Source organism: Bacillus piscicola (assembly GCF_022458745.1).
Taxonomy (GTDB): Bacteria; Bacillota; Bacilli; order Bacillales; family Marinococcaceae; genus Alteribacillus_A; species Alteribacillus_A piscicola.
In genome coordinates this window covers 633,891-749,233 of record NZ_JAJJJF010000001.1, presented here as the reverse complement: position 1 = coordinate 749,233, position 115,343 = coordinate 633,891, and the positions used below count along the sequence as shown (strand labels likewise).

Genomic DNA, 115,343 nt, shown 5'->3' with positions numbered 1-115,343 from the left:
CTTAATTCTCCACTTAAAATGCAAGGCTGCCGCCGCGTGTCCTAATTCATGTAAGAGTACAATAAGAAATAAAAGCAGCAAGTCATAGAAAAAACCGGTAAAGACGGCAATCCCGGCTGTGACCCACAAGAGGGGATGAATGTGAACAACAGAGCGCTGTTTATTCAAAGGTTATCACGCTCGCCGGATCAATGTATTGGTCTTGATCTTTTATAGCTAATGAAAAACGTTTCGTTTCCTCATCCGCATCTACTTTCCCAATAGTTGTCCCAGTTGACACGTGATCGTAAAGTTTCACCTCCGTCTCGTTCAACATACCGTACCAAGCTACCCCGCCTTCGTAATGCTGTACAGCCACTGCCAAGCCCCATTCCTCGTGAGGACCAGCATGAATAATAACACCGCCCTTTATCGCTTCCACTGTTTCTTTCGCACCCGTATCTAAAATAATCCCTTTCCCGTTTTCAGAGAAAGACTCCGCGACTGTGCCCGTTACCGGGATAGCAGCCGGTTTTGCTGTTTCGAGAGGTTCCTGGTTCACAGGCTGGTCAAGACTCTGCTGGAACGGCAGAAATGCAAGGGGACTTCCGAAACGTTCCTCATACCATGCGGTCGCTTTTGCAAATGGAAACTCCTCTGCAAAAGAAGTCCTAACAAATTCTCTTGCCCCTTCGTAAGCAGGATGATTCGACTGGAACAAAATCCCGATCAATAAAAACAGGGTTGCCGCTATTAACCCTTGCAACACCCACGCCCCACGTTCTTTTTCTTTTCGCACCGGCCTGTCCTGCATTTTTTCATGTTCCTGCCATTTATAAAACTCTGGTTCATGATACGGTGCATCAACATGATGAGGGTAATACCCATAGTTCACCTCTTTTGACCGCGTTAATTCATGCTTCCTCCGTTTTTGTTCTATTTTCTTCCGCACTTTGTTTATATTCTTAGCCATCCAGCATTCTCCCTTCTTCCTCTCCATTTACTACTGATAGCTTGTATGGTCTGTCCTCTTGGAAACAGTATATGTAAAGAAGGGTAGAATCTATGACTCTCTTTCACAGTTACTCGTCCTTTGCTGGATATGCTACACTGTGTTTAAGGAGGAATCGTGGATGGATAAGTTTATGAAGCGAGCTGTTGAACTCGCTATCGCAAATGTAAAAGACGGCGGACAACCTTTTGGAGCTGTGTTGGTAAAGAACGATACCGTTGTTGCTGAAGGTGTCAATGAACTTCATATTAAAAACGACATAAGCGGCCACGCAGAATTAATAGCGATTCGAAAAGCCCAGGACGCGTTACAAACCATCGACTTATCCGGATATGTTATGTATGCAAGTGGTGAGCCTTGCCCGATGTGTATGACAGCCATCTATTATTCTGGCATTCAGCACGTTTTCTTCGCAGAATCCATAGTAGATGCTGAAAAAGCTGGCTTAACTGCGTCTAAACAAATTTATGAAGATCTTGCCAAAAACCGCAGTGAACGTACCATCACTGTTGAACAAATACCTGTCGAGCCTGGCAGTACTTCACCTTTATCCTTACTTTCAAAACGTTAACACAAAAAACTGTCTAGTGGTTTCTACCGCTAGACAGTTTTTCTTTATTTGTTTTTTCCCTTTCTGACCCGGGCTTTTTCCTGGAGAAGTACCAAGCGGGTAGTGTATTTTTTTAAATGTTGGACATCCTCTGACTTTCTCACTCGTTCTTCCAGATCGTCCATCTGTGCTCTTTCCTCAGCAGACAACATATCTTTATAATCGGCCGTCATCATCAGTCCCTCCTTTTTCCGAAAAGGCTGTACAGACTTGCAACGTACCTTATTGAAACACATGGTGTCTTGCCATTGTATTCATCAGATCCTATTCTATTCTTGAACGGTAAGTTCATTGTTATCCGAATATTAAATATATTATATCACGTTCCTATGTATATACAAAGCATAAGAACTTTGAATAATTTCCGGGCAATGTTATTTACGCTTCACCTCCTGCAGAATGACAGGATAAAAAAACTGCCCCCGTGGTTGTACAGGGAACAGCCTCTCTTTTTTAAGCTTTTAATCCAAGCATGCTTTTCACTTTGGCGAAAAAACTTTTCTTTTCATCGAGTGCCATTAGCGGTACAGACTCTCCTAAAATACGACGAGCAATATTCCGGTAACCAATGGACGCCCGGCTGTTTGGGTTCATGGCGATAGGTTCGCCTTTATGGGCTGCTTTCAGTACCTCTTCGTCGTCCACTACCATCCCAAGCAAATCAATAGCAAGCGTCGAGACGACATCATCTACATCCAGCGTGTCACCTTGGCTTGAAAGATGGCTGCGTACTCGGTTGACAACTAGTTTCGGGGAAGCCAAGTCTGCTTGCTGTTCGAGAAGACCGACGATACGATCCGCATCCCGTACGGCAGCCGTATCAGGTGTTGTCACAACAATGGCCTGGTCTGCACCTGCTACCGCATTTTTGTATCCTTGTTCAATGCCTGCCGGGCAATCAATGATAATATAATCATAATCCGGCTTCAATTCATTCACAATTGCCTTCATCTGCTCAGGAGTTATCGCAGATTTATCCTTTGTTTGAGCAGCTGGAATTAAATGCAGACAATCAAAGCGCTTATCTTTGATTAGCGCTTGCCGTACCTTACATCTTCCCTCCGCTGCATCAACCAAGTCATATATGATCCGATTCTCAAGTCCCATTACGACATCTAGGTTTCGCAGTCCAATATCCGTGTCCATTAAACAGACACTTTTCCCTTGTAAAGCTAAGGCGGTGCCAATATTTGCGGAGGTAGTAGTCTTGCCGACCCCTCCTTTTCCAGATGTTATAACAATAGCCTCTCCCACTGCAATCCCTCCTAATAAAGAAAAGCGTCATTCCCCTGAAGAAACTCTCTCTTCCGCTTCCGTTTGCCGTTTAAACTGATTTAACAGCCTCGTTTTCTCGAATGTAATCTCTCTATTTTGCTTTTCTATGTATGCATAAACCGGCTCTGGAAACAAAGGACCTTTTTCCTTTTTCTCATGGCGCTCGGGAGCATAATAGTAGGTGTTCCCAATCGATAGTTGATGGGGGTCCATCACTGCCGAACAAACGACTGCCTTCACGTTCCCTTCAATCCCGGCGCGCGCCGTTCCCTTAAGCATACCCATAATGTAAATATCACCTGTAGCCTGAACTGTCCCACCTGGATTCACATCACCAAGCAGAAGCAAATCCCCTTTAACCTCAAGTACCTGGCCGGAACGAACGATGCGGGCGAAGGAAGTTAAAGCGGTATGCTCAGCCTGTTTCTTAGCTTCTTCAATCGTAATCACTTCTGTGCGAATTTCTTTGACTCGAATCGTTTCTGCTTCCTCAAGCAGACTCGTTATTTCTGCTTCTTGATTATTGTTTATATACCGGTATCCGATATCTACTTGTACGTCGACTTCAGGCCCGTTACCAAACACTTGTTTATCTCGTGTTATTTTCTCTCTTAGCTCCTTCGTCAGTGTTTCATATGAACACTGATCGTCTAAAAAAATAGTCAGACCTTCTTTTGTTCCTTTTATCGTCACAAAGTTTTTGGAGGGCCCTGTGCTCATCTGTTTCACCTCTAAAGCTTGCGCCATAATCATCACCTTTTCGACGGATGTTCTTACTTTCCACATGAAGGCCCGTAAATCCTGCCAATTTGTTATCAAGAATGCTCAAAAAATCACGAAGTTCCGTGTGACTAGCGCTGTTGCAGCTCTTCATATTCTTCCAGCTTCTCAAAAAGCTTGCGGAAAGGGTAAAGAAACAACAAGGCTGCACCACCGTTTAACAGCCAGGACGGCACTAAACGGGTTCTAAAAAACTCCTCAAACAGGATGTCTGTATAACCTATCATGTAATAGAGACCATAAGTCACCCATTCAAATATCAAGATAGCACCGAGGATAATAATCAGCTGCCATATATAGCTGACACGCACTGTTCTGTATGTAAATGAACTTAAATAGGCTGTAAAACCAAAGCTAAACATGTAGATGCCTAATAAATCTGTATATACAAAATCATACAACAAACCACTGGCTGCGCCAATGATTACTCCAGTGAGCGGTCCGCGAAAAATAGCGATTAAAACAACTGCAATCAAGAGGAAGCGTGGGACGAGCACGATTTCCTGGTTAGTCGAAAAAGGTACAAAAATTTGAAACCAAGTGCCTTCCACAAGAAAGAGAATGAAAAGAATAAATGGGAGGACAAATCGAATCATGGCGATCCTCCTATGTCATCTTCTTTCATTTCTACAGGCTCTTCTTCCTCTTTTTCACCGTCTGATTCCTGTTTTAACGATTCATCTAAACTTTCACTCGTTCTTTCAATGACATTCACTTGTTCAATATTGTAAAAATCCGCACTCGGCTTAATTAACGCATTGTATGTCAGGCCGTATTCATCCGCTTCTATCTCAACAATTTCGCCGATAGCAAGACCGCGCGGAAAAATACCGCCAAGTCCTGAGGTCATCACCTTTTGGCCCTCTTTAATAGTAGCATTAGATTCTATTTTACGAAGCATCAACCCTTCTCTATTCGCATCCCAGCCTTCTATAAAAGCATAAACAGGATCGCTTTCTGTACTAACCATCGCCGATACACGGTTCGTACGGCTGCCATCTGAAAGCAGCTGTACAGTGGAGGTAAACTCTGAAGTCGTATCTATCTTGCCGATCAGTCCCTCAGCTGTGATAACAGCCATATCTTTTTGAATTCCGTCTTGTTCTCCTTTGTTAATGCCAATTGTTTCTGTCCAGTGATCAGGGGCACGGTGAATAACGAGAGCAGAGCGCATCACGTAGTCCGTGAGACTCTCTTCTGCATCTATCATATCTTTTAACGTGTCATTTTCTTGCTTAATGCTATCCAACTGCGCGGAAAGAGAAGCATATTCATCAAGCCGCGACTTTAACAACTCATTTTCTTCATATACATGAATAAGGTCGCTGATATCCCCAAAGAAACCCGCTGCAAAATGAGCGGGCTTACTAAATACGGATTGAGCGACTCCGACAGAATCCCGTGCAAATTTTTCCGGCCAGGTTACCGCTTCTCTACCGCGCATCGAAAAACCAATCAATGCCACTAAAACAATAATGCTTACCATTAATATTATCAATCGTTTATTGGAGAAAAAATGTGGCATAATCGTACACCTTCTTTACAGCACGTTCCGGTTGGACCGAGACGTTATGCCCGCTTTAGACCGAAATAAATGCAAGTTCTCTAAGGCTCTTCCCGTACCGATTGCCACACAATCCAATGGATCCTCGGCAACAAGCACAGGCATATTCGTTTCATCACTCAATACTTTATCGAGATTGCGCAATAACGCCCCACCCCCTGTTAAAACAATACCGCGGTCCATAATATCAGCCGCCAATTCCGGTGGTGTTTCTTCTAACGTACTCTTCACTGTTTCGATAATAGTGTTTACTGTTTCCGCTAATGCTCCAGAAACTTCTTCTGCGCTGACCGAAATTGTTTTCGGAAGCCCGGAGACAAGATCGCGTCCTCTAATATCCATATCTTCCACATCTTTAGGCTTTCCGGCTGAACCAATTTCCAGTTTTAAAGCTTCAGCTGTACGCTCACCGATCATCAGGCTGTATGTTTTTTTTATGTAATGGATAATGGATTCATCCATTTCATCCCCGGCCACACGGATCGACTGGCTCGTTACAATACCACCTAACGAAATAATAGCAACTTCGGTCGTTCCTCCGCCAATATCGACGACCATGCTTCCGGTAGGTTCCCAGACTGGAAGATCCGCGCCGATCGCTGCGGCGAACGGTTCCTCAATCGTGTACGCTTCCCGGGCACCTGCCTGTTTAATGGCATCTTCCACCGCTCTTTTTTCGACTGCTGTAATCCCTGAAGGAACGCATACCATTACATTGGGCTTGCGGGCAAAAACGGAACGATTTTTTTGTGCTTGTTCAATAAAATGCTTAATCATCGTCGCGGTTGTCTCGAAATCAGCTATGACACCATCTTTCATCGGACGCATTGCGACAATGTTCCCCGGGGTTCTGCCAATCATATTTTTTGCATCATTTCCTACCGCTTCAATTGTGCCAGTATCCTTTCGAAGCGCAATTACAGAAGGTTCCCGAACGACAACTCCTTTTTCTTTCGCGTATACCAGTGTATTTGCCGTACCTAAATCAATGCCTAGATCTTTTGAAAAACCACCAAACATCTATGTATCTCCCTTCATCCTGCACAAGTTCATATATTTTATGCTTCCTGCATAATGTCATGTCGGCGGGTTCCTGTTCTTTCACTTTTCACACAGCCCGATTACAACTACTCCACATTATACTGAAAAAAAATTAAAAAACATAGCACTTTCATGCATCCTTACCAGGTGACAACCAAATATCCATAACCATAGCATTATAAAAGAAATACAGGTATTCAGCAAGGGTAAAAAGAAGGAAGGGAACTATTACGGAAGGGGGTTGGGGATGTATTTAAAAGTAACCTTGTTCTTTTAAACTTAAAAATTTCTGGTCGCCGATGATGACATGGTCAAGTATATCAACACCTAACAAACGTCCACACTCTATCAAACGTTTGGTAACTTCGATGTCTTCCTGACTCGGTGTAGGGTCCCCAGAAGGGTGGTTGTGAAGGCAGATGAGTGAGGCTGCTGAACGACGGAGCGCTTCTTTGAATAACTCACGCGGGTGGACAATGCTTGAATTAAGACTGCCAATGAACAACGTTTGCCGATGAATCACTTCATTCTTTGTGTTCAGGCACAGCACGACAAAATGCTCCTGCGTGAGAAAACGCATATCGTCCATGACATAGTCAGCAACATCTTCTGGAGAACGGATCACGTAGCGGTCATCTTCTTGAAATGTATAAATGCGCCTGCCGAATTCAAGTGCTGCCTGCAATTCAATCGATTTGGCAAGACCGATTCCTTTTATACATTGTAATTCTTCGCTTGTTGCATCTTTTAAGAGCCGCAGACCATCAAAATGCAGGAGAACACGCTGAGCAAGCTGCAAAACCGATTCATTTCTCGTTCCGGTCCGTAAAAGAATCGCTAAGAGTTCCTGATTCGACAGCCGTTCTGGACCTTCTTTCGCCATTTTTTCACGGGGGCGTTCACTAACAGGAATATCTTTTATCATGAAAGGTGTGTCAGGCAAGAATCATCCATCCTCCTACTAAAACTCATTATTTTTAAATTCATGTAAAAGAAGGATACACCCCAACCTCCATCAGTTCCCGGGCTGTCCGGGAAATAGGAAGACCGACAACATTGAAATAATCCCCGAAGATCGCCTCTACAAATAAACGTCCTTTGCCTTGAATGCCATACGCCCCTGCTTTATCGTAAGGTTCCTCAGACGCGATATACTCGTCAATAAGCCGGTTATCGAGAGGGTAAAACCGAACCTCTGTCACGGCATGGAATACCGCACGGCGTTGCGGAGCTAAAAGCGCAACCCCCGTATAGACGTAGTGGGAACGGCTAGAGAGCTGCTTGAGCATCGCACGTGCTTCAACAGAGCCGTCAGGTTTCCCTAAGATCGTGTCGTCACAGGCCACGACGGTATCGGCACCTAGGACGACATCCTCCGGGTACTCGAAAAATACCGCTTCTGCTTTCCGCCTTGCCAGCTCTTCGACAGTTTTAGCAGGATGGAGCGGCTGCTGCATATCCTCAGATACGAAGCTTTTTTTGGTAAAGAAAGAATAACCTGATTCGGTAAGAAGTGCTTTTCTGCGAGGAGATTGGGAAGCTAAAATAAGTGTAGGCATGAAGAGGAGACCACCTTTCCAATAAAGTTCATTTTCTCTATTGTACAAGGTGTGCCTGTAGTTTACCAGAACACCGGACAACAGGCAAGAGAAGCATCACGAGGCATTTTCCTCTTTGTCTGTTGCTGTGTTCTCCTCTTCATTAAATACATATACGGCCTCTTCATAATAAAGGGCAGCTTCCATTAACCACTCCTGCATCACACTAGCTGATTTATTGGCTTCTGAGCCCTCTTTCCGGATTATCTCTAAAACCCCCCACAGTTCTGCAAAAGCTGTGTCTTCTTGTTTTTTCCAGCTTTTCGTATCTTGAAGGTGCGCATCCAATTCTTTCAGCCAGGGCTGTTCCTTTTCTGCCCCTTCTTCTGCGACGGCCCCTGCTATCGTTATGATTAACGATTTGCTAGCTAATAACTTCTCCCGTTCTGCTTCTTGACCTTGTTTATGTTTTGGCTCAGGGATGGAACGGGTCTTTTGATACACATTCAAGCCTTCCTCTTCATAGAAAGACGCCAGGCGCTCAGCTCCTTGTTCGTCAAACGATATGCCGGTAAACAAATAATAATAGTCTCCGTCATGTGTGAGTACGGTGGGATAGTCTTTCCTTTGCAAGTTCTCCTGCATTTCCATACCGGTTTCCTTTTCTTTGTAAGCCCCAGCCTGAATCACATGCATTACTAACGAATCACTGTATTGAGCAAGGATTGGTAACTCTGTTTCAGTCTCTTCTACGACAGCACCCATGGACGGCTTGTCTCCTGAAAACAAGTGGAGCATCGTCATTCCGAATAACAATCCGATAAACACAGCTCCTCCTACAAGGGAAAAGAAATAAAGCGGCAGTGATCGTTGCCTTTCCTGCCGTATTTTTTCTATGAGAGACATGCGCTTCTTTTTCGGAGAAAAGACTCCCCAATACGTTGCTGCCTGCTCTTTTTCAACTGCTTGTCTTTCCTTCCAGTCTGCGATGGTATACTCTTCCTTTACTGGAGCCGGCAGCTCTTTCTCATCACCGGAATCGTTTTGGGTGTTTATTTTTTGCCCGTTGATTTTAAACGATACCTGAGGCTTGTCTTTATTCACGGCAGACTCCCCTTTCACGCAACTGCGGATTAGTTAGCCTTACCGTAGCACATCCAAATTAAAAAAGAACAAGACTCTTGTCGTCTCGTTCTTAAAAAGATTGTCAATCTCCCCCGCTTTTCGTTTCTGCGGCTTCTGGATAATAATAAGCAGTGACCATTAGCGTGACTTGGATAGGCTCTCGTTCTTGGTCTTTTCGTACCCATTCCTCTTCCCCGGTAAATTGAAGTTTCTCGATATGAATAAGTCTTGAACTATGATCAAGCACCTCGACAAAACGCTTCACATTCGTATACGCACGGGCGCGCACCGTAACCATATAGGATAGGGTTCGCACGTTCTCCGGAACCGATACTCTCGCTGTTTCTGGCTCTACAGATTCCTCTGGAGGATCCTCAGGCTCTTCGATCACCAGAGCTTCCCTCTCATCTTCCACTTCGGAAAACGGCCATTCTCCTTCCCCCAGGCGCTCTACTGATAGAATATAACTGTTTGAAATTTCTTCTGCTTTATCTAAATCTAGCAAAAATTGATCAGGACGCGGCGCTCTTGGCAACTGTTGTTCGTATTTAAACCGCGCAGCCGCTTGTTCTCCAGGGGATTCCGCCGTACCGCTTCTTAGCGCAGCGGCCTGTTCTTCCCATCGTTCCAACTCCTTCATTTGGCGCTCTTTCTCCGCTTCGAGCGGTTGCACAGTAGTCTTATACTGAAAAAAGGTAATGACGCAGAGGAGGACAATCCCGAGCAAGAGGACAATCCAATGCTTCTTTTCCATGTTAACGCTCACGCGGATCCTCCTCTCTCTTCTGAAGCGTATCCCCTTTTACGTTCATGTCAAAGACCGCTTCATACCGCGGGAGACGTGCCTCTTCATGAAATGTCTCCGGACTCGTCTCCAGGGGATCCACATAATAAAGATCAGCCATTTCCACCGTGGTGAATACGTTATTGCGGATCAGCGCATCATGCATTGCCGCGGCCTGCCTCACTTCTTCGAGACGTGCCGTTATCCGGAGTGTAGAGGGGAACGTATAATCGAATGTTGCAATTACACTATTTTCAGGCAATGCTTGTTCAATATTATGTAAGACCGCTGATACCGGATTGATTGTCTGTTCTAACGTTTTCACTGTATCTTGATAAGTCACGAACCCGCTTTGAGCCGCTGTTCTTTCCTCTATAGTCAAGACGGCTTCCTGCTGCTCCTCTTCAAGTGCTGCTATGTCGTTGTGGATGTTTGTTTTCAGCAAGCCCATCAGCAAAAAAACGAGCGCAAACAGCACAACAAGAATTACCGCTGTCAGCAGCCACGTACCATCGCGTTTTTCTTTTTCTGGAAGTAAATTGACGTCTATTAGAATTGTGACCACTCCTTGCTTACAGCTGCCGTTGCCCGTGCGCTTGTCGGCCGTTATCTCACACTTTCTTTAAGTACTAGGCCAAGGTTTTCAAAAAAACGCACCGAGATCAGAGAATCTTCCATGGTAACGTTACTATTACTCATTCGCTTCACTGGCGCCTCAAGTTGCGCAGTTAAGCGTTCTTCCCATAGTGATAAATGAGGATGATCTCCGCAAAGAAGCACATGATCTATACCTTCTTGCTGTGTTTGCATGGAAAACTGGTAAAAATTCATCATTCGCTCTACTTCGTCCGTGCCTCTATCTATAATCGCCAATAGTACTTCTTCGGACTCCGCCCAATTCAATTGACCCTCTCTCACAACCCAGGAGCCGCTGCTTAATTCAGAGGAAACATAGCTGTGAAATATCGGCTCATCTTGATGGAATATCGTAACGACGAATGCGTGTGCATCTACTTGCAGCAGCAGCGTGTGCGCCTGCCTTCGAATCTCCTGTTGGAAAGCGAGAAAACGATATAAGCATAAAGTAGAAATGTCAGCCGCATTTGGTTTACATTTTGCTCCTTCAAGTAAATTGGCATACTCTTCTACCTCACGACGAGGTGCTGCTATCACTAACACTTGATTTCTTTCATTATCATATTGGTAGTCAAAGATCGGTTCCGAAAACGGCACCGGGATACTTTCCCCGAGCTCCATAAACAAATACCCGCCAATGTCTGCTTCCTTGATTTCCTTAGGAAGGTCGATTTTACGGATGAATATAAAAGCGTCCGGAACACAAAATTGAAGCGGCTGGCGTGTGAGTTTCCAAGTCTCCACGCATTCCTGGACAATTTGTTCTAGTGTTTCGCCGTCCTCTATCTTTCCCTCGCGGATAATTCCTTCCGGCAAGTATCGTTCTTCCAACAATTCTAGATGCTCCAGAGACCCTCCCGACGCCTTCACGCAACGGATAACATGATCTTTTATAATAAGCGTATTTCTAGCCATTTTTTTTCGTTTCCACAACTGTCGCACACGTTTCCACTCCTGTTAGTAAAAGCTAAGATACCAGCGGATAATCGATCCTCCGTAAAATAACACGATAACACTTGCAAGGGCAATGTAAGGGCCGAACGGCATCGGAACCCCTTTTTTTACTTTTCCGGTAAGCAGCCCGATTCCACCGAAGAATGCACCGAGAAAAACGGATAGAAAGAAGACAAGGAGCGTTTCCTGCCAGCCAAAAAAGAGGCCGAGCACCGCGAAGAGCTTAATGTCACCGCCACCCATGCCGCCTTTACTGATAATCGCGATGAAAAGGAGCAGGAAAAAACCGAGCGCCGCTCCTGTAAACAGATCCCACCACGGAGAAAGCGGCACGGCCGTGACCCGCAGTACAAGGATCGGTATCGTAAAAAAGGCTAGTATTTTATTCGGAATAAGCATCATGGCAATGTCACTCACCGTCAAAATGACGAGCATCGAGATTAAGAGAAGTGCCGCAAGCATATCCCAGCTCCAGCCAAAGCGCAGCCATGCCGCTAAAAAAAGCAGTGCCGTGACGAGTTCCATCACTGGATACAGAAGCGACACTTTTTCCCCACACGTGCGGCACTTCCCGCGCAGCAGGAGATAGGAGAAGACAGGCACTAAATCAAGCGTCGTGAGCGTCCGTCCACATGCCGTGCAGTGCGAACGCGGTCTCACGATCGACTGCCCGCACGGTACCCGCAGCCCGACGACATTAAAAAAAGAACCGAACACGAGCCCGATGATTCCTATGTAAACCGACCAAACGACCTCCATCACACGTCCCTCTCCCGAAAACTGTCCGAATTTGTTGTCTCTAGTTTATCACAGACTATGAAACACTGGCATGTTTTCTAATCAGAGAATAAAAGAAAGCCTGCTGCATCGTGCTGCAGCAAGCTACTTCTTAAGAGCTATTTAGATTTAGGGTTAAGAGTGACAGCATCCCTTCCTTGATCGGCTGAACCCTCACCGTTCCCTCTCAAATCACTTATATACGCATCAATATAGTTACCGCCCTTAGATTGATTTAGAATAATTTTATATTTGGGATTATCATCCTTAGGATATTCCACCTTTATTTTTGAATAGGTCTCGCTATACGTGCCTTCACTTGGACTTTCCATACTTTCAATAAACCCTTTGTCTATTAAGAATTTTAGTGTATACGTATCTTCATCTTGGCCATCCTCGTTAAGGTTAGAAGCCTTGGCAAGTCGAACGGCGCTGACCATTTGTTCGGCGTTGGCGATGTGGGCGTCTTTTTTACTGTTGTTAATGATACCCCCGATGCTCGGTACGGCAATCGCTGCAATGATCCCCAAGATGACGACGACTGCCAACAGCTCAATGAGTGTTAAACCGCGTTGGTTTTTGATAAAACCTACTACTTTTTTCATATTTATTCCCCTCCGTATTTTTCTTCTCTCTGTCCATCTTCCCAGACGTACCCCTACTCAAAACAAAAAAGACCATTTTTCTGCATGAGTCGACAAACAGATGAGAATGGCCGGGTGCACTACTGGCTCTGAGTTACCCAAGTGCCCACGTACGGATAACTCTTCATAGCTTCCTTATTCTTCTTTTGTTAACAATTTTTATTATAGGACGAAACAACTTGTTTGTCACCACTTTTTTACCATATTTTTGAACATTTATTGAATGTTGTCGAAGATCTGGAACATTGGGACGGCAATCGCTGCAACAATTGTCCCGACCGCGACAGCAAGAAACAAAATAAGGACCGGTTCGATGAAAGAGCGGATTTGTTCCGTGGAGGCGTCTACCTCTGCTTCATAGTAATCGGCAGTCTTCGCAAGCATCGTATCGAGCGTCCCTGACTTCTCCCCGACTTCGATCATTTGTGTGACCATTGGCGGTATGACCCAGCTGCCTTTCAACGGACGGGTCATTGACTCACCTTGTTCGAGTGCGGTGCGCGATTTCCTCAACGCTGCAGCCAGCACTTCATTCCCGACAATTTTCTCTACGATCGCCACGGATTTCATGATGGGAACAGAATTGGCAAATAACGAACCTAGTGTTCTCGTCAGTCTTGCAATCGCTGCTTTTTGTAAGAGCGTTCCGATACCTGGAAGCCTCAGCAAAACATAGTCGGTGTAATAGCGAAAAGAACGATACGTCGAACGCAGGGAACGGATGGCGATCGCGAGCAGGACGAGGACAAGCGGGAGCAGCCAGCCCCAGCTTTTCATCCAACTGCCGGCATGAAGCACGAAACTGGTAATTGCGGGAAGTTCCGCATCAAACGAGGCAAACATATCGGCAAATGTCGGCACGATATAAGACAACAAAAAGAAAACCACGACGGCTGCGACAGCACCGATGACTGCTGGATAGGTGAGGGCAGCAATTACTTTCCGCCGCGTTGCGTATTGTTTTTCATAATAGGTTGCCAGCCTTTCCAGGATGGTATCCAGGCTGCCGCCTGCTTCCCCTGCCTTCACCATATTAATAAACAGCGAGGAAAATACGTTTGGATGCTTTTCTGCCGCCTCCGAAAATGACTTCCCTGACCGCAGCTCCTCCTCCACGTCGAAGAGCACAGCTTGGAACGCTTTCTTATTCGTTTGTTTCGCAAGTACATTCGTCGACTCCACGAGCGTAATACCTGCTTCTAACAGGGTTGCGAATTGGCGAAGGAATAACACAAAATCTTTCGTACTCACTTTTTTACCAATTGCAAGCTCCTGATAAAGCATACCTTGAAGCGGGGAGAGTTCTTTGACAGCGATACCTTGTCCTTGCAGGAGTTCCCGCACCTGTGATTCCGAGTCCCCCTTCTTCCTCCCCTTCACAATCTGCCCTTTACGGTTCATCCCCTTATACTGATAATATGCCATGTCACCCTCCCCCATGCTTTCTCATCACACTGTAAACCCTTAGGCTGAATCAACTGTATAATTCCTTAATTCACTAAAAACTGAATAACAATGAGCGGAAAACGTCCGCTTACAGTAAAAATCATTAAATACGAACAATAGTATGGGAAAATTATAGGTTATTCGTTTTCTATTATATAGTCGCTGTTGATTGTAACGGAAGGCGGCGACTCCAGCGGGAAAAGCAACAGCCGAAAATCCCGCAGGAAGCGAACTTTGCTTCCGAGGAAGTTGAGGCGTTGCCCGCGGAAAGCGTCCGCCTGCAGTGGAAATCAACTGTACGATATCATTTTCGAATTGTTCGTATTTTAATAACTATATTTGAATTATGAAATTGACTCGTATAGAAGAAAATTATATGAAATTACGAATTCGATTACTTAACAACCTATTAAAACTGCTGTGATGATAGATACGGTCTGACTGTTTCTCTGTCGAGTACTTTCTCCTGCAATAAGGAGAGGATTGACATTTCGAGTGTATGCATTCCTTCCGCTTTACTCGTTTGCAGCACACTTTTAATTTGGTGTGTTTTTTCATTACGAATGAGATTCTGCACGGCGCCGGTGTTTACTAGTATTTCCGTTGCTGCCCGTCTCCCTTTGCCGTCTTTCACCGGGAAGAGCCGCTGGCTGATAACCGCAGCAAGGACGGAGGCGACCTGGATCCGGATTTGGTCTTGTTGCTCAGGCGGGAAGACGTCAATGATCCGATTGATTGTCGCCGGCGCATCGGTGGTGTGCAGCGTTCCCAAGACGAGGTGCCCTGTTTCGGCCGCCGTTATCGCGGTCGCAATAGTCTCCAGATCACGCATTTCCCCAACCAAAATAATATCCGGATCCTGACGCAGGCAAGCCCGCAAGCCATTCGCGAAATTTTGGGTATCAAAGCCGACCTCGCGTTGGTCGACGATCGATTGGTTGTGCTTATGTAAATACTCGATAGGATCCTCCAGTGTGATGATGTGACGTTTCATCGTTTGGTTCGCATGATCCAGCATCGCCGCAAGTGTCGTCGATTTACCGCTTCCAGTCGGTCCCGTGACGAGCACGAGTCCTTGTGGTTTTTCGACAATGTTTTTTAAAAAAGACGGCATCTGCAGCTCCTCAAGGGAAGGGATCCGTGTTGGCACGACGCGGATCGCTAAACTGACACACGAGCGCTGGAAATAGGCATTGACACGAAACCGTGACACACCGCGGATACCATGGGAAAAGTCAAGCTCTCCCTTTTTTTCAAAGCGCTGCCAGAGTGGTTCTGTCATGAGGGTTCTCGCCATCTCTTCTGTATCGTCTGGTTTCAGCGGTTCTTCTCCTTGCTGGATAAGCTCGCCGTCAATACGAAATACTGGCCGGATGCCCACGGTTAAATGAATATCAGATGCCCCTTTATCAAAGGCGTTAATCAGTAGTGTATCTATCTGGCTGTACAAAGAATCACCCCTATTCATCAAGCGCCACTCGCAAGACTTCTTCGATCGTCGTTTGTCCCTTTTTCGCCTTTAAAAGTCCGTCATCGATTAAGAAAATCATGCCTTCTTCCGTAACATACTTTCTTATGGACGTAACCGTTTCCTGATTCATCAGCATCCCGCGGATCGTATCGTCCATGACAAGTAGTTCATGAATCGCTATGCGTCCGCGGTAACCGGTATGGCCGCATGAACTGCATCCTGCTCCTTTAAAAAGCGTCCCCGGCTTTAAGCCGCGCCTCGTAAATAAGTCGATCTCCATTTCACTCGGCTCGTAAGCCTCTTTACAGTTTGGACAAACTTTTCGAACTAAGCGCTGGGCAGCTACACCTGAGACGGAAGAGACAACCATATATGGTTCCACCCCCATATCCATTAACCGTGGAATGCTTGCGACTGCACTGTTTGTATGAAGCGTACTTAGCACGAGGTGTCCCGTTAAAGAAGCACGTATCGCTATCTCAGCAGTTTCTTTATCTCGTATCTCCCCAACCATGACGATGTTCGGGTCTTGGCGCAAAATGGAACGGAGGCCAGCGGCAAAGGTCAGACCAATTTCACTGTTTACCTGTACTTGGTTAATCCCTGTAAGTTGGTATTCTACCGGATCTTCTACGGTTATAATGTTCACTTCCTCGTGATTTAAATGTTGAAGAGCCGCATACAAGGTCGTGGATTTTCCTGATCCGGTTGGTCCTGTTAACAGGACCATGCCGGACGGGCGTTCAATCAATTTTTTAAACCTATCATAATTTAATGTGTTAAACCCAAGTTCAGTAAGATTACTAAGCGCGTTCTTGGAATCAAGGATCCGGATGACAATTTTCTCACCGTAAACAGTCGGAAGTGTCGAAATACGCAGATCAACGGCCTGCATGCTCAGTGTCGTTTTAATTCGGCCGTCTTGTGGAAGCCTTGTCTCCGTAATGTTAAGGTCCGCCATAATTTTAATTCGCGCTGTTAACACATTTTGCATGCTCTTTGCGAAGCTACGTTCTGTCTTTAAAACTCCATCGACACGGTAGCGGATGAGAATACTTTTTTCCTGCGGGTCGATATGAATATCACTTGCCCGCTGCTGGATACCGTATGTTATAAGATCGTTTACGATCCGGATCACAGGTGCTTCTTCTCCCGCTTGAACAGCGTTTTCCAACGCCTCTGCCTCAACACCTGCTTCTGTGTCGCTGTTCACTTGATCCTGTTCATAATAGTATTTGTGAATAGCGGTGACAATTTCATCTTTTAGCGCTAGTGCAGGCTCGATATGAAAACCAGTCGCCAGTCGCATTTCATCGATCGTGAAATAATCCATCGGGTCAGCCATTGCTGTTATAAGTCGATTCCCCTCTATCCGAAGCGGAAGGACGATGTTGCGGAGAGCGGCATCCTTTGAGATCAGGGAAAGGGCATTTGGTTCCACTTTTAATTGAGAAAGCTGAATACGTGGAACTCCTAACTGGTATTCGAGAACTTCCAACAATTGCTGTTCGGTAATAAAGCCGAGATCCACTAATGTATCGCCAAGCTTCTGTGTCCTTGTCTTTGTCTGCAACGCTTTTTCCAGTTGTGTGGTGGTAATCACGTTCGCTTCCACTAACAAATCTCCAAGTCTTTTACGCTTCTCTACCATACCGATGCTCCTTTACCGTCCGACATCATACCCTTTGATAGGATCATTTTCAGGGTCTCTCATCGAAGTGTCGTCTTTGCCGGCTCCTTTTCCATTACTTGGGGCTTTAGAATGTCCACTGTCATCGCTATTCGCTGGCTTCCCGTTTGCTGAAGGTTCCCTGTCTGCACCTTTCCCTGCATGATCGTCATTTCCATTGTTGTTATCCCTGTCTCCAGGCCTGTCCGACTCCGGCTCATCTGGATTTCCTGACGGTGGGGCAACATTTCCCCAATCACTTTCCGGAATTTCATCGTCTAGTTGATTTTGTTCTTGCAGGCTCCATTCTTCTAAACGATGAATAGGTGGATAGTAATCTTGTGCTACGATTTCTTCACGCAGCAAGATACCATCACGATCACGTGTTTCCTTCACCAGTTCTGTGTAATGTCCATTCTCTCCCCGCTTTAGAGTCACCCGGTCCCCAGGAACACGGGAAGGGTTGAAACGGACAATCGTCCGCGGTGAAATGGTTTCGGAGTTAATCGTTTTAATCGTATAACTGTTAAGAAACGGATAGCCGGACAACGAGAGAGTGAGTTCATTACCGTTCATTCCTACATTCACTTGATAGGAATAAATATTGGGGTTATAAAAACGCAAGTCTTTCTCATCTGGACGTACGTCTGCATCTCCCCCTAGATCAGCATAATTCGGCAGTTCATCATGGATATGACGTTCCGTTAAAATAAAATTCGTCTCACCAAGCAACTGAAAAAAAGCCGTGGCAAGGATATCAGCCGCCGGGTCATCAAACAGGCTGGCCCCGCTTTCTTCCAGTGCCTGCAACAAAGAAAATTCGCTTTCCTTGTCCATTTGATAGCCGTCCAGCTTCTTGACCCACTCCCGAAAATAAGCGGGCGGTGCATCTACCGAGGTTGTGACCTCCATCACCGTCTGCTTTTCTAAGCCTTCTACATAAGGAGCTACGTCAATAACTACGTTCTCTCCATCCATAAGATCAATGGTAGCCATGATCTCCTCAGTAAGTGGGGAAACGGCAGTGCGTTCTACAATCCCAGCGTAAGGAAAGTGTTCTGCATGCACCTTTACCTCTTCTTCAGAGAGTTCAGCTTTAACTGGAAACTTCCCTCCTTGAAGTGCTTTCCTAACGCTTTCCTCTACTTGAAAAACTACCGCATCCCCTTTAAGCGGAACTCTCTCATCAAAGAGTGCCAGTGTTAAGGGAGAGCGTTTCTGCCATGCTTTCACCGCTTGTTGCAACTTCGTTTCAGCTTTCGAAACAGGCAGGCCGCCAACAGCTACACCGCTGATAACCGTATCCGGTGGCAAACGTTCTTCACCATTCCAAACTGCTTCATAAGCTGCAGCCCCTCCTGCCGAGACGACGGAAATAAGAAGCGTAGCAGTAACTAAAATAAGAAACGCTCTTTCTATGTATCTATTACGTTTCATTGCAGTTCACCGTCCTACCTTTCATCCTCTTCCTCAAGTTCGTGCAACAAACTTGCTCTTTTCTGAGAAGTATAGCTGTACCTCTCTTCTTTTACCTCAGCTGCCTTCTCTTTCTTTCCATCACCCTCTGTACGTCTTCGCAACGTTTGCAGTGCTTCCAGCTCATCCTCTTCTTGATCTTCCTCACTGTCAGCTTCCCGATTATCCTCTGACTCATCAATAAACGTTCGTCGGGCCGCTGCATGCAAGTAAGAGTCTTCCACCTCATCTTGGTTTGTTGTGATTGGAGAAATGGTATCTGCCTCCCGCTCTCCCACTCCTGGTATTTGCCTGTCTGGTAATACACCGGCGGGATTAACTAAGTCAATCGTATCGTGTTCTTTTAGTTGGGTGTGCGGCGGAAATTGCGATTTGTCTTGGTCTATGGTGAATTTCCCGGGGAATTCTGCGGCCCCTTCTTTCTCATCTTCTTCAGCATATTCCATCTGCTTGCCAAACACGACCGCAAAGAATAACAGCAAGAGAATGCCGGCGCCAACAGCAAGCGAGAGGGAATATAGTTGAACGAGCAAATAAGCGAGCAGGGAGACGAGCAGCGCACAAACGGTTAATTGAATATGTATTTTTCTATGAAATTGCCAACGTTGCGGCAGTTTTTTTAGTAGTATGTAAACAATGATCGCGCTGACAACCATAACAGCAAAAATCATCCCGCTCCCTCCTTTTGTCCTATCATAGCTTATTTTCTCGTATATTGTCATATATTTGATCAATCTTTAGATTTACTAGTAAACTATATTTTTATTACTATTATTTGTATAATACAGAAAGAAACAGAACGAGGATAGTGATAACGTGGCACATCAGACAGACGGCTTTACGCTTATCGAGTTATTAACATCGATTACCATTCTGGCTATTGTTTTGTTAGTTTTTTTTGGTTTTTTCGGACAAGGACTTTCTTTCTCGACGACTACTTCCCATAAACAAACCGCCGTTCATCTCGCTAAGGAAACACTACAGGCAGTCAAAGAAAGTGACGATAAAAATAAAATACCGGATTCTTTTTATAGCGGAGACGAACCGCTGGAAAGTAAAAATTATCCAACAAATTTTTTCTCTCCAGATTGTCCCGGTTGTATAGAGTTAAATGGGGAAACATTTTATCCGGCTGTGTCACCTGATAGGAGTTTGAGCGAGGAATACGGTTTATTCCCTGTAAAAGTAGTCATTTATAATGACCCTTCTCACAAAAAAGTCCTCACTTTCACCTACGGTTACCTTAAAGGAGGAAGCTAATGAGGCATCTTGTTTTTAAAAATAAAAATGGATTCACATTGATTGAATTACTACTCGCACTCACTCTATCAACGATCGTGATCTCCCTTGTCTCCTATGTACTTTTTCAAGCCATTAATCAATTCTCGTTCACAGTGGATCATAGTTTTTTACGACAGGAAGCCGGGATTATTTCCACCACTATTGAAGAACGGTACTTAACAACTGAAAAAACGATCCAGCTTACCACCCTCCCACCGGATCATTTAAAGATTGATGAGTCCGTTATGGTCATGGAATCCTATCATGTATATATAGAAATAACCAACCAGTCCAACGGACATATAGATAGAATCGCTTCTGCTTCAGCAGGGGACGGTACTCTGTCTTGTGGAGATGAAGGGGTTCCGTCAGGCAGCTCAAGTACCAGTATGGATGGTAAAAATAAAGACGGCTATCACCTGCATATCAAGCTGTTTTCTACCGAGAAACCATGTGATACATACGAAGTTGTAACACACATATCAAAACTGTAAGGGTGAATAACATGAAGCGATTTGATAACCGCGGGGCCGCCCTTCTCATCGTTCTCTTAACGATAACCATCATCGGGATATTTTCTACCGTCATTATTTCTGTTGTGTTGTCGGCTTCTCATCAAACCGATAAAATCGAAGCGTCCATGCAAGCACGCGATCTCGCCGAAATGGGGGTAGAAGCATACCGCACAAACGTATCCGCAGAGCTACGCGACATTATTAAGGATGTCAAAGACGCCCCCGATAACGCAGAAGACACAAAAGCGGAGATCCTAACGAAAATATGCAGCAATACGATTAGCCAAAAAAAGAAATTCAACATAACGGAGTCTGCTGATGATGAGGAATTCAAGTTCGACGTAAGGACAACAGGCTTTCGCAACGAAACGAACGAATCTATTGACTGCACCAATTACAAGAAACTACGCTTGAATTATCGGTCTATAGGAACGGCGAAAACAGATAGTGCTGACACCAAGGAGATCATTACCGGATTCATCGCTTTAAACGTTGGAAATTTTTCCGGTGGTGGGAGCGGTGGTTCTCAAGATGATCGCGTTTTTCATAGTGAATCAGAATTTGATACAATCATAGATCCCTCATACCCCAAGATTCCAGCAGATATTCCGTATGAAAAAACGTCTCAAGAAGAAATCCCATGTGAAACGTTACCGAATCTAGAAGTAACAGATGATGCAGAATTCTCTACATGTACCTATGACATAAAAGGAAGCTTGCTCGTACATGATGACGCTACCCTCCTCAATAAAGGTTCTTTAACAATTGAGGATCATGCAACCTTTAAAGATGACGGTGAATTTTTAAATAATACAGTGTTAAACATTGGAAAAAACGCTATTTTCGATGAAACAGCGTTTCAAAACAACGCTGAGATGAGTATAGGCGGCCATGCTTCTTTTGGAGAAGAGGCTGATTTCTACCAAAACACAAAATCGTCTATTGGGAAAAACGCTATTTTTAGAGACTCTATTACTATGCACCAAAATAGCGAGTTATACGTAGGTAGGAATTTTTATACACGTAACGAGCTAACTGTTAAAAACAACGCATTGTTAACCATCGATGGGAGTGTAAAGTTGGACGGAGAGGTTTCTACGAAAAAAGGGACTATTATCATTAATGGAAATGCTTTTTTCAATCAACCAATCTCGAATAAAAACGGCCGGATTTGCATTAAGGGACGGGCAGAATTCACTGACAACCAGTCTGTGAGGAAGGCGGATAGTTGCGCCAATCAACCGAAAGGAACGATCTACGTGTTAGATCAATATGTTTCGAAACCATACGTTCCAGGGGACGGGGGCGGAGAAGCAGACTGGAGTATTGATTTTGGCGACAATGAATATACACATTAAAAAGAGTTGCTTTATAACGGAGTCCCCGGCAATAGATATTCACCTTATGATATTGGGTTATGGGACCATATCTTAGATGGCCCATAACCCTGCTTGTGTGCCATCAACTGATATCACACTGTGCGGCAATTTCTGATATGAAATATAATGAACCAGCAAAAACGACTAAATCGTTTGTACCGGCACCGGCTTGAATTTTCTCCCAAGCGGCCTTCCAGTCAGGCAATGCTGTCGTTCCGGCAAGCGGGCTTTTTGCTGCAATTCCCTCGGCTGTCGCGGCGCGTTCAAAATCAAATGTGACAGCGGTGCAGGACGCAATGTTCAAGCCAGTTAGCGGTGCCATCACTTTTTCTGGATTTTTTTCTTTAGTCATACTGATGATGAGATGGAGACGGCGGTCTGGAAAATGGTCTTGGAGTGCTTCCGCCAGGCTTTCCATTCCCTCTTTGTTATGGGCTCCGTCTAAGAGAAGCGGTGGTTCCGTCTCCCGATAGTCGAGACGGCCCGGCCAGCTTGCTTTTTGCAGTCCTCTGCGAATTTGTTTCTCTTCGAGCGGAAGCGCGTAGTACATCATCAAGTAGCGTAGAACCATCAGAGCAGCGGCGGCGTTTTTCATTTGATGGCGGCCAAGCATCGCTATTTCCATGTGTTCCATGCCCTTCAAGCTACATTGAAAGGAGAAACTCCAGCCATTTGCCGCTGCTTCTTCGTCTGTTACCGAGAATTCGTGCTGCCAGCGATACATTTTCGTTCTCCCTCTTTGTACCGCTGCGGCGAAAATCTCTAAGATTTCCGGGTTCGTTTCACACGTCACAAGTGGGACACCAGACTTAATGATCCCCGCTTTTTCTGCGGCAATTTCGGCTAATGTTTCTCCGAGAATATGCTGGTGATCATGTCCTACATTTGTAATGACGCTGATCATTGGGGCAATGACATTCGTTGAATCGAGCCGGCCACCAAGCCCCACTTCCCAAATGACGATGTCAGGTTGTGCTGTCCATGCAAAATAATGCGCCGCGATTACAGTTAGCACCTCGAACTCTGTCGGTGCTCCGAACGAGCTTTCTGCTACCTCTTCTGCGATAGGCTGCACGGCCTTTGCACTTTTAAGAAAATCAGCTTCTGAGATCGGCTCGCCGTTGACGGCTATCCGTTCCCGGAATTCCACCACATAGGGGGAAGTAAAAGTACCACATACAATTCCCGCTTCCTTTAATGGTTCTCTTAAAAACGCAACGGTCGATCCTTTTCCATTCGTCCCGCCGACATGAATGCTTTTCAAATTTCGCTCCGGATTCCCGAGAGCTTCCATCATCATCCGCACCCTATCGAGACCTGGACGGACACCAAATTTCGTCAGTTGGTGCAGCCAATCTTTTGCTTCTTCATATGTTTCCATCATCTTCCACCCTTTTCATGAAGATAGACCGCCGAAGCATACACGTCGGCGGTCTTTGTGATTAGTGAATCAGCTCTTGAATCCGAGCTTTTACTTTTTCACGCTTTTCTACATAATCTTTTTCTTTTTGTCTTTCTTCGGCTACCACTTTCTCCGGCGCCTTTTTCATAAACCCTTCGTTCTCAAGCTTTTTCTGGACTCGCTGCACTTCTTTGTCCAGTTTTTCTTTTTCTTTTTCCAACCGGGCAATTTCCTCGTCAATATCAATAAGTCCTGAGAGCGGCATATAAAGCTCTGCCCCGGTTACGACTTTTGAGACTGACTTTTCCGGTGCAGCAAGATCTGTCTGCATGTCGAGCTGCTCCGGGTTGCAGAATCGTTCCAGATAGTCTTGGCCGCGCTCTAGCTGCCCTAACACGTCTTCATTGGCTGCTTTGATTTGTAGCTCGATCGGTTTACTTGGCGCAACGTTCATCTCAGCCCGTGTATTACGAACCGTGCGAATTACGTTTTTCAAAAGCTCAACGTCCTTAACAGCTTCATCGTCCATAAGAGCTTCATTCACTTCCGGCCAAGCTGCAATCGTAATCGACTCCCCCTTGTGAGGCAGATGCTGCCAAATTTCTTCGGTGATAAACGGCATAATGGGATGTAAAAGACGCATCGTTTGGTCGAGCACATAAGCAAGAACCGAGCGGGTTGTCTGTTTCACATCCTCTTTCTCGCCGTAAAGCGGCAATTTTGCCATTTCGATATACCAATCACATACATCGTCCCAAATGAAATTATAAAGAAGACGGCCAACTTCTCCGAATTCATAGCGGTCCATTAAGCGGGTCACATCGCGGATCGTTTCCTGTAGACGCGTTAAGATCCAGCGGTCTGCGATTGTTTTCTCCCCATCGAGATCCACTTCTTCATACGTAAGGCCATCCATATTCATAAGCGCAAACCGGGAAGCGTTCCAGATCTTGTTAGCAAAGTTCCAATTTGCCTCGACTTTCTCCCAATGGAAGCGGAGATCGTTCCCGGGCGTCGTGCCGGTTGCCAGGAAGAAACGGAGAGCATCCGCACCGTATTTTTCAATGACATCCATTGGATCAACACCGTTACCGAGTGATTTACTCATTTTTCGTCCATCCGCAGCACGGACAAGGCCGTGGATGAGGACGTCTTTAAACGGCCGTTCTCCTGTAAACTCAAGCCCTTGGAAAATCATGCGTGATACCCAGAAAAAGATAATGTCATAACCTGTAACGAGTACATCCGTCGGGTAATAGCGCTTAAAATCATGTGCATCCGTATCCGGCCAGCCCATTGTTGAAAACGGCCATAATGCAGAACTGAACCAGGTGTCAAGCACATCCTCATCCTGCTCCCAGTTTTCTGCATCAGCCGGAGCCTCGTTTCCAACATAGACTTCTCCTGTTTCTTTATGATACCAAGCCGGAATTCGGTGCCCCCACCATAGCTGCCGAGAAATACACCAGTCACGGATATTTTCAAGCCAGTGAAGATACGTTTTTTCGAAACGATCCGGAACAAAATGAACTTTCTCTTCCTGCTTCTGGAGAGCAATCGCTCTTTCGGCAAGCGGCTTCATGTTAACAAACCATTGAGTGGATAAATACGGTTCTACTACCGCACCGCTTCGTTCTGAGTGTCCGACGGAATGCATATGCTCTTCAATGTCAAACAGAATGCCTTCCTCCTGCAAGTCTTTCACGAGCTGTTTCCGGCATTCAAAACGGTCAAGGCCCTGGTACTTGCCAGCATTTTCATTCATTCTTCCGCTTTCATCCATTACGAGCACTCGCTCCAGGTTATGGCGGTTACCCATTTCAAAGTCATTCGGGTCGTGGGCCGGAGTGATTTTCACCGCACCTGATCCAAAATCCATTTCGACGTAATCATCTGCAATAATCTCGATCTCCCGACCAACAATCGGAAGGATCACTTTCTTCCCAATCAAGTGCTGGTAACGTTCATCATCCGGGTGGACCGCAACAGCAGTATCACCGAGCATCGTTTCCGGGCGTGTTGTTGCAATTTCAATAGAACCGGAACCGTCTTTTAACGGGTACCTCATATGGTAAAAATGACCTTGTACTTCTTTATACACTACTTCAATGTCAGAGAGTGCTGTTTTCGTATCCGGGTCCCAATTTATAATGTATTCTCCGCGGTAAATAAGCCCTTTATTGTAAAACTGCACAAAGACTTCCCGGACCGCCTCTGAAAGTCCTTCATCCATTGTAAAGCGTTCTCGTGAGTAATCGAGCGACAGCCCGAGCTTCGCCCATTGTTCACGGATAAAGTCAGCGTATTCTTCCTTCCACTCATACGTCTTTTCGAGAAACTTGTCCCGGCCTAAATCATAACGGCTTGTCCCCTCTTCACGCAGCTGTGCCTCTACTTTCGCTTGTGTTGCAATCCCTGCGTGATCCATACCCGGGAGCCACAGCATATCGTACCCTTGCATGCGCTTAAGACGTGCTACAATGTCCTGAAGTGTTGTGTCCCATGCATGTCCAAGGTGTAAGCGTCCCGTCACATTAGGCGGGGGGATTACAATGGTGTATGGTTCTTTCTCTTCTTCCCCCGCTGCTTCAAAAAAGTTTCCTTCTGTCCAAAATGGATACCATTTCGTTTCCGTTGCCTGCGGATCATATTTCGTCGGCATCGTCGTCTCTTGATTGTCCATCTGATGTCCTCCTTTAGTTTGTGTATTTATGTAGAAACAAAAAAACCCCTCCATCTGCAAAAGGACGAAGAGAGGGTCGCGGTACCACCTTTATTCACGTAAAAGCCCGCACGAAAACCGTACGTACTTGCGTGCACTTAAAAGATAACGGTTCTCCCGTCTTCCTCTACTGCTATTCAAGGAAGCTGCTCGAGGGTGACGTTCCTATCATTCCCCTGAAAAGTCTCGCAGCCTTGGACTTTTTCTCTGGACAGGCGGATATAACAGTACTCTTCCCTGTTGACGCATTTAGTCATATTTTACGAATAAAAATCCGGTAAGTCAACATGTGAGCTTACCGGACAAGAAAATACAACATACTTTCATTTTTTAAAAGGTAATTAGGGCTTTAACAGTAGTTTTCCGGTGCTGTTGCGGCTTTCCATAAAGGTGTGGGCTTCACTTGCTTGTTCGAGCGGGTAAGATTGTGATACAAGGATGTCCAATTTTTTCTCAGCCAGTAATCGAATGGTTTCTGCGGCGGCTTCTTTTAAAAATTCAGGGCGTTGTTTAATACATGTCCCGGTACTGTAACCAAGAACAGATCGACAGGAAGCATGCAGTTCGTTCGTCTTCACATTACCCGGTGCCGATTCATCATTCGCATGCCCGAACGTAACGATTCTTCCAAAGGGAGCTAAGCATTCCAAGCTTTTATCAAAATTCTCGCCGGCGATCGTATCGAGAATGACATCCACACCCTTTCCGTCAGTCGCATCCATTGTCTGCTTGACGAAATCTTCCTCTTTATAGTTGATGACGAGATCAACACCAGCTTCCCGCGCTGCAGCTGCTTTTTTATCGCTCCCTACTGTGCCGATGACTTTGCCGGCACCGTAAATTTTTGCAAGCTGGGCTGCGGTTGTACCGATCCCGCCAGCAGCTGCATGAATTAATACCGTCTCGCCTTTTTCTAAGCGAGCTACTTTCCTTAATACATTGTAAGATGTGACTCCCACTAACAAGGAGCCGGCAGCTGTATCGCTATCAACATCATCCGGAAGCACATAGGTTACATTCTCATTGGCCTTTACATATTCCGCATAGGAACCGCCGGTAGGGAACGCAACGACACGCTGCCCTTTATGTAAATCAGAAACATCTGCTCCCGTTTCTTCTATAACTCCCATGCAATCAAGGCCTGGGATAAACGCACTGTTGCTGACGCCATGAAACGCGCCCTGACGTGCCTTAATATCCGCGAAATTGACACTTGCTGCTTCTACTTTGATCAGTACTTCATTTTTTTCTATTGCAGGACGATCGGTTTCTTGGACCTTTAAAACATCGGGCCCTCCCAATTCCTCTACAACAATTGCTCTCATCTTTGCTCACTCCTTTTTTCATTCTATTGAGAGTATATCAATTTTTTTGATCATTGTGGAAGCAAATGACCTTATCAGCGGCTGACATAGCGGTTGCCTGTGATCACGATAAAAGGAGTCCCGATAATAGTGGGTAGAAACCAAAGAAGCAATACCGGCAGATCTGCCAAAATAGGAAGCTTTGCTGCATTAACAACTAAAACAGCAGTAATAATGCCAATATAAGACCCCAGCATACCTCCGATATGTAGCTTGACATGATTTCTCCACTTCTTTTTTTGAGCCACATTCCCCAACAAAGCCAGCCCGTAGGAAAACAAAGCAATATAGAAAAGATAAGCACTCTCGGACCAATTAAGGAATGCCATTGCAACGGAAGTAATACATACAACGACGTATCCCCCGTGATATACCTCCCCTGCTATCGTGTGTATACCCCTTCGTTTACTGGCTCCAGCCGCTATCGCACCAGTAAATAAACAAATGCTCCCGGCTGTAATGTGAATAATAAGAAAAGCTGAAAAAAGATTTACCACAGATTCCTCCCCCAAATAAGCGCGTTTTAATTTTTTGATAAATAGGCAGACACCCTCTCCTTTTTCCGTGCATATAGTGTATTAGTAAAACTCTGGTAGCTAGTAATGTTAAGTATAATAAAGGAGTGTCGATATGTCTGGGAACATTCATCATTATTTTGCCGGAAATCATACAGCCAAGGGTTTCTATTCCCTTTACGCTTCCAACTTTCAAGGGCTGGAACGTATTTTTGTGTTAAAGGGACGCTCCGCTTCTATAAAAACACAACTCTTGTTACAAGTAGCCAAAACATGTACCGATCATGGTCTCGATATTGAACTGATCCATACGTCAGCAGACTTGGATGCAGTAGACGGGATCATCGTCCCTAAATTGAAAACGGGCTTTTATAGCGGCCCTGCTCATGTTTTTAAACCGGAACGGGCTAAGGTAGAGACAATCGATACTGACACCGTTTTAAACAGTGAAAAAGTAACGAGGAAGCAAAGATTGCTCGACCGTTATGAGGAAAAGCTAAAAAAATCACTACTAGCGTCTCACCAATCTTTTGAGACGGGACTGCGAGTCCATGATGACTTAGAAGTCATTTATATTAATAATATGGACTTTGCAAAGGCTGATCAGGCCGCTACTGAGCTCGCTGAACAACTATTTGAGGATGTCAAGCCAAACGGAAAATCAGCCTCTTTTAAACATCGCTTCCTTGGCGGGTCTACTCCCAAAGGCGCAGTTGATTATATCCCTAACCTTACCGAAGGCCTTGAGAAGCGATATTTCATTAAAGGGCGTGCCGGAACGGGTAAATCAACTTTTCTGAAACGAATGATTAAAGAAGCCGAGGAGCTAGGGTTAAGTATGGAAGTATATCATTGCGGTTTCGATCCGGAAAGCATCGATATGGTCATTATTCGGGAATTATCACTATGCATATTTGACAGTACCGATCCTCATGAATATTTTCCGGACCGAGAAGGTGATGAAGTCATCGATCTTTATGAAAAAACAGTCATGCCTGGCACTGATGAAAAATTCGAGGAACAAATTGCAACTCTATTCAACAGCTACAAATCCTATATGAAAAAGGGAACAGGTTACTTAAAAGAAGCAAAACGCTACCGTGACCGTTTAGAAAACATCTATAACAAAGCCGCACATGCCGACGAGATTGATCGCCTTGCAACCCAATTGGAATCCACTATTGAAAAAGATCTGCCTCCGTCTTAGTCGTCAATCACTACTGCGCGCCGCTAATCGAATGCCCTTCGGCGGGGCGCAGTCCGTTTCTATTTATTCAATAACGCGCAGTCCAGCCGCGCCAGCTATAATGCATGTTAAAAAAACAATCCTCTTCCAACCAGCCGACTCTTTAAAGAAAATAATCCCCATTAATACCGCTCCGGCAGCTCCCAGACCTGTCCACACGGCATAAGCGGTTCCCATCGGTATATCTTCCATAGCAAGCGATAAAAACCAAAATCCGCCCGTAAACGTCAGAACCATCAAGAGCAGGCGTGTGATTGTTTTCTTTTGTATGTAAAGATTGATACTCATTACTCCAAAAATTTCCCCGAAACTGGCAATAACTAGAAATAACCACCCCATTATGATTCCCCTCCTTGTTCGTGCGCCACTTCTTCTTGATCATCGGTCGTTATTTTAATTCCAATTACCCCTACAATGATTAAGCCAATAAAGAGGAGTTTTCCAACTGAAAAATCAGCTCCAAACATAAAAAAATCAAGTAGAACGATCGCCGCTGCCCCTGAACCCGTGAACACCGCATAAACCGTCCCGGATGGCAACTTTTCACATGCCCTAATAATACAAAAAAAGCTAACAACAATAGCTAACACGGTTCCAGTCCATTCTAATAAAGAGTCTGCATGTTTCAAACCAATAACCCAGAACACTTCGACAATCGCTGCCGCAAGTACATACAGCCAAGCCAAAAAAAAACCCCCTCTCATCTCTTTTATCCACTTATATTTTAGCACACCCCGGCAAAAGTTCCTTACAATGAGTATCTATGCAACAAAACGTTAAGCAGGATTTTATCCCCGCTTAACGTTTTTATCCTCTCTATACGAATTTCTACTACTGTCACTATGTTCTTTTTGATCAGATGTGATGCCTGTTTTCTCCCCTTCTAAATTTGCAGTTGGTTTATCCTCCACGTCATCTACTTTTCCGTAGTCTTCAGATGATTCTCCTTCTCCCTCATACCCTTTATTTGAAGCTGGGTTGTCTGCAGGAGTTTGAGACGTACCATGCTCACTAACTACGTTCCATGCATCTTCCCTGTCAAATACTACTTCTTCTTTTTTATTCACTTCCTTGATCGCCGGATTTGTTACGCTTTCCTCAGGCGCCCGCCTATCCACCTGCATGTCAACAGAAGCATGTTTGATACATCTTTTCGTTTCCGGCATTGCTTCGAGGCGCTCCAGTGATATTTCCTCCCCGCCAATTTCACATATTCCGTAATTACCCTCTTCAATTGCTTGCAACGCTTGGTTAATATCTTCGAGCTTTTCCCTGCGCTGATTGTTTAACGTTACTTCTTTTTCCCGTTCAAACAACTCGGTTGCTTCATCACCGGGGTGATTGTCATACTTCGACAACTCTCCTGTCCCTTCCTCTCTACGGTCATTCTCCGTAACATTCCTCTTTCCGTGCAATAGCTGTTCATACTCTATTTTCATTTTTAACAACCGTTCTTTTTGCTTATCAAGCTGAAATTTGGTTAACACTGTGATAACTCCTTTTTTAAAAAAGTTCCCACACCCCTTTTATAGTTGCTAATAGACAAAAAAAGTACATGATAAACATATCATTCTCCCTGTTTAATAAAAACGTTCGCTGGGAAATATACAAAAGAACCCGCCTTTACAGTTACCGAATTAAAATTAATGGAAAGAAAGGTGATCCGAAATGGCTGAAGAAAAAGCACCCCACAAACAAATCACGGATAAAAATAATGGATTGAGCTCGGCACAGGAAGTCATCTATCCACATGAATTCAAAAAAGCGGATAGCGATTATAAAGACGTGAAAACGCGAAAGTAAATAGTAAAAAGGGTGAACACCATGATGTTCACCCTCGCTTTTAGATATTCCTTCGTATGACTTCATACAGGAGTGCCGTCCCGGCTACAATGTCTTCCTTCTCTGCCCACTCAGCAGGGTTATGACTGATGCCATTTTTGCAGCGAACAAAGACCATCCCCATCCTGGTTATCTTCTCCATAAACATAGCATCATGTCCTGCCCCGCTGATCATAAGAGGGGCTTCCAATCCTAAACTTGAGCTTCCCTCCTGCAATGATTCAATGATTTGCCCAGAACATAGCACCGGATCAATCGAAAGTGTCCTCTCCAGTATTCCTGTAAGACCTCTGTCTTTACAAATGGATGCTATGCTTTCCTCTATTCGGTTGAGGGCATTTTCCCTTTTTTGTAAATCTACGTCTCGTAAATCCAATGAAAATTCAACAGAGTCGGGAATAACGTTTCTTCCTCCTGGATGTGCTTCAATCTTACCAACTGTTCCTACGAGCGTACCCGTTGTATCTTGTTTGCAAATGGCTTCAATGCTTGCTATGACTTCAGCTGCTCCGGCTAAGGGATCACGCCGCATATTCATTGGCACGGTACCCGCATGTCCCGCTTCCCCGATTTTCTGCACTTTCCCCCACACCGGTCCTGCAATACCTTCGACTATTCCAACTGGCAAATCCCTTTTTTCTAAAAAAGGCCCTTGTTCGATATGCATTTCTAGGAAAAGTTTGACGTCATCTGGCTTTCGTATTGACTCGTCCCGGCGCTGGACGTCTATGCCTTCTCTAAATGAAGCTAATGCCTCTTCTCTGGAAAGGCCATTCTCATCCTTCGCTTCCAGATCTTTCGACTCCACGTGCCCAATCATGCCTCTGCTTCCAAAAAATCCATCTGCAAAACGAGTCCCTTCTTCATCACAAAAGGCGACGACTTCAATGGGGTTGTCATGAACAACATTTGCTTCTTTTAACGTTTGTACTACTTCGATGCCACCAAGGACACCGATCGTACCATCAAACCGACCTCCATTTGGTACAGTGTCAATGTGAGAGCCGATCATGACTGTGGGAAGATTTTTATCGCGACCCTCTTTACGGCCAATCAGATTCCCAAAATGATCGACTCTCACGGACATCCCTGCCTCTTCCATCCAAGAGGTAACAAGTTCTTGCGCTTTATCATCTTCGCTTGACAGAACCAAACGTTCTACCCCGGTGTCGCCTTTTTTTCCTATTTTCGCCAATTCCATTAATCGCTCAAACAGTCGTGTCCCATTTATGATACTGGATATTTTGTTTGTCATTCATTTTGTCCTCCTAGATCCCTACGTTTACACGTTACTTGTCCGCTTCTCCTTTGCATCATAAGCAAGCCCATATGCTTTAGAGTGAATGAATTTGCCGTCTCCTTCTTCACCAATAAAGTTCCCTCTATCTACCATCAGCTTCCCGCGTAAAAAGACGGACTCTACTTTCCCTTCCATTTTCATGCCCTCATAGGTATTATAGTCTACTCCGTGGAGGCTGTCCTCGTTGGATATCACAGCACGGTGATCCGGATCAAAGATCACTAAGTCCGCGTCATAGCCAACTCCAATATGACCTTTTTCACTTAAACCATTATTTTTGGCTGGTGTCGTCGCGAAAAGATCAACAAGGCGCTGTTTCGAAATCTTGCCCTGATTTACTCCGTAGGTCCACATCACACTCAATCTGTCTTGCACCCCCGGAGAACCGTTTGGGATATTAGTAAAATCATCGATTCCCATATGCTTTTGCTTTTGCCAGTTAAACCCGCAATGATCGGAGCTGACCGCATTCAACCATCCTTTGTTTACAGCCTCCCAGAGTGCTTCTTGATCTTGCTTTGTCCGTAAGGCAGGGGAACAGACATATTTCGCTCCTTCAAAGTTCGGTCTCGCCAAATCCTCTTTGTCCAGGACTAAGTAGTGTGTGCATGTTTCTCCGTAAACAGGTACACCTTGGCTGTATGCACCTCTAACAGTCTCCATCACTTCCTTGGCCGTCACATGAACAATGTAGATAGGTGCATCTGCCATTTTCGCCAAATTAATTGCTCTTTCTGTTGCTTCAATCTCCACGAGCGGCGGCCGTGACACCGCATGGTAATAAGGAGTAGTGTTCCCTTCCCGCAGACAATCTTTTTGTAAAGCGTCAATAACGTCAGCATTCTCAGCATGTACCATAACCGTCACTCCGGCTTCTTTAGAGGCTCGGAGCGCCTTAAAAATCGCTTCATCATCGCTATGAAAGGGCAAGCCTTTATAAGCCATAAACAGTTTTACCGTCGAGATTCCTTTCTCAGGAAGAGTAGGGATCTCTGCAAATACTTCATCACGCGGGTCACATATTACGCCGTGAAAAGAATAATCAGCCATGGCATAAGGAGCAACTTCTTTTTGATCATAATTTGCTATCGTCTCCGCAATCCCTTTTCCCTGCTCCTGATTCACAAATTCGATCACCGTTGTCGTACCACCTGCAACTGCCGCATTCGACGTTTCAAACCCACGCACTCTTTCCCCTTTAAAATCAAAAGAATAATGGACATGTTGATCAATCCCACCCGGCAGTATGTATTTTCCGGATGCATCGATTATTTTATCGGCCTTCCCCTCTAAATTGGCCCCAACTGCTGTAATCTTTTCTCCTTCGATGAGCACATCACCAACAAATTCATCAACCGCTGTTACAATCGTCCCATGTTTAATCAAAATACTCACAAGAATCCCACCTTTTTTTCAAAATAATTAAACTATTTTAATTAATTAGTTTCTCCTTGATTTAATTTCGATTTAAAAGGTGGCAATTCCTTTTCATTTCAAAATTTCACCCCCCTGCCTTCACTCGAAGACCGGAGGGTGCTTACATTACGATTCAAAAACACCGACAAGGAACAGGCTGATTTGTGGAATAAAGGTAATAATCAGCACATCTGCGATCATCATGAACAAAAATGGCATAATTGCCCTGACTAACTTCTCATACGCTACTTCTCCGACTTGTGACCCGACAAACAGGTTAATACCAACTGGCGGCGTGATCAAACCGATAGAGAGGTTCACAATCATCACAATTCCAAAATGAACAGGATCCATTCCAATACTGGTAACAACCGGAAGCAAAATAGGTGTTAAAATGATAATCGAAGCAATTGTTTCCATGAACGTTCCTACAATCAACAAAAAGAGGTTAACAAGTAAAATAATGACAATTGGCGTAAGTGGGCTATCCATAAAGGACTCAGCCACAGCTTGAGGGATCCGCTGCCTTGTTAAAATCATCCCAAACAAAGAAGCGGTCGAAATTAACAGTAAAATAACTGAAGTAGTTACAACGGAAGAGACGAGAATTTTTCGTAAAACGGCGAAACTGATCTGCCGATACACGAAGAAGCCGACGAAGAAACCATATACAACAGCTACTACCGATGCTTCCGTCGGTGTGAAGATACCTCCGTAAATTCCTCCTAGTATAATAACCGGCATGAGCAAAGAAAGAAAAGCACTTTTAAATGACAGTGCCAGCTTTTTAACATTCATTTTTTCCTGTGTTCCCTTGTATCCTTTTATAACGGAAACGACGTAACTCACTAAAATAAGCGAAAGCCCCACCAAAATTCCGGGAATAATACCAGCGATAAATAAGCTGCTCACTGACACTCCCGCTGATACCCCGTAAAGAATAAGTGGGACACTTGGCGGGATAACAATCCCGGTTGTTCCGCCAGCTGCCTGTACGGCCGTAGAAAAGGCGCGGTCATATCCTTCCTTTACCATATACGGTATAAGAATACTGCCGACGGCCGCTGTTGTCGCTGATCCAGAACCAGACAGTGCCGCAAAAAAGATACACGTGACAATCCCAACGTGCGCAAGTCCTCCCCGCATCTGCCCGACCAGATTTTGTGCGAAGTCAATCAACCGCTGCGATATACCTCCGTGCTCCATTAGCTTACCAGCTAAAATAAAAAAAGGAGCAGCCATGAGCGGGAAGGAATCTAGTGCAGCAAACATACGCTGAGGAATTAATTCAAGCGGAAACGAACCACTTACAAGAAAAAATAGTAAGGAGGCCGTACCGAGCGCGATCGATATCGGTACGTTAATGAAAATCAACACTAGAAATACTACAAACAAAAAAATAGACATTATCCTTGAATCTCCTCGTGGTTAATTTTTGATGTCATTCTTTTCACCGTTACATCAATCAAGTTTAGAATCATTAAGACCGCGCTCACGGGTATAATGAGATACACATAACTCATCGGCAGACGCAGAGCCGGTGACCCCTGGACCCCGGCACCCTGCATTAACTCAAAACCTTTAACAGCTAATATGACAAAAAAGAATCCGCTTATTAAAGCGCCAATAACGTTGACTATTTTTTCCGGTACCGCTGGCAGCTTTTTCACGAAATAATCGATGCCTATGTGGGCTGCATATTGAAAAGCAATACTTGCCCCTAAAAACGTAATCCAAATCATCGAAAAACGGGCGATTTCTTCGGTCCACGAATAAGAAGTTCCAAAAAGGCCGCGCGATACAATCTGCATAAAGATGAGAACAACCATTAAAGTAAGCAACAGTGCACTGACTGCCTCTGTCGTCCGATTAATAACTTTCAGTATCGTATTCCACATAATTTTTCTCTCCTATTTACGTTCCAACTAAAATATCAAAGTCGTTTCTCTTAGCAAGTCTTTTGAGCGGCAGGGTCATTCTTGAAGTGTACTCCAACCGTACACGAATAACGAGGTCACTAAAATAAAAATTCTGAACTATCTTTTATTGCTATAAGTGTATCATAAGAACTAGAGGACCTCTATAACTATACAATAAAAAAAGTAGATCGTGAACCTTATACAGTCCTAGTTTTTATGAATAAGCATAACCGTGAGGGGAATGATAATCTGTTCGTTTCATAAAGAAAAGAACCGCCCACTCCTTAGAAAGAGGGCGGTTCTACTCCACACGCTTTATTCTACGTTACGGATTCGTTCAATCATGTCTCCGTACTGTTCCTCGTATTTTTCATACACGGGTTCAACTGCTTTACGGAAGGCCTCCATATCAATGTCTTCCGTCTCTACTATTTCAACCCCTTGCTCGATAATCTCTTGCTTTTGCTCGTCTTCCATATCAAGATTCATTTGACGTTGGACGCCAGCCATTTCTTGACCAGTTTCCACCATAATCTGTTGAATATCTTCTGGAAGTGACGCGAACGTATCTGTGTTCATAATAGCCGGCGCGGCAGCATAATAAATCCCTGTTTCGCTAAAGTATTTTTGCACTTCAAATAAATTCGGTGTATAGAAAACGCCGTAAGAAGCATCTAAACCATCAATAACTCCCTGCTGCAATGCTGTATAGACTTCTGGAAATGCGATAGGCGTTGGATCGGAACCAATAGCACGGTATGTATCCGTGTAAATTTCGTTTTCTACCGTACGCATCTTTAAACCCTTTGTATCTTCTGGTGAGGTAACAGGGCGAACATTATTCGTAATGTGACGCATGCCATTTTCCCATATACCTAGAGTCTTAAAACCTTGTTCATCAATAGATGCCATTAATTCTTTTCCAATCTCGCCATCAAGTGTCGCATAAGCATGTTCCACATCGCGGAACAAAAATGGCATCTCAAGAACGGATATCTCTGGAACAAAGTTACCTAGTGGACCTGCAGTGACAACCGTCATGTCAAGTGAACCGAGCTGTACCTGTTCTATTAAGTCACGTTCTCCTCCGAGCTGACCATTACCGAATATTTCAAAACTCACTCTTCCGTCCGTTTTTTCTTCTACTCGTTTGGTAAACTCCTCAATCCCCTTTGTATAAGAGTGTTCATCCGGGGCAATATGACCGATCTGCAAATTGAATTCCGCCTCACTGTTAGCAGCTTGGTCTTTTCCTTCTTGATTTTCTTCTGCTTCACTACTATTTTTCTCGGACTCGGCGTTGTCCCCTCCGCATGCAGTCAACAGACTGAATACGACCGCAGCAAGCAACATAAATAATAAATTTTTCCCCTTCACTTGTTTTCCCCCTTTAGTGCTGAAATGTACGCGGCTAATTGGCTGATTACCTTATCTATTTTACCAGGTTCACTCCTCTAGGCAAGCTAATCCTTTCAAATGAAAAATATCACTTTTTTTTATAAAATTCATACACTACTATATAAATCAAAGTGGGAGTAGGTGGAATGATGAGACCTTATCCTGGACCGCCGCGCCCCCCTTGCCGTCCTCCTAAAAAACCCAGAAGGCCTCCGAGAAGGAGACCATATTGGTGGCGAAGATGGAAACTCATTTGTACACAGATTTTATTTCCACTCGTTTGCTTTCAGCTTATTCGAACATTGATTCTGCCAACATCCTTTGACGTTGTGCTGCTTATTATTCTAGCTTGCTTGTTTTTTTACTGTCTATCTTCTCCCTATTAAGAACACCGTTTACATGATGAGCTATAAAAACGGTGTTCCTTTCTATTCCCTTTGGTTCTCTTCGTCGTTTCGAGAAGGCCAGCTCGTGATTTCGGCATGAACTTTCTCCATAAACCAAATATACTTCTCGAGCTCCAGTGTCCAAATGTGCTCCTCTCCGCGTATCCGCCCGGGTGCAAGTTCGATAAAAGAATAAATTCCCGTCTCTTCAAGCAACCGGCTTTTTAACAACCATTCGTCTTCAGGGTGGAACAATGCTGCATGCTCCCTATAGCTTTTAATCCAGGGATACGTTTGGATTGGATCCCACAGCCTTTCATACAAGCAAGCTTGGTATAAAGAAACAATATCATGACACGGATGGCCGTCTGCCGTGTTTTCCAGATTGATAAATTGGTAATTCCCATATTGATCTCGGATAATATGGTCTGGAGAAGGCCTGCCGTGGCAACGGACCGTGGTAATCTTTTCTTTGGGAGCTGCTTCATCCTCCCACTTTTCGTACCAATAGATGGAGTCTTTATGCAGCTGGTATATAAATGGAAAATGCATGAGAAAGCCGAGCTCAAACGGGGAATAATAATGTTTTTTCTCAATATGGTCTGCATACGCTTCTAGTTTTAATAATTGTTGCTCTCTGTACTTCCTGTATCGTTCACCGCTTTCTATCCAATTCTCTTCTCTCATTTTTTCATTTCGTCCTGTGAATCGATGAAAAAGAGCCAGTGTCTTAAAAAAAACTCCTTCTGGGTGCTGCCTGCTGCAATCCTCCCCCCATGACAGCAAATAAAATAATGAATTATTGTAGATGACATACCAATCGCCATAAACTGTACGGACTACAGGAGCAACCGTCCACGTCTCCTGCTTTTCAAAAAAACGGAGCGTCTGTAAGAAGCGCTCCGCTTGTTCATTATTCAGTTGTGTTTCCTTTAATGAGAATACTCCCTCATCAGCGGTAACCTTTGTCACTTTACCATGTGTTTCGAGGCTTTGGACATGAAGGGGATAAAAACCAAGCACATATTCAGCATTACTTTTCATGCTTTTGTCTCCTTGAAGCAGACGCTGGTATATATAAGATTTGCCCCTCCTCCAAATGTTCATCGTCTAAACGGTTATAGCGCAGCAAATGACTTATTGTCAGTTCGTATCTCTCAGCAATCGTGTCTAACGATTCATTTTCCTGAATAATACACATTTTCACACGAGAATATTCTTCTTCCCCGCTTGTCATCATCTTTGTCAAGTATAAGGCGTTGTCATCACGCCCTGAACCGGTATTTTCATTTTCCGTGTTAGCCCCTTCTCCTGCATCTTCATCTGCACCATCGTCAGCTTCTATATCATCCCGGGTATTTCCCACTACTGTTTCGTCAGCTTCTTCCTCACGACTGTGAAATGCTGTGACAATCGCCTCAGCCGATTCATCCTCGGTCAGTTCTGTTGCAGACTCTTCCTCATCGGTATCCTCCACTGTGGTAGTATCTTTAGACTCCAGTTCCTGTAACTCTGGTCTGTCACTCGAAGCTACTACACGGTTATCGTCATCGTCATCCTCTGATTCCTCTTTATCTATGCTCTCAGAAGTTTTTGTTTCCTCTTCTTCTTTTCCTTCCCTTGGTATTTTGTCTGCTGTCAAGTCTGCCTGGTCAGTCTCAACTTTTTGGAAGGCCGCAGAATGATCGTCATCAACCGGCTGCTCTCGAGCTGTCTCTATCGTTTCCTCGACTGCTTGTTTATTTTCACGAAGCGACTCTTTATCTTCGTCATGTTGATGATTTTTTTCTAGTTGCCAGTTCGGCATGGGGGAAGGAATACTAAGCGACATTTCTTGCTCTTCTTTTCGAGGTGTTTCTTCGTTTCTCATACCCGTGATACTTATATCGGCCGTCAATTGAATGCAATCCGATTCAGGCAAGTCATAATCAAATCCTTCAATCTGTACATATATGTCATCTAGGTTATGAATGCGTCGCAAAGGGATTGTAACATCCACCGGAAAATAATGTTTAATTTCCCCAACGCCGTTTGTCCCTTGCGTGTGTTCCTCTGCATACTGAGGGACGGGTGTGTCTTGTTCACTTTGTATTGCCTCATTCTCTTCGTCTTCAAACGGCAGGTACTCACCCTTTAAGCGAAGCCCCCCTTTAATCGCTACGTATTCTGACTTCTCCTCAATGTGAATATCCGGCTCGAGACCCAACGATACCAATTCTTTCATCCTTTGCCCTTGGTCGAGCCATACTGTCTCTTCCAAATTAAACGTAAGTGCTGTCGAATGGTCCGCTCCCATAGTGGCCCTCCTTTATTTTAAAAAAATCTTCTTTATCTTTTTCATAGTTGTTAGATGAACGGTGTTCGTTTGTTGCCTTTTTACATCCGTCCACTCACTGTCCCTTACAATATATGCGCCTACTTTTCCGTCTATGATTAAAAGGATCTAAACATAAAAAAACACAGACCCCATATATGGACAGTCTGTGCTTCTAATGATACCTGCGTTATTGTATTTTTGAAAATGCGTATGCAGCTGCTTCCACTGTTGCTGCGATATCCTCTTCTGTATGAGCCGTAGAGAGAAACATTGCTTCGAACTGAGATGGCGGTATAGAAACTCCCGCTTGCATGAGTGCAGCAAAGTATGTTTCAAACATTTCAATATTAGAAGTCTTCACTGTTTCAAAATTTACTACTTCCTCGTTCGTAAAGAAGAAACTAATCATAGATCCGATACGGTTAATTGTATACGGAATACTATGATTTTCAGCAGCTTCTCTCAATCCATTCTCTAGTTGCTTTCCGAGTTTATCAAAATGCTCGTAATGATCAGGAGTCAGTTGGATAAGTGTCTCGTAGCCAGCTGTCATCGCGAGCGGATTGCCTGAAAGTGTTCCTGCTTGGTAAATAGGACCGCTCGGCGCAATTTGTTCCATTATTTCACGCTTGCCCCCAAACGCGCCAACAGGAAGCCCGCCGCCAATTACTTTACCAAGACAAGTTAAATCGGGTATTACTCCGTACACGCCTTGGGCACTGTGATAGCCAACTCGGAAACCAGTCATTACTTCGTCGAAAATGAGCAGGCTGCCATGCTTCTCGGTCATATCCCGTACTCCCTGCAAAAATCCTTCTCGTGGGAGAGCAACACCCATATTTCCTGTTACAGGCTCCATAATGACCGCTGCAATCTCCTCTCCGTATTTTTCAAAAACGACCTGTAAGCTCTCCAGATCATTATATGGAACCGTGAGCGTATTTTGGGCAACGGCAGCAGGGACACCCGGACTGTCAGGAAGCCCAAGGGTTGCCACTCCCGACCCTGCCTTGATGAGAAGAGAATCGCCATGTCCGTGATAACAGCCTTCCATTTTGACGATTTTATCTCTCCCAGTATAACCTCGCGCAAGACGGAGTGCACTCATGGTCGCTTCGGTGCCGGAGTTAACCATCCTCACAACCTCAATCGATGGAACACGCTCAATGACAAGCTCCGCAAGCTTTGTTTCCATTACGTTAGAGGAGCCAAAACTGGTTCCTCTTTCTACTGCTTTTTTAAGTTGCTCTACGACGTGCTCGTCTGCATGGCCATGAATTAACGGCCCATACGACAATACATAATCAATATATTCATTTCCATCTAAATCTTTAATTTTGGAACCTTTTCCTTCTTCCATATAAACAGGAGAATGGTTGACTGATTTATAGGCACGCACGGGGCTGTTCACTCCCCCTGGCATAAGCGTCTGTGCCTTTTCAAAAGCAGTCTGTGATTTAGTAAAAGTTCTCATCCGTATCTTCCCCTTTCTACCCTTAGGAATTTGTTTCAGTGAGCCAACGGGCAGCATCAACCGCGAAATACGTAATGATCAAATCAGCTCCCGCACGCTTCATGCTGGTCAGCTTTTCTAATACGACTTCTTTTTCGTTGATCCAGCCGTTTTGAGCTGCAGCTTTTATCATCGCATATTCACCTGACACGTTATACGCTACCACTGGATAAGCCGTTTCGTTTTTCACTTCCCGCATGATATCCAGATAAGAAAGGGCCGGCTTCACAATAATAAAATCCGCTCCTTCTTCGATATCTGACTTAGCCTCTCGCAGTGCTTCCTCCCGGTTAGCCGGGTCCATTTGGTAGGTTTTACGGTCTCCAAAAGAAGGAGTACTGTTAGCGGCATCACGGAACGGTCCGTAAAATGCAGAAGCATATTTAACGGCATAGGACATAATTGGGATATCGCTGTACCCTGCCTCATCCAATCCTTTACGGATGGCAGCGGTGAAGCCGTCCATCATATTGGAAGGTGCAATAATATCAGCACCCGCTTCTGCTTGTGACACAGCCGTCTTCGTTAAAAGCTCAAGGGACGGATCATTTAAAACAACACCGTCTTCAATCACACCGCAATGACCGTGGTCTGTGTATTGACAAAGACATGTATCAGCGATCACTGTTAAACTCGGATGATCTCTTTTAATTTGACGAATTGCTTTTTGGACAATTCCTTCTGCTGCATAAGCTTGACTGCCGCAATCATCTTTCTGGTCCGGCACGCCGAAGACAATAACTCCAAGTACGCCGTTCGCTTCCAACTCATTCATTTCTTCCGTTAAATGATCAAGGGAAACCTGGTTAACACCAGGCATCGAAGCGACTGGATTCTTTTTGTCTTGGCCTTCTACAACAAATATAGGATAAATAAGATCTTCCTTCTGGAGTTGAGTTTCTCGAACTAACGCCCGCATACTTGAGGTACGCCGCAAACGTCGATGTCTGCGGAATGCTATATCATTCATAATAATCCTCCTTAAGTGATTTAATTAGAGCCGTCAGCAAACCTTCAATCGTATAGGGAGAAGCCGTTATACAATGATGAAACCCACACCGGCGCGCTTCTTTTTCCGTCACTGGCCCTATACAGACGGCAGGAATGTCTTTCCATAAACCACCGGGTAGTTTCCCATCAACAAAGTCAACGAATGCTTGTACAATGGAAGGGCTTGTGAATGTTAGAAAATCAATATCTTCTTGTTTCAACAAGGTTTGCAGCTGACTTTTATGGGCCTCATCAGGCACGCTCGTATAAAGCGGCATTTCCAACACTTCTGCCCCCGCCTCTCTAAGCGCAGGGGCGAGAACATCTCGTGCGAGCTGACTCTTCGGAAACAGGACTACATCATCCACCTGTATTTTTCTCCGTAAGGTTTCTGCCAGATCTTCGGCAACAAAGGTGTTTGGTATTACTTCGGGATGCCACCCGCAAGAAGCAAGCTCTCTCATTGTCTTGGTCCCAATCGCCGCGATACGCACATGTTGCGGCAGAGTCATATTACTTTCAAGTAGTGCTTCTTTAAAAAACCTCACCGCATTTACACTTGTGAACACGATCCAGTCATACGTATATCTTTGAAGTTTCTTTACCTCATTTTGCCATAATTCCAGAAGCCGAACAGTTCGAATCAAAGGAAGACTCGTCGCCGTTCCTCCCTTTTCCTCTATCAATTTTACGAGAGCAGGGGCTTGCTGCGCGGACCGAGTAACCAAAACATGTCGTCCGGAAAGCGGCTCGTCCATTACTGATCCAGCTCTTCTTTTACTTTATCCAAGATTTCCTTTGCTCCTTGACGAAGGAGAGACTGTGCAGCTTCACGGCCAACATTATTAGGGTCCGCCCCCTGTTTCATCTCTTTCAATATTGTTTTTCCGTCCGGAGAACCAACTAGTGCAGTTAGGCTCACTTCCCCGTTATCAGAAGTTGTCGCATAGCCTCCTATCGGCACTTGACAACCCCCTTCCACCTCTTGCAAAAATGCACGTTCAGCCGTTACTCTTTTGGCAACTTCTTCATCATTTATATGTTGCAGTAATTCAAGTACCTCTTTATCATCTGAACGACATTCAAGCCCTAAAGCGCCTTGCCCGACCGCAGGTAAGCAGAGATCCTCATTCAAATATTCGGTAACGATATCATCGCTCCAGCCCATGCGTTTCAGCCCTGCAGCAGCTAGTACAATCGCATCAAAATCTTCCTCACGCAGCTTGCGCAACCTCGTTTCAATATTACCCCGAATCCATTTTATATTGATATCAGGCCGCCTTGCTAAGAGCTGGGCAGAACGGCGCAAACTGCTAGTACCGACGACTGCACCCTCCGGAAGTTCGTCGAAACAGAGGTTATCGTTTGAAATGAGCACATCACGCGCATCTACCCGATTCGTAATCGCACCGAGCGTAAATCCTTTTTGCAATACTCCAGGCACGTCTTTCATACTATGTACCGCAATATCAATCTCTTTGTTCTCCATTGCTTCTTCGATTTCTTTTACGAACAGTCCTTTTCCGCCTACTTTGGACAAGGTCACGTCGAGAATTTTATCTCCCTTTGTGACAATTTTCTTCATTTCATACTGGAAAGGCAAATCAAGCTTTTGCAGCTGTTCAATCACCCATTCTGTCTGTTTCAACGCAAGATTACTTTTCCTAGTTCCTAGTACTATTGTACGCATAATAAGTCTACCTCCGTGATAAATAATGGATTAAAAATACCAAAAATGAAAATCAGTCAGCTCTCCGGATAAAAAATAGTTAATCAAAACGAGCAAAAAACATCCCATATTAAACAGAATCATATTGTAGCCCCGCTGCTGTTTAACAGCCCAAACGTACAAGTATATGCCATAAGTAATTAAAACAGCAATTGACCCGATTACTTTTGCATCGAGAATGGGCAAATACGCCAGCTGAATCGAGGACCACACGAACCCGAGAATAAGGCCGAGTAATAAACAAGGCACTCCCAAAGTCGTCATCACGAATGCCATCCGCTCTGCTTTTGCCAGATTTTCAAGGCGCAGCAGTCGCTTATTCCATTGTTTCCGCTTTAATAATTGATGCTGCAAAAAATACATGACACTAAATACAAATGCTACTGTAAAAGTAGCGTAAGCCAACAGAATAAGGCTAATATGAACGATGAGCAGCTCAGAAATCAACAGCTCATTTAAATCCGGAGGTACATCTCCATTTGGAGTGAAAAGACTAAAGGCCATCAATGCAAAACCAAGAACATTCGTAAAAAATACGAGGAAATCGATTCGGAAAAAGCGATTAATAACGAGTGATAACGTGACAAGAAGCCAAGCATAAAAAAATAACCCTTCAAATGTTGTGATAACGGGTAATCTGTCAAATTCCAAAGCCCTCAAAATAAAAAAGACAGTCTGCAATAACCAGACAATAGAAAGCAACCAGAAGGCGAATTTATTCACCTTCCGGTTGTCATGCAAAAAGTCAATAAAATATCCAAATACACTAACACTGTATAACACAATGGTTACGACATAAAGTACAGCGGAGACAGCAACCATTTGTTAAAACCCCTCTCCTATGGGCGTACTTTCACATCTGTCGCATAAGCATACGGGATGAGCGGGCGTTTTTTCTGTTTCCCCCACTCTTTTTCCGCTTCTAATACTTTTATTTGTTGCTCTTCCGCTTTTTTGGCTGACTCTAGTTCATCTTCCAGCGCAAATATTTCCGTGAGTAGCTGTAAAGACTCTTCAGCATTTGATTCTGCGGCAAGTTCCTTCGCTTTTGTTATTGGATCTCGAAGCATTTGATTAATAATACTCTTCGTATGCTTACGAAGCAATTTTTTTTCTCTATCTGACAAATCGGGCAGCTTTCGCTCAATACTGTCCATCGTTTCTGCTTGAATTTTAAGAGCTTTCGTACGCATAGCTGATATAATCGGGACAACCCCCAGCGTTTGTACCCAATCTTTAAAGCTTGCAAGTTCTTCTGCAATCATTTCTTCTATTTTAACGGCTGCTCTTTTTCTACTTTCCAAATTAGCTTCTACAATTCCTTGTAAGTCATCGATATCATAAAGGAAAACATTATCAAGCTTAGCCATATCAGGGTCAAAGTCTCTCGGCACCGCAATGTCTACCATAAAAAGTGGACGCCCTTTGCGTTGCTTTACTACTTTTTCAGCTGTTGGTTTTCTAAGCACGTACTCTTCCGCACCTGTTGATGAAATAACAATATCCGCATTTACTAAGTAATCCTGCAAACGCTCCATGCTGTCAGCCTTACCTAGAAACTTCTCAGCCAATTCAGCTGCCTTTGCAAACGTACGGTTTAAAACTGTAACTTCCGCCGCACCATTTGCATGTAGATGTTTAGCTGTTAGTTCACTCATCTTGCCTGCACCGAGAACAAGAATCTTTCTCCCACGAAAATCACCAAGAATTTTCTTGCCGAGCTCTACCGCTGCATAACTGACAGATACAGCATTATCATTAATCTCCGTCTCTCGGTGAGCTTTCCTTGCAAATGTAACAGCCTGTTTAAATAATTCATTAAAAACTGTACCGGTAGCCCCTTCTTCCTGGGACTTCAAAAAGCTGTCCCGTACCTGGCCCAATATTTGTGTTTCCCCAAGCACCATGGAATCCAAGCCGGCAGTCACTCGAAATAAATGCTGGATCGCTTCATCGTTCTCTCGAATATTTAAAAAAGGATTGAACTCTTCTGTCTGTATGTCAAACCATTGAGATAAGAACTTTTTTATAAAATGACGTCCTGTATGCAGTTGATCAGCTACTGCATACACTTCGGTCCTGTTACAAGTAGAGACAATGGTACACTCCAGTATACTTTTCATCCCACGAAGATGGTGGAGTGCCTCCGGGAGTGCCTCCTCTCGGAATGCCAGCCGCTCTCTTATTTCCACTGGGGTGGTTTTATAATCTAATCCTGCTACTAAAATGTGCACGTCTTGCTCCCCCCGTATAGTAATAGCGCATCTTTATGCTGCCTTTTATCCGCACAACTTTCAAAATTTCGATCTGGTTCGTCTTTTTTCTTTAAGTATCATTATAACACGCTTGTACTCATGCTCAAATGACAAATGTGAACACCCGCTGACATTCAGATTCAGACACCGATAGCATTTCTCGTTTGAAAGTTATACTTCTTATTATTCCTATGATAATATAAATAATCGATAACTTATCCTGGCAAAGGAGGTACTAATGAAAAAACAAAGTGTTTTTTACGGTATTATATTAATAGGGATCGGTTTACTTTTTCTCGCAGAAACTTGGCAGATAGCACTCACCGAATGGTGGCTTGAATGGCCGACGATTTTACTTATAATCGGTATTGCCTTTTTAATGACCGCCATTCGCGGACGACTGCCAATAGCGTTTTTACCTGGTGTGTTATTTTTGTTGTTCGGCGTTCAACTCCATTTTGTAAATTTAATACCGGGATGGCCGAATCATCTAGGTATGTATGCGCTGATCCTTGGGGCCAGCCTTTTTCTGGATTATATCAAAAACAGGAGCTCAGGCTGGTTCAGCGGCCTGCTGCTAATTCTAACTGGTGTTTTGTACTTTTTTGAAACAAGGTTGTACCAACTGTCAGAGGCCGCCATTATGTCTTCGATACCACGTTTCGCGCCATTTGTACTGCTCGCTGCCGGGCTCTATTTTCTGTTTGTAAAAAAACATTGAGCTATGTTAATTGTTTAATCGTTTTCCATGCCTCTTCTTTACCTTGCCCGGTTTCCGCCGAAAATAAAATCATTTTATCATCTTTTTCCATCTGCAAGGTTTCTTTTGCTTGCTTCACATGACGCGGGCGCTTGTTTTTCGATACTTTGTCGGCTTTTGTCGCTATCACCACAACAGGAAGTTCAAAGTGCTTTAAGTATTTATACATCTGTACGTCTTCAGAAGTTGGTTGATGTCTAATATCAATAATTAAAAAAACACCGCAGAGCGTCTGACGCTCGGATAAATAAGCCTCCACCATCGGCCCCCAGGACGCTCTTTCCTTTTTAGAGACTTTGGCATATCCATAACCCGGTACGTCTACAAAAGAAAGAGTGTTATTAATGGAGTAGAAATTAAGTGTCCTCGTTTTTCCAGGTTTCGATGAGGTGCGGGCTAAATTTTTTCTATTTACTAAGGTATTTATAAATGATGACTTCCCCACGTTAGAGCGGCCTGCCAAGGCAATTTCTGGCAAGCCATCTTGCGGGTATTGTTCTTTTGTTACTGCACTAATCATCAGCTCAGCTTTATTTACTTTCATGTTCCTCCTCCAGTGCCTTTTGTAATACTTCATCCAAATGCGATACTGTAATAAAAGTGAGCCCATTTCGAACACTTTCTGGTATGTCCTCTAAATCCTTTTCATTATCTTTAGGAATTAGGACTGTCGTTAACCCGGCTCGATGTGCACTCATTGCTTTTTCCTTTAAACCGCCGATTGGAAGCACTCTTCCCCGTAATGTAATTTCCCCTGTCATCCCTACTTCTTTTTTAACTTTCCGTCCAGTCAGAGCGGATATAAGCGCGGTCGCCATTGTAATACCGGCAGATGGACCGTCTTTCGGTGTCGCTCCTTCAGGGACGTGAATATGAATATCAAGTTTTTCGTGAAAATCAGGATCAATCTTTAACTCGTCAGCACGCGATCGAATATAACTAAAGGCAGCGCGGGCTGATTCTTTCATGACGTCACCAAGTTTACCGGTCAACGTTAATTCACCTTTTCCCTTTGCGAGGGATACTTCTATCGATAATGTATCTCCCCCACCAGTCGTGTAAGCAAGACCGGTTGCCGCGCCGACTTGATCCTCTTCTTCCGCAATCCCGTAACGGTAACGCGGCTTTCCAAGCATATCTTCCACTGTTTTTTCCGTTACAATAACTCTTTTTCTCTCACCGGATACGATCTTCTTCGCCGCTTTCCGGCAGACATTAGCTATTTCCCGCTCTAAATTACGGACTCCTGCTTCCCTTGTATAATACCGAATCAGCTTAAGCAGGGCTTCTTCTTTTACTTGGATGAGTCCTTTGTTAAGCCCGTGCTCTTCAATTTGCTTCGGAAGCAAATGCCCTTTCGCAATACCCATTTTTTCTATTTCCGTATAGCCGGCAATCGAAATGATCTCCATTCGATCTAGAAGCGGCTCCGGAATCATTCCCACGTTATTTGCGGTCGTAATAAACATCACTTTGGAGAGATCATACGGCTCCTCTAAGTAATGATCACTAAACGAACTGTTTTGTTCCGGATCCAATACTTCAAGCATCGCTGCGGAAGGGTCTCCCCTAAAACCGCTTGCCATCTTATCAATCTCATCGAGAAGAAAAACAGGATTTACGTACCCTGCCTTTTTCATCGCCTGGATAATGCGGCCAGGCATCGCGCCTACGTAAGTACGCCGGTGTCCACGAATTTCTGCTTCATCTCTTACCCCACCTAAAGAAATTCGCACAAATTTCCTTTCTAAAGCACGGGCAACCGATCGAGCAAGCGATGTTTTCCCTACCCCGGGAGGTCCGGCCAGGCATAAAATTGGCCCTTTTAAAGACTGTGTCAACTCCTGAACTGCCAGGTACTCTAACACACGCTCTTTCACTTTATCAAGGCCGAAATGGTCTTCATCCAAAATGTCTTGGGCGTTGTTAATATCAAGACGGTCGGTCGTTTCTTCCTGCCATGGGACAGCAGTTAGCCACTCAATGTAATTACGAATGACCGAGCTCTCCGCAGCTGCAGAAGGCATTTTCTCGTACCGGTCTAGTTCTTTTAGTGCTTTTTCTTCTACATTATCTGGCATATCCGCTTCTTTTATTTTATCGCGTAATTCGTCAACTTCTCCTCCTTTCCCTTCCTTTTCCCCTAATTCCTTTTGGATAGCCTTCATTTGCTCCCGCAAGTAATACTCTTTTTGGGTTTTTTCCATAGACTTTTTAACGCGCTGACCAATTTTTTGCTCGAGCCCCAGTACTTCTTTTTCATTATTCAAGATTTCTAAAATGTACATCAACCGGGCGCTAACAGATATTGTTTCCAAAAGTCTTTGTTTTTCCGCCACTTTTAACGGGAGATGGGAGACAATTACATCCGCAAGCCGGCCGGGCTCATCTATATCTTGCACGGTCTGCAACGTTTCAGAAGATACTTTCTTTGAAATGTTGACATATTGCTCAAATTGATCCAATACACTTCGCATAAATGCTTGTTCTTCCGGGTCATTTGTGCTGACCTCTTCTTCTAATACTTCCATTTCTACTTCCAGATAATCTTCACGATCGAGAAATTTGTTAATCTGGGCACGGGCCAGCCCTTCTACAAGCACCCGAATCGTACCATTGGGAAGCTTTAACATTTGTTTTATTTTCGCAAGTGTACCAACGTGATACAGGTCCTCTTTTTCAGGCTCATCAATCGATAAATCAACTTGACTTGTAAGTAATATTTCGCTGTCATCCACCATTGCCTGCTCAAGCGCCTGTACTGATTTCTCTCTTCCTACGTCCAAGTGAAGTACCATGGAAGGAAATACGAGAAGGCCTCTAAGCGGGAGCAAAGGGATGTTGCGTTTATTTTCACCCACTTAACAACACTCCCATCTAATAATAAATATGTATGTAGTTGAGTAAAAAGCTCGTAATCTAATGTGCATCACGAGCTTTTCTCGTTTGAAAAATGATATGAATGTCCTTCCGTAATTCTATCTTATTGATGTTCCGTTTGTCTAATGACTGGCATTCTCTACGTCAGAAAGCAAGGATGTCGAAAAAGCAGCATCCTTGTCAGGGATAAGGGATTCCATCTTTTCTCCTGCTTCTTGCACACAAAGAGTACCCTTCAATAGTTCTTCAATTCTTCTGATAGGATAGATTTTAGCTGTTTTATACGTATGGAAGCTTTGCTGATCATTATCCGCTGGAATATAAATATGTTTTGCTCCTGCTTTTACAGCTGCATCCACTTTTGCAGCCACTCCTCCTACCGGTTTAATATCCCCGTGGATACCGATCTCTCCCGTGACTGCCACCCCTTCTTCTATTTTTATATTCTTGATAGAAGAATAAATAGCAAGTGCACAAGCCGCACCGGCAGATGGCCCGTCTACAGGAATACCGCCCGGAAAGTTCACGTGGATATTATATTCCTTTACAGGTAAATAAAAAGACTGCAACACCGTCATCACATTTTCTAAGGAACTTTTGGCTAGGCTTTTTCTTTTAGCAGAATAAGAAGGACTGCCGTGATTTTCCTCTTCCATTATTCCAGTAACTGTTAAACTACCGACCCCTTTAGTCCGATGGGCGGCTACTTCGAGCTCAATAACAAGCCCCGTACCAGTACCTGTGACAGCAAGGCCGCTTACTATACCTACTTTTCTCTCTTTGTTTACTTGAATTTGGTGCCGAGGAGTTAATCGGCTGGCACGTATAACCCATTCCAAATCACTTTTATATATTTCTTTCCTCTTTTCTTCCGCTGCTAAACCAGCCGCTATCTGGACAATGTTCACTGCGTCTCTCCCGTTATTTGCATATTTTGCAACGAGGTTCATCGCTTCTTCCCCGATTGATATTCTACTCTTCGCAGCTGCATTTTTGGCAATCTCTTTCACTTCGATTTCATCCAAACTTCTAAAGAAGATCTCCAAACAACGTGAGCGGAGAGCTGCCGGTAATTCTTCAGGACTTCGTGTAGTAGCCCCCACTAATCGAAAATCAGCCGGCAGGCCATTTTGGAAAATATCATGGATGTGTGTAGGAATCTGTTTGTTTTCCTCACTATAATACGCGCTATCCAGGTAGACTTTACGATCCTCTAGAACCTTGAGTAATTTGTTTAATTGAATAGAGTGCAACTCACCGATTTCGTCAATAAAAAGCATACCACCATGTGCTTTTGTTACCGCTCCGTGCTTAGGCTGCGGGATCCCAGCCTGCCCCATTGCTCCTGCGCCCTGATAAATAGGATCATGAACAGAACCAATCAGTGGGTCAGCAATCCCCCGATCATCAAAGCGAGCTGTCGTACCATCCAGTTCAACAAAAGCTGCTTCCTTTTTAAAAGGAGATAGAGGGTTCTTCTTAGCCATTTCCAATACTAAACGGGCTGCTGCTGTTTTTCCGATACCTGGCGGGCCATAGATAAGTACATGTTGAGGATTCTCACCACAAAGTGCTGCCTGCAGTGCCTTTATCCCTTCACTTTGCCCTATTACTTCTTTTAATTCAGATGGGCGTACTTTTTCTGAAAGCGGCTCAGATAATGAAATACTGCGCAGGCGATTTAAATGTGCTATTTCTTTTTTAGAATCCCTCTCTACCGTTACTTTTTGTGAACGTTGGTTACGCAATAAGTTCCAGAAATACATTCCAATGACTATTCCAAAAAAGACTTGGACCATTAACGCAATCATTGTGAAATTCAAGAGATATTCCCCCTCTTCCGTCTATCCGTATCATAATTAGTATGGATATTACGGAATAAATTCATACAGGGAGAATAAAGCAAAAAAACCGTTTGGCTTATTCTGAAGCTCAAACGGTAAAATGAATTAGGCACTTTCTTTTGGTTTGTCTTGTTTTAACTTAACCTCTTTACCTTCTTTTGTCTTTAAGATAGGAGACGCACCGTCCGTCACACATTCAGCTGTTATCTCACATGTGACAATCTCTTCTTTTGAAGGAAGATCGTACATAACGTCAAGCATGATGCTTTCAATAATGGAACGCAGGCCGCGTGCACCCGTCTTACGTTCAATCGCTTTGTGAGCTATTTCTTTAAGAGCATCTTCAGTAAATTCAAGCTCGACTTCATCAATTTCAAGTAATTTTTGATATTGTTTAACGAGCGCATTTTTCGGCTTCGTTAAAATTTCAATTAGAGCCTCTTCATCAAGTTGCGATAGACTGGAAATGACAGGAAGACGTCCAATGAATTCAGGGATTAACCCATAACGAAGCAAGTCTTCCGGTAAAATTTTACTCATGTATTCATCTTTTTCCAAATCTGACTTCTCGGAGTCGGCACCAAAACCAATTACTTTCTTACCTAGACGTTCTTTAACAATTTGATCAACTCCGTCAAACGCGCCACCGCAAATAAACAAGACGTTACTTGTATCTATCTGAATAAATTCTTGGTGCGGATGCTTGCGGCCGCCTTGAGGAGGGACGCTTGCCGTTGTGCCTTCTAATATTTTTAATAGTGCTTGTTGGACACCTTCTCCGGATACATCACGAGTGATCGAAGGGTTTTCTGATTTTCTAGCCACTTTGTCAATTTCGTCAATATAAATAATTCCTTTTTCTGCCTTTTCTACATCATAATCCGCAGCCTGAATTAATTTCAGTAAAATATTCTCTACATCCTCACCAACATAACCAGCTTCAGTAAGAGAAGTAGCATCAGCGATGGCAAAAGGCACATTCAAAATACGTGCTAACGTCTGAGCTAATAACGTTTTCCCGCTCCCGGTCGGCCCGATTAAGCAGATGTTACTCTTAGCAAGTTCCACATCCTCCGGTTTGCTGGATGAGTTTATTCGTTTGTAATGATTGTAAACAGCAACTGCCAAAGATTTTTTAGCCCGATCCTGCCCAATCACATAGTCATCTAGAATTTCGTTTATTTCATGAGGCTTTGGAATATCCTCAAATTCCATTTCCTCTTCTGTTCCTAGTTCCTCTTCCACAATTTCCGTGCAAAGTTCAATACATTCATCACATATATAAACGCCAGGCCCTGCTACTAATTTACGAACCTGATCTTGTGTTTTTCCGCAAAAAGAACACTTTAATTGTCCTTTTTCTTCATTGAATTTAAACATAACCTTCACCCCTTACTTATATATTGTACACGAACCGCTCATCTTCAGTACAACAAAACACATTTCTTCCTTCTCCTTTTCCCTGTCCTCTTTTAGACTTCTTTAACCAGCAGTGGTTTGCATTGTACCATACTTTCCCGAGAGACTAAAACAATATGGCTATGTATACGTTCACTCCTCTATGTTAAACACTTTACAATCGAACTCCTATTTACTATACCCATTTTTATTATGATATAAAATACGTATTCCTTTTTTATAAATATTGTTTTCGTATGGTTCATATACAATGCTCCATCTGGAAGGAATATATAGTAATGTTTCGATAAAATCAAATAAATCCCTTTAAAATTATAAGATTTCCGCTGTGTACAATCCGTACATATATGTTAGTGAAAATAAATCAGAACCCCAAAGACCTTGTCTTTTAAGGGTTCTGATTTATTTTTGGATTAGTGAATAAGGAGCTCTGTCTTTATTCTGCCGCTTCCGTGTCCTCTTGTTTCTCTACTGTTTTACTCTGCTCCACAAGAAAGTCAATCGCTTTTTGAATGCGCAGATCACCTTTCAATGCGTCGGTGCCTCCTTGCATGGAGAGTAAAGTACGTATTTCTTCCTTGTCCCGTTGATAAGCTTCAGCCATTTTTTCAAGCTCATTTTCCGCATCTTCATCCGTTGCTTCAATGTTTTCTGCTTCTGCAATAGCTTCTAGCGTAAGATTCATTCTAACTCGCTTTTCAGCTTCAGGCTTAAATTGTTCTTTCATTCCATCTTCATCAGTACCAGCCATTTGGTAATACATATCGAGCGTCATACCTTGGGCCTGCAAACGCTGGTCAAACTCCTGCACCATTCGCTCAGCTTCATTTGTAATCATCACTGCCGGAATGTCAATTTCAGCATTTTCCGCAGCCTTCTCTACTACGGTATCACGTTCATGGTGTTCCTTAGCATGTTCTTTCTCTTCCTTCAATCTATCTTCCTGTTGTTTACGAAGCTGTTCTAGTGTTTCCGCATCTTCGTCTACGTCTTTTGCAAATTCATCATCTAACTCAGGAATTTCTTTACGCTTAATATCATGAACCTTCACTTTGAACACGGCTTCTTTGCCTGCTAGCTCCTCTGAATGATAATCTTCAGGAAAAGTTAGAGTAACTTCTTTCTCTTCGCCGGCTTTTGCTCCTATTAATTGTTCTTCAAAACCAGGAATAAACTGCCCGGAGCCAATTTCGAGTGAATAGTTCTCTGCTTTTCCACCTTCAAACGCTTCTTCGTTGACAAAACCTTCAAAGTCTAATACAACTGTATCGCCTTCTTGGGCCTCACCATCCTCAACAACGACAAGCTCTGCATGTCTTTCTTGAAGATTTTCAAGTTGCTCATCCACTTCTTCTTCTGAAACGGTAGTATCAAATTTTTCGACTTCAAGACCAGTATATTCTCCAAGCTTCACTTCTGGCTTCACTGTCACAGTCGCTTTAAAAACTAAGTTTTTACCTTTTTCAATTTCTTCTATATCGATTTCCGGACGATCCACCGGTTCAATTCCTGCCTCGTCTACTGCAGAAGCATATGCTTCAGGAAGAACGATATCAACCGCATCTTGATAAAGCGCTTCTACACCAAAACGTTGTTCGAAAATTTTTCGAGGAATTTTCCCTTTCCGAAAACCAGGAACATTCACTTGCTTACGTACTTTTTTAAATGCTTGGTCGAGCGCAGTATCGAATTTTTCAGAATCTACTTCTACCGTTAAGATGCCTTCGTTACCTTCTTGTTTTTCCCAATTGGCACTCATGTATATTTCCCTCCATGATTCATAGGTTATAGCCGTTTTCACAACCATTACATTATAACATATCACTTACCCATTTCAATAAAAAAAGCGGAAGCATCTATTCTTTCGAATCATCTTATATGTCGAACATTTTAATCTTTATTCTAGCAAATTTCTGCCAGACATCAAAAATACACGCTTCCTCCGCGTTGTAGTCCTTGGCTATCTGAGCAAAATTCATACTTTTGTCATTGCTTCCTGCCTGCTCCGCTGCTTCGTAATGCATAACGGCGGCTAGGGCCTCCATCTCCAAAGATGGCGGAAAAGGGTAATAATATAAATATAGCTGTTTCATAAGATGGAGAGCATTTTTTAAAAGTATCGGATTCTCCTGCTCCAACTTACTCTCTAAGAGTTGCGCTGGTTGTATGTATGAATTACTTTCCTCAATGACAGGTAGTGATACAGGTGAAAATTCTCCTTTTCGGCTGAGCTTATTTACCCAAACTTGCTTCTCAATCTGCCAGTCTTTTAATAATAATAGTAAAAAACTTTGCATAAGAGGAGAAAACTCTGGGTCAGCCAGTAAACTTTCTATTGCTGGAAGCACGCTTTCTGGCTTTTGGTTTCGCAGTTCCCTAAGAGCAGATAGTCTTTGTTCGGTTGTACCATTCTGCAGCTGCTTCTTCCAATTAGTACTGTGAAGTACGGCCGCTTTCTTCTCGTCTGGCATAAAAGCTTCCATCTCAGCGTGTGACATATATTGAGACAACTCAAGCAATTCATAAAGCTTTTCAGCCATATGAGAAGGAAACTGGTCTTCCTCCAGTACAGCCTCCAGCACGGTCGTCACCCTTTCGTATTCTTCAAGCTGCGCAAGGATGGAAACGTACACCTGAAGCACTTCAAAATAGTCACCGCGTGCTTCGTTAAGCATTCTTTCAGCCCAATCTTTACCTTCGTACAAGCGTCCGCTGTCTGCATAGGCTAGCAACAGCCCATAAGAAGCTTCATCGTGTATCGGGTCGTGAAATAAAGCTTCGCGAAATGAATAATAAGCAGCTTTATTGTCCCCGTATTTTAACTGCTTCATTCCTAATTTAACTAGCTGCTGGGCTGACCCGGGAAAAGGAATAATCTTATCTTCCTTTTTGTTTTCGCTCATCATCCTCTGTCCCCCTTTTTACGGAACAATGATTGGAAGAGCATGAAACGTGCTTAAAAAAGTTAGAAAAAGACGACCTAGTTACAGGTCGTCTTCCTGTCTCAGACGCTTAACTTCTTTTCATAATCAGAAATCTTATCCTCATACTGTAAAGTGAGGCTGATCTCATCCCACCCGTTCAAAAGCATCTGCTTCCAGTATGAATCAATTTCAAAGCCGGCTTCAAACCCATCATTGTCAGTGATCTTTTGAGTTTCCAGGTCTACCGTTAATTCATATACCTTATCTTTCCCTTTTTCCATCAAAGTATAAACCTGTTTTTCTTCTAACTTGATAGGAAGAATCCCATTTTTGAAGCAATTATTATAGAAAATGTCAGCATAACTAGGTGCGATAACTACTCGGAACCCATAATCTTGAAGAGCCCAAGGAGCGTGTTCTCTTGACGATCCGCATCCAAAGTTGTGATCAGATATTAAAACTGTAGCATCTTTAGCAGATTCTTGATTTAGCTCGAAATCTGGATTGTCACTGCCGTCTGCAAGAAAACGCCAGTCAAAGAAGAGAAATTGTCCAAATCCGCTTCTTTCTACTCGCTTTAGAAATTGCTTCGGAATGATTTGATCCGTGTCTACGTTTACACGGGGCAGAACCGCCGTGTTTCCAACATGTTTTACTAAAGGTTCCAAAATTCCACCCTCTTTTTCTACTTCATATTAGGAAGCTTTTATTTACTAACTGATGGTTCTTCCAAGGTCCGTACGTCAACAAACTTACCTGCCACGGCTGCTGCTGCCGCCATCGCCGGGCTCACCAAGTGTGTGCGTGCTCCCTTACCTTGACGACCCTCAAAGTTACGATTTGACGTGGAGGCACAGCGCTCTCCTTCAGGTACAAAGTCAGGGTTCATGCTCAAACACATGCTGCATCCAGACTCGCGCCAATCAAAACCTGCCTCTTTAAAAATGTTGTCAAGTCCTTCTTTTTCAGCGGCAATTTTGACTTTTTGTGAGCCAGGGACTACCATCGCCCGGACACCTTCTGCTACTTTTCTGCCTTTAGCCACGGCTGCTGCTGCCCGAAGGTCACTGAGACGAGAGTTCGTACAAGAGCCGATAAATACATGTTCGACAGAAATATCCGTCATTTTAGTGCCTGGTGTTAGGTCCATATATTCCAATGATTGTTTAATAGCTTTTCGATCTGCTTCATTCTTTGCGTCATCTGGTGAAGGTACTGTACCGTGAATTCCTACACCTTGAGAAGGATTCGTTCCCCAAGTCACCATTGGTTCAATATCATCACTGTCAATTTCTACCACCGCATCATAAACAGCGCCTTCATCCGTCGCGAGTGCTTTCCACTCAGCTACTGCTTCCTCAAACGCTTCTCCTTGAGGAACTTTTTCGCGACCTTCTAAATAATCAAACGTCACTTGATCCGGGCTGATCAAGCCAGCTCTGGCACCAGCTTCGATGGACATGTTACAAATAGTCATTCGCTCTTCCATCGTTAAGCCGCGAATTGCTTCGCCTGTATATTCCAATACGTATCCTGTTCCGAAATCAACACCATGTTTGGCAATAATTGCTAGAATAATATCTTTAGCGGTCACTCCTGGAGCAAGGCGTCCATTCACCTTCACTTCCATTGTTTTTGGTGTTGACTGCCACAGCGATTGGGTAGCAAGCACATGTTCTACCTCACTTGTGCCGATTCCAAAAGCCAATGCTCCAAACGCACCGTGAGTGGATGTGTGGCTGTCTCCACAAACGATCGTTTTACCAGGCTGGGTCAAACCAAGCTCCGGCCCAATCACATGGACGATCCCGTTATCCGGACTGTCAAGATCAGCAATCTCAATACCAAATTCCTTACAGTTTTTCGATAAAGTCTCCATTTGCGTTTTTGCAATGGCATCCTTAATATTTGTTCTATCATCTGTTGGCACGTTGTGATCCATCGTAGCAAAGGTCAGCTCCGGCTTGCGGACCGCTCTTCCTGAGAGACGTAATCCTTCAAACGCTTGCGGAGATGTCACTTCATGGACCATGTGCAAATCAATATAGATAAGATCCGGTTTGCCTTCTTCGCTCAAAATCGTATGGTTATCCCAAATTTTCTCAATAATTGTTTTAGGTTGCATTAACCTTCCCCTCGCTTTATAACAAGCTAAACTAACGTTTTCTTGAATTTATTTGATAGCCTCAATTACCTTTGCCGTCATTTCCTCAGTGGATAGAGAAGTGTCTCCTGCTTGAGCAATATCCGCTGTCCGGTAGCCTGCGTTCAGGACTTCGGAAATAGCTGTATCGATAGCAGCAGCTTCTTCATGCAAATGAAAAGAATATTTCAACATCATAGCAGCCGAAGCAATGGCGGCAAGCGGGTTTGCCTTACCCTGTCCCTCTATATCTGGTGCAGATCCGTGTACCGGTTCATACAATCCTGGGGCTTCACTGCCAATACTTGCAGAAGGCAGCATTCCCAGTGATCCAGTCAGCATAGAAGCTGCGTCACTTAAAATATCACCAAAAGTGTTTTCAGTTGCGATAACATCGAATTGTTTTGGATTACGGATCAATTGCATAGCTGCATTGTCTACCAGCATATGGTCAACTTCAACTTCTGGATAGTCACTCTTCATCTCTTCAACTGTTTCTCTCCATAAGCGGCTCGTCTCCAAAACATTCGCCTTATCAACTGACGTAAGCTTTTTACGTCTTACTTTCGCCATCTCGAACGCCTGGCGAACAATTCTTTCAATTTCTGATTTTTTGTACGAAAGGGTATCGATGGCTCCTTCTTCTCCGTCTATTTGACGTCGCTCTTTTGGTTCACCGAAATACAATCCACCGGTTAACTCCCGTACAATTAGCAGGTCAACACCGTCCACAACTTCTTTTTTAAGCGTGGATGCCTCTGTCAAACTTTCATGGCCTGTCACGGGACGAAGATTAGCAAACAATTTCAATGCTTTACGAATTCCAAGGAGTCCTTGTTCGGGACGCACACCACCAGGAAGGTTGTCCCACTTCGGCCCCCCTACAGCACCTAGCAAGACGCCGTCGCTTGCCAAACAGGTGTCAATCGTTTCCTGTGGAAGCGGATCATTATTCTTATCAATAGACGTACCACCGATGTCTCCATATTGAAATTCAAATTGATGACCATAAAGTTCAGCTATTTTATCAAGTACAATTGTTGCAGATTTAACTACTTCCATCCCGATTCCATCACCAGGAAGTACGGCAATCTTTTTTTCCATAATCATTCTCTCCCCTGCGCGTCAAGCAAAGCGACAGCAAGTTCCAGCGTTGGGAGAAAAGCACCACATCCCGGTGCTGCCTCCCATCCCTGGAAGCTGCTGTGAATAATCTATTTATTATCGCCTAACTAAACATGAATTTTTTCAATATTTTTACGCGGCCATTTTTTTTGATTTAATACTCGGTTTACGGCATTGATATAGGCCCTTGCCGAAGCTTCCAGTACATCATTTGCCGTACCGCGTCCCGATGCTTCATCCCCAGCGTATTCAACATGTACATACACTTCTGCCAACGAGTCGCGTCCGCCGGTTGTAGATTGAATACGATAATCTGTCAATTTAGCTTCGCCGCCAATGATTCGTTCAATCGTGTTGTATATTGCTTCTACACTTCCTGAACCAGTGGCTGCTTCCTGAATGATCTTTTCTTCAGGATTTGTCATCGTTATTGTAGCAGTTGGGATATTGTTTGTTCCATAGTTCACTTGTAACGTCTGCAGCTCATAGTGTTTGACCATCTCGCCCGCTTTTTCTTCCGTCATAAGCGCGAAAATGTCATCATCGGTGATTTCTTTCTTTTTATCTGCAAGCTTTTTAAACTCTTTAAATACCCGATTTAATTCTTCTTCTGTCGCATTATAGCCAAGTTCTTTAATCTTTTCCTTGAATGCATGGCGTCCAGAGAGCTTACCGAGTACCATACGGTTGGAGCTTACGCCAACGAGGTCCGGTGTAATGATCTCATACGTAGTCGTTTCTTTTAGAACGCCGTCTTGGTGGATGCCTGATTCATGAGCAAAGGCATTATCACCAATCACCGCTTTGTTGTTAGGTACTATCATTCCTGTTAGTTTACTAACAAGACTGCTCGTACGCTTAATTTCACTCAGCGTAAACCCTGTTTCAGCTTGGTAATGGTCATTCCGAATTTTAAGAGCTACTGCTACTTCTTCTAACGCTGCATTTCCAGCACGCTCTCCAATCCCGTTAATCGTGCCTTCTACTTGGCCTGCCCCAGCTTCAATTGCCGCCAAGGAATTGGCAGTTGCCATTCCTAAGTCGTCATGGCAATGTGTGGAAAGGATAGCCTTATCGATGTTTGGCACATGTTCCTGCACATACGTGAATAAGTGGCGGATCTCTTCCTGCGTAATGTAACCGACCGTATCAGGGAGGTTGATCACTTCCGCACCTGCGTCAATAACCTTTTCAATAATCCGCACTAAAAAATCGAGATCGGAGCGGCATGCGTCTTCAGCTGACCATTGAACATGAGGAAACTTCTTAGCTGCATACTTAACCGACTCAACGGCATTCTCCACTACTTCATCTGGACTCATGCGGAGCTTGTGCTTCATATGGATAGGCGAGGTTGCTATAAATACATGGAGCCTCGGTTCTGCACCACCCTTTAACGCCTCCCAGGCAGCATCAATTTCTTTTTGAACAGACCGGGAGAGCCCTGTAACTGAGCTTCCCCTCACTGTTTCAGCAATCGTTTTAACGGCCTGGAAATCCCCCTCAGAGGCAGCCGGAAAGCCGGCTTCGATAATATCTACACCGAGTCGTTCAAGCTGTGTAGCGATTTGAAGTTTTTCTTCAAAATTCAGGTTTACGCCGGGAGTCTGCTCCCCATCGCGCAACGTGGTGTCAAAGACATTAATTTTTCGCACCGCTCACCACCCCTTTTGATTTGACAAATGGCATCATTTCACGCAGCTCACGACCCACCTTTTCAATGAGATGATTGCTTTCACGTTTGTTAATTGCGTTAAATTCTGGACGGTTAGCCTGGTTTTCTAGGATCCAACCTTTTGCAAAACGACCTGTTTGAATGTCTTCGAGGATCTCCCGCATCGCATTCTTTGTATCTTCTGTTACAACTCGTGGACCGGCAGTGAAATCACCCCACTGGGCAGTATCAGATACAGAGTAGCGCATACCTGCCAAACCATCTTCATACATTAAGTCAACAATCAATTTCATCTCGTGGAGACATTCAAAATACGCAACTTCTGGCTGGTATCCAGCTTCAACAAGCGTTTCAAATCCTGCTTTGATAAGAGCGGAGATTCCACCGCAAAGTACAGCTTGCTCACCAAACAAATCTGTTTCTGTCTCTTCTTCAAAAGTTGTTTCCAAAATGCCAGCACGTCCTGCTCCAATTTGCTTAGCATACGCTAAAGCAATTTCTTTAGCAGATCCTGTTGCATCTTGGTAAACACCCATCAATGCCGGCACCCCTGCACCGTCTGCAAATACGCGGCGAACGATGTGGCCTGGACCTTTTGGAGCTACCATAAACACATCGATATTTGCCGGAGGCACAATTTGGCTGAAGTGAATATTAAAGCCGTGTGCAAAAGCAAGTGTCTTTCCTTCTGTCAGTTCAGGCTCAATTTCATTTTTGTAAATCGTTACCTGGTGCTCATCTGGAGCTAAGATCATAATGATGTCAGCTTTTGCTGCTGCTTCTCTTACAGACAGAACTTCAAAACCGTCTTCTTCTGCTTGCTCCCAAGATTTCCCTTTACGAAGTCCTACAACCACTTCATTGCCGCTGTCTCTCAAGTTCTGAGCATGCGCGTGTCCTTGTGACCCATAACCTACAATTGCTACTGTTTTTCCTTGAATAATTCCTTCATTTACATCCCCATTGTAAAATACATTTGCCATAATCAATTCTCTCCTTTAGTGTGTAATAAAATTTTAGTTGATAATAGAGTACTTCGGACCATCAAAGACACTTTTCTTCGTACCGCGCTTAAATGCAGTGATACCAGTACGGGCCAGTTCTTTGATGCCATAGGGTTTCACAAGATCGATAAGTGCTTCGACTTTTTGTTGATCCCCTGTTACCTGAAGCGTGATGCTCTCCCTGCCGACATCCACAATGGATGCACGGAAGGGTTCTACCAATGCGGATATTTCTCCGCGATTTTGCGGGGCTGCTACAATCTTAATAAGAGCAAGCTCCCTGGCAACGATCGCTTCATCGGTAATATCGCGCACCTTCAAAACATCGACTTGTTTGTACAGCTGCTTAATGACCTGGTCCAGTCCCCTCTCATCATCAACATTAATGACGAAGGTCATTCTTGAAATTGCTGGATTTTCCGTCATGCCAACTGTAATACTTTCAATGTTGAAATGACGGCGTGCAAAGAGGCCGGTAATCCGGTTCATAACACCAGAGGTATTATTTACAGTTGCGATAATTGTACGCTTCATGGCTTGATTCCCTCCATTTCATGATGGCCTTTCCCGGGAGCAATCATGGGATATACATTTTCATCCTTTGTTACTCGACAATCCATTAACACAGGTCCATCATATTCGAGTGCTTCTTTTAACGCTGTCTGCATTTCTTTTGGATCGTCAACTTTCCACCCTTTAATGTTATATGCTTCAGCCATTTTGATAAAATCCGGCTGGATCGGGAATAAGGAATTGGAATACCTTTCATCATAAAACAGCTCCTGCCATTGGCGTACCATGCCAAGTGCGGCGTTGTTCACGAGAATGATTTTAACCGGCAAGTTCAACTCTTGCAAAATGGACATCTCTTGAGCAGTCATCTGAAATCCTGCATCGCCGAGAACTGCTACCACTTGTTTCTCCGGTTCTGCAAATTGGGCACCAATAGCGGAAGGGAATCCAAAGCCCATAGTACCAAGTCCTCCGGACGTAACCCAGCGGTTCGGCTGGTCAAATTTATAAAATTGCGCCGCCCACATTTGATGTTGGCCAACATCAGTCGTCACAATAGCGTCTCCATTGGTTTCTTCATAAATCATTTCAATTAAACGCTGTGGCTTTAATGATTCACCGTCCTCTTTGTACCAAAGCGGAAATTCACTTTTCCAATCAGCAATCTGCTGTTTCCACTTATCACAATGTGACGGGGTACCGTTTTCAGCAATTAACATTGAAAGTGCCTCTTTGGCATCCCCTACTACAGGTATAGCAGTTTCAATATTTTTTCCGATCTCTGCCGGATCAATGTCGATGTGGGCCACTTTAGCATTTGGTGCAAAATGTTGAAGAGCACCAGTTACACGGTCATCAAAGCGAGCGCCGATACTGATTAACAGGTCTGCCTCATGTAATGCCATGTTTGCCGTATACGTTCCATGCATTCCAGCCATACCGAGAGACAACGGATGTGTCCCAGGGAATGACCCAAGTCCAAGCAGCGTATTCGCAACCGGAATTTGTTGCTGCTCAATATACTCAAGAAACTCTGCTGAGCCGCCTGCATGGAGAACACCGGCCCCTGCCAACACTACAGGTTTTTTTGCATTGGTCACAGCATCTGCCAATTTTTTGATTTGTAATTTATTCGGTACGATGGTTGGCTGATAACCAGGCAGATCTAACGGCTGATCATAGTTGAAAAAACCGCTTGCCGTCGAGACGTCCTTTGGTAAATCAATGAGTACCGGTCCCGGTCGGCCGGTTGTCGCAATGTGGAATGCCTCTTTGATAATACGTGGAAGTTCATCTACCTCCCGAACCTGGTAATTATGCTTCGTAATCGGCATTGTCACCCCAATGATGTCAGCTTCCTGGAATGCGTCCGTTCCGATAACTGTGGTAGCTACCTGCCCAGTAATTACTACAAGCGGCAGCGAATCAATCATCGCATCCGCAATCCCGGTGATGACGTTAGTCGCCCCCGGCCCGGAAGTCACTACACAAACACCTGGTTTACCCGAAATGCGGGCGTATCCTTCTGCGGCATGAATAGCACCTTGTTCATGACGGGCAAGGATATGACGGATCCCTGTTCGATATATTTCATCATAGGTAGGAAGGATAGCACCTCCCGGGTAACCAAAGATGACATCCACATTTTCCCTGGCAAGCGCTTGAATGAGCATGCTTGACCCTGTCATTTCTTGGTTTCCTGTATACAATTCGCGCCCATCTACTTCTTTAATTTTTGGACTCATCTTTGTTCCTCCTTCACTATAGTAACGCTTAAAATCAATTACATCTTACATCTGCACATAACAAAAAAGTCTTCCCACCCTAGTCGGCCGCTGTTAAACTGACCGAAGGGGCGAAAAGACTACTTTTCACGGTACCACCCTTCTTCACGGCTTGTTAAGCCGCCTCCGCGACGGAGCGCAATGCTCTGTCTAGTTTTTGATAACGGGTGAAGATGTACTTTCCACCCGGCTTTTGCTACTTATACAAAGATGTTCACAAAAGCACTCGGAGGTGAGTTCACTTCTGCTGGTCACACCGCTTCTCAGCTGTCTGCGGCTCTCTGTAGAAACCTTCTTCAAAAGTTACTTATCCTCGTCAACGTATTTATATGATAACAAATTTTGCTGTATCTTTCACGAATTATCTGCTTTTATTCAAAATAATGTGGTTTTACCGTTAGTTTACTTCTAAATTAGCTTGATATGCGTCAATGGAAACTCCATCTTCCACAACTTTATGGCGAAAGACTTTAAGAAGCTCCTTTGTTTTCTCTCCCGGTTTCCCATCCCCGATTGGACGTCCGTCTACTTTAATCACTGCTATCACCTCTGCGGCAGTTCCTGTCAAAAAGACTTCATCCGCCGTGTAGACATCATGACGTGTAAAAGGTTCTTCTTTCAGTTCATAGCCGAGAGCTTCGGCGATCTCAATAATCGCCTGTCGTGTGATGCCTTCAAGTGCTCCGATATAACCGGGCGGGGTGTAAAATGTTCCCGACCGAAGGATAAATATATTATCTGCAGATCCCTCCGCTACATATCCTTCATTATTAAGCATTAAGGCTTCACTTACGCCGGCCTGACGAGCTTCCAGCTTCACTAATATATTATTAAGATAATTAAGCGACTTTACTTTCGGGCTTAATACATCAGAGCGGTTCCGTCGAGTTGGAACCGTGACAATTTCCAATCCGTTTTCATAAAATTCTTCTGGATAAATTGCCAATTCCTCTGCTATTACGATAACCTGCGGTGTTGAACAAGAAGCGGGGTCAAGACCAAGATTGCCAATGCCGCGTGATACGACGATACGGATGTAGGCATTACGGAGCTCATTTCTCTTAATCGTCTCTACAATAATATCAGCCAGTTCGTTTATTGTATACGGTATATTCAACATAATCGATTTCGCTGAGTTAAAGAGACGAATGAGATGCTCTGATAATTTAAAAACGTTCCCATCGTATGCACGGATGCCTTCAAACACACCATCACCGTATAAGAAGCCATGATCATATACAGAAATCTTAGCATCTTCTTTCCTTACGAATTCACCATTTAAATAGATCCATTGCTCCCCCACTGCTGATCACTCCTGATGTTCTTCCAAGTATTAAAAACTTCATGTTTATTTCATCTATTTGAGGTTAATAATACGCCGAAAGACTACTATGGTCAACCATTTTTCTAAAAATAATAACAGGTTCTATGATACGCCCATCTATGTATACGTTTACATGTTATCTATAAAGGGAATAGAATATTTTTAAAAAATTCACTGATGATCCCGATGTATGTAAACGAAACCTAGTGTTGCAAAATAACCCAATAAAAAACCCTTGCAGTCGTTACAAGGGAATGATTGTTATTCGTATGGCGTCCCAGGAGAGATTCGAACTCCCGACCGACGGCTTAGAAGGCCGTTGCTCTATCCTACTGAGCTACTGGGACTCATTTTTATCCGAGCTACGTAATCAGCGACATTATTCATAATATCTCATTCATCTGAACAAGTCAACTATTAATATCTAAAATTGATCAATTAGATAACCAAATTTCAGAATGGAGTTCAGGAACCTCTTCCCCATCTGGTTTGTAAAAGTGCACTTCTGCATGCCTGCCCTTTAGTCGGTATTCTACCATCGCGTAGGTTTTTTCTTGCCGGCCTCTTGGCTGAACTAAACTTCCTGGATTGATATATAAGACACCGTTTTCCTGAAAGGCAGCTGCGACATGACTGTGACCAAAGCAAACAAGATCTGCTTCTTTTTCTTCTGCTCGGTATGATAGTGGCACGTATGACATTTTCACATTATAGTGGTGACCGTGAGTAACATAGATACGTACCCCTTTTACCGTTTCCAGACGATCTTCCGCAAATGAACCCGGCAGGTCACAATTCCCTTGTACAACATACGCCTTTTCTAAGATGGGCGATGAGGAGGATAATTCAGAGTCACCGCAATGAATAACAGCGTCTACCTCATCAAGACAGCTGTTGATTACTTCTTTTACGTGTTGTTCATCACCGTGACTATCGCTAATAATTAAACACTTCATTGAAAATTTCCTCCTCATCCGCGCATATTATTCACTGAAAAATGCTGTCCCATTTCTGTGTTAATTGTTCCAATGCATGGTAGCGGTGGCTGAGCCTGTTTTTTTGATCAGAGGGAAGTTCCGCCATCGTCGCTTTTTGGCTTGGTATATAAAAAATGGGGTCGTAGCCAAAACCATTATCACCGCTGGGATACAAAGCTATTCTACCCTCGCAAGTACCCTTGAAAAGGTGTGTGTGATCACGAACAGCTACAGCTATGACACAGACGAACCGTGCTGTTCTTTTTTCAATAGGTACACCTTCCAATTCCCATAACACTTTTTCTATATTCGCTTGATCATTTTTAGCAGGGCCCGCATAGCGCGCTGAATATATTCCTGGTTTACCATGAAGTGCGTCTATTTCAAGTCCGGAATCATCTGCTATCGCCGTACAGTTCCAAGCATCATGGACAGCTTGTGCTTTTAAAATGGCGTTTTCGGCAAATGTCTGTCCCGTTTCCTCTATATCTTGAAAAGGCAGGTCAAGAAGTGACTGCACGGTAAGACCGCTTCCTAACATCTCTTTAAATTCTTTAACTTTGCCATTATTCTTCGTGGCTATCATTACTTTTTCCATATTACCTTTCCTTACCTGAAATCTGTTTATCAATTTCAGCAGCAGTTTCTCCTAACACTTCCCGTTGTATACGAAACAGCTCTTTCAAGCCTTGTTCGCTAGAATCAAGAAGCTGGTTAAGCTGTTCACGTGAAAAGGCGGCTTCTTCACCAGTTCCTTGTAACTCAACAAATTCACCGCTCCCGGTCATCACAACATTCATGTCGACAGCAGCTGCTGCATCTTCTTTATAGCACAAGTCTAGCAATACACGTTTGTCCGGGTCAATGCCTACGGAAATAGCAGCCAAATAATCGGTTATGGGAAGTGTAGGTATTTTTCTTTCATCCCTATGATTTTTAAGCGCTTCGGCCACAGCCACAAACGCTCCCGTAATAGAAGCAGTTCTAGTTCCTCCATCAGCCTGAATCACATCACAATCCACCCAGATTGTCCGTTCACCGATTTTTGACAAATCAACTACCGCGCGCAAAGAACGGCCGATAAGACGCTGTATTTCCATCGTACGCCCGCTTAACTTGCCTTTAGCTGCTTCTCGGATATTTCGTTGTTCTGTTGCTCGCGGGAGCATCGAGTACTCGGCGGCAATCCAACCTTTTCCTTTTCCTCTCATGAAAGGTGGGACACGGTCTTCGATGCTAGCTGTACAAATTACTTTCGTCTCTCCCACTGTAATTAATACAGAGCCTTCCGGATGTTTTAAAAAACCCGCATCTATTACCACTGATCGTATTTCATTTTCTTTTCTGCCATCGATTCGTGTCATTTCTGTCTTCCTCCCTAATTTCAAGAAAAAATCAACGTTTTGTCTATTTGCTTACGCATAAAAAGAGGCAGCATTGCCGCCTCTTTAGTCTTTCGATTATAGCAGAATAATCCACAAAATGCTAAGATCACTCCGGATTGACAGATGCAGGGCGTACTAGCGGTTTATCAATAGGATTCCCAGACACTTCTAATGCGTCTTCCAAGCCATTCACACTCAGACTTACATTTTCGACCCCGCTTACTTCCGTTGCTGTAAGTGTAACAGCATGTACGACATCTTCTGCTACAGCTGTGCCTTCTTTTTCAGTTAAAATTGCCTCATTAAAAACTAACGAAGCCGTTTCATCTTTAATGGACGCGGCATCGTGCAGGGCAGCGCCCTCTCGGAATACTCCGTGTAGCGGACTATCTGCTGCAGGCCCTTTTATTAACTCCTCTACCGCAGCATCCAATGGTTCTTTCTCTTTTTCATTATTTACTCTTCGTGTAACAGGGACAAAATACGTATCATTTTCTGTCTGAGATAAGAAATATACGGTGACACTATCACTATTCGTCATATCTGATACATTGCCACTTTCTAGATTAATCCCATTCGCTCTACTATACGCTTTACCTATAGGAGTATTGTTTGCCGGCATTGTCTCCTGTTCATACCCATTAATTTGGATTTCTACCTCATTTACGTTTTCAAACTGTGTTAAAGTCCAGGTAACAGCTTCCAGAATAGCCTGTTCATGCTTCGGATCGTAATCCCTGAACTCTGGTGAAAAGTCGGCAATTGCTGTGCCCTCTTCTGTTAAATGAACGTCTATTTCAGTTCCGGGTGGTAAAACAGCTTGAAAACCATTTGGAAGCATCTGTGTCAAAGGACCATCTGCAACAAGATATTCAAGTGACTGCTTCAAGACTGCCTTGTCTTTTGGTAGTGAAAATGTATGCGGCACTACTAAACCATCTTCGTTAATCAAATATAACTCTCTTTCCACCGTATTTTCAGCTGCCTTTTCATCAGCTTCTCCGGCATCGTTTCCTTTTTCTTTATTTTCCTGTTGACTATCACCCTCACCATCCAACGGTTCCCACTCTACCTCACTTATCCCTTCTTCTGGAGGTGCATCCATTTTTTCGGATGCATCCTCACCGCTAAATCCGCATCCTTGCAGAAGAAAGAGTATCATTAGGAAAGCCGCTGCTCCTATTAAGCTATTTTTTTTCATCGATCCATTCCCTCCCAGAGCAGTTTGTACTACTATTTATACGAGCTGTGGGCAAAAATAGACCTCCATTCTATTTAATCTGCAAAATCACTCCATTGAAAAACTTGCCGTGTTTCCGAGCGACAGCTTTGAAATTTCCGTGACTGCTCCTTCCATCCAACGATTTGCAATCGCAGCAAAACGCTTAGTTGAGCCTGTCGTGTAGAAGGTGTGCCGTGGTGTTCTGATTCCTGTACATAACAGTTCCTTATAATTTAAAATCGTGCTAACTTCTCTTGCTGTTTCCTCTCCGGAAGAAATTAATGATATGTGATCTCCTACTACCGATTGAATGACATCATGAAGAAGAGGGTAATGAGTACACCCTAAAATTAATGTGTCAAAAGAAACTCCAAAAAGAGGGTCAAGCGATTTTTTAACAATCTTATATGTTTCCTCCCTGTTGTATGTCCCCTGCTCGACCAGTGGAACAAAGGCAGGACAGGCGAGGCTTTCGACTTTCACTTTTTCATTTATCATTTCTAATGCTTTGACATATGCACCACTAGTGACAGTCCCTTCCGTTCCAATAACCGCGATGTGGTTCCGTGTTGTTACTTTTAACGCCGCAATAGCCCCAGGCTGAACCACTCCTACTACTGGGATGGATAACGCCTCTCTTACTTCCTCTAAAACTACAGCAGTCGCCGTATTACATGCGATAACAAGCATTTTAATGTTTTCATCCAGCAGCCGTTCAATCATCTCCCATGTGAATGCTCTAACTTCTTGTGAAGGGCGGGATCCATACGGACAGCGCGCAGTATCCCCGATGTATATCATTTCTTCTTTTGGCAATTGGCGTGCAATTTCCTTTGCAACAGTTAACCCGCCAACTCCTGAATCAATAATTCCAATTGGTCGTTTCACAATCAGTCCCTCAATTTCCTTTTAAAATTATTAAATATCTTTCTCATTCTCCCCTTTTTTTTGATGTATTGCAAGAGGCATAGAAATTGGAAAAAAACTGCCGTCTGAGGATCAGTCACGGCAGTTACAAAAGTAATTATATTGTTATTTCCCCCATCCTGATTAACTCGATAACAGCTTGGGAGCGCCCCTTTACACCCAGCTTCTGCATTGTATTTGAAATATGGTTGCGGACGGTTTTTTCACTTATAAATAGCTGGGCTGCAATTTCTTTTGTTGTTTTATCTTGGACCAGCAATTCAAACACTTCCCGTTCCCGCTTAGTAAGCAGTCCCCGGGAAGTACTGTCCATATCCCTCATTGGCTTCACCCTTTCTTATTAGGCTGCTGCTCCTGCCTTACAAAGGGTCGGAGTATGGAAAGAATACAGTGCAATATTTTATGCGCATTGTATTCATCCTGTTACAGTCCAAGAAAAGGCTGGGGACAGTTAAAAAAACTGTCCCGCGGAAAATATGCGGGACAGCGTTACGGTATATATTATAGTTTGTCACTGCCAAAGAAGTTCTTAAAAGATTGTAAGGCGGTGTCGCGGTTCAACGCAGCGATAGAAGTCGTCAGTGGAATACCTTTTGGACATGATTGCACACAGTTTTGAGCATTACCACAATCAGCAAGGCCCCCATCTCCCATCAAGGTCTCTAAGCGTTCTGCTTTGTTCATCTCACCAGTTGGATGAGCATTAAACAGACGAACTTGGGAAAGTGGTGCCGGGCCAATGAAATCACTTTTGTCATTAACATTCGGACAAGCTTCCAAACATACCCCGCAAGTCATGCATTTTGATAGTTCATACGCCCACTGCCGTTTGTTCTCTGCCATCCGCGGTCCTGGCCCCAAGTCATATGTTCCGTCAATGGGAATCCAAGCCTTTACCCTTTTTAGGGAGTCAAACATTCTACTTCTATCAATGAGCAAGTCCCGCACGACCGGGAAGGTGCGCATCGGCTCAAGACGGATTGGCTGCTCAAGCTGGTCAACAAGAGCTGTACAGGATTGTCGTGCTTTCCCGTTTATCACCATGGAACAAGCACCACACACTTCTTCCAGACAGTTCATATCCCAGATAACCGGTGTCGTTTCTTTTCCTTGAGCATTAACAGGGGTACGACGAATCTCCATTAATGCTGAGATGACATTCATATTCGGACGATAGTTTAATTCAAACTCTTCTTTGTAAGGCTCGCTTTCCGGGCTGTCCTGCCGAGTAATAATAAAGCGAACTTTTTTATTGTTGTCACTCATTACTTATCAGCTCCTTGCTTGGACACTTCATGTTTCTGAGAGTAGTCACGCTTACGTGGTTTAATAAGCGAGGTGTCTACCTCTTCATATTCAAAATCCGGTCCAACTTTTGCAGGATTATACTTTGCCTTCGTCGTTTTTAGGAACTCTTCATCATTTCGTTCCGGAAACTCTGGCTTATAGTGGGCACCACGGCTTTCATTACGATTGTAAGCACCGAGTGTCATCACACGTGCAAGGTTCAGCATCCCTTTCAATTGACGAGTGAAAGAGGCTGCCTGATTGCTCCATTTTGCAGTATCAATCATATTGATGTTTTCCCAGCGTTCCATCAATTCTTGGATCTTCTCATCGGTTTTTAGCAATTTATCATTGTGACGGACAACGGTCACATTATCAGTCATCCACTCACCAAGTTCTTTATGAAGGACATAGGCATTTTCTTTTCCGTCCATTTTCATAATGTTGTCAAATCTTTCTTGTTCCACCTTTAATTCATTATCATATATGTCAGATGAAATATCTTCAGACGACTTTTCAAGGCCGTTCACATATTCTACAGCGTTTGGTCCTGCGACCATTCCACCATAAATCGCCGATACGAGAGAGTTTGCTCCGAGTCTATTGGCTCCGTGCTGGCTATAGTCACACTCGCCTGCAGCAAACAGCCCGGGAACATTTGTCATTTGATCATAATCGACCCAAAGTCCACCCATGGAATAATGTACCGCAGGGAATATTTTCATTGGCACTTTACGCGGATCGTCACCCATGAACTTTTCATAAATTTCCATAATGCCGCCAAGTTTGATGTCCAGCTCTTTTGGATCTTTGTGCGAAAGGTCCAAGTACACCATGTTTTCACCGTTGATGCCAAGCTTCTGGTTCACACACACATCGAAAATTTCGCGTGTCGCGATGTCACGTGGAACCAGGTTTCCGTACGCTGGATATTTTTCCTCAAGGAAATACCAAGGTTTTCCGTCTTTGTATGTCCATACGCGTCCACCCTCGCCACGCGCAGATTCACTCATGAGACGAAGCTTATCGTCTCCGGGAATAGCGGTCGGGTGTATTTGAATGAATTCGCCATTGGCATAGTATACACCTTGTTCATACAGTTTAGCTGCCGCATAACCTGTATTGATGACCGAGTTTGTCGATTTACCAAATACGATACCAGGTCCGCCTGTTGCCATAATCACAGCGTCACCGCGGAAACTGTCAATTTCCATGGAGCGTAAGTTTTGTGCCGTGATCCCCCGGCATCGTCCATCTTCATCCATCACCGCTGAAGTGAATTCCCATGCTTCATATTTATTAACCAGCCCGGCAACTTCGTACCGACGTACTTGTTCATCCAGTGCGTAAAGCAGCTGCTGACCGGTAGTCGCTCCTGCATAAGCAGTACGGTGATGCTGCGTGCCGCCAAAACGGCGGAAGTCTAACAGTCCTTCAGCAGTACGGTTAAACATAACGCCCATTCGATCGAGCAAATTGATAATCCCAGGTGCTGCTTCACACATTGCTTTAACAGGGGGCTGGTTAGCTAAAAAGTCTCCACCATAAATAGTGTCGTCAAAGTGAATCCAAGGAGAATCACCCTCCCCTTTTGTATTCACTGCACCATTAATACCGCCTTGGGCACAAACAGAGTGTGAACGTTTAACTGGAACAACGGAGAACAAGTCAACCTGCATACCTGCCTCTGCTGCTTTTATTGTCGACATCAAGCCGGCTAATCCGCCGCCGACTACGATAATTTTACTCATTGTAAGACCCACTCCTTAAGTATTGGCTAAGTCAAATCAGGATACAAAAGCAAATAACGCTCTCATTCCAATCACAGACAGAACAATGAAAATTGCTATGGTCACATACGTTACGATGTGTTGGGAACGAGGACTCACGGTAATACCCCAAGATACGAGGAACGACCATAACCCATTAGAAAAATGAAAGGTTGCTGAAAGCACACCTATGATATAGAAAATCATCATAAAGGGACTGCTTAAAATATCGGCCATCATGTCAAAATTAACTTCTGCACCAAGAGCAGCTTGTACGCGGGTTTCCCACACATGCCATGCAATAAAGATTACCAAAATGACCCCTGTTACACGTTGCAGAAAGAACATCTGGTTACGGAAATAACCATAGCGTTTCGTATTGTTTTTAGTTTGAAAAACAATAAAAAGACCATAAATTGCGTGGAACAAAATCGGAAGATAGATCAGAATGAATTCCAAAAAGATACGGAATGGCAAGTTTTCCATCACGACTGCAGCTGCATTAAAAGATGCTTCTCCTTTGGTTGCAAAATGGTTCACAACCAGATGCTGGGTGAGAAATAACCCCACAGGGATGACTCCTAACAAGGAATGGAGTCTACGATTCATAAATTCACGATTTTCAGCCATGCCTACTTTTCCTCCTAATAAATTTTTTCCTGTTTTCTAGAATCTTTTTTAAAAAAATTTGTTTTATGAAAACGACCTCCCTGTTTCCTTCCAGAGGATCGACTTTTCCGTTCCGTTTATAGTACTCTTCCCAAAATAAAAACAGTCTATGATCCTCTCTGCTATGAGACTGTTTCTTTATACTGCCAGCTTTATGTATCGGGAACGTCCCTCTGGAGCACTGATTATTTAATTCTTTTCGTCAACAGCGAAAAGGTCGAGACTAGTTGGTCTGCCGACAAAACAGGTTTCTACAGACCTTTCATAATTCCGACAAATTTATTGTACTCCCTGTTTAAAAGGGAGTCAAGAAGTCGTATCTCTCGATCACACTTGTTTGCAAAGAGCTTTTAACAATGAAAGAATCGCTGTTAGCCAATGATCATACGCTCTGTTGGATATTTAAAATACGATTCTGTGTCTTTTCGTTTAACCGAAAATAAGAAAGCAAGTATGCCAACCCGTCCAATAAACATCATGGTCATTAACACAAGATGACTTCCATTAGACAAAGTGGGTGTAATACCAGTTGACAAGCCGCATGTACCAAAAGCTGAGCTCGCTTCAAAAATAATATCGATCAATTCTACTGACGAATTTTCAAGCTCCAACGCACTGATTAGCGTGACCGCGGTAAATAAACCAAAAACAAAAAACGAAATGACCATAAATGCTTTTTGCTTATCCTCTGGATGAATCTCCCTTCCAAAAGCCTTCACGTCACTTTTACCGAGAGCAAAGCTTCTTATCGACAAAAACATAACTGCTAGGGTTGTGGTACGGATGCCGCCGCCGACACTTGAAGGACTTGCCCCGATGACCATGAGGGCCGACATAAACAGCAAAGTAGGAAGGGTAAGAGACGAAACATCCATGGTAGCAAGCCCTGCGCTCCGCGTCGTTGCTGAATTAAAGAGTGAATAGAACAACTGCTGATGCCACGCCATTCCTTCATAAAACATATTTTTCTCTAGAAACCAGATCCCAATGACACCTAATACAAAAATGAAAAAATAGGTAGTCACGGTTATTTTCGTAAACAAACTAAATTTAAAAAAGCTGTCTTTCGTTATAAAGTATTCCTTTACTTCCATCAATACTGGAAAACCGATGGCTCCAGAGAAAATGAGCAAGATGACAATAAACTGAACATAATAATCGCTTGCAAACGGGATTAATGACTGCCCGGTGACATCGAAGCCAGCGTTGGTAAAGGCACTGAGAGCACCAAATGCCCCTTGGTAATAAGCTTCTGCAGCCGTGTCAAAATATTGAAGATAGTAGGTTCCGAGCACAAGTGCTCCCACTGTTTCAATCGCAAGAGCTAATAACAAGATCCCTCTCATTAACTTTACCATCCCAGAAAACTGGTATTGATTCTGATCTACCATAATCAATAGACGCTGGGATAAGTTAATCTTTCGTCCGAACAACAGCCATACAAGCGTACCCATGGACATAATGCCAATACCACCTACTTGCATCGCCAGTGCCAAAACCACGACCCCCGCAAAACTCAATGTTTCCGAAACGTTAATGACGGTTAAGCCCGTAACGCTCACTGCCGAGACGGAGGTGAAAAGTGCATCCATATAACTCAAGTCTACTCCTGGCTTTTGTGAGAACGGCAGCCAAATTAAAAAGCTGAACAATAACATGGAAAGAATATATGCAATTATGATCATTCGAAAAGGAGTCATGAAATGCTTCTTCATCGCGTTACCTCCGAGAGAATTCGGGCTTAAGTATATCATTTCTTTTTATTAGTGACCATAGAGATCTCGTGGATTTGCAGGTATAATATTTGGCAGGGAAAGGATGGTAACCATGAAATACCCAGAATTAAGCGATACTGATTTCAGCTATGCCTTGCTGCGACATTTCTTGCTTCCCGAACTGCTCGGAAGTGAAAAAAGCGAAATTTTATATTGGGCAGGGAAGGCTATTGCTCGTCAGTACCCCGCCAACAGTATAGATGCGATGGTTGATTTCTTTCAGAAAGCCCGCTGGGGAGATCTTCGCATAGCCAAAGAAAAAAGCCGGTCGCTTTTCTTGGAATTAAGACTTTCACAAACTGTTAAACATATAGATGACACGTCCTGTTTTCATCTAGAAGCAGGTTATCTTGCCGAACAAATAGAGACTCTAAAAGGAAAAGCCGCAGAAACCTGCATATTCCAAAACAAAAATATCATTTCCTTCCAAGTCCAATGGGACAGATAGTATCACTTCCACATAGAAAGAAGCCTCATTGCTTATCCTGAGAGGCTTCTTTACTTCGTTTGATGAAGTCGTTTTAACAGTTCTTCTGCTACTGATTCAGGTATCGAGATTTTCCGGAAATCTTCTAAAGTAGCCTCCTTCATCTTGCTCATTGAACCGAAATGGCGAAGCAACAGTCTTTTACGTTTTTCCCCAATACCCGGAACCTCGTCCAGAATAGAAGTGAACATATTCTTCTTCCGTGTCTGACGATGGAAACTGATTGCAAAACGATGTACCTCGTCTTGAATACGTTGAAGCAGATAAAAAGCTTGACTATTACGCTCTAACTGCACTGCTTTTGCAGGCTCACCCATAATCAGGTTAGACGTTTTATGCTTTTCGTCTTTTGCCATCCCGGCAACAGGAATTAAAAGACCAAGCTCATCTTCAAGGACGCTTTTCGCAGCACTTAGCTGCCCTTTCCCACCATCAATTAATATCAGATCAGGAAGCGGTGCCTCTTCTTTCAACAGCCGTACGTAGCGCCGACGCACTACTTCCTTCATCGACCCATAATCATCGGGACCGGTCACCGTATTTATTTTATATTTACGATAATCCTTTTTAGCAGGTTTCCCATCAATAAAGGTGACCATCGCTGATACAGGATTTGTCCCTTGAATATTAGAATTATCAAAAGCTTCTATTCGATAAGGGCAATCAATGCGAAGTGTTTCTCCTAATTCCTCAATTGCTTTAATTGTTCGTTCCTCATCACGTTCAATAAGCGCAAAGCGTTCGCGCAGAGCTTGGACTGCATTTTTTTCAGCAAGTTGAAGAAGCTGATGTTTCTTTCCCCGCTTTGGTTGCATTACTTTAACACCTAGCAACTGCTGCAGCATTTCTTGGTCGGCATCAGCGGGAACGAGCACTTCTTTAGGCTTCAAATGTTCCTCACTTGAATAAAACTGACCGACAAACGTTAAAAAGTCCTCTTCCGGTTCTTGATAAAAAGGGAAAATGGATACATCACGTTCAATCAGCTTGCCTTGCCGAACGAAAAAAACCTGAACACACATCCAACCTTTATCATAGGTATACGCAAAAATATCACGACTGACCTGGTCGTTCATTGTCATCTTTTGTTTTTCCATCACTGCATCAATATGCTGTATTTGATCTCGCAATTCTTTAGCCCGTTCAAAATTCAACGATTCTGAAGCTTCTTCCATTTTATATTTTAAATCCCTTTTAACTTCCTGATGGCCATTATTTAAAAAACTGACTATTTCCTGAACAAGCCGTTGATTTACTTCGTCCGAAACCGGGAATTCACACGGCGCCAAACATTGGCCAATGTGATAGTACAGACAGACCCTATCCGGAAGCGTTCGGCATTTTCTCAACGGATAGAGACGGTCTAGTAACTTTTTGGTTTCATTTGCTGCTCCGGCATTTGGGTAAGGGCCGAAATACTTGCCCCCGTCTTTCTTGACCTTTCTCGTTATAATAAGGCGCGGATAACTTTCATTTGTGATTTTTATATACGGGTAGGATTTATCATCCTTTAAAAGAACGTTATACTTCGGCTCGTACTTTTTAATTAAGTTCATTTCCAGAATAAGTGCTTCTAAATTAGACGAGGTGATAATGTAGTCAAAGTCCGTTATTTCACTAACAAGACGCTGAGTCTTCCCATCATGCGTTCCTGTGAAATAGGAGCGGACCCTATTTTTTAACAACTTCGCTTTTCCTACATAAATAATGGTGCCGTGCTTGTCTTTCATTAAATAACAACCTGGCTGTGCAGGCAACACAGAAATTTTTTCCTTTAAAATCTTATTCACCCCTTTTTTAGATATTAGAAAAACTGCTGACCATTATATCAGCAGTTTTTCAACAGGGGAACTTCTCTGTGCAAAAAATCCACGTATGCATTCAAGGTATAGATGCCCCAACGCTTGTGTTAACTTTTGTTTACTACATATGCTTATTAAGGAGTTCAACTAGTTGCTCTTTCGGCTGAAACCCGACAACTTGATCTACCACTTCTCCGTCTTTAAAAACGAGAAGAGTCGGAATGCTCATTACCCCATATTTACCGGCTGTTTCTTGGTTTTCATCTACATCCAACTTTGCTATCTTCACTTTTTCTCCCATTTCAGAGTCGATTTCTTCTAATACTGGTGCAATCATTTTACATGGTCCGCACCATGGTGCCCAAAAATCAGCAAGTACCACTCCCTGGGACGTTTCATCTACAAAATTCTGATCCGTTACATTCACTATTGCCATTCTCAAAAAGCCTCCTTTTAGCTACTATCCAAATCTCAATGTCATTATAGCATCGCGATTGTTGCACTGCGAATAACTTGCTCAGTGTATTTTTCCCGCCTGCTCTTAAAATAAACCTTCCCAGTTTTGTTAAACAAGGATCTTCTTAAGTTCTGCTGTCAGCTTTGGAACAATGTCAAAGAGGTCCCCGACAATACCATAATCAGCGACATCAAATATAGGAGCTTCAGGATCTTTATTAATGGCTACAACGATTTTAGACTGAGACATACCGGCCAAATGCTGGATCGCTCCTGAGATACCTGCCGCGATGTAAAGATCAGGTGTCACAACTTTTCCCGTTTGTCCGATCTGCATGGAGTAGTCGCAGTATTCTGCATCACAAGCACCACGTGATGCACCTACTGCGCCCCCGAGTACCTCAGCCAGTTCTTCAAGAGGCCTAAACCCTTCCTTGCTTTTAACCCCACGACCGCCGGCGACGATAATTTTTGCTTCCGACAAGTCACCTCCGCCCCGTGTTTTATTTACAATTTCCTTTACAATGGTACGTAGGTTCTTAATTTCGGGATCGAACGCAGTTACAGGACCATTTCTGGAAGTATCCTTCTTGAGCGCTTTCATGTTATTCGGCCGAACAGAAACAAGCTCTATCCCCTCCGTGACGGTTACTCTCTCAAACGCTTTTCCTGAATAAATAGCCCGTGTATATATAGCCCGCCCGTTGTTCATCTCTATTTCCACAGCATCAGAGACAAGACCGACTCCTAATTTTGCAGCTAAACGCGGTGCTAGATCTTTCCCTTTTGCCGTATGACCGAACACAACTGCATGGGGGCTTTCCTTATTTATTATCTGCATCAACGCTTGGGTATAGGCGTCTGTCGTATAATGTGAAAGCTCAGGGTTTTCAGCAATAAGGATTCGATCAGCCCCGTAATGAATCATTGTCTCGGCGCAGTCTTTCGCATGATTTCCGAACAAAACACCTGTTATTTCGCCGTCGTTTCTTATTTGTTTGGCGCAAGCAATCGCTTCTAGCGAGACGTTCCGTAAATTTCCATCTTTTATTTCCCCCAGCACTAACACTTTTTTTTCCATCCATGAGCCCCCCTTTTTAAATAACTTTTGCTTCGTTTTTTAACAAGTGAACGAGTTCATTAACTTGCTGATCGATATCTCCTTCGAGTATCTTTCCCTTCGCTTTGGGCGGAGGCAGAAAACGGTCAATTGTTTTCGTTTTAGCGGTGAGTTCTTTTTCATTCATCTCCAACTCATTTACACCTACGTTAGCGAGCGGCTTTTTTTTCGCTTTCATAATACCAGGGAGAGAAGGGTAACGAGGTTCATTTAAGCCTTGTTGGCACGTTACCAGAAGTGGGAGCGTTGTTTCGATTTTCTCGATATCCCCTTCTACGTCTCTTTCTATTTTCACCGTTTCGTCTTCAATTGTCAGTTCCGTAATAGTAGTCACCTGATTAATTCCAAGTTTCTCTGCCACCCGGGAAGCAACTTGGCCTGCTCCGTCATCCACTGCAACGTTGCCTCCAAGAATGATATCAACGTCTTTATCAGCCAGCCAGGAACTAATGGCTTCACTTATCGTGAAATGATCAGGCCCTTCCAATTCTTCCAAATTAATTAGGACTGCTTTATCTGCTCCCATAGCAAGTGCCGTGCGCAGTTCTTTCTGAGCGTCCTCGTCACCTACCGTAATCACGGTCACTTCACCGCCATGTGCTTCTCTGAGTACAATTGCTTCTTCAATCGCATACTCGTCGTAGGGGTTAATAATGAACTCAGCGCCTTCCTTATCCACCTCGCCGTCACGTATAATGATTTTCTCTTCCGTATCAAACGTTCTTTTCATAAGCACATAGATATTCATTCCCTTTCCCTCCTTACTAAACTCTATGTCCTGTGTCATGCTTCTTTTCTAAACCCGTAATTTTTTTAGTGACAGTTTATTACCATTAGACTAAATAGTTTGTAATTTTACTTTTAACATCCGTTATTATTTTCATGTTTTTGTTTTTCTTCTTCGCTGAGAACTCGCCGTAATACTTTACCTATCGCTGTTTTTGGTAGTTCTTCCCTGTATTCATAGACCTGTGGTATTTTGTAGGAGGCGAGGAATTTACGGCAATACACGGATAAATCGTCTTCGGGAACTGTGTGCCCTTCTTTTAATACGATAAATGCTTTAACGGTTTCTCCTCGATATTTGTCGGGTATCCCGATAACCGCTGCTTCTTGAATGGCCGGATGCTCAAAAAGCACTTCTTCTATTTCACGTGGATAAATGTTAAAGCCACCTGCTACGATCATATCTTTTTTGCGGTCGACAACGTAAAAATATCCATCCTCATCCATGTGTCCCATATCACCTGTTAACAACCATCCGTCTTTAAAAGAGGCCTGCGTATCTTCCGGCCGGTTCCAGTATCCTTTCATTACTTGGGGACCTTTTACTATGATCTCTCCAATCTCTCCGTAAGACGCAAGTTCTCCAGACGAATGAAGAACTGCTACTTCTGTGTCTGGCCACGGAATCCCTATACTACCTGTTTTTCGTTTTCCCCAAATTGGGTTAGCTGTTACAACCGGAGAGGCTTCAGTTAATCCGTAACCTTCTACAAGACTTCCGCCGGTTAATTTTTCAAAAGATTGCTGCACATCAAGCGGCAGTGGAGCTGAACCGCTTATACATGCTTTTATGGAGGACAGGTCATGCTTTTCAATTTTTTCGTCGTGGGTTAAGCCAATGTACATCGTAGGAGCTCCAGGAAACAAAGTAACCTTGTGCTTCGAAACTGCTTTTAATACTGTTCTCGAATTAAATTTCGGAAATACTATCATTTTGGCAGCGTACATAATGGACAAATTCATCACGACCGTCATTCCGTACACGTGAAAAAACGGCAGTACCGCGAGTAAGCGTTCTTCTCCTTCCCTCATACGGTGTATCCACGTCCGGCATTGTAACGTGTTGGCTACTAAGTTGTAGTGCGTGAGCATAACGCCTTTTGCAGGCCCCGTCGTCCCTCCCGTATATTGCAAAAGTGCTAAATCTTTCTTCGGGTCAATGTCCAGCACTATTTCATTGTTATCTGCTGTCTTCGTCAATTCGGCAAAGGCAATGATCGGATTCTTGTCATTTCTGTTTGTTATTGTAGAAATATTTTTCTTTTGAGTAAGTGGGTACAAAAGACTTTTTGGAAAGGGAAGGTAATCTTTTAGGCTCGTTACGATCACATGGGTAAGCGGTGAGTTTTCGCGGACATTTTGAACACGTGGGTAAACGAGATCGAGACAGATGATTATCTTTGCCCCTGAATCATGAAGCTGATGAGACAATTCCCGCTCGACATAGAGAGGATTTGTTTGGACAACGATTGCGCCGGCTAGAAGAACACCGTAATAGCTGATAACTGCTTGTGGTGAATTAGGAAGCATGATCGAGACACGGTCACCTTTTCTGATCCCTATTTTTCGCAGCCCGTTTGCCAGTCGAAGAGCATCACGATAGATTTCATTATACGTCATTTCTTTTCCCATGAAATGAAGTGCTTCTTTATCTGGATAGCGCGCAGCTGCTTCTTTTAAATACGATTGTAAGGATCTTTCCTCGTAGTCAATGGAACTGGGAATTTCCTCTGGATAATGAGAAAGCCACCTTTTTTTCGCCGTCATTGTCATTTCCTCCTTTTAGAAAGCGAAATGCCTGACACCCTGCGATATATTTTGATACTCGTTTACAACTGTTTCTAAAAATTTCTCTTATTATTCTATTCCGAAAGAGGCTTTTTCTGAACAAAAAATGAAAAAGCGCAAGCCTTATCAGCTTACGCAAAAAATAATAAATAGACTGCTCCTGCCAACACAAATGCAATGCAGCACCATATTAGAATTTTAGACAGTCGTTCCAAGTTTCTACTCTCTCCTTTAGATTTATTGCAATCGTGCTACCGTATTTCCGAGACCACCTTCGTTCATCCCGCCATCTCGTGACTCTTTCACACTTGGATGCTTTTTAAGGAACTCCTTGACCCCTTTTCGAAGGGCGCCTGTCCCTTTTCCATGAATGATATGCACCTGGGGATAGCCGGCCAAAACAGCATCGTCTAAATACTTTTCAAGTTGTCGCATCGCTTCCTCGAAACGCACTCCTCTAAGGTCTAGCTCCGGCTTAACAGAAGGTTTTGCTGATACGGACGTAATTGGCCGGGTTGGCTGGGTGACCCGTTCTGCCTTAACCCTTTCCATATCATCTACTTTAACGTTCACCTTCATAATCCCTAACTGAACAAGGTATTCCTTTTCAGAGATTTTCTTCAAAACTTGTCCATTCTGGCCAAATTTGGTCACACGCACTTCGTCACCAGGCTTAAAAGATTGACGTTCCTTTGCCTGCTTTTTAATCTCCTTGTGCCGCTTGCTAAGATTGGGAGACGCGTCTTCCAACCGTTTTTTTGCATCAATGATATGATGCTCCTTCACACTCTGTCCTTGTTTTTGCAACTCCCTCAGCCCGCGAATAATTTCCTTCGCCTCGGCTTGAGCTTTTTCCAATTCAGCCGCTGCTTTTTTCTCAGCCTCTTGAAAAATGGTGTTTTTTTGGTTCTCCAACTCCTGTAATTTCTTTCGTAACTCTGCTTGAAGTGACTCAGCATCTTGTCTAATTTTCTTTGCGGATTCCTCTTCTGCTTCTGCTTCTCGGCGTTTCTCATCGAGGGAGGTGATCATTTGTTCCACTTGACGGCTCTCTGCATTTATCTCGGCTTCTGCCCGCTGGATAATGGATTCCTGCAGACCAAGCCGCCTGGAGATAGCAAACGCGTTACTCCTTCCCGGCACTCCGATTAACAGCCGGTAAGTTGGCCTGAGTGTATTCACATCAAATTCAACACTCGCATTCATAACACCTTCACGATTGTACGCATAGCCTTTTAGTTCACTATAATGTGTCGTCGCTACCAGTTTAGCTCCTTTTTCATAGACGTCATCCAAAATGGACACTGCAAGGGCAGCCCCCTCTGTTGGATCGGTCCCAGCCCCGATTTCATCAAATAAGACGAGGCTTTTATGATCTACTCCCTTTAAAATATCGACTATGTTTGTCATATGGGAAGAAAAGGTACTTAAGTTCTGTTCAATCGACTGTTCATCTCCAATATCCGCAAAAACATTTGCAAAAACGGTAGCCTCTGAATCTTCCTCCACCGGGATGAACAAGCCAGACTGAACCATTAGTGTCAATAGACCAACGGTTTTCAATGTTACTGTCTTTCCGCCTGTGTTCGGTCCCGTAATGACCAGAGAAGAGAACGTATCTCCAAGCTCGACATCAATCGGAACGACCACATCTTTTTCGATTAGAGGGTGGCGCGCCTTTTTAAAGGTAAATCGTCCACCGTCGTTTAACCGTGGAGGGACTGCTTCTAGTTCACGCGCGTAGTATGATTTTGCAAATAGAAAATCTAATTCTGCCAGGCATCCGCTATTTTCTAACAGCTCATCGACATGTTCACTGACCTGCCCGGAAAGCTCTCTTAAAATCCGTTCAATCTCCTGGTCTTCCTTCACTTTAGCTTCACGGAGACGGTTGTTAATGTTCACAACAGATTGAGGCTCGATAAAAAGCGTAGCACCTGATGCCGATTGATCGTGGACAATCCCTCCAAATGAGGCTCTGTATTCTTGTTTAACCGGTACTACATAGCGGCCATTTCGAACGGTCACAATCGCATCTGATAATTTTTTTTGTTGATTGGAAGATCGAATCATCTGCTCCAATTTTGATCGGACATCCGCTTCATTTGCACGAATTTGTTGGCGAATGCTTCTTAATGATGGGCTGGCGGCATCCACTACTTCTCCGTGGTCATCAATACAGCGCTTGATCGCCTGTTCAAGGCCTGTCAACGGAACGATCCGGTCTACTATTCCTTTCAGCAGCGGCAGATCGATGTCATCTTCTGTCATCGCTCCGATGAAAGCTTTTATTCGGCGACCGGCATATATCGTATCTGCCGTCTCCAATAATTCAGAAGCATTTAAGAGCCCGCCGATTTGAGCACGTTTTATATGAGATGAAATATTTCGGATTCCGCCGAGTGGAGCCTGTCCTTTTAATCGCAGAACCTTAACTCCTTCCTGCGTTCGATCCAGTTCTTCTTTGGTTTTATGGAAATCCGTATGTGGTGTTAATTCCTCAATCTTTTTTAACCCTAGCGAAGAGGCCGCATGCATCTTCAATTGTGCTTTCATCTTGTCGTATTCCAATACACGTAGTACTCGTGCATTCATATATTTCATCCTTCCGCTTGACCTAAGAATTTCTTCGTTTTTTATTAATAAACGCTGTCAGCTCTGGATAGGTCCATGTGTTAATCACTTGCTGTTTTTGTAAAAGTGCCTTTCTTGCTATCCCTGTGCCAATTTCCATCATATCAAGGTTGCCCGTTTGATGAGCATCCGTATTAATAGCGATCTTCGTATCATAGTCCTCCGCTTTTCGCAGCCAATCCGCAGCAAGATCGAGCCGGTTTGGATTCGCATTTAGCTCTAATGCAGTTCCTGTTTGTCCCGCTCTTTCCAGCAGCTTTTCTACATCAATCTGATAGCCGCGGCGCCGGCCAATTAACCGACCGGTTGGATGAGCAATAATATTTACATACGTACTTTCTAAGGCCGTTTCCATCCTTTTCATCAATTCCGTTTCTGATTGCGAAAAAGCAGAATGAATCGAGGCAATGACAAGATCAAGTTCCTTTAGAACATGGTCCTCTAAATCAAGGGTGCCATCTGGACGTATATCCATTTCAATGCCTGCCAAGACATGGATATCAGCATATTTATCATTCACACGCCTTATCTCTTCTATTTGTCGCATGACCCGTTCTTCATTTAAACCGTGAGCCACTTGCAAAAATTGTGAATGATCCGTGATTGCCATCCACTCATACCCTCGTTTACGGGCTGCATTCACCATGCCTTCAACCGATTCAGCCCCGTCGCTCCAAGTCGTATGCATATGAAGATCCCCACGGATATCCTGCAGAGTGATCGTATCATAAGGTTCTTTATAGCACTCTATTTCATCTTTACCGAGCCTTGCTTCTGGAGGGATATAATGAAGTCCAAAATGAGCAAAGAAAGCGGCTTCTGAACGAAATGTTTTCATTTCTCCCGTTTCTGCATGTTCGATCCCGTATTCACTGACCTTTTCCCCTTGCTGTTTAGCCAGTTGGCGAATTTGCACGTTATGTTCCTTTGAACCGGTGAAATGGTGGAGGGTTGTCGCAAATGCCTCCTCACTTACAAAGCGAAAGTCAACCTGAATAGCGTAACCAGCATCCATTTCCAGTGACATTTTCGCCGCGCCGTCCGCAATAATATCGCTAACGAGTTCGATTTCTTTTAAACGCTCCCGGACGACATCAATGCGGGAAGTTTCAATAATGTAGTCTAAATCCTTGATTGTCTCTTCCAGACGCCGCAAACTCCCTGCGCGTGCATATCGGCGAATGTCTGTTATCTTATCCAGTTCAAGCTCTAATATTTGCGCAGTCTCCAACATAAAGGTGATTGGCAGACGTTCCGGCCGAGTGCCGGCTTCATCCAAAGCAGCCGCTATGTTTTCTTCTGTTTTGGCTCCAAAACCCGCAAGCTGGCGAACCTTTTTTTCCTTGCATGCTTTTCTCAAGGATTCTGTATCTGAAATCGCTAATTCCTGATACAATTTAGCGATCTTTTTACCACCTAAACCAGGAAGTTTGATTAAAGGTACCAGTCCAGGTGGCACCTCCTCCTTCAACTTCTCTAACTGTGCAGATTTACCCGTTTCTCTTAACTCTTCAATTACTGCTGCGGTCCCTTTACCAATCCCCGCAAGTTCTTCAGGATTAGAGATTTCAGAGAGAGGACGTTCGTCTTTCTCCAAGGCTTGTGCTGCTTTACGGTATGCCGATATTTTAAAAGGATTACTTCCTTGAATTTCCATATAAAGAGCAATCGTTTCTAATTCTTTTACCAGTTCCTTTTTATTCAAGCCATTCCCTCATTTCACCGTTATTGGCTGTTTCTCTTTCCTTATAGTCCTCCCGACCATAAGTTCTTTAACCAGTCAGACAGAAAGGGTGTGTGTTTAATCATGACGTTCGCAAGCCAGGAATTGTCTATAGCCCGCTGAAGAAACTCAATAGGCAGCAAGGCAGCTGTAATTAATAATATAAATAATATTAAATAGACCTCAGCCAAACCAAGCAGCGCGCCAAGCCATCGGTTCACCGTTTTGAGTATGGGAATACGGGTAACAACATCAAGCATAGAACCAATAATTTGTAATAATATTTTCGAAACAAAAAATAACAGAAAAAAAGAGATCCCGGCATAATAAACACTTTCCATGTTAAACGAATCCATTACCATGGAAATAACACCGTCTTCGTTACTTGGAATTTTAGGGTAAGGAAGCCATAGTCTTAAATACTCGGCTAGATCACGGTAGAAAAAGAAAGCGATTAGTAGAGCGGCAAAAAAGCTGACAAAATGTATTAATTGTAAAATAAAGCCTCTTCGTAGTCCGACGAAGAAGCTAACACATAAAATCAGTAATATCAACAGACTAAGCATTGTCACCGTTCCTCATCTTTCTCTTGCTTATTTCGATCTTTTAATTCATCACTCAGCTTCATATATTCATCCACCGCATTCAAAGCTGTCAGTACAGCCAGCCTGGTTGTGTCCAAATACGGGTTACGACTTTTAAATTCTTTCATTTTTCGATCAAGATGATCGGCGACTTTCTTTACATGTTCCGGAGAAGCATCCCCTTTAATGGTATATTGTTGTCCATATATCGTAACGATTGTACGTTTCTTCTCTTTTTCTTCGTCCACCGGATGAGCCCCCCGTCATCTGCAAGATACCTACCCATAATCATAGCAGAATCATTTTATAATGGAAACTGAGAAAGCAATAAGCGTCCTTATTCAGGACGCTTTCACTATGTTACTATTTATTTCCTTAAAGCAGCTTGCAGTTTTTCTTCTAGTTCAGTAAGTACACGATCATGTACATTGGTTACTTCTTCATCCGTCAAGGTACGATTAGGATCAAGATAAACAATAGAAAACGCAAGTGATTTTTTCCCGGCTTCTACTGTATCTCCTTCATAAACGTCAAATAAAGTGACATGATTCAACAACTTTCCTCCCGCTTTTTCAATCACTTCTTGAACTTCAGCGGCGGATACCGTCTTATCTACCACCAATGCAATGTCTCTAGTGACCGATGGGTAACGTGGCAGCTGTTTGTATGAGACATCATCTACATCAAGCTGAAGCAGTTCATCCATATTAACCTGAAACACGTAAGTTTCTTTAATGTCCCACTCTTTCTCAATACGAGGGTGAACTTGTCCTGCAAATCCAACTTTTCTTCCATTTAAAAGAACATCTGCACTGCGACCTGGATGTAATTCCGGATGGTCGGAAACACGATAGTGAACATCGCTTGCTGGTATCTTTAACTCATTAAAAAGACCTTCCACGATCCCTTTTATTACATAGAAATCGACTCGTTTCTTTTCACCTTGCCAGAGATGTGTCTCCCAATTACCTGTTACAACAACAGAAAGCATCATTGTTTCACGTGGCTGCTTGTTAAGGCCGCCTTTCTCTCCAATAAAAACAGATCCTAATTCAAAAAGGGCTGCATCATTCAGTTGCCTATGCTGGTTGTACTGGATCACATCTAAAAGATGAGGAACAAGGCTTGTTCTCATGGTGCTTCTCTCTTCGCTCATTGGCATCGAGACGGCAACTGTTCCCGGCACATCATCAAGTAAAAAACGGCTTGCTTTCTCAGGGCTTGTTAATGAGTACGTAATAGCCTCATCTAAACCGCTGGCTTCAAGGTACCTGCGAATTTTTCTACGCCTCACCTGTGAGTACGAGAGGGAACCAGGGGTCGTGACTCCTTCCGGCAGTGTTGTCGGAATCCGATCATACCCATACAATCTTGCTACTTCCTCAGCTAAATCTTCCTCAATCATTAAATCAGGCCTTCTGGAAGGGATTGTAATGATAAACGAAGTTTCCTCTGTCTTTACTTCAAGGCCGAGCCTCTTAAAAATAGCAATCATCTCTTCTGCCGCCAATTCAGTGCCGAGAATTTCATTAAGGCGCTTTGGCGTTGTGATGATCGTTTTGCGCTCGTTTGAACGGTAATCTTGTTCTACTGCCCCTTTCAGCACCTTACCCCCAGCGTATTTTGCTAAGAGCGACACCGCGCGATCCGAGGCCTCTTCAACCCGTTCTGCATCAATTCCTTTCTCGTATCGGACACTCGCCTCACTGCGTAACCCTAACGCTCTCGAAGCTTTCCGAATTCGAACCGGGGAGAAGTAAGCGGCTTCCAAAAGGATCGATGTGGTATCATCTTGTACTTCTGAAAAAGCTCCCCCCATTACTCCTGCCAACGCGACCGGCTCTTTCCCATTCGTAATTACCATATACTCATCGGAAAGCGTTCTTTCTACGTTATCCAATGTCGTCATTTTTTCCCCATTTGCTGCACGTCTTACCACTATCTCTTTCGAACCGAGACGTTCTAGATCAAAAGCGTGGAGTGGCTGTCCATACTCAAGAAGGACATAGTTCGTAATGTCCACCACATTGTTAATTGGTCGTATTCCTGCTGCAGTAAGCCGGTTTTGCATCCACAGAGGAGAAGGTCCAATCGTAATATTTTTAATGATCCGGGCATTATAGTAAGGGTTGTCCTTCGGTACGTCAATCTGAACGGAAACACGATCAGACGCTTCCTCTTCTGCTTCCATAAAGGTATGACCCGGATGGTGAACCTCCTGATCCAAAAGAGCGGCCATTTCATAAGCAACACCAAGCATGCTTAAGCAATCGGCACGGTTAGGGGTAAGATCCAGCTCCAGTACGGTGTCATGCATCCCTAATTGCTCAATAGCGTCCTCACCGATTACTGCATCTTCTGGAAACACGTATATCCCCTCAATAAATTCTTTGGCAACTAACTTCTGTTCAATCCCAAGTTCTTGCAAGGAACAAATCATACCTTCAGAGTGTTCCCCGCGTAATTTTGTTTTCTTTATTTTCACACCTCCGGGGAGGACTGCTCCTGGCCGAGCAACAGCTACCCGCTGACCAGCTGCTACATTTGGAGCTCCGCAAATAATTTGGGATGTTTCTCCTTCGCCCGTATTCACCTGGCAGATGCGTAATTTATCTGCATCCGGATGCTGCACGCACTCTTCAATGTATCCAACTGTCACATTAGCAAGTCCTTGACTCCTCGGATGAATCACATCCACCTCTACCCCGCCGCGTGTTAACTTTTCTGCTACTTCTTCTGGAGTTAAATCCCCCATGTTCACGTAATCTTTTAACCATTGATAGGATACTAACATGGCGCCTGCCTCCTTACACCCATTTAAATTGATCTAAAAACCGAATATCATTCGTATAGAAATGACGTATGTCATCAATGCCGTATCTCAGCAGCGCAAAGCGCTCCACACCCATTCCAAACGCAAACCCGCTGTACACCTTCGGATCAAAACCGCTCATCTCAAGGACACGAGGGTGGACCATTCCCGATCCGAGAACTTCAATCCAGCCGGACTGCTTGCAAACCCGACAACCCTTCCCGCCGCATATGCCACAAGATACATCGACTTCTACAGATGGCTCTGTAAAAGGAAAGAAGCTCGGCCGCAGCCGGATCTCGCGTTCTGCTCCAAAGTATTTTTTCACGAACGCCTCAAGAACTCCTTTCAAATCACTCATGCGCACACCTTTATCTACAAACAACCCTTCAATTTGCATAAATTGGTGAGAGTGTGTAGCATCATCATCGTCACGCCGGTACACTTTTCCCGGACAAACAATTTTAACAGGGCCTTTCCCTTGATGCTTTTCCATCGTGCGAGCTTGCACAGGCGATGTCTGCGTCCGTAGAAGCATATCGTTTGTTATGTAAAACGAATCTTGCATATCACGCGCCGGGTGTTCTGGAGGAAGATTAAGCGCTTCAAAATTATAATAATCCGTCTCTACTTCCGGTCCTTCGGTCACTTGAAAACCGAGACCGATAAAGATATCTTCTATTTCTTCAACTACGGCAGTTAACGGATGGCGGGCTCCCTGTTTAATCTCACGGCCGGGGAGTGTAATATCCACACTTTCTTTTTCAAGTCTTTCTTCCAGTGCTTTTTCCTCGAGTTCAGTAGATTTTTTTTCTACGTTTGTTTGAATTTCTTCGCGAACTTCATTTGCCTTCTGACCAACCAGCGGCCGTTCTTCAGCCGATAACTTACCCATGCCGCGCAACACTTCTGTTATCGGTCCCTTTTTCCCTAGATATTTAACACGAACATGATCCAAATCTTTAACATTGCCGGATTCACTAATTTCCTGCAATGCCTCCTGCTTTAATTCCTGAAGACGTTCAATCATTACCCATCCTCCTCGTTTATCATACTGACGCTTCGTCTTTACAATCCACTTCTATACAAAAAACCTCCGTCCTTATAAAAAGGGACGAAGGTTCGCGGTACCACCCTTGTTAACCACAAAAAACACAAGATGTGTCTTCTGCAGTTCACTTCATTATCGATAACGGATTCAACCGGTGCACCTTAACAACAGTTCATTGTATTCCGATGCCAGCTCCAGAGCGAATTCAATCAGTTTTTCTATAGAACTGCTTCCAATCTTCGGCAATTCCTTCCTGGATAGATGTTACTGATTTACTACTCTCTTTCCCTGCTTTTCTCATATTCATATGACAAGAATAAGTATAAGAAACTTTACGTTAGTTTGCAAGCTTGCTACGGCTTTTTCAAGTGATAAAGTAACACGCCTGTCGCTACTGCGACGTTCAATGATTCAGCCTGGCCGTAAATAGGAACGTAAATCACCTGGTCAGACAACTCAAGCCAAGATGCCTGTACGCCCGCTCCCTCGTTACCGACAATTAATGCAAAACCATCTTGAACCTCAATGGCTGTATGCGTAGTACCTTTTTCTTGATCAAGAGCACTGCCAAGAACAGGCACCCCCTTCTGTTTGCACGCCTGTATCCAATCCTCTAAATTCCCTTTTATTACCGGGAGATGGAATTGGGACCCTTGAGCTGACCGCATTACTTTATCATTAAATGGATCCACCGTTCCATCTCCTAGAACGACAGCAGACACTCCCGCGGCGTCTGCGGTACGAATCATCGTACCAAGATTGCCGGGATCCTGAACGCCGTCGACAAATAAATAGCAGTCACTCTCTAAAATAGTAACGGGCTGTTCTTTCGGTAGTTTACAGACAGCCAAGACCCCTTGAGGTGTCTCTGTCATTGACATTTCTTTTAAAACTTGACTGGAAACGAGCGTAAGCGTAATGCCGGGTATGTGGATATCTTCAGGTATTTCTTTTTCTTCCTGTAAAAAAATTTCTTGAATCTCAACGTCATATTGTAGAGCCTCTGCAAGTAAATGAAACCCCTCTATAACAAATAAACCGTCCTTTTCACGCTGCTTCTTTTTATACAGCCGCTTCACTTTTTTAACAAGTGGATTTTTAACAGATTCTATTCTTTTCACTAGCTTTCCCTTCCCTGGTCATGTATATATTTGTCTCTTTTCACCATAATACAAACAAGAGTCTATTTTATCACATTAGGAGGATTCAAATGTCATTCAACTTACGTGCAGCAATATTACAGAATGTCTCAGGGAACAGCGAAGAACAAGTAGAAGCCACCATCCAGGATGCGATACAAAGCGGAGAAGAAAAAATGCTTCCCGGTCTTGGTGTGTTGTTTGAAGTGTTCTGGAAGCAAGCAGATCCCCAAGCAAAAGACCTTGTTATCAATGAAATTGCAGATGGACTGAAATAATTATCAGTGGCGAAAAAATGATACAAAAGAGGCTGTCTAATCAGAAGCACTGATCCCCCAACAACAGTAGAAGCTGTACGGAGGACTCAGTCTGCTAAAAAGACAGCCTCTTTTCTTTTAATCAAATGTGATCTTTTTTACCGTCTCTTCATTCAGTTCTTTCACTACTTCGACCATAAGCTTCACAGCATTCTCGAAATCATCACGGTGAAGGATGGCGGCATGGGTATGAATGTATCGGGTCGGGACTGTGACAGCTAACGTAGGTACACCATCGCCGGAAAGGTGAATAGAACCAGCGTCCGTGCCTCCGCCGCTCATCGATTCATATTGATACGGAATATTATGCTTGTCTGCGATGTCGGTGACAAACTCCCGCAACCCTTTATGGGAGACCATCGAACGATCATACACTACAATTTGCGGGCCTTTTCCAATCTCAGCGATAGCCTCGTTGTCAGAAACCCCCGGGGTGTCGCCGGCAATTCCTACATCAACTGCGAATCCAATGTCTGGTTGGATTTTGTGTGCTGCTGTTTGTGCTCCGCGGAGCCCCACTTCCTCCTGAACAGCACCAACCCCGTAAACTTCATTGGCGTGGTCAACGTTTTCAAGCTGTTTTAAGACTTCAATAGCAATGGCACAGCCGATTCGATTGTCCCACGCTTTGGCCATAAGAAGCTTTTCATTATTCATTACTGTAAAATCACAAATCGGTACAACCGAATCTCCAGGTCGAACTCCAAATGTTTCAGCCTCTTCCTTACTAGAAGCACCAATATCAATAAACATGTCTTTTATTTCTACAGGTTTTTTTCGTTGTTCAGCAGGCAAAATATGGGGGGGTTTAGATCCGATAATTCCAACGATGTTTCCTTTTTTCGTCATCACGTTGACACGCTGCGCGAGCATCACCTGGTTCCACCAGCCGCCAACTGTTTCGAACTTTAAGAAGCCCTTTTCATCAATCTGTGTGATCATGAAACCAATTTCATCTAAATGGCCGGTAATCATGACCTTTGGCCCGCCCGCTATACCGGTCTTTTTCGCGATAAGACTACCAAGATTGTCACTTGTCATTTCATCCGCATATGGGGTGATATGTTTGCTCATGACTTCCCGGGCCTCTCTTTCGTTTCCTGGAATGCCATTCGCATCTGTTAATTCCTTTAGCATCTGTAATGTTTGATCTTTTTCTGCCACTCTATTTCCTCCTTAGCATCTTAAAATTTCCTCATTTTATTCTACCCCTATTTATTACTTCTTTAACCTGTCATCAATATCCTTCCGTTTGTCTCTGATGATTCAATTCATTTTTTTCGTAATAAGCTCTCTTGATTTCATCTTTCGAGAACCCAAGCAGCTTCCCAAGCTTTAAATACTCTCCAAACATCGTATCATAATGTTTTGGGCTGGCTGTTTCTGAGAAGGAGATGACAGCTTTATATACTTTAAGAAATTGCTCACTCAATGATGGTGCCGGCGCTTCTTCGCAGGATGGCTCTTCTGTCCAGTCGTTGTCAACACCTATAGATAACAGAAAATGAATTCCATCCACATATTCTTCTAAGATCACCTTCCGTTCAGAGGCTGGTTTTTCACTCCAGTACTTAAAACAACGGGTTTCGTTTGTGAGTTCTCCTATCTCCGTTAACAAAGCGACTACTTTATCTACAAATAAGTTTTCTCTGTTTAGTTGATACTTTTCAAGAATACGATCATCTAATTTTTTTTGAATGGAAAACAACTGTTTCATGATATCTTTTCCCTTCTGAACAGTTTTCTATTACAATATAACTAAGTATCATTAGTTTTTTCAACCATGGTCAAGGAGGACTGACGAATGGCATTATTGTTGCGCGCTCTCATTTTTATTGCCTTGCTCATACTCATTTATGCTGTCATAAAATATATTTTAAACCCGAAACGAAAATTAGAACTTGCTCATGAAAAAAAGAACTTCTTTTTCATGGATGAGCCTAAAAATGTTCGAAAAAACCTATTAATTACGTACAAAGGTGTCATGTTTGAAGGCGAGAAATTTCTCGGTACTACCGAGCGGGCTTTTGATGTTGTCACTATTTCACTCTGGGTCAAAAACAAGGATAAGCTGCAGGGGCTGGAGCTAGCTGACTTTTCCTTCTTAGAACATGAAATCGAGCGTCATTACCCGCATGCGGACATTCAGTGGAAAAGCCCTATTAAAGAATTCATTTCGCGTGCAGGCAAATACGATTAAGCTGCGATAACTTGCAAAAGAGCCCGGGGACATCCCCGGGCTCTTTTGACATTCATTATACTATTTCAAATTAGCTTTTGCTTTTTCAGCTAGTTCGGAAAATCCTTTTTCGTCATTCACAGCTAGGTCTGCAAGCATTTTACGATTCATGTTAATGTCCGCCTGCTTTAAACCATGCATAAGACGACTGTAAGAAAGTCCATTCATACGAGCTGCTGCATTAATACGTGTGATCCACAATTTGCGAAAATCACGCTTACGCTGACGACGATCGCGGTAAGCATACTGGAGTGCTTTCATAACCTGCTGGTTTGCTGTTTTGAACAGGCTATGTTTAGAACCACGATACCCCTTCGCTAGTTTCAGTACTCTATTACGACGACGACGCGTTACATAACCGCCTTTTACTCTGGCCATCGCCTATCCCTCCTTCTATTCGTTCATTTAGTTTATTTATCCATTCATTAAGGCAACAAGTTTTTGATGCGTTTAAAGTCAGAGTTATCGACCATCCCTTGTTTACGAAGATGGCGCTTTTGTTTTTGAGATTTATTTGCGAACATGTGGCTTGTAAAGGCGTGCCCGCGCTTCAGCTTACCAGAAGCTGTCTTCTTGAAACGTTTTGCCGCACCGCGGTGAGTCTTCATTTTTGGCATGGGTGTTCCTCCTTATAAAAATAAATTTGCAGGGATTATTCCTTATCGCTTTTCGCTTCTTTTTCAGCTGTAGGCGCAAGCATTAAAAACATGCTGCGGCCTTCCATTTTCGGTCTGGTTTCTACCGTCGCAATATCAGCACATTCTTTTGCTAAACGCTCTAGAACCTCTCTACCAATTTCCGAGTGAGTAATCATCCGGCCGCGAAAGCGAATAGCTGCTTTTACTTTATCCCCTTTTGATAAGAACTTACGAGCGTTGCGAAGCTTTGTATTAAAGTCGTGCTCTTCGATGTTCGGGCTCAGGCGCACTTCTTTAACATTAATAACCTTTTGTTTCTTACGCGCTTCTCTATCTTTCTTTTGCTGTTCATACCGATATTTCCCGTAGTCCATAATGCGGCAGACAGGTGGCTTCGCGTTTGGAGCTACCAACACTAAATCAAGGTTAGCTTTTTGAGCCAAATCCAGCGCATCACTTTTAGATTTTACTCCCAGCTGGTCGCCATTTGCATCAATCAGACGAACCTCACGTGCGCGGATTCCATCGTTGACCTTCATGTCTTTACGAATAATGAGACACCTCCAAAATAATTTACGAACCCAAGCAGTCGAACGCACTGCGACCGCGTCAATAAGCGGAGCTTTTTGTGCTGCACACAAAAAAAGCAGGCACACATAGTGCGCCCACGTGATCGTTCTGGATCTTTACGATAATCACCACAACCTGCCGACAGCTTCATGCGTCGATCAGGTGAGAAGCGGGCGCTTCTGCTTGTAACGGTTTCGATTTTCAATACTAAAATAATATAACACAGCAATAAGGGAAAGTCAATTAAACCAGTCTAAAATATCTACAACTGACTTCCAATCGCTCTGGACGGATGCTTTAGTCTAAACTGCGGGTTTCTATCTTTTCTTTAATTTCTTGTACAAAATCTTTGAGAGTTTCTGATTTGGAGTCTTTTTGTCCATAACGGCGAACATTCACCGCATCTGCTTCTACTTCCTGATCACCGAGCACGAGCATGTACGGGATTTTTTTCATCTGTGCTTCCCGAATCTTGTACCCAATTTTCTCGTCACGTGTATCTACTTCAACTCTCACCCCTGCATTACGAAGCTCGTCCTCCACGCTTCTCGCATAATCCAGGTGGGCTTTAGCAGAGACAGGAATAACCTTTGCCTGAACAGGCGCCAGCCATGTAGGAAATGCTCCTTTGTACTCCTCAATTAAAAAGGCGATAAAGCGTTCCATCGTCGAGACAATACCGCGGTGTATAACGACTGGTCGATGATCACTTCCATCATTTCCAACATAAGTCAAGTCAAACCGCTGCGGCAGGAGAAAATCCAGCTGGACGGTAGATAGTGTTTCATCTTTGCCAAGTGCTGTCTTAACCTGTACGTCCAATTTAGGACCGTAGAAGGCCGCCTCTCCTTCTGCCTCTACGTATTCCACATTCATATCATCCATTGCTTCTTTAAGCATGGACTGCGCTTTCTCCCACATTTCATCATCATTGATATATTTTTCTTTGTCTTCCGGGTCGCGGTAAGAAAGCCGGAAATAATAGTCATCGATACCAAAATCCCGGTACACATGCTGAATTAACTCAACTGCTCTGACAAATTCCTGTTTGATCTGATCAGGACGTGCAAAAATGTGTGCATCATTCAACGTCATCGCCCGAACACGCTGCAGACCTGCGAGCGCTCCTGACTTTTCATAGCGATGCATGAGGCCAAGCTCAGCAATTCGTACTGGCAAATCCCGGTAACTGTGCAGTTGGTTTTTATAAACCATCATATGATGAGGACAGTTCATCGGCCGGATCACCAACGTTTCGTTATCCATCTCCATTGGGGGGAACATATCATCTTGGTAATGATCCCAATGCCCGGATGTTTTGTAAAGCTCGGAACTGCCCAATACCGGAGTGTACACATGTTCATAACCGAGACGTTCTTCAAGATCGACAATATATCGTTCAATTGTCCGGCGGATGGTTGCCCCTTTCGGCAGCCAAAGCGGAAGACCTTGTCCAACTTTTTGATTCAATGCAAAGATCTCTAACTCTTTTCCGAGCTTTCGGTGATCCCGCTCTTTTGCCTCCTCTAACAAGGCTAAATATTCATCGATATCCGATTGTTTCGGAAAGGCAGTCCCGTAAATACGCTGCAACATCTTATTATTGCTGTCACCACGCCAGTAGGCTCCTGAGATACTCATCAATTTAAATTTCTTTAACTTGCCAGTGCTCGGTACGTGGACGCCCCGGCAAAGGTCAAAGAATTCCCCCTGTGTATAGATCGTGGTTTTTTCTTCTTCTGGGATAGCGTCAATTAGTTCTAGTTTTAGGTCATCTCCAATTTCTTTGTACATCTTCTTGGCTTCTTCTCTGCTCACTTCTTCCCTGACAACTTCCAAGTTTTGGTCCACAATCCGCTGCATTTCTTTCTCAATTTTTGGAAGATCCTCTGGAGTCAACTGATGGGACATATCAATGTCATAATAAAAGCCGTTTTCGATTACTGGACCGACACCTAATTTCACATCGTCACCAAATAATCTTTTCACAGCCTGAGCCATAACGTGGGCAGTACTATGACGAAGCACCTCGAGCCCTTCCTCATTTTTGACTGTTATAATTTCAACAGTGCTGTCCGCATGGATCGGGGTGCGAAGGTCTATCATTACCCCGTTTACCTTACCGGCGAGTGCTTGCTTTTTTAAGCCAGGACTGATAGAAGCGGCTATTTCTTCTGTGGTTACACCATTATCAAATTGTTTTCTATTCCCATCTGGAAATGTAATTTCTACCTTTTCCGACATGTTCCATACCTCCATGTATGTAATTTTCCATCAAAAAAACCCCTTCATGACGAAGGGGCGTGTGTATACGCGGTTCCACCCTTATCTTAGGAAGCTTGTACAAAGCCTTCCTAAATCTTAAGACCGGGATAACGACCGGCGCCCGTCAGCGATTAATAAGAAGTGTGAAAAATGACTTCTGTTCCTCACTGCTGCTCAAAGGCGGTAAAAAGCAGTTCCTTTCAGAAAGCTTTCAGCCACGGCTTTCTTTCTCTGGGTAAAGGGATGACTTACTTCTCATGTCCTTTTCTTCGCATGTAGTGAACAATTCTTCATTTCTGACATAATTATAAAAAGTTTTGACAAGAAAATCAAGACGACATATCGAAAATCATCCATTCAGCTTTTCGATGTGTAGATTGTGGAGCCACGAATTTCGCGGATGAACGATCATATTTTCTTGAAAAATCATCCTGAGTGTTTGCACAACCCCTTCATCACCATCTGTATACACATGGAGTACTTCCGGAGCAAAACTTACAACAGGGCTGACAACCATATATTCAAATGGCAGTTGTTTCTCAAAAACGAGCGTCGGACGTACGTGCTGCAGTCTTGTCCATTGATCAATCCTTTCACCCTTTTCGTTGGTAAAAACTGGTCTTTCTTCCAGCAAAACATGGATTTCCCGGTGAATGGATTGATTATGTTTTAAGAAATGACGGCATGACTCAATCATCGTTTGATACTCTTGTTCCCATTTATATTCTTCAATAGCAGCAGCTGCAGCTTCCATAAGCAGATGATGGTAGCTGGCAAAGCGAAAAGTCAAAAGCGGTGTCCAAAGAATTTCCGCACTATGTTTTATTTCGTCTGTTATCTCTTGATACACAAAATGCTTTCGTTTTTTTAGAAGCGTTGCGATTGGTATTTCCACTCTTTCACCATCTAACAACGAATCTGCGATATCTGTAATGGCAGGAGCTTCCTCTTCAGAAAAAAAATGACGCTCAATATACTGCTTCACCCATTTTAATTCGTGTTTTTCGATCATATAGTCACAGAGAACGGAAGCTAAATAAGGGATCATGCTCTCTTGCCACTCCTCTTCCGTACCTGTGAATTCCCAACAAATCATCTCTTGTTTTTTATAAATCGTGCCAGATTGTATGCCTTTCTGTTCCCACAAGTCTTTTTCATTCGATAACCATTGGAAGATTGTGTCACTATCCCGTTCACTTTCAAAGTCTATTGAAAACAACCCTTCATTCCTCCCCGCGTCCATGGTATACCCTTCTTATTCGATAGTAGATACTCTACTTTTATACCTATGGAAATATGCAGAAAAACATGCCTTCTAGTTAGAAGAATGAAGGTTTTTGATGATTACTTTTTGCGTCTGTTACGGCCTTCCATAAAAACCGGAGTAGTTAAATGTTTAATGCGCTCCATAATCCGTTTTGCTTTTAATTGTTCGATGCCGCCCTTTTGAGAATAAGCTAAATGAGTTTCAAGCTCCTCGTAATCATAGTTTGAAGTATATAACGTCGGAAGCTTTTCCATCATCCGATAATGCAAAATGACACCGAGTATATCATCTCGAACCCAGGCCGAGGTTGTTTCTGCCCCAATATCATCTAAAATAAGTACATCTACATTCTTTACTTGATCAATCTTTTCTTGGACACTACCATCCGAGAGTGCCTGCTTCATTTCCCGAAAGAAGTCAGGTACGTAAACGAGCATGGAGGAAATATTCCTTGCTGCCAATTCATTGGCTGCCGCTCCCATCATATAAGTCTTGCCAACCCCAAATTTCCCATGCACATATAAACCATGAGCATCCTCACCTGGTTTAGCTTTTAACGCAAACTTCAAACAGAGATGACTGGCACTCAACCGGCTTGCATGATCGCGCTCCATCTTATCAAAAGATGCGTCCAGTATTTCTTTCGGGATGTACATACTTTTAATAAGCGATTGTCTTTTAAGTAGCGCATCCGCTTGTTGTTTTAAGTGGCACGGTCGATACTGGACAATAAGCTGGCTGTTGTTATTTACGATTTCAGGTTGATATCCTTTCATCATATTCGGGCAATCAGCAAGCCCTGGACAGCTATCGCAATGCTGCCTCTCCCTTTTGTATTCAAAAAGCTTCGCCATGTTCCTCTCAATTTGTTCATTCGGTATTTGTGGATGTTTTGTCAGGAAACTTTGGATTTTTGGATAGCTTAAGACCTCTTGTTTCAATGTTTCATAGCGCTTGTGCCATTGACTTTTCCCTCTATAGGCATCCAAAGACGATCGAATCGATTGCATTATCATCACCTCATTTTTGCCGTAAACTATTTCGCAGTTTCAGCATCTCTTCGAACTCCTGTAATTCTGCCGCATAACGATCTTCTTGAGGAGCTTTTTTATCTTTATCTTTATCTTTTTTTTCATTTTCACTTTCAAGCCATTTAGGTAGCTTATCCTTTCTCACATAAGGCGGCCTTGTTTGAAAAGCAGTGGCACCTTGATTAGACGAACCGGAATGCTGCTGCCTGTTTTTCTGACCCTGGTATTCCTTCTTTGCCAGTTCCATAGCCTCAGCCACTGTTTGAATCTTTTTTCGTGTCCAGTGTCCGGCAATCTTTTGCACAAGGTTCCTGTTTAATTTCAAATTATTTGTCTCCATTACATAATCAATCAGTACATTCACAACCCCTGGCTCTAGCTTGTAATCAAATATCAATGATTCCACAAGCTTCACATCGGCTAGTGGTACTTGGGCACCATCAGCCCTGCTTTTTAAAAACGTTAATGGAGAGGTTTGTTCATAAAACATTCTCATTGCTTCCGTTTCATCTACTGGTTCCTGAGGTTTCACTGGACGCTTTTCCGGTTTTCTTAAGCCAAGAGCAGGCGGCTCTTTTCCATATTCAAACCGGTACCATTCCTGAACACGCCTCCGCAGCTCTTCTTCATTTATCTTGTCATCTCCTAAAAGTGACTGCTGAATGAGCGGGCTCATCTCAAGGGGACCTACTCGGTAGACAAAAGCAAGCCGGCGAATCAACGATCGTGAGGCTTCATTCAACAGTTTATCACTATCTATAAATACCGGTAAATCCGCTTTTAATAAAGAAAAATCAAATGTGTTTTCAGAGAATGTAACACCTTGCGTTCTTGTGTCTCCAACTAATTCTTGAGTATTTTCCCTGGATTCCACAACATCATTTGCCATCATCTCTGTATAGTGTAACGAGGAAAACACCTCATTAAACGAGGCTGTCACTTCTGAATAGACACGTTTATCGATGGCTTCAATTAGAAAACGGCTCCGCAGCATCCTATACCGTTCTTTGCTGCCAAGTTTATTAAATAAATACACACTTAACACATCATCTTGAAAAAATTGCGCCGGAGAAAGCGGTGGCTGAAGTTCATAGACGAATAGGGTCGTTTTCTCCTCTGTCCGTTGAAATGTTCTCAATAGCCCAATTCCCTCAAGCACTTTACGCGCTTCAAAAATATCATCAAGCGGCAAACTTAACGATGCCATTAATTCATGATGGGTTGATTCTTCACTCCAATAAGAATCTTTTTCAAGCTTGCTCCAAAGTGTTAAATATAGAGCACTAGCTGTTACCCCTGTTAACGGTTGATATAAAAGATTTAAGGTTTTATGTTCCCTATCTCCTAGCTGAGCGCTTGTCCTTACACAAAAGCGGTCAACCGCCAGTAATTCCGTCCAATGCGGCTTCATGAAACCCCCCCTCTTGATAAAACAGTTATTAGAAGAGAAAAGGAGCTCAAGCATTGATCTTAAGCTCCTTTACTTACTATTATCCTTATTAATCAGTTCCTTTAACTCATTGATAAACACGTTTATATCTTTAAACTGCCGATACACAGAGGCAAACCTTACATAAGCAACATCATCCACATCAGCGAGTCTCTCCATAACGAGCTCCCCAATTTCTTCGCTTTTTATCTCAGATTTCCCATCGCTTCGTACTTGGTGCCATACATCACTTACTATTTTCTCCAGGGTTTCAAGTGGAACCCGTCTTTTTTCACAAGCACGGATCAAACCTCGTAATATTTTCTCCCTGCTGAATTCCTCTCTTGCCCCATCCTTTTTCACAACAATAAGAGGGGTCTCTTCCACAATTTCAAAAGTCGTGAAGCGATAATTACAGTCTTCACATTCACGGCGCCTTCGAATCGATTTCCCCTCATTACTTGGCCTTGAGTCCATTACTCGTGTCGAATGGGATTGGCAAGCTGGACAACGCATGTAATCAACTCCACTAAGAACCATCCGCAACCTAAATACTTACAATGACAATTCTTTTTATTAAATTATACCGTGTTCTATTTATAATTAAAAGCCTTGACTATATTTCTGTTGTGCGTTGCTAGTGAAGTCTTACCTTACCGGAATATTTACATGAAAAAGACCGCTCTTCTAGGAGAGACGGCCTTTTCATTCATTTTATTATGCTCCAACCATTGATTCTTTGGGAAGACGCTTTCCGACATATTGAACGAGATCTACTACTCGGCACGAATAACCCCATTCGTTATCATACCAAGCTAATACCTTTACTTGCCTGTCATTCATAACCATTGTAGACAACCCGTCAATAATGGACGAGTTCTCATCACCATTATAGTCCACAGAAACAAGCGGTTCCTCATTGTAACCCAGAATACCCGATAAGTCATCTTCTGCTGCCTTCTTCAGTGCACCATTCACATCATCTACAGAGACATCACATTTTGTGTCTACTACAAGGTCGACAAGCGACACATTAGGGGTAGGGACTCTCAATGCCATCCCATTAAGCTTGCCCTCTAGTTGTGGCAGCACCTTTGCCAACGCTTTAGCCGCCCCTGTTGAAGTTGGAATAATAGACTGCGCACATGCTCTTGCGCGCCGAAGATCCTTATGTGGATTGTCAATATTCTTCTGGTCATTCGTATAAGAATGGACCGTTGTCATAAGACCACTTTCAATTCCAAAAGCGCGATCCAATACTTTTGCAACTGGTGCAAGACAGTTGGTCGTACAGGAAGCATTTGAAATGATATGATGATCAGCCGGGTTATAATCGTTTTCGTTAACACCCATAACAATCGTAATATCTTCCTCTTTTGCCGGAGCGGTGATAACCACCTTTTTTGCACCGGCTTCTAAATGATACCCCGCGGTTTCTTGTGTTTTAAACTTCCCTGTGGCTTCCACGACAATATCCACGCCTAAATCCTTCCAGGGAAGATTTCTAGGGTCCCGGTCACTCAACAATTGTATTTTCTTCCCATCCACGTAAAGGGCGTCTCCCACACCTTCTATTTCTTTATCAAACAAACCGTGAACCGTATCATATTTGACAAGATGGGCCAGTGTTTCGGCAGGGTAGCTGGCATTAACAGCTACAACATCTAGAGAATCAGAAGCAACTGCTTTCCGGAAAACCATCCGGCCAATCCGTCCGAATCCATTTATTGCTACCTTCGCTTTCATACAGAAAAGCCTCCCTGTTGTTTATGATATACTATTAATCATTTTTATAATAATAGTATATCACATTGATGCTTTTTGGTACTAATTAATTTTATGTTTCCCCTAGAGAATTTTACAATACTCGTCCACCTCAACATTACCGTTCTTAATCTTCTTCTCCATGTTAACGATTTAGAGTATTTACTCCCCACTTGTCTAAAATAGCTTCCAGCTGCTTAATGGATTCTGCCACAGAACCATTATTATCAATCACTCCATCGGCATGTGCTTTTTTTTCCATTAACGGCATTTGTGACGCTATTCTACTTGCAGCATCTTGCTCACCTTGTCCGTCTCTTGCAATTAAGCGTTTTTTCTGCGTCTTTTCATCTACATAGATGAGGAGCACCTTATCCACCATAAAACGCAACTTATTTTCTATTAGTAACGGGATGTCAAAAATAATCGTATGAAACCCTTCTTTTTCGTAATGATCCTTTTTCTCGAGCATTCTTTTCCGTATGATAGGGTGCATAATATTATTTAACATTTCTCGTTTGGCTGCATCGGAAAATATAACTTGTCCTAACTTTTTTCTCGCTAACATCCCATCCGGCTGCAAAACAGCGGCTCCAAACTGCTCAACAATCTGCTCGTAGGCCTCTTCACCCGGCCTGACAATCTCTCTGGAAATTTTATCTGCATCTATCACTGGAAAACCCCGTTTTTCAAACTCATTCGCAATTAAACTTTTCCCACTGGCAATCCCACCGGTTAAACCGATAATCATATATTTACCCCCTGTCGTACAAAAAGAGGGGATTCAGATCCCCCCCTTTGATTATAATAAATTCCAAATACCCAGCAAGATAAGCAGCACACCCGGGACATAAGATAGTTTCTGTACGAGCGCATATTCGGAGAGCTTGCGTCCGCACTTCATACCTGCTGTTAAAAACACCGCACACATAACAGCAATAGCCGCGGCCAGTGTGAAGATAGGAAGCTCGAGAAGGGACGCACCTATTCCAGCCCCGAACGCATCAAATGAGAGCGCCATTCCAAGGAACAGAGCTTCTTTGGTGGTGATGATTCCCGATTTATCCATATCAGCGTTTTCTGGTGTTTTCAGGATACCCCACACCTGCGAAAACATACCTTCTTTGTCAAGACTCGATTCCACCGTTGTCATATTATTTTCTTTTATGACGTGAATAAGCGTCCATATCCCGATTAGAATTAAAATAACCCCTCCAATTGAGTCAGTAAACTTTTCAGGAACATAGCCTGAAAATGCAATAGCTGCCAAACTGCCGAGCAGGACAGACGCAATCGAACACATGCTGATAAAAAGCAAGGACGTTACTGGCAGTTTTAAACGGCGCAGTCCATAAGCAAAGCCTACACCGAAGCTGTCAACGCTTACGGCAAATGCTAGCAAACACGCAGAAAACAAAGCTGTCATAGGAGATCAGCTCCTCCCAACCTATACAATACCTTCGATAGTATATGGGAAGAATTACCGCGGTGTTACTTTTGATAAGAGGGTGTCAAATTAGCACCGCGTCAATCTCAAGATCAGCTTAGTAGGATTATTCACTCGCTAATGCCTGGCATAACGGACAGTAATGGGTTCCTCTCCCTGCTGTTACCGTCTTTTTTATTTCACTTCCGCATCTGTTGCAAAGCTCGCCTTTGCGACCGTATACATTTAATTCCAGTTGGAACCCCCCTTCTTCTCCAATACTGTTCACATAGGAGCGAACAGAGCTGCCGCCTTTGGCTACTGCGTGATTAATAATCTCGATAATACTTTCACGGAGCAACTCAGCTTCTTCAGAGGTCAAGTCGGCAGCCTTTGCGTCAGGATGAATTCCAGCTTTAAACAACGATTCATCTACATAAATGTTACCAAGCCCCGCTATTACCCGCTGATCTAATAACACAGCTTTAATCGTACGCGTCGTTTTTTTGAAAGTTCTTTCCAAGTATTCTTTAGAGAATGTTTGGTTGTCCGCTGGTTCAGGTCCAAGTTGCATTAAAGGTAAAGATCGTTTTTCTTCTCCTTTCGGAAACAAATGCATGGTCCCAAATTTCCTCACGTCTTTGTATCGGAGTTCTGTTCCGTCTGAAAAGAAAAAACGAACGTGAGTATGCTTATCTGGCGCCTTCGTCCCCCCCAGCTCGTATTTACCTTCCATTCTCAAATGAGAGACGAGTGCGTAATCATCGAGCTCAAATATTAAAAATTTACCGCGGCGATTCATGCTGTTAATTCTTTGTCCACTCAATAACAAACAGAATGCTTCGGTGTCATCAGGTCTTTTTATAATTTTGGGCCATGTGACGGTTACTTCTTGTAGTTCTTTTCCTAGTACTAATTTTTCCAAAGTCTTACGAACGTTTTCCACTTCTGGCAGTTCCGGCATACATCTTTCTCTCCTTATTTCGCATCGTACCAAGTCGGTCCGTATGCAACATCTGCCTTTAACGGTACTTCGAGCTGAATGGTGTTTTCCATCAGATCCGGTATTAGTTGTTGCATGTGATCAGCTTCCGACTCAGGCACCTCAAAAATTAACTCGTCATGAACTTGGAGGAGCAGGCGGCTTTTCAATTGGCGCTTCTCCATTTCTTTACTCACATCTACCATTGCCTGTTTAATAATGTCAGCCGCAGTCCCTTGTATCGGCGTGTTCATAGCAGTTCGTTCTGCAAATGTCCGCCGGTTAAAATTCCGGCTTGTAATTTCCGGAAGGTAACGGCGCCTTTTCAAAAGCGTTGTTACATAACCATTTTCACGTGCAACTTCTTTAATGTCCTCCATGTATTGACGGACATCTGGATAACTGTCCAAATATCGATCAATAAACTCTTGTGCCTCTTTGCGGGTAATACCGAGACTTTGAGAAAGACCATAATCGGAGATTCCGTATACGATACCAAAATTGACCGCTTTTGCGCTTCGGCGCATCGTTGAGGTGACTTCTTCTTCCGTAACATGAAATACATCCATCGCAGTTTTCGTGTGGACGTCCATATTATTTCGAAAAGCTTCTCTAAGACCTTCATCTCCGGCAATATGGGCAAGTACGCGCAGCTCAATCTGCGAATAATCAGCCGCCAAAATCGACCAGCCTTCCTGAGAAGGAATGAATGCTTTTCGAATACGTCTGCCTTCTTCCAGTCGAATCGGGATGTTTTGCAGATTAGGTTCCTGAGAACTCAAGCGCCCCGTTTGGGTAATGGCCTGATTAAAAATGGTATGAATTTTCCCCGTCTCAGAATGAATCACTTTCAATAATCCTTCCACGTATGTCGATTTTAATTTTGCGACTTGTCTATAAAGGAGGAGTTTTGGAATAATCTCATGTTGATCAGCTAGTTTTTCCAGTACATCTGCTGCGGTAGAATAGCCTGTTTTTGTTTTTTTAATAACTGGAAGATTAAGCTTTTCAAATAAGACTGGGCCCAGCTGTTTAGGCGAATTTATATTAAAAGTTGTACCCGCTAATTCATAAATTTCCTTCTCCAATGTTGCCAGCCGATCATCCAATTCTGTTCCCATTTGTTTAAGCTGAGAACTGTCCACGGTTATCCCAGTGATTTCCATTTTGCCCAGGATAATAGACAGGGGCATTTCGAGCTGTGTGTAAAGCTCGTACTGTTCATTTTCTTTTAATTGACTTTCCAGTTCATCCATTAACGAATAGAGAGCATTAGCTTTTCTAACTAAATGTTCAGCAAGCATCTTTTCAGCAGGACGAGCGCGTTTTGCTCCTTTTCCGTAAACCGCCTCATCGCTATTCACAATCTTTTTTCCGTACCGGGACGCAATTTCATCCAGGTCGTGAGACGATACAGAAGGATCGATCAAATAAGAAGCAATGAGCATATCATGGTTGACGCCAGCAAGCGATATTCCTTTCCAGCCAAGTGCTACTACACTTCGTTTCGTGTCAAATGTGTATTTTTCCTGTGAAACGTCACCTACCCATTCTTTGAACAAACTGGAAGCTAATGCAATATCTGTAGGTATAAAATATTTACCTCGTTTATTGACGATCGCAATTCCCCAAATGTCCGCATTATGATAATTGTCATCTGGTACTTCGACAATTAAAGCAGAGGGACTTACGAGCATTTCCTCTGTCACTTCCGCAACAGTATGGAAGTCGACCTCTTCTAGTTCTATTTCTTCTTCCTTGACGTGATCAAATCGTCCTAATAAGGACTGAAATCCAAGCTCTTTAAATAGATCTGTCACTTCTTTTATGCTGTATTCTTGTCGTTCTAGAGTATTGATCTGCAGATCAAGAGGAGTTTCTCGACAAATCGCAGCTAATTCTTTACTCATCAGCGCTTGTTCTTTATTTTCTCCAAGCCGCTCCTTCATTTTCTTTCCGGAGATGTCTGCAATTGAAGCTAACACATTTTCAAGAGAGCCGTATTCTATTAGTAATTTCAAGGCCGTTTTTTCACCAATTCCAGGCACGCCCGGTATATTATCAGAATTGTCCCCCATCAGCCCTTTCATATCAATTATTTTTTCAGGCTCTATTCCATATTTGTCCATAATTGCTTTTTTATCATATGTTTCAACATTGGTAATTCCCTTTTTAGTAAGGGCTACTGTTGTCTTGCCCGAAACGAGCTGGAGAAGATCTTTGTCACCCGAATAGATTTTTATTTCCCAACCTTTAGCTTCAGCGTCTTTTGATAAGGTCCCAATGATGTCATCCGCTTCATAATTTTCTAATTCTGTATGTGCAATACAAAAAGCATCTAAGATTTTTCGAATTAACGGCAGCTGTTCTGACAATTCTACAGGAGTCTTTTGTCGTCCTGATTTATAGGATTGGTACGTGTCATGACGAAATGTTTTTTTTCCTGCATCAAAAGCTACGAGCACATGACTCGGATTTTCCTCTTCAAGTATCTTTAGAATCATGGTGGTAAAGCCGTAAACGGCGTTTGTATACACACCTTTATCATTACTTAACAACGGAAGGGCAAAAAAAGCACGGTATGCAATACTATTACCATCAACTAATACAAGCTTGCTCAATGAGAAAGCTCCTCTCTTAACATATTTTCTCCAGACTCAGCCTTAAAAAGGGCCAGATCCCCCCGTGGCAGCAAGCAAAAGATGCATGCGTATCCTTAAGATTCACGGAGAGGCTCAGGCCCTTACTTATTATTTAATCGACATATCCCATGAGAATACGGGCATACGGGGAATCAGACGGCAAAACGATTACGGTCTCATCATCTATCGTCTGCTCATAAGTCTGCAACGTTTTATACAGTTCATAAAATTCCGGGTCCCTGCTGAACGCACTGTTGTAGATCTCAGCTGCTTCCGCTTCACCTTCCCCGATTATTTCTTCTGCATCTGCTTTCGCTGTAGAAACAATTTCCGTCACTTCTTTGTCCGTATTCGCACGTATCCGGTTAGCCTCTGCATCCCCTTCGGAAAGGTATTCCTGTGCAGTAGACTGCCGCTCAGATATCATTCTGCGATGCACGGACTTCTCATTATCTTCCGGCAAATCGGTTCGTTTCATACGCACATCAGTGAGCGTAACCCCGTATTTCCCTTTCTCAAGCAGTTCATTAACACGAGTCGTTACCATTTCGTTAACATCGCCTCGTGCTGAGTCTTCTTCATTAATAATCTGTTCAAATTCCATTTGTCCCAGCTCAGAGCGAATTACGGAATTAATAAAGTTCGCCATGATGGATTCTGCATTTTCAATAGTTCTGGCATTCGCAATCATTGCCTGTGGATCAGAAACCCGCCACACAGCATAATTATCAATCAATACTCGTTTTTTGTCCAACGTATTGATTTCAGCAGAAGTGATGTCGTAATTCATCTGATGCTTTGGCAGCGACATCACTTGCTGAATAAAAGGTATCTTAATATTCAAGCCGGGCTCATCGACGATACGGATCACTTCCCCAAATTGGGTGACAACTTTGTATTCCCCTTGTTTTACAATAAACACATTCATTAACGTCGCTACTATGAGAAACAAGAGGATTACGATTACAATGCCGGATCGAACCCACTTTGCCCAATAACGTACCGATTTTCTATCTTTCATGTCAAATACGTTATTATCATCTGCCATCTTCTTTACCCCCTTTTTCGCCGCTTTTTTTACTTTCGTTTGTTTTTTGTTTACCTTCTACTGATGCTTCACCGCTTTGGCGCTCTAATGGACGAATAGGCAAATAGTTAACCGTATCTTGCTGACTGTCGAGTATATACAGTTCCGCATTAGGCAGCACATCTTGAAGTGTTTCCAGCACTAAACGTTCTCTCGTAACTTCTGGTTCATTAATATACTCATTGTATAAAGCGGTAAATCGTGAAGCCTCCCCGCGAGCTCGTTCAATTCTTTCCGCTTTTTTCCCTTCTGCCCGCGATATAACCGCATCCTTTTCCCCTTCCGCTTCGTTCATCTCCCGGTTACGGTATTTTTTGGCCTCGTTTATTTTAGTAAGCCTTTCTTCGCGCGCATCGGTGACGGCAGTAAATGCTTTCCGAACTTCTTCGGTCGGAAGTTCAACGTTTTGCAATTTAACATCTAACACCGTTACACCTATTTGGTACTGTTCAAGCAGTTCAGTTAAAGATTCCAGTACTGTTCCCTCAATTTCAGCCCGCTGGTCCGTTAATACATCATCCACTTCCGAGTTCCCGATAACACCCCGGAGGGAAGCGGAGGAGGCTTGATACAAAATATTTTCCGGATCATCTGCGTTAAACAAGTAATTTTCAGGATTTGTAATCCGCCACTGAACGACCAAATCAACAAACAAAATGTTCTCGTCGCCCGTGATCATCTTTGCCTCATCGTTATACTCTGCTACTTCCCCTTCTTCTGTCGTTTCGTACCCGACCCGTAAACTATTTGTCGACACCGGCAATACTTCTGCTTTTTGGATCGGCCACGGAAGCTTAAACTTTAAACCTGGTTCGGTAATCGTTTCGTCTACTCTTCCGAACGTAATTAAAGCAGCCTGCTCCGATTCATCCACTGTATACCAACCCGTTACTAAAAATAATGCCAAAATTGCTATGCCTATTAATGAAAAGAAACCTAGAATAATTTGTTTTATACTAAGCAAAAACACGTCCCCCTCTTTCTTATCTTCCTATACAGTCAAGAAATATTTGATACGTTCGACGGAAAATAAAGCATAAATATTGTTCCTTTCCCTTTCTCGCTTACTACATTGATCTGCCCGCTATGTGCTTCCGTTAAATGTTTGACAATGGCAAGCCCCAGCCCAGTACCCCCTGAGTTTCGACTTCTGTCTTTATCCACTCGGTAAAAACGCTCAAAAATACGCGGCAGCTCCCTATCACTAATCCCAATTCCTGTATCTTCCACTTCTAAGACAGCAGCGTGGTTTTTCTTATACACGTTGACGAAGATGTCCCCTCCCTCTGGAGTGTAGATAATAGCATTGTGAAGCAGATTAATGATTATTTGTTTGAGTCTGAAGCTATCGCCTTGCATATCTACTTCTTCGCTCGTGTTTAAAGATAATGTAAGTTTCTTTTCTTTTGCTTTGCCACTGAGAAGCTCGGCCACTTCACGAGTGATGCGGGTCAAGGATACCTTTTCGATATTTAAATGGAAATGCTCTTGTTCAATCCTCGATAGCTCTAATAAATCATTAATCAAATGCTGAAGACGATCACTTTCCTTCCAAATAATATTTAAGAACTGCTCACGTGTTTCCTCATTCGCTGCTGCTCCTTCTTTTAAGGTTTCTGCAAACCCTTTCAAAGAGGTGACTGGGGTTTTTAGTTCATGAGACACATTCGCCACAAAGTCTTTTCGGACCTGCTCTAGTTTCTTCAATTCTGTAATATCGTGAAGAACTAAAACTATCCCACGCAATTTTTCTTTCTCTCCTAAAATAGGTGCCCCGTATACTTCATAATGATGAACAGCCAGGCGTGTTGTAATAGACACTTGACTGCGGATTTTCTTCTCCGCTAGAAAAATTTGCTGGATCAGCGTAATAAGTGATGACTCTTGGATAACGTGGTAGTATAAACGCTGCAGCCAATGATTTGTATCGGTGTCAAAAATTGATTTGCAGTATTGGTTTATTAAAGAAATGTCACCACGGTCATTAATGAAAATCAAACCGCTTCCCATGTGGTCAAACAGCGCTTCCAGCCGTTCACGCTGTGTATGGTACTCACTTGTAGTTTGTTCCAGGCTGGATGCAAGGGTGTTAATCGATTTAGTTAGCTGGCCAATTTCATCTTGATACCCTTCTTCCATCCTTACCCCAAAGTTCCCCTTAGCTAATTCATTAGCGGCCTTAGTTACTTGTTCCACCGGACGTGTCAACTGATTGGCAATTCGATAACTAAGTAAGGCAATAGTCAAAAAAGCCAACGAAAAACTGACCCACAAAAACACCCAGATTTTCTTATTGATCTCATCAATGTGCGAGACAGGCATGGAGAGTCGTAAATACCCTTTGTGTTCTTCGCCGTAATGGAAAGGGTACGTATAAGATAAGTGATCGTCCCCGAAGCTTGTGCTGTAACGAATATTTGCCTCTCCAGTGCTCTCTTCTATTTCTGTTTCATCTATGGAGGTGGGGTTGTCCGAAGTTTCACCGACAACGTCGCCGTTTTCTTTTATAACTGTAACCCGGACATCAAGTCGTTCCCCCAGCCTTTCCGCAATCTCCTGCCATTCGTTTTCATTCGAGTTTTCTATAACGAGAGCACTCAATGCCGCTTCTTTGCCAATCCGATCCGCAAGCTGATCAACGTAAAAGCCTTTAAGAAGCTGACCGATAAAGATACCTAACGAGGCTAATACAAATAGGACAGAGAGAAGCACACCAAATACGATCCTGGTGCGAAACTTCATGAGACAGGACGTGGGCGTTCAAATTTATAGCCAAGCCCTCTTACTGTTTTAATATAAATAGGTTTTTTTGTGTCGGGTTCTATCTTTTCACGCAAGTGGCTGATATGTACATCAACAATTCTTGTATCTCCAACAAACTCATAGTGCCAAACTGCGTTTAGCAGCTGATCCCTGCGAATAACACGGCCCTCATTGTTAGTCAAATACAGGAGAAGCTCAAATTGCTTCGGAGTAAGTTCAATCGGGTGACCATGTATGTATGCCTCATAGCTCTCAGGGTAGATGGTTAGGTCACCAAACACTATCTTCTCCTTCTTCCGCGACTCATTATGTAGTGAAATTCCTTCATAATCTATACGCCGCAGAATCGCTTTGACACGTGCTATCAACTCTCTTGGGCTGAATGGTTTTGTTAAATAGTCATCAGCACCCAGTTCCAATCCAAGTACCTTGTCAAATTCTTCGTCTTTTGCCGTAACCATTAAAATAGGCACTTTAATTTTCTCTTCGCGAACCTGCCTGCACACTTCTAAACCGTCTAATTGAGGAAGCATTAAATCAAGCACAATGACATCATACTCTCTGGTTTTTATTTTATCGACTGCTGTTTTTCCGTCCATCGCTTGTTCAACTTGAAAACCAGCCTGTTCCAGATTGTAAGAGATCAAAGTAGAGATAGACTGTTCATCATCCACTACGAGCACTTTTTGCGGCACGTTCATTCCTCCATCTGTCTTCTTTGCTTCTTTTGCAACTGATACTATGCTAACACCTTATTGAATTGGATGCTATTCTACTATTATAACATGATTTATTATGAAGTTTTTGCTTGACCATTTGTTAACAAAAACAAATTTGTTCGAAGCCAAACAAAGCCAGCTGTTTTAAACAGCTGGCTTTGTTGTTAAATACATTATTCCTTTGGCAGAGCTTCCATGACCGATCGTACAGAGTCGACTGATTTTGCAAGATCAGCCTTCTCTTCATCCGTTAGGTCCAGTTCAATAACTTTTTCAATTCCGTCTCCACCTAGTACAGTAGGAACTCCAACATAGAGGTCATCATAGCCGTACTCGCCTTCGAGGTAGGCTATCGTAGGAAGTACTCGCTTTTTATCCTTCAATATTGCTTCTGTCATCTCAGTCAACGCTGCTGCCGGCGCGTAATAGGCACTGCCATTGCCAAGAAGCTGGACGATTTCACCACCGCCTTTTCTTGTGCGCTCCACGATCGCATCGATGCGATCTTGAGAGAGAAGCTTTGTTAATGGAACCCCACCGACATTAGAGTAGCGGATAAGCGGTACCATATCATCTCCGTGACCGCCGAGGACGAACCCTTGAACATCTTCCACGGACAGCTTTAATTCTTGCGCTACAAACGTCCGGAAACGAGCTGTATCCAGTACGCCTGACTGCCCAATAACACGGTTTTTCGAGAAGCCAGATTCTTTAAATACAGTATACGTCATCGCATCTGCTGGATTCGTTAGAACGATGATGTAACAATCAGGAGAGTGCTTTACAATCTCCTTTGTAACAGATTTCATAATCTTAGCGTTCGTGTTAACAAGATCGTCGCGGCTCATGCCTGGCTTTCTTGCGATACCAGCCGTGATGATCACAACATCTGATCCCGCAGTATCTGCATAATTAGAAGTGCCGGTTACGTTAACATCTGCGCCTGCAACTGGAGTAGACTCCAGCATATCAAGCGCCTTTCCTTTTGTAGGTCCTTCCATATCAGGAATATCTACCAAAACGACATCCCCTAATTCTTTTTGTGCAGTCATTAAAGCAGTAGTAGCACCAGTGAAGCCCCCGCCGATTACGGAAATTTTCCTACGTTTAATAGCCATCTTTTATAGCCTCCTCATTAGGGTTACATGTTTTTAATGAGTTCATCTCCGAATTCAGAACATTTCACTTCTGTTGCGCCTTCCATTAAGCGAGCAAAGTCATAGGTGACTACTTTACTTCCGATGGTATTATCCATTGAACGGATTACGAGGTCAGCTGCTTCATTCCACCCGAGATGGCGCAGCATTAACTCTCCAGACAAAATGACAGAGGAAGGGTTCACTTTATCAAGTCCTGCATATTTAGGAGCTGTTCCGTGTGTTGCTTCAAAAATGGCATGACCTGTTTCGTAGTTAATGTTCGCACCCGGAGCAATTCCAATTCCACCAACTTGTGCAGCAAGGGCGTCTGAAATATAGTCTCCGTTTAAGTTCATCGTAGCTACTACTTCAAATTCTTTTGGACGAGTGAGAATTTGCTGAAGGAAAATATCTGCAATTGCATCCTTGACGATAATTTTACCTGCATCTTCAGCCTTCTGCTGTGCAGCATTGGCTGCATCTCTTCCTTCTTTCTCTACAATTTCATCATACTCGTTCCATGTAAATACCTTATCACCGTATTCCCGTTCAGCGAGCTCGTATCCCCATGCTTTGAAAGCACCTTCTGTGAACTTCATAATATTTCCTTTGTGAACGAGTGTCACACTCTTACGGCCTTCTTGTAGTGCATATTCGATTGCTGCACGAACAAGTCGCTCCGTTCCTTCTTTTGATACAGGCTTAATACCGATTCCTGACGTTTCAGGGAAACGAATATTTGTAGCGCCCATTTCATTTTGCAAGAAGTCTACTACCTTTTTCGCTTCTTCTGTGCCTTCTTGGTATTCAATACCTGCGTATATATCCTCCGTATTTTCTCGGAAAATAACCATGTCAACGTCTTCTGGACGTTTAACTGGCGAAGGTACACCAGTAAAATGGCGGACAGGACGCAGGCACGTGAACAAATCAAGTTTTTGGCGCAGTGCTACGTTCAAAGAGCGAATTCCTCCTCCTATAGGAGTTGTCAAAGGTCCTTTAATTGC

General features: G+C 43.5%; 108 protein-coding genes, 1 tRNA gene, 1 riboswitch and 4 other annotated features (2 of these 114 cut by a window edge). Of the genes, 10 read left to right on the top strand and 99 right to left on the bottom strand.

Annotated elements, in window-relative coordinates:
* On the bottom strand, window positions 1-168 hold the 5' end (the start) of the coding sequence (locus LOR49_RS03570; protein WP_240374732.1) for a M50 family metallopeptidase. 708 nt of this gene lie to the left of the window's left edge; 168 of the gene's 876 nt are visible here — the first part of the coding sequence; it begins with the start codon at window positions 166-168; its stop codon lies off the left edge, out of view.
* Window positions 161-952, bottom strand: coding sequence for a peptidoglycan DD-metalloendopeptidase family protein (locus tag LOR49_RS03565; RefSeq protein ID WP_240374731.1), 792 nt, complete (start codon window positions 950-952; stop codon window positions 161-163). The genes LOR49_RS03570 and LOR49_RS03565 overlap by 8 nt, the downstream gene beginning before the upstream one ends.
* Window positions 953-1,112: 160 nt before the next feature.
* Here LOR49_RS03565 and LOR49_RS03560 point away from each other — a divergent pair, with 160 nt between their 5' ends.
* The gene (locus tag LOR49_RS03560) at window positions 1,113-1,562 is read left to right on the top strand and encodes a nucleoside deaminase (protein ID WP_240374730.1); all 450 of its coding nucleotides are present in this window, start codon (window positions 1,113-1,115) and stop codon (window positions 1,560-1,562) included.
* Window positions 1,563-1,606: 44 nt separating this feature from the next.
* Here the strand turns inward: LOR49_RS03560 and LOR49_RS03555 are convergent, their stop codons facing one another.
* The 19 genes from LOR49_RS03555 to LOR49_RS03465 all read right to left on the bottom strand — a co-directional run bounded on the left by LOR49_RS03555 (window position 1,607) and on the right by LOR49_RS03465 (window position 19,452).
* Window positions 1,607-1,777: a hypothetical protein gene (locus LOR49_RS03555; RefSeq protein WP_240374729.1), complete on the bottom strand. Its 171-nt coding sequence runs from the start codon at window positions 1,775-1,777 to the stop codon at window positions 1,607-1,609.
* 277 nt (window positions 1,778-2,054) lie between these two features.
* Window positions 2,055-2,855 carry a septum site-determining protein MinD gene (gene minD, locus LOR49_RS03550; protein ID WP_240374728.1) on the bottom strand — a complete coding sequence of 267 codons (801 nt, stop codon included), beginning with the start codon at window positions 2,853-2,855 and terminating at the stop codon, window positions 2,055-2,057.
* A 27-nt stretch (window positions 2,856-2,882) separates the two neighbouring features.
* On the bottom strand, window positions 2,883-3,662 hold the full coding sequence (gene minC / locus LOR49_RS03545) for a septum site-determining protein MinC (RefSeq protein ID WP_240374727.1): 780 nt from the start codon (window positions 3,660-3,662) through the stop codon (window positions 2,883-2,885).
* A gap of 65 nt (window positions 3,663-3,727) precedes the next feature.
* Entirely contained in the window at window positions 3,728-4,252 is a 525-nt protein-coding gene (gene mreD, locus LOR49_RS03540; RefSeq protein WP_240374726.1) for a rod shape-determining protein MreD, read from the bottom strand.
* Window positions 4,249-5,181 (bottom strand): rod shape-determining protein MreC, encoded by a 933-nt coding sequence (gene mreC, locus LOR49_RS03535; protein WP_240374725.1) that lies wholly within the window; start codon window positions 5,179-5,181, stop codon window positions 4,249-4,251. The genes mreD and mreC overlap by 4 nt, the downstream gene beginning before the upstream one ends.
* A 15-nt stretch (window positions 5,182-5,196) precedes the next feature.
* Window positions 5,197-6,240, bottom strand: coding sequence for a rod shape-determining protein (locus LOR49_RS03530; protein WP_240374724.1), 1,044 nt, complete (start codon window positions 6,238-6,240; stop codon window positions 5,197-5,199).
* Window positions 6,241-6,514: 274 nt separating this feature from the next.
* Window positions 6,515-7,186 (bottom strand): RadC family protein, encoded by a 672-nt coding sequence (gene radC / locus LOR49_RS03525; protein ID WP_240374987.1) that lies wholly within the window; start codon window positions 7,184-7,186, stop codon window positions 6,515-6,517.
* 58 nt (window positions 7,187-7,244) lie between these two features.
* Window positions 7,245-7,820 carry a Maf family protein gene (locus LOR49_RS03520; RefSeq protein WP_240374723.1) on the bottom strand — a complete coding sequence of 192 codons (576 nt, stop codon included), beginning with the start codon at window positions 7,818-7,820 and terminating at the stop codon, window positions 7,245-7,247.
* Between the two features lie 96 nt (window positions 7,821-7,916).
* A complete protein-coding gene (locus tag LOR49_RS03515) occupies window positions 7,917-8,903 on the bottom strand; it encodes a hypothetical protein (RefSeq protein WP_240374722.1) in 987 nt (328 codons plus the stop codon).
* Between the two features lie 103 nt (window positions 8,904-9,006).
* Window positions 9,007-9,690 (bottom strand): hypothetical protein, encoded by a 684-nt coding sequence (locus LOR49_RS03510; RefSeq protein WP_240374721.1) that lies wholly within the window; start codon window positions 9,688-9,690, stop codon window positions 9,007-9,009.
* Window positions 9,680-10,273 (bottom strand): PilN domain-containing protein, encoded by a 594-nt coding sequence (locus tag LOR49_RS03505; protein ID WP_240374720.1) that lies wholly within the window; start codon window positions 10,271-10,273, stop codon window positions 9,680-9,682. Before LOR49_RS03505 ends, LOR49_RS03510 begins: the two co-directional genes overlap by 11 nt.
* A 41-nt stretch (window positions 10,274-10,314) precedes the next feature.
* Window positions 10,315-11,286, bottom strand: coding sequence for a type IV pilus biogenesis protein PilM (pilM, locus tag LOR49_RS03500; protein WP_240374719.1), 972 nt, complete (start codon window positions 11,284-11,286; stop codon window positions 10,315-10,317).
* Between the two features lie 15 nt (window positions 11,287-11,301).
* Window positions 11,302-12,057 carry a prepilin peptidase gene (locus LOR49_RS03495; RefSeq protein ID WP_240374986.1) on the bottom strand — a complete coding sequence of 252 codons (756 nt, stop codon included), beginning with the start codon at window positions 12,055-12,057 and terminating at the stop codon, window positions 11,302-11,304.
* A 137-nt stretch (window positions 12,058-12,194) separates the two neighbouring features.
* Complete coding sequence (locus tag LOR49_RS03490; RefSeq protein WP_240374718.1) at window positions 12,195-12,680, bottom strand: type II secretion system protein; 486 nt, start codon at window positions 12,678-12,680, stop codon at window positions 12,195-12,197.
* A 99-nt stretch (window positions 12,681-12,779) separates the two neighbouring features.
* A riboswitch (cyclic di-GMP riboswitch) is annotated at window positions 12,780-12,863 on the bottom strand.
* Between the two features lie 72 nt (window positions 12,864-12,935).
* The gene (locus LOR49_RS03485) at window positions 12,936-14,144 is read right to left on the bottom strand and encodes a type II secretion system F family protein (protein ID WP_240374717.1); all 1,209 of its coding nucleotides are present in this window, start codon (window positions 14,142-14,144) and stop codon (window positions 12,936-12,938) included.
* A gap of 430 nt (window positions 14,145-14,574) precedes the next feature.
* A complete protein-coding gene (locus LOR49_RS03480) occupies window positions 14,575-15,615 on the bottom strand; it encodes a type IV pilus twitching motility protein PilT (protein WP_240374716.1) in 1,041 nt (346 codons plus the stop codon).
* 10 nt (window positions 15,616-15,625) lie between these two features.
* On the bottom strand, window positions 15,626-17,287 hold the full coding sequence (locus LOR49_RS03475; protein WP_240374715.1) for a GspE/PulE family protein: 1,662 nt from the start codon (window positions 17,285-17,287) through the stop codon (window positions 15,626-15,628).
* A 12-nt stretch (window positions 17,288-17,299) separates the two neighbouring features.
* The gene (locus tag LOR49_RS03470; protein WP_240374714.1) at window positions 17,300-18,742 is read right to left on the bottom strand and encodes a VanW family protein; all 1,443 of its coding nucleotides are present in this window, start codon (window positions 18,740-18,742) and stop codon (window positions 17,300-17,302) included.
* 14 nt (window positions 18,743-18,756) lie between these two features.
* A complete protein-coding gene (locus tag LOR49_RS03465; RefSeq protein ID WP_240374713.1) occupies window positions 18,757-19,452 on the bottom strand; it encodes a hypothetical protein in 696 nt (231 codons plus the stop codon).
* Between the two features lie 145 nt (window positions 19,453-19,597).
* Here LOR49_RS03465 and LOR49_RS03460 point away from each other — a divergent pair, with 145 nt between their 5' ends.
* Genes LOR49_RS03460 through LOR49_RS03450 form a run of 3 tightly spaced genes read left to right on the top strand, consistent with a single transcriptional unit; the run spans window position 19,598 to window position 21,935 of the window.
* Complete coding sequence (locus LOR49_RS03460) at window positions 19,598-20,041, top strand: type IV pilus modification PilV family protein (protein WP_240374712.1); 444 nt, start codon at window positions 19,598-19,600, stop codon at window positions 20,039-20,041.
* The gene (locus LOR49_RS03455; RefSeq protein ID WP_240374711.1) at window positions 20,041-20,556 is read left to right on the top strand and encodes a prepilin-type N-terminal cleavage/methylation domain-containing protein; all 516 of its coding nucleotides are present in this window, start codon (window positions 20,041-20,043) and stop codon (window positions 20,554-20,556) included. Before LOR49_RS03460 ends, LOR49_RS03455 begins: the two co-directional genes overlap by 1 nt.
* 11 nt (window positions 20,557-20,567) lie before the next feature.
* Window positions 20,568-21,935, top strand: a complete 1,368-nt coding sequence (locus LOR49_RS03450; protein WP_240374710.1) for a type II secretion system protein — start codon at window positions 20,568-20,570, stop codon at window positions 21,933-21,935.
* A gap of 103 nt (window positions 21,936-22,038) precedes the next feature.
* Here the strand turns inward: LOR49_RS03450 and LOR49_RS03445 are convergent, their stop codons facing one another.
* The 4 genes from LOR49_RS03445 to LOR49_RS03430 all read right to left on the bottom strand — a co-directional run bounded on the left by LOR49_RS03445 (window position 22,039) and on the right by LOR49_RS03430 (window position 27,941).
* Entirely contained in the window at window positions 22,039-23,340 is a 1,302-nt protein-coding gene (locus tag LOR49_RS03445; RefSeq protein WP_240374709.1) for a bifunctional folylpolyglutamate synthase/dihydrofolate synthase, read from the bottom strand.
* A gap of 58 nt (window positions 23,341-23,398) precedes the next feature.
* Complete coding sequence (locus tag LOR49_RS03440) at window positions 23,399-26,041, bottom strand: valine--tRNA ligase (RefSeq protein ID WP_240374708.1); 2,643 nt, start codon at window positions 26,039-26,041, stop codon at window positions 23,399-23,401.
* A 57-nt stretch (window positions 26,042-26,098) separates the two neighbouring features.
* Window positions 26,099-26,333: a binding site (T-box leader), on the bottom strand.
* An 88-nt stretch (window positions 26,334-26,421) separates the two neighbouring features.
* A complete protein-coding gene (locus LOR49_RS03435; protein ID WP_240374707.1) occupies window positions 26,422-27,405 on the bottom strand; it encodes a quinone oxidoreductase family protein in 984 nt (327 codons plus the stop codon).
* 74 nt (window positions 27,406-27,479) lie between these two features.
* Window positions 27,480-27,941, bottom strand: a complete 462-nt coding sequence (locus LOR49_RS03430) for a DUF2306 domain-containing protein (protein ID WP_240374706.1) — start codon at window positions 27,939-27,941, stop codon at window positions 27,480-27,482.
* Window positions 27,942-28,074: 133 nt separating this feature from the next.
* Between LOR49_RS03430 and LOR49_RS03425 the strand changes: the two genes are divergently transcribed.
* Complete coding sequence (locus LOR49_RS03425) at window positions 28,075-29,166, top strand: PRK06851 family protein (protein ID WP_240374705.1); 1,092 nt, start codon at window positions 28,075-28,077, stop codon at window positions 29,164-29,166.
* Between the two features lie 63 nt (window positions 29,167-29,229).
* On the opposite strand, the gene LOR49_RS03420 is transcribed toward LOR49_RS03425, so the two are convergent.
* The 3 genes from LOR49_RS03420 to LOR49_RS03410 form a co-directional block, all read right to left on the bottom strand.
* The gene (locus tag LOR49_RS03420; RefSeq protein ID WP_240374704.1) at window positions 29,230-29,544 is read right to left on the bottom strand and encodes a DMT family transporter; all 315 of its coding nucleotides are present in this window, start codon (window positions 29,542-29,544) and stop codon (window positions 29,230-29,232) included.
* A complete protein-coding gene (locus LOR49_RS03415; RefSeq protein WP_240374703.1) occupies window positions 29,544-29,891 on the bottom strand; it encodes a DMT family transporter in 348 nt (115 codons plus the stop codon). The genes LOR49_RS03420 and LOR49_RS03415 overlap by 1 nt, the downstream gene beginning before the upstream one ends.
* Before the next feature lie 102 nt (window positions 29,892-29,993).
* A complete protein-coding gene (locus tag LOR49_RS03410) occupies window positions 29,994-30,692 on the bottom strand; it encodes a TraR/DksA C4-type zinc finger protein (protein ID WP_240374702.1) in 699 nt (232 codons plus the stop codon).
* 181 nt (window positions 30,693-30,873) lie between these two features.
* Between LOR49_RS03410 and LOR49_RS03405 the strand changes: the two genes are divergently transcribed.
* A complete protein-coding gene (locus LOR49_RS03405; protein WP_240374701.1) occupies window positions 30,874-31,008 on the top strand; it encodes a YfhE family protein in 135 nt (44 codons plus the stop codon).
* A 40-nt stretch (window positions 31,009-31,048) separates the two neighbouring features.
* Here LOR49_RS03405 and LOR49_RS03400 read toward each other — a convergent pair whose 3' ends face one another.
* The 13 genes from LOR49_RS03400 to hemA all read right to left on the bottom strand — a co-directional run bounded on the left by LOR49_RS03400 (window position 31,049) and on the right by hemA (window position 46,249).
* On the bottom strand, window positions 31,049-32,302 hold the full coding sequence (locus LOR49_RS03400; RefSeq protein ID WP_240374700.1) for a Zn-dependent hydrolase: 1,254 nt from the start codon (window positions 32,300-32,302) through the stop codon (window positions 31,049-31,051).
* Window positions 32,303-32,329: 27 nt separating this feature from the next.
* Complete coding sequence (gene hydA, locus LOR49_RS03395) at window positions 32,330-33,742, bottom strand: dihydropyrimidinase (protein ID WP_240374699.1); 1,413 nt, start codon at window positions 33,740-33,742, stop codon at window positions 32,330-32,332.
* A 147-nt stretch (window positions 33,743-33,889) separates the two neighbouring features.
* Entirely contained in the window at window positions 33,890-35,170 is a 1,281-nt protein-coding gene (locus LOR49_RS03390; protein WP_240374698.1) for a TRAP transporter large permease, read from the bottom strand.
* Window positions 35,170-35,661, bottom strand: a complete 492-nt coding sequence (locus LOR49_RS03385; protein ID WP_240374697.1) for a TRAP transporter small permease — start codon at window positions 35,659-35,661, stop codon at window positions 35,170-35,172. The genes LOR49_RS03390 and LOR49_RS03385 overlap by 1 nt, the downstream gene beginning before the upstream one ends.
* A gap of 336 nt (window positions 35,662-35,997) precedes the next feature.
* Window positions 35,998-37,059, bottom strand: a complete 1,062-nt coding sequence (locus LOR49_RS03380; protein ID WP_240374696.1) for a TRAP transporter substrate-binding protein — start codon at window positions 37,057-37,059, stop codon at window positions 35,998-36,000.
* 449 nt (window positions 37,060-37,508) lie between these two features.
* Window positions 37,509-38,510, bottom strand: coding sequence for a hypothetical protein (locus LOR49_RS03375; RefSeq protein WP_240374695.1), 1,002 nt, complete (start codon window positions 38,508-38,510; stop codon window positions 37,509-37,511).
* Entirely contained in the window at window positions 38,500-39,762 is a 1,263-nt protein-coding gene (spoVID, locus tag LOR49_RS03370) for a stage VI sporulation protein D (protein WP_240374694.1), read from the bottom strand. Before spoVID ends, LOR49_RS03375 begins: the two co-directional genes overlap by 11 nt.
* Window positions 39,763-39,970: 208 nt before the next feature.
* Window positions 39,971-41,257, bottom strand: coding sequence for a glutamate-1-semialdehyde 2,1-aminomutase (gene hemL, locus LOR49_RS03365; protein ID WP_240374693.1), 1,287 nt, complete (start codon window positions 41,255-41,257; stop codon window positions 39,971-39,973).
* 22 nt (window positions 41,258-41,279) lie between these two features.
* Complete coding sequence (gene hemB / locus LOR49_RS03360; protein WP_240374692.1) at window positions 41,280-42,266, bottom strand: porphobilinogen synthase; 987 nt, start codon at window positions 42,264-42,266, stop codon at window positions 41,280-41,282.
* On the bottom strand, window positions 42,259-43,044 hold the full coding sequence (locus tag LOR49_RS03355) for a uroporphyrinogen-III synthase (RefSeq protein WP_240374691.1): 786 nt from the start codon (window positions 43,042-43,044) through the stop codon (window positions 42,259-42,261). The genes hemB and LOR49_RS03355 overlap by 8 nt, the downstream gene beginning before the upstream one ends.
* Window positions 43,044-43,976, bottom strand: coding sequence for a hydroxymethylbilane synthase (gene hemC, locus LOR49_RS03350; protein WP_240374690.1), 933 nt, complete (start codon window positions 43,974-43,976; stop codon window positions 43,044-43,046). The genes LOR49_RS03355 and hemC overlap by 1 nt, the downstream gene beginning before the upstream one ends.
* Window positions 43,977-44,006: 30 nt before the next feature.
* A complete protein-coding gene (locus LOR49_RS03345) occupies window positions 44,007-44,837 on the bottom strand; it encodes a cytochrome C assembly family protein (RefSeq protein ID WP_240374689.1) in 831 nt (276 codons plus the stop codon).
* Between the two features lie 17 nt (window positions 44,838-44,854).
* Complete coding sequence (hemA, locus tag LOR49_RS03340) at window positions 44,855-46,249, bottom strand: glutamyl-tRNA reductase (protein ID WP_240374688.1); 1,395 nt, start codon at window positions 46,247-46,249, stop codon at window positions 44,855-44,857.
* Between the two features lie 259 nt (window positions 46,250-46,508).
* Here hemA and LOR49_RS03335 point away from each other — a divergent pair, with 259 nt between their 5' ends.
* Window positions 46,509-46,991, top strand: coding sequence for a LiaI-LiaF-like domain-containing protein (locus tag LOR49_RS03335; protein WP_240374687.1), 483 nt, complete (start codon window positions 46,509-46,511; stop codon window positions 46,989-46,991).
* Between the two features lies 1 nt (window position 46,992).
* On the opposite strand, the gene yihA is transcribed toward LOR49_RS03335, so the two are convergent.
* The 25 genes from yihA to LOR49_RS03210 form a co-directional block, all read right to left on the bottom strand.
* Complete coding sequence (gene yihA / locus LOR49_RS03330; protein WP_240374686.1) at window positions 46,993-47,574, bottom strand: ribosome biogenesis GTP-binding protein YihA/YsxC; 582 nt, start codon at window positions 47,572-47,574, stop codon at window positions 46,993-46,995.
* A complete protein-coding gene (gene lon / locus LOR49_RS03325; RefSeq protein WP_240374685.1) occupies window positions 47,561-49,891 on the bottom strand; it encodes an endopeptidase La in 2,331 nt (776 codons plus the stop codon). The genes yihA and lon overlap by 14 nt, the downstream gene beginning before the upstream one ends.
* A gap of 141 nt (window positions 49,892-50,032) precedes the next feature.
* On the bottom strand, window positions 50,033-51,733 hold the full coding sequence (lonB, locus tag LOR49_RS03320; RefSeq protein WP_240374684.1) for an ATP-dependent protease LonB: 1,701 nt from the start codon (window positions 51,731-51,733) through the stop codon (window positions 50,033-50,035).
* 126 nt (window positions 51,734-51,859) lie between these two features.
* Complete coding sequence (clpX, locus tag LOR49_RS03315) at window positions 51,860-53,134, bottom strand: ATP-dependent protease ATP-binding subunit ClpX (RefSeq protein WP_240374683.1); 1,275 nt, start codon at window positions 53,132-53,134, stop codon at window positions 51,860-51,862.
* 475 nt (window positions 53,135-53,609) lie between these two features.
* Window positions 53,610-54,932, bottom strand: a complete 1,323-nt coding sequence (gene tig, locus LOR49_RS03310) for a trigger factor (protein ID WP_240374682.1) — start codon at window positions 54,930-54,932, stop codon at window positions 53,610-53,612.
* A gap of 115 nt (window positions 54,933-55,047) precedes the next feature.
* A complete protein-coding gene (locus LOR49_RS03305; protein ID WP_240374681.1) occupies window positions 55,048-56,079 on the bottom strand; it encodes a tetratricopeptide repeat protein in 1,032 nt (343 codons plus the stop codon).
* A gap of 98 nt (window positions 56,080-56,177) precedes the next feature.
* Complete coding sequence (leuD, locus tag LOR49_RS03300; RefSeq protein ID WP_240374680.1) at window positions 56,178-56,765, bottom strand: 3-isopropylmalate dehydratase small subunit; 588 nt, start codon at window positions 56,763-56,765, stop codon at window positions 56,178-56,180.
* A gap of 38 nt (window positions 56,766-56,803) precedes the next feature.
* Window positions 56,804-58,222, bottom strand: coding sequence for a 3-isopropylmalate dehydratase large subunit (gene leuC, locus LOR49_RS03295; RefSeq protein ID WP_240374679.1), 1,419 nt, complete (start codon window positions 58,220-58,222; stop codon window positions 56,804-56,806).
* Between the two features lie 48 nt (window positions 58,223-58,270).
* Complete coding sequence (gene leuB, locus LOR49_RS03290) at window positions 58,271-59,344, bottom strand: 3-isopropylmalate dehydrogenase (RefSeq protein WP_240374678.1); 1,074 nt, start codon at window positions 59,342-59,344, stop codon at window positions 58,271-58,273.
* A gap of 128 nt (window positions 59,345-59,472) precedes the next feature.
* On the bottom strand, window positions 59,473-61,020 hold the full coding sequence (locus tag LOR49_RS03285) for a 2-isopropylmalate synthase (RefSeq protein WP_240374677.1): 1,548 nt from the start codon (window positions 61,018-61,020) through the stop codon (window positions 59,473-59,475).
* The gene (gene ilvC / locus LOR49_RS03280; protein ID WP_240374676.1) at window positions 61,007-62,023 is read right to left on the bottom strand and encodes a ketol-acid reductoisomerase; all 1,017 of its coding nucleotides are present in this window, start codon (window positions 62,021-62,023) and stop codon (window positions 61,007-61,009) included. The genes LOR49_RS03285 and ilvC overlap by 14 nt, the downstream gene beginning before the upstream one ends.
* Window positions 62,024-62,056: 33 nt before the next feature.
* Window positions 62,057-62,578, bottom strand: coding sequence for an acetolactate synthase small subunit (ilvN, locus tag LOR49_RS03275; RefSeq protein WP_240374675.1), 522 nt, complete (start codon window positions 62,576-62,578; stop codon window positions 62,057-62,059).
* Entirely contained in the window at window positions 62,575-64,302 is a 1,728-nt protein-coding gene (gene ilvB / locus LOR49_RS03270) for an acetolactate synthase large subunit (RefSeq protein ID WP_240374674.1), read from the bottom strand. The genes ilvN and ilvB overlap by 4 nt, the downstream gene beginning before the upstream one ends.
* A 103-nt stretch (window positions 64,303-64,405) precedes the next feature.
* Window positions 64,406-64,670, bottom strand: a binding site (T-box leader).
* A 68-nt stretch (window positions 64,671-64,738) separates the two neighbouring features.
* Window positions 64,739-65,644, bottom strand: coding sequence for a branched-chain-amino-acid transaminase (ilvE, locus tag LOR49_RS03265; protein ID WP_240374673.1), 906 nt, complete (start codon window positions 65,642-65,644; stop codon window positions 64,739-64,741).
* A 291-nt stretch (window positions 65,645-65,935) separates the two neighbouring features.
* Window positions 65,936-66,012 (bottom strand) — tRNA-Arg (locus LOR49_RS03260).
* Between the two features lie 87 nt (window positions 66,013-66,099).
* Entirely contained in the window at window positions 66,100-66,621 is a 522-nt protein-coding gene (locus LOR49_RS03255; RefSeq protein WP_240374672.1) for a metallophosphoesterase, read from the bottom strand.
* Window positions 66,622-66,652: 31 nt separating this feature from the next.
* Window positions 66,653-67,240 (bottom strand): XTP/dITP diphosphatase, encoded by a 588-nt coding sequence (locus LOR49_RS03250; protein ID WP_240374671.1) that lies wholly within the window; start codon window positions 67,238-67,240, stop codon window positions 66,653-66,655.
* A 1-nt stretch (window position 67,241) separates the two neighbouring features.
* Complete coding sequence (gene rph, locus LOR49_RS03245; RefSeq protein WP_240374670.1) at window positions 67,242-68,006, bottom strand: ribonuclease PH; 765 nt, start codon at window positions 68,004-68,006, stop codon at window positions 67,242-67,244.
* A gap of 127 nt (window positions 68,007-68,133) precedes the next feature.
* Complete coding sequence (locus LOR49_RS03240; RefSeq protein ID WP_240374669.1) at window positions 68,134-69,228, bottom strand: GerMN domain-containing protein; 1,095 nt, start codon at window positions 69,226-69,228, stop codon at window positions 68,134-68,136.
* Between the two features lie 87 nt (window positions 69,229-69,315).
* Window positions 69,316-70,137, bottom strand: a complete 822-nt coding sequence (gene racE / locus LOR49_RS03235; RefSeq protein WP_338021115.1) for a glutamate racemase — start codon at window positions 70,135-70,137, stop codon at window positions 69,316-69,318.
* A 136-nt stretch (window positions 70,138-70,273) separates the two neighbouring features.
* Window positions 70,274-70,498 carry a helix-turn-helix domain-containing protein gene (locus LOR49_RS03230; protein ID WP_240374668.1) on the bottom strand — a complete coding sequence of 75 codons (225 nt, stop codon included), beginning with the start codon at window positions 70,496-70,498 and terminating at the stop codon, window positions 70,274-70,276.
* Window positions 70,499-70,677: 179 nt separating this feature from the next.
* Window positions 70,678-71,442, bottom strand: coding sequence for a succinate dehydrogenase iron-sulfur subunit (sdhB, locus tag LOR49_RS03225; RefSeq protein WP_240374667.1), 765 nt, complete (start codon window positions 71,440-71,442; stop codon window positions 70,678-70,680).
* Complete coding sequence (gene sdhA, locus LOR49_RS03220; protein ID WP_240374666.1) at window positions 71,442-73,214, bottom strand: succinate dehydrogenase flavoprotein subunit; 1,773 nt, start codon at window positions 73,212-73,214, stop codon at window positions 71,442-71,444. The genes sdhB and sdhA overlap by 1 nt, the downstream gene beginning before the upstream one ends.
* A gap of 36 nt (window positions 73,215-73,250) precedes the next feature.
* Complete coding sequence (locus LOR49_RS03215; protein WP_240374665.1) at window positions 73,251-73,862, bottom strand: succinate dehydrogenase cytochrome b558 subunit; 612 nt, start codon at window positions 73,860-73,862, stop codon at window positions 73,251-73,253.
* Window positions 73,863-74,272: 410 nt separating this feature from the next.
* Window positions 74,273-75,616: a TrkH family potassium uptake protein gene (locus LOR49_RS03210; RefSeq protein WP_240374664.1), complete on the bottom strand. Its 1,344-nt coding sequence runs from the start codon at window positions 75,614-75,616 to the stop codon at window positions 74,273-74,275.
* Window positions 75,617-75,728: 112 nt separating this feature from the next.
* On the opposite strand from LOR49_RS03210, the gene LOR49_RS03205 reads away from it, so the two are divergent.
* Window positions 75,729-76,124 (top strand): DUF2507 domain-containing protein, encoded by a 396-nt coding sequence (locus tag LOR49_RS03205; protein ID WP_240374663.1) that lies wholly within the window; start codon window positions 75,729-75,731, stop codon window positions 76,122-76,124.
* A 50-nt stretch (window positions 76,125-76,174) separates the two neighbouring features.
* Here the strand turns inward: LOR49_RS03205 and uvrC are convergent, their stop codons facing one another.
* The 12 genes from uvrC to LOR49_RS03145 form a co-directional block, all read right to left on the bottom strand.
* Window positions 76,175-77,953, bottom strand: a complete 1,779-nt coding sequence (gene uvrC / locus LOR49_RS03200) for an excinuclease ABC subunit UvrC (RefSeq protein ID WP_240374662.1) — start codon at window positions 77,951-77,953, stop codon at window positions 76,175-76,177.
* A gap of 133 nt (window positions 77,954-78,086) precedes the next feature.
* A complete protein-coding gene (gene trxA, locus LOR49_RS03195; protein ID WP_240374661.1) occupies window positions 78,087-78,401 on the bottom strand; it encodes a thioredoxin in 315 nt (104 codons plus the stop codon).
* Window positions 78,402-78,530: 129 nt separating this feature from the next.
* Window positions 78,531-79,502 carry an electron transfer flavoprotein subunit alpha/FixB family protein gene (locus LOR49_RS03190; RefSeq protein ID WP_240374660.1) on the bottom strand — a complete coding sequence of 324 codons (972 nt, stop codon included), beginning with the start codon at window positions 79,500-79,502 and terminating at the stop codon, window positions 78,531-78,533.
* Window positions 79,503-79,518: 16 nt separating this feature from the next.
* A complete protein-coding gene (locus LOR49_RS03185; protein WP_240374659.1) occupies window positions 79,519-80,289 on the bottom strand; it encodes an electron transfer flavoprotein subunit beta/FixA family protein in 771 nt (256 codons plus the stop codon).
* Between the two features lie 113 nt (window positions 80,290-80,402).
* Window positions 80,403-82,094 carry a long-chain-fatty-acid--CoA ligase gene (locus LOR49_RS03180; RefSeq protein ID WP_240374658.1) on the bottom strand — a complete coding sequence of 564 codons (1,692 nt, stop codon included), beginning with the start codon at window positions 82,092-82,094 and terminating at the stop codon, window positions 80,403-80,405.
* A gap of 258 nt (window positions 82,095-82,352) precedes the next feature.
* Window positions 82,353-84,710: an endonuclease MutS2 gene (locus LOR49_RS03175; protein WP_240374657.1), complete on the bottom strand. Its 2,358-nt coding sequence runs from the start codon at window positions 84,708-84,710 to the stop codon at window positions 82,353-82,355.
* A 22-nt stretch (window positions 84,711-84,732) separates the two neighbouring features.
* On the bottom strand, window positions 84,733-86,454 hold the full coding sequence (gene polX / locus LOR49_RS03170) for a DNA polymerase/3'-5' exonuclease PolX (protein WP_275899460.1): 1,722 nt from the start codon (window positions 86,452-86,454) through the stop codon (window positions 84,733-84,735).
* 41 nt (window positions 86,455-86,495) lie between these two features.
* Complete coding sequence (locus LOR49_RS03165; RefSeq protein WP_240374656.1) at window positions 86,496-87,038, bottom strand: CvpA family protein; 543 nt, start codon at window positions 87,036-87,038, stop codon at window positions 86,496-86,498.
* A 2-nt stretch (window positions 87,039-87,040) separates the two neighbouring features.
* Window positions 87,041-87,304 (bottom strand): cell division protein ZapA, encoded by a 264-nt coding sequence (zapA, locus tag LOR49_RS03160; protein ID WP_240374655.1) that lies wholly within the window; start codon window positions 87,302-87,304, stop codon window positions 87,041-87,043.
* A gap of 119 nt (window positions 87,305-87,423) precedes the next feature.
* Window positions 87,424-89,850 carry a phenylalanine--tRNA ligase subunit beta gene (pheT, locus tag LOR49_RS03155; RefSeq protein ID WP_240374654.1) on the bottom strand — a complete coding sequence of 809 codons (2,427 nt, stop codon included), beginning with the start codon at window positions 89,848-89,850 and terminating at the stop codon, window positions 87,424-87,426.
* A gap of 13 nt (window positions 89,851-89,863) precedes the next feature.
* Window positions 89,864-90,898, bottom strand: coding sequence for a phenylalanine--tRNA ligase subunit alpha (gene pheS / locus LOR49_RS03150; protein ID WP_240374653.1), 1,035 nt, complete (start codon window positions 90,896-90,898; stop codon window positions 89,864-89,866).
* A 77-nt stretch (window positions 90,899-90,975) separates the two neighbouring features.
* Window positions 90,976-91,217: a binding site (T-box leader), on the bottom strand.
* 55 nt (window positions 91,218-91,272) lie between these two features.
* Window positions 91,273-92,040 (bottom strand): TrmH family RNA methyltransferase, encoded by a 768-nt coding sequence (locus tag LOR49_RS03145; protein ID WP_240374652.1) that lies wholly within the window; start codon window positions 92,038-92,040, stop codon window positions 91,273-91,275.
* 89 nt (window positions 92,041-92,129) lie between these two features.
* On the opposite strand from LOR49_RS03145, the gene sspI reads away from it, so the two are divergent.
* Complete coding sequence (gene sspI / locus LOR49_RS03140) at window positions 92,130-92,336, top strand: small acid-soluble spore protein SspI (protein ID WP_240374651.1); 207 nt, start codon at window positions 92,130-92,132, stop codon at window positions 92,334-92,336.
* A gap of 117 nt (window positions 92,337-92,453) precedes the next feature.
* Here the strand turns inward: sspI and LOR49_RS03135 are convergent, their stop codons facing one another.
* Together LOR49_RS03135 and LOR49_RS03130 are read right to left on the bottom strand one after the other, a co-directional pair.
* A complete protein-coding gene (locus LOR49_RS03135) occupies window positions 92,454-93,539 on the bottom strand; it encodes a M42 family metallopeptidase (protein WP_240374650.1) in 1,086 nt (361 codons plus the stop codon).
* Window positions 93,540-93,612: 73 nt separating this feature from the next.
* Window positions 93,613-94,092: a dUTP diphosphatase gene (locus LOR49_RS03130; protein ID WP_240374649.1), complete on the bottom strand. Its 480-nt coding sequence runs from the start codon at window positions 94,090-94,092 to the stop codon at window positions 93,613-93,615.
* Window positions 94,093-94,179: 87 nt separating this feature from the next.
* Between LOR49_RS03130 and LOR49_RS03125 the strand changes: the two genes are divergently transcribed.
* The gene (locus LOR49_RS03125; RefSeq protein WP_240374648.1) at window positions 94,180-94,575 is read left to right on the top strand and encodes a sigma-w pathway protein ysdB; all 396 of its coding nucleotides are present in this window, start codon (window positions 94,180-94,182) and stop codon (window positions 94,573-94,575) included.
* A gap of 60 nt (window positions 94,576-94,635) precedes the next feature.
* On the opposite strand, the gene rplT is transcribed toward LOR49_RS03125, so the two are convergent.
* From rplT to icd, 19 genes are all read right to left on the bottom strand, one after another.
* Window positions 94,636-94,992 (bottom strand): 50S ribosomal protein L20, encoded by a 357-nt coding sequence (gene rplT, locus LOR49_RS03120; RefSeq protein WP_240374647.1) that lies wholly within the window; start codon window positions 94,990-94,992, stop codon window positions 94,636-94,638.
* 47 nt (window positions 94,993-95,039) lie between these two features.
* Complete coding sequence (gene rpmI / locus LOR49_RS03115; RefSeq protein WP_240374646.1) at window positions 95,040-95,231, bottom strand: 50S ribosomal protein L35; 192 nt, start codon at window positions 95,229-95,231, stop codon at window positions 95,040-95,042.
* Between the two features lie 35 nt (window positions 95,232-95,266).
* Window positions 95,267-95,791 (bottom strand): translation initiation factor IF-3, encoded by a 525-nt coding sequence (gene infC / locus LOR49_RS03110; protein ID WP_240374983.1) that lies wholly within the window; start codon window positions 95,789-95,791, stop codon window positions 95,267-95,269.
* 93 nt (window positions 95,792-95,884) lie between these two features.
* Window positions 95,885-96,013, bottom strand: a sequence feature (ribosomal protein L20 leader region).
* A 106-nt stretch (window positions 96,014-96,119) separates the two neighbouring features.
* On the bottom strand, window positions 96,120-98,066 hold the full coding sequence (thrS, locus tag LOR49_RS03105; RefSeq protein ID WP_240374645.1) for a threonine--tRNA ligase: 1,947 nt from the start codon (window positions 98,064-98,066) through the stop codon (window positions 96,120-96,122).
* A 370-nt stretch (window positions 98,067-98,436) separates the two neighbouring features.
* Entirely contained in the window at window positions 98,437-99,306 is an 870-nt protein-coding gene (gene ytxC / locus LOR49_RS03100; protein WP_240374644.1) for a sporulation protein YtxC, read from the bottom strand.
* A 125-nt stretch (window positions 99,307-99,431) separates the two neighbouring features.
* Window positions 99,432-100,364: a primosomal protein DnaI gene (dnaI, locus tag LOR49_RS03095; RefSeq protein WP_240374643.1), complete on the bottom strand. Its 933-nt coding sequence runs from the start codon at window positions 100,362-100,364 to the stop codon at window positions 99,432-99,434.
* A gap of 10 nt (window positions 100,365-100,374) precedes the next feature.
* A complete protein-coding gene (locus LOR49_RS03090; protein WP_240374642.1) occupies window positions 100,375-101,796 on the bottom strand; it encodes a replication initiation and membrane attachment family protein in 1,422 nt (473 codons plus the stop codon).
* A 69-nt stretch (window positions 101,797-101,865) separates the two neighbouring features.
* A complete protein-coding gene (gene nrdR, locus LOR49_RS03085; protein WP_240374641.1) occupies window positions 101,866-102,330 on the bottom strand; it encodes a transcriptional regulator NrdR in 465 nt (154 codons plus the stop codon).
* Window positions 102,331-102,531: 201 nt separating this feature from the next.
* Window positions 102,532-103,560: a glyceraldehyde-3-phosphate dehydrogenase gene (locus LOR49_RS03080; RefSeq protein ID WP_240374640.1), complete on the bottom strand. Its 1,029-nt coding sequence runs from the start codon at window positions 103,558-103,560 to the stop codon at window positions 102,532-102,534.
* A 163-nt stretch (window positions 103,561-103,723) separates the two neighbouring features.
* The gene (coaE, locus tag LOR49_RS03075; RefSeq protein ID WP_240374639.1) at window positions 103,724-104,329 is read right to left on the bottom strand and encodes a dephospho-CoA kinase; all 606 of its coding nucleotides are present in this window, start codon (window positions 104,327-104,329) and stop codon (window positions 103,724-103,726) included.
* Between the two features lie 51 nt (window positions 104,330-104,380).
* Complete coding sequence (ytaF, locus tag LOR49_RS03070; RefSeq protein WP_240374638.1) at window positions 104,381-105,004, bottom strand: sporulation membrane protein YtaF; 624 nt, start codon at window positions 105,002-105,004, stop codon at window positions 104,381-104,383.
* A gap of 127 nt (window positions 105,005-105,131) precedes the next feature.
* The gene (gene mutM / locus LOR49_RS03065; protein ID WP_240374637.1) at window positions 105,132-105,968 is read right to left on the bottom strand and encodes a DNA-formamidopyrimidine glycosylase; all 837 of its coding nucleotides are present in this window, start codon (window positions 105,966-105,968) and stop codon (window positions 105,132-105,134) included.
* 14 nt (window positions 105,969-105,982) lie between these two features.
* A complete protein-coding gene (gene polA, locus LOR49_RS03060) occupies window positions 105,983-108,607 on the bottom strand; it encodes a DNA polymerase I (RefSeq protein WP_240374636.1) in 2,625 nt (874 codons plus the stop codon).
* Window positions 108,608-108,740: 133 nt separating this feature from the next.
* Window positions 108,741-109,676: a protease modulator HflC gene (gene hflC / locus LOR49_RS03055; protein WP_240374635.1), complete on the bottom strand. Its 936-nt coding sequence runs from the start codon at window positions 109,674-109,676 to the stop codon at window positions 108,741-108,743.
* Window positions 109,666-110,679: an FtsH protease activity modulator HflK gene (gene hflK, locus LOR49_RS03050; RefSeq protein WP_240374634.1), complete on the bottom strand. Its 1,014-nt coding sequence runs from the start codon at window positions 110,677-110,679 to the stop codon at window positions 109,666-109,668. The genes hflC and hflK overlap by 11 nt, the downstream gene beginning before the upstream one ends.
* A gap of 35 nt (window positions 110,680-110,714) precedes the next feature.
* Window positions 110,715-112,427 (bottom strand): two-component system histidine kinase PnpS, encoded by a 1,713-nt coding sequence (pnpS, locus tag LOR49_RS03045; RefSeq protein ID WP_240374633.1) that lies wholly within the window; start codon window positions 112,425-112,427, stop codon window positions 110,715-110,717.
* A 26-nt stretch (window positions 112,428-112,453) separates the two neighbouring features.
* The gene (locus LOR49_RS03040; RefSeq protein WP_240374632.1) at window positions 112,454-113,173 is read right to left on the bottom strand and encodes a response regulator transcription factor; all 720 of its coding nucleotides are present in this window, start codon (window positions 113,171-113,173) and stop codon (window positions 112,454-112,456) included.
* Between the two features lie 197 nt (window positions 113,174-113,370).
* Complete coding sequence (gene mdh / locus LOR49_RS03035) at window positions 113,371-114,315, bottom strand: malate dehydrogenase (protein ID WP_240374631.1); 945 nt, start codon at window positions 114,313-114,315, stop codon at window positions 113,371-113,373.
* A 23-nt stretch (window positions 114,316-114,338) separates the two neighbouring features.
* A protein-coding gene (gene icd / locus LOR49_RS03030) for an NADP-dependent isocitrate dehydrogenase (protein ID WP_338021124.1) crosses the window boundary here: on the bottom strand, window positions 114,339-115,343 show its 3' portion. It continues 291 nt past the right edge of the window; the window shows 1,005 of its 1,296 coding nt (coding positions 292-1,296); the start codon falls outside the window, past its right edge; its stop codon occupies window positions 114,339-114,341.

What these genes read in the sequence shown, in the direction of transcription:
- LOR49_RS03445 (WP_240374709.1), bottom strand. Translation starts at nt 23,340, where the DNA reads ATGATGGAAACATATGAAGAAGCAAAAGATTGGCTGCACCAACTGACG.
- LOR49_RS03470 (WP_240374714.1), bottom strand. Translation starts at nt 18,742, where the DNA reads ATGAAACGTAATAGATACATAGAAAGAGCGTTTCTTATTTTAGTTACT.
- hflC (WP_240374635.1), bottom strand. Translation starts at nt 109,676, where the DNA reads ATGGCAGATGATAATAACGTATTTGACATGAAAGATAGAAAATCGGTA.
- LOR49_RS03435 (WP_240374707.1), bottom strand. Translation starts at nt 27,405, where the DNA reads ATGAGAGCAATTGTTGTAGAGGAATTGGGAGGGCCCGATGTTTTAAAG.
- LOR49_RS03385 (WP_240374697.1), bottom strand. Translation starts at nt 35,661, where the DNA reads ATGTGGAATACGATACTGAAAGTTATTAATCGGACGACAGAGGCAGTC.
- LOR49_RS03420 (WP_240374704.1), bottom strand. Translation starts at nt 29,544, where the DNA reads ATGGGGTGGTTATTTCTAGTTATTGCCAGTTTCGGGGAAATTTTTGGA.
- LOR49_RS03180 (WP_240374658.1), bottom strand. Translation starts at nt 82,094, where the DNA reads ATGACGGCGAAAAAAAGGTGGCTTTCTCATTATCCAGAGGAAATTCCC.
- LOR49_RS03390 (WP_240374698.1), bottom strand. Translation starts at nt 35,170, where the DNA reads ATGTCTATTTTTTTGTTTGTAGTATTTCTAGTGTTGATTTTCATTAAC.
- dnaI (WP_240374643.1), bottom strand. Translation starts at nt 100,364, where the DNA reads ATGCAATCGATTCGATCGTCTTTGGATGCCTATAGAGGGAAAAGTCAA.
- leuC (WP_240374679.1), bottom strand. Translation starts at nt 58,222, where the DNA reads ATGCAACCTAAAACAATTATTGAGAAAATTTGGGATAACCATACGATT.
- LOR49_RS03205 (WP_240374663.1), top strand. Translation starts at nt 75,729, where the DNA reads ATGAAATACCCAGAATTAAGCGATACTGATTTCAGCTATGCCTTGCTG.
- LOR49_RS03405 (WP_240374701.1), top strand. Translation starts at nt 30,874, where the DNA reads ATGGCTGAAGAAAAAGCACCCCACAAACAAATCACGGATAAAAATAAT.
- leuB (WP_240374678.1), bottom strand. Translation starts at nt 59,344, where the DNA reads ATGGAAAAAAAGATTGCCGTACTTCCTGGTGATGGAATCGGGATGGAA.
- ilvN (WP_240374675.1), bottom strand. Translation starts at nt 62,578, where the DNA reads ATGAAGCGTACAATTATCGCAACTGTAAATAATACCTCTGGTGTTATG.
- LOR49_RS03375 (WP_240374695.1), bottom strand. Translation starts at nt 38,510, where the DNA reads ATGAAAAGTAATGCTGAATATGTGCTTGGTTTTTATCCCCTTCATGTC.
- LOR49_RS03165 (WP_240374656.1), bottom strand. Translation starts at nt 87,038, where the DNA reads ATGCTTAGTCTGTTGATATTACTGATTTTATGTGTTAGCTTCTTCGTC.
- hemB (WP_240374692.1), bottom strand. Translation starts at nt 42,266, where the DNA reads ATGAATGATATAGCATTCCGCAGACATCGACGTTTGCGGCGTACCTCA.
- hemC (WP_240374690.1), bottom strand. Translation starts at nt 43,976, where the DNA reads ATGCGTACAATAGTACTAGGAACTAGGAAAAGTAATCTTGCGTTGAAA.
- LOR49_RS03250 (WP_240374671.1), bottom strand. Translation starts at nt 67,240, where the DNA reads ATGGAAAAAGTAATGATAGCCACGAAGAATAATGGCAAAGTTAAAGAA.
- LOR49_RS03465 (WP_240374713.1), bottom strand. Translation starts at nt 19,452, where the DNA reads ATGATTTTTGCTGTTATGGTTGTCAGCGCGATCATTGTTTACATACTA.
- LOR49_RS03125 (WP_240374648.1), top strand. Translation starts at nt 94,180, where the DNA reads ATGGCATTATTGTTGCGCGCTCTCATTTTTATTGCCTTGCTCATACTC.
- mdh (WP_240374631.1), bottom strand. Translation starts at nt 114,315, where the DNA reads ATGGCTATTAAACGTAGGAAAATTTCCGTAATCGGCGGGGGCTTCACT.
- LOR49_RS03455 (WP_240374711.1), top strand. Translation starts at nt 20,041, where the DNA reads ATGAGGCATCTTGTTTTTAAAAATAAAAATGGATTCACATTGATTGAA.
- rph (WP_240374670.1), bottom strand. Translation starts at nt 68,006, where the DNA reads ATGACACGAATCGATGGCAGAAAAGAAAATGAAATACGATCAGTGGTA.
- LOR49_RS03560 (WP_240374730.1), top strand. Translation starts at nt 1,113, where the DNA reads ATGGATAAGTTTATGAAGCGAGCTGTTGAACTCGCTATCGCAAATGTA.
- LOR49_RS03425 (WP_240374705.1), top strand. Translation starts at nt 28,075, where the DNA reads ATGTCTGGGAACATTCATCATTATTTTGCCGGAAATCATACAGCCAAG.
- LOR49_RS03475 (WP_240374715.1), bottom strand. Translation starts at nt 17,287, where the DNA reads ATGGTAGAGAAGCGTAAAAGACTTGGAGATTTGTTAGTGGAAGCGAAC.
- pheT (WP_240374654.1), bottom strand. Translation starts at nt 89,850, where the DNA reads ATGTTAGTATCCTATCAATGGTTAAAAGATTACGTGAACATGGGGGAT.
- pheS (WP_240374653.1), bottom strand. Translation starts at nt 90,898, where the DNA reads ATGATTGAACGTCTTCAGGAATTAAAGCAGGAGGCATTGCAGGAAATT.
- LOR49_RS03240 (WP_240374669.1), bottom strand. Translation starts at nt 69,228, where the DNA reads ATGAAAAAAAATAGCTTAATAGGAGCAGCGGCTTTCCTAATGATACTC.
- ytaF (WP_240374638.1), bottom strand. Translation starts at nt 105,004, where the DNA reads ATGACAGCTTTGTTTTCTGCGTGTTTGCTAGCATTTGCCGTAAGCGTT.
- LOR49_RS03400 (WP_240374700.1), bottom strand. Translation starts at nt 32,302, where the DNA reads ATGACAAACAAAATATCCAGTATCATAAATGGGACACGACTGTTTGAG.
- LOR49_RS03185 (WP_240374659.1), bottom strand. Translation starts at nt 80,289, where the DNA reads ATGAATATCTATGTGCTTATGAAAAGAACGTTTGATACGGAAGAGAAA.
- LOR49_RS03175 (WP_240374657.1), bottom strand. Translation starts at nt 84,710, where the DNA reads ATGAATGCACGAGTACTACGTGTATTGGAATACGACAAGATGAAAGCA.
- minC (WP_240374727.1), bottom strand. Translation starts at nt 3,662, where the DNA reads ATGTGGAAAGTAAGAACATCCGTCGAAAAGGTGATGATTATGGCGCAA.
- LOR49_RS03090 (WP_240374642.1), bottom strand. Translation starts at nt 101,796, where the DNA reads ATGAAGCCGCATTGGACGGAATTACTGGCGGTTGACCGCTTTTGTGTA.
- LOR49_RS03520 (WP_240374723.1), bottom strand. Translation starts at nt 7,820, where the DNA reads ATGCCTACACTTATTTTAGCTTCCCAATCTCCTCGCAGAAAAGCACTT.
- spoVID (WP_240374694.1), bottom strand. Translation starts at nt 39,762, where the DNA reads ATGGGAGCGGACCATTCGACAGCACTTACGTTTAATTTGGAAGAGACA.
- LOR49_RS03530 (WP_240374724.1), bottom strand. Translation starts at nt 6,240, where the DNA reads ATGTTTGGTGGTTTTTCAAAAGATCTAGGCATTGATTTAGGTACGGCA.
- sdhA (WP_240374666.1), bottom strand. Translation starts at nt 73,214, where the DNA reads ATGAGTAAAATTATCGTAGTCGGCGGCGGATTAGCCGGCTTGATGTCG.
- tig (WP_240374682.1), bottom strand. Translation starts at nt 54,932, where the DNA reads ATGAGTGCCAATTGGGAAAAACAAGAAGGTAACGAAGGCATCTTAACG.
- LOR49_RS03485 (WP_240374717.1), bottom strand. Translation starts at nt 14,144, where the DNA reads ATGGCATATTATCAGTATAAGGGGATGAACCGTAAAGGGCAGATTGTG.
- mreD (WP_240374726.1), bottom strand. Translation starts at nt 4,252, where the DNA reads ATGATTCGATTTGTCCTCCCATTTATTCTTTTCATTCTCTTTCTTGTG.
- clpX (WP_240374683.1), bottom strand. Translation starts at nt 53,134, where the DNA reads ATGTTTAAATTCAATGAAGAAAAAGGACAATTAAAGTGTTCTTTTTGC.
- sspI (WP_240374651.1), top strand. Translation starts at nt 92,130, where the DNA reads ATGTCATTCAACTTACGTGCAGCAATATTACAGAATGTCTCAGGGAAC.
- ilvC (WP_240374676.1), bottom strand. Translation starts at nt 62,023, where the DNA reads ATGGCAAATGTATTTTACAATGGGGATGTAAATGAAGGAATTATTCAA.
- LOR49_RS03345 (WP_240374689.1), bottom strand. Translation starts at nt 44,837, where the DNA reads ATGGTTGCTGTCTCCGCTGTACTTTATGTCGTAACCATTGTGTTATAC.
- LOR49_RS03490 (WP_240374718.1), bottom strand. Translation starts at nt 12,680, where the DNA reads ATGAAAAAAGTAGTAGGTTTTATCAAAAACCAACGCGGTTTAACACTC.
- LOR49_RS03255 (WP_240374672.1), bottom strand. Translation starts at nt 66,621, where the DNA reads ATGAAGTGTTTAATTATTAGCGATAGTCACGGTGATGAACAACACGTA.
- LOR49_RS03305 (WP_240374681.1), bottom strand. Translation starts at nt 56,079, where the DNA reads ATGATGAGCGAAAACAAAAAGGAAGATAAGATTATTCCTTTTCCCGGG.
- mutM (WP_240374637.1), bottom strand. Translation starts at nt 105,968, where the DNA reads ATGCCGGAACTGCCAGAAGTGGAAAACGTTCGTAAGACTTTGGAAAAA.
- coaE (WP_240374639.1), bottom strand. Translation starts at nt 104,329, where the DNA reads ATGATTATCGGTTTAACCGGTGGGATTGCCAGTGGGAAAAGTTTAATT.
- trxA (WP_240374661.1), bottom strand. Translation starts at nt 78,401, where the DNA reads ATGGCAATAGTGAATGTAACGGATCAGAATTTTGTAGATGAAACGTCC.
- LOR49_RS03080 (WP_240374640.1), bottom strand. Translation starts at nt 103,560, where the DNA reads ATGAAAGCGAAGGTAGCAATAAATGGATTCGGACGGATTGGCCGGATG.
- nrdR (WP_240374641.1), bottom strand. Translation starts at nt 102,330, where the DNA reads ATGCGTTGTCCAGCTTGCCAATCCCATTCGACACGAGTAATGGACTCA.
- LOR49_RS03210 (WP_240374664.1), bottom strand. Translation starts at nt 75,616, where the DNA reads ATGAAGAAGCATTTCATGACTCCTTTTCGAATGATCATAATTGCATAT.
- hemL (WP_240374693.1), bottom strand. Translation starts at nt 41,257, where the DNA reads ATGAGAACTTTTACTAAATCACAGACTGCTTTTGAAAAGGCACAGACG.
- LOR49_RS03450 (WP_240374710.1), top strand. Translation starts at nt 20,568, where the DNA reads ATGAAGCGATTTGATAACCGCGGGGCCGCCCTTCTCATCGTTCTCTTA.
- LOR49_RS03130 (WP_240374649.1), bottom strand. Translation starts at nt 94,092, where the DNA reads ATGAAACAGTTGTTTTCCATTCAAAAAAAATTAGATGATCGTATTCTT.
- thrS (WP_240374645.1), bottom strand. Translation starts at nt 98,066, where the DNA reads ATGTCGGAAAAGGTAGAAATTACATTTCCAGATGGGAATAGAAAACAA.
- LOR49_RS03230 (WP_240374668.1), bottom strand. Translation starts at nt 70,498, where the DNA reads ATGAGGGATATGGACAGTACTTCCCGGGGACTGCTTACTAAGCGGGAA.
- mreC (WP_240374725.1), bottom strand. Translation starts at nt 5,181, where the DNA reads ATGCCACATTTTTTCTCCAATAAACGATTGATAATATTAATGGTAAGC.
- infC (WP_240374983.1), bottom strand. Translation starts at nt 95,791, where the DNA reads ATGAAGGTCAACGATGGAATCCGCGCACGTGAGGTTCGTCTGATTGAT.
- LOR49_RS03440 (WP_240374708.1), bottom strand. Translation starts at nt 26,041, where the DNA reads ATGGACAATCAAGAGACGACGATGCCGACGAAATATGATCCGCAGGCA.
- LOR49_RS03555 (WP_240374729.1), bottom strand. Translation starts at nt 1,777, where the DNA reads ATGATGACGGCCGATTATAAAGATATGTTGTCTGCTGAGGAAAGAGCA.
- LOR49_RS03335 (WP_240374687.1), top strand. Translation starts at nt 46,509, where the DNA reads ATGAAAAAACAAAGTGTTTTTTACGGTATTATATTAATAGGGATCGGT.
- LOR49_RS03495 (WP_240374986.1), bottom strand. Translation starts at nt 12,057, where the DNA reads ATGGAGGTCGTTTGGTCGGTTTACATAGGAATCATCGGGCTCGTGTTC.
- yihA (WP_240374686.1), bottom strand. Translation starts at nt 47,574, where the DNA reads ATGAAAGTAAATAAAGCTGAGCTGATGATTAGTGCAGTAACAAAAGAA.
- LOR49_RS03190 (WP_240374660.1), bottom strand. Translation starts at nt 79,502, where the DNA reads ATGGAAAAAAAAGTGTTAGTGCTGGGGGAAATAAAAGATGGAAATTTA.
- LOR49_RS03215 (WP_240374665.1), bottom strand. Translation starts at nt 73,862, where the DNA reads ATGGCTGAAAATCGTGAATTTATGAATCGTAGACTCCATTCCTTGTTA.
- ilvB (WP_240374674.1), bottom strand. Translation starts at nt 64,302, where the DNA reads ATGAGTCCAAAAATTAAAGAAGTAGATGGGCGCGAATTGTATACAGGA.
- rplT (WP_240374647.1), bottom strand. Translation starts at nt 94,992, where the DNA reads ATGGCCAGAGTAAAAGGCGGTTATGTAACGCGTCGTCGTCGTAATAGA.
- LOR49_RS03355 (WP_240374691.1), bottom strand. Translation starts at nt 43,044, where the DNA reads ATGGACGAGCCGCTTTCCGGACGACATGTTTTGGTTACTCGGTCCGCG.
- rpmI (WP_240374646.1), bottom strand. Translation starts at nt 95,231, where the DNA reads ATGCCAAAAATGAAGACTCACCGCGGTGCGGCAAAACGTTTCAAGAAG.
- LOR49_RS03565 (WP_240374731.1), bottom strand. Translation starts at nt 952, where the DNA reads ATGGCTAAGAATATAAACAAAGTGCGGAAGAAAATAGAACAAAAACGG.
- radC (WP_240374987.1), bottom strand. Translation starts at nt 7,186, where the DNA reads ATGATAAAAGATATTCCTGTTAGTGAACGCCCCCGTGAAAAAATGGCG.
- sdhB (WP_240374667.1), bottom strand. Translation starts at nt 71,442, where the DNA reads ATGAGTGACAACAATAAAAAAGTTCGCTTTATTATTACTCGGCAGGAC.